The 115,343-nt window shown below is 71.9% G+C and carries 99 protein-coding genes and 1 riboswitch (2 of these 100 running past the window's edge); of the genes, 52 read left to right on the forward strand and 47 right to left on the reverse strand.

The window, feature by feature from the left end; all coding sequences use genetic code 11:
* Positions 1 to 734 carry the final stretch of a cell division protein PerM gene (locus PGH47_RS43285; protein ID WP_443048533.1) on the forward strand. 1,570 nt of this gene lie to the left of the window's left edge, so the window shows 734 of its 2,304 coding nt (coding positions 1,571-2,304); its start codon lies off the left edge, out of view; the stop codon is at positions 732 to 734.
* 26 nt (positions 735 to 760) lie between these two features.
* Here PGH47_RS43285 and PGH47_RS26000 read toward each other — a convergent pair whose 3' ends face one another.
* The gene (locus PGH47_RS26000) at positions 761 to 1,552 is read right to left on the reverse strand and encodes a hypothetical protein (protein WP_271665418.1); all 792 of its coding nucleotides are present in this window, start codon (positions 1,550 to 1,552) and stop codon (positions 761 to 763) included.
* A gap of 273 nt (positions 1,553 to 1,825) precedes the next feature.
* Between PGH47_RS26000 and purN the strand changes: the two genes are divergently transcribed.
* The gene (gene purN, locus PGH47_RS26005) at positions 1,826 to 2,455 is read left to right on the forward strand and encodes a phosphoribosylglycinamide formyltransferase (protein WP_176579209.1); all 630 of its coding nucleotides are present in this window, start codon (positions 1,826 to 1,828) and stop codon (positions 2,453 to 2,455) included.
* Entirely contained in the window at positions 2,452 to 4,017 is a 1,566-nt protein-coding gene (purH, locus tag PGH47_RS26010; RefSeq protein WP_271665419.1) for a bifunctional phosphoribosylaminoimidazolecarboxamide formyltransferase/IMP cyclohydrolase, read from the forward strand. Before purN ends, purH begins: the two co-directional genes overlap by 4 nt.
* 48 nt (positions 4,018 to 4,065) lie before the next feature.
* Here the strand turns inward: purH and PGH47_RS26015 are convergent, their stop codons facing one another.
* From PGH47_RS26015 to PGH47_RS26060, 10 genes are all read right to left on the reverse strand, one after another.
* The gene (locus tag PGH47_RS26015; protein WP_271665420.1) at positions 4,066 to 5,904 is read right to left on the reverse strand and encodes a protein kinase domain-containing protein; all 1,839 of its coding nucleotides are present in this window, start codon (positions 5,902 to 5,904) and stop codon (positions 4,066 to 4,068) included.
* Between the two features lie 127 nt (positions 5,905 to 6,031).
* Positions 6,032 to 6,394 carry a peptidase inhibitor family I36 protein gene (locus PGH47_RS26020; protein ID WP_271665421.1) on the reverse strand — a complete coding sequence of 121 codons (363 nt, stop codon included), beginning with the start codon at positions 6,392 to 6,394 and terminating at the stop codon, positions 6,032 to 6,034.
* Between the two features lies 1 nt (position 6,395).
* Positions 6,396 to 6,803 carry a peptidase inhibitor family I36 protein gene (locus PGH47_RS26025; RefSeq protein ID WP_271665422.1) on the reverse strand — a complete coding sequence of 136 codons (408 nt, stop codon included), beginning with the start codon at positions 6,801 to 6,803 and terminating at the stop codon, positions 6,396 to 6,398.
* A 168-nt stretch (positions 6,804 to 6,971) separates the two neighbouring features.
* Positions 6,972 to 7,571 carry an ALF repeat-containing protein gene (locus PGH47_RS26030; RefSeq protein ID WP_271665423.1) on the reverse strand — a complete coding sequence of 200 codons (600 nt, stop codon included), beginning with the start codon at positions 7,569 to 7,571 and terminating at the stop codon, positions 6,972 to 6,974.
* 131 nt (positions 7,572 to 7,702) lie between these two features.
* Complete coding sequence (locus PGH47_RS26035) at positions 7,703 to 8,332, reverse strand: M23 family metallopeptidase (RefSeq protein ID WP_271665424.1); 630 nt, start codon at positions 8,330 to 8,332, stop codon at positions 7,703 to 7,705.
* 88 nt (positions 8,333 to 8,420) lie between these two features.
* Positions 8,421 to 9,800 (reverse strand): protein kinase domain-containing protein, encoded by a 1,380-nt coding sequence (locus PGH47_RS26040; protein ID WP_271665425.1) that lies wholly within the window; start codon positions 9,798 to 9,800, stop codon positions 8,421 to 8,423.
* Positions 9,797 to 10,540, reverse strand: coding sequence for an FHA domain-containing protein (locus tag PGH47_RS26045; RefSeq protein WP_271665426.1), 744 nt, complete (start codon positions 10,538 to 10,540; stop codon positions 9,797 to 9,799). The genes PGH47_RS26040 and PGH47_RS26045 overlap by 4 nt, the downstream gene beginning before the upstream one ends.
* A gap of 249 nt (positions 10,541 to 10,789) precedes the next feature.
* A complete protein-coding gene (locus PGH47_RS26050; RefSeq protein ID WP_271665427.1) occupies positions 10,790 to 12,361 on the reverse strand; it encodes a protein kinase domain-containing protein in 1,572 nt (523 codons plus the stop codon).
* Positions 12,358 to 13,107: an FHA domain-containing protein gene (locus PGH47_RS26055; protein ID WP_030953036.1), complete on the reverse strand. Its 750-nt coding sequence runs from the start codon at positions 13,105 to 13,107 to the stop codon at positions 12,358 to 12,360. The genes PGH47_RS26050 and PGH47_RS26055 overlap by 4 nt, the downstream gene beginning before the upstream one ends.
* A 154-nt stretch (positions 13,108 to 13,261) precedes the next feature.
* Complete coding sequence (locus PGH47_RS26060) at positions 13,262 to 13,879, reverse strand: hypothetical protein (RefSeq protein WP_271665428.1); 618 nt, start codon at positions 13,877 to 13,879, stop codon at positions 13,262 to 13,264.
* Between the two features lie 269 nt (positions 13,880 to 14,148).
* On the opposite strand from PGH47_RS26060, the gene PGH47_RS26065 reads away from it, so the two are divergent.
* The 5 genes from PGH47_RS26065 to PGH47_RS26085 all read left to right on the forward strand — a co-directional run bounded on the left by PGH47_RS26065 (position 14,149) and on the right by PGH47_RS26085 (position 19,366).
* Entirely contained in the window at positions 14,149 to 15,003 is an 855-nt protein-coding gene (locus PGH47_RS26065; protein WP_107903926.1) for a bifunctional methylenetetrahydrofolate dehydrogenase/methenyltetrahydrofolate cyclohydrolase, read from the forward strand.
* Positions 14,993 to 15,514 (forward strand): DUF3017 domain-containing protein, encoded by a 522-nt coding sequence (locus PGH47_RS26070; RefSeq protein WP_376053394.1) that lies wholly within the window; start codon positions 14,993 to 14,995, stop codon positions 15,512 to 15,514. The genes PGH47_RS26065 and PGH47_RS26070 overlap by 11 nt, the downstream gene beginning before the upstream one ends.
* A gap of 209 nt (positions 15,515 to 15,723) precedes the next feature.
* The gene (locus PGH47_RS26075; protein WP_271665429.1) at positions 15,724 to 16,215 is read left to right on the forward strand and encodes a helix-turn-helix domain-containing protein; all 492 of its coding nucleotides are present in this window, start codon (positions 15,724 to 15,726) and stop codon (positions 16,213 to 16,215) included.
* 420 nt (positions 16,216 to 16,635) lie between these two features.
* The gene (locus tag PGH47_RS26080) at positions 16,636 to 17,913 is read left to right on the forward strand and encodes a helix-turn-helix domain-containing protein (protein ID WP_271665430.1); all 1,278 of its coding nucleotides are present in this window, start codon (positions 16,636 to 16,638) and stop codon (positions 17,911 to 17,913) included.
* 463 nt (positions 17,914 to 18,376) lie between these two features.
* Positions 18,377 to 19,366, forward strand: a complete 990-nt coding sequence (locus PGH47_RS26085) for a malate dehydrogenase (protein WP_030951219.1) — start codon at positions 18,377 to 18,379, stop codon at positions 19,364 to 19,366.
* 69 nt (positions 19,367 to 19,435) lie between these two features.
* Here the strand turns inward: PGH47_RS26085 and PGH47_RS26090 are convergent, their stop codons facing one another.
* Positions 19,436 to 22,663: an AfsR/SARP family transcriptional regulator gene (locus PGH47_RS26090; protein ID WP_271665431.1), complete on the reverse strand. Its 3,228-nt coding sequence runs from the start codon at positions 22,661 to 22,663 to the stop codon at positions 19,436 to 19,438.
* A 590-nt stretch (positions 22,664 to 23,253) separates the two neighbouring features.
* Between PGH47_RS26090 and PGH47_RS26095 the strand changes: the two genes are divergently transcribed.
* The 10 genes from PGH47_RS26095 to PGH47_RS26140 all read left to right on the forward strand — a co-directional run bounded on the left by PGH47_RS26095 (position 23,254) and on the right by PGH47_RS26140 (position 43,581).
* A complete protein-coding gene (locus PGH47_RS26095; RefSeq protein WP_271668150.1) occupies positions 23,254 to 23,991 on the forward strand; it encodes a Crp/Fnr family transcriptional regulator in 738 nt (245 codons plus the stop codon).
* Positions 23,992 to 24,178: 187 nt separating this feature from the next.
* Positions 24,179 to 25,033, forward strand: coding sequence for a hypothetical protein (locus PGH47_RS26100; protein WP_271665432.1), 855 nt, complete (start codon positions 24,179 to 24,181; stop codon positions 25,031 to 25,033).
* A gap of 5 nt (positions 25,034 to 25,038) precedes the next feature.
* Positions 25,039 to 27,699, forward strand: coding sequence for a hypothetical protein (locus PGH47_RS26105; RefSeq protein WP_271665433.1), 2,661 nt, complete (start codon positions 25,039 to 25,041; stop codon positions 27,697 to 27,699).
* Positions 27,692 to 29,410 carry a hypothetical protein gene (locus PGH47_RS26110; RefSeq protein WP_271665434.1) on the forward strand — a complete coding sequence of 573 codons (1,719 nt, stop codon included), beginning with the start codon at positions 27,692 to 27,694 and terminating at the stop codon, positions 29,408 to 29,410. The genes PGH47_RS26105 and PGH47_RS26110 overlap by 8 nt, the downstream gene beginning before the upstream one ends.
* Positions 29,407 to 29,961: a Pycsar system effector family protein gene (locus PGH47_RS26115; protein WP_271665435.1), complete on the forward strand. Its 555-nt coding sequence runs from the start codon at positions 29,407 to 29,409 to the stop codon at positions 29,959 to 29,961. The genes PGH47_RS26110 and PGH47_RS26115 overlap by 4 nt, the downstream gene beginning before the upstream one ends.
* Before the next feature lie 270 nt (positions 29,962 to 30,231).
* A complete protein-coding gene (locus tag PGH47_RS26120) occupies positions 30,232 to 32,490 on the forward strand; it encodes a VWA domain-containing protein (RefSeq protein WP_271665436.1) in 2,259 nt (752 codons plus the stop codon).
* Between the two features lie 139 nt (positions 32,491 to 32,629).
* The gene (locus PGH47_RS26125; RefSeq protein WP_271665437.1) at positions 32,630 to 36,451 is read left to right on the forward strand and encodes a tubulin-like doman-containing protein; all 3,822 of its coding nucleotides are present in this window, start codon (positions 32,630 to 32,632) and stop codon (positions 36,449 to 36,451) included.
* Positions 36,448 to 39,333, forward strand: coding sequence for a hypothetical protein (locus PGH47_RS26130; protein WP_271665438.1), 2,886 nt, complete (start codon positions 36,448 to 36,450; stop codon positions 39,331 to 39,333). Before PGH47_RS26125 ends, PGH47_RS26130 begins: the two co-directional genes overlap by 4 nt.
* A gap of 76 nt (positions 39,334 to 39,409) precedes the next feature.
* On the forward strand, positions 39,410 to 41,569 hold the full coding sequence (locus PGH47_RS26135) for a hypothetical protein (RefSeq protein WP_271665439.1): 2,160 nt from the start codon (positions 39,410 to 39,412) through the stop codon (positions 41,567 to 41,569).
* Positions 41,566 to 43,581: a hypothetical protein gene (locus PGH47_RS26140; RefSeq protein WP_271665440.1), complete on the forward strand. Its 2,016-nt coding sequence runs from the start codon at positions 41,566 to 41,568 to the stop codon at positions 43,579 to 43,581. Before PGH47_RS26135 ends, PGH47_RS26140 begins: the two co-directional genes overlap by 4 nt.
* 9 nt (positions 43,582 to 43,590) lie before the next feature.
* Here the strand turns inward: PGH47_RS26140 and PGH47_RS26145 are convergent, their stop codons facing one another.
* A complete protein-coding gene (locus PGH47_RS26145) occupies positions 43,591 to 44,478 on the reverse strand; it encodes a helix-turn-helix domain-containing GNAT family N-acetyltransferase (protein ID WP_271665441.1) in 888 nt (295 codons plus the stop codon).
* Between the two features lie 186 nt (positions 44,479 to 44,664).
* On the opposite strand from PGH47_RS26145, the gene PGH47_RS26150 reads away from it, so the two are divergent.
* The 5 genes from PGH47_RS26150 (at position 44,665) to PGH47_RS26170 (ending at position 51,838) form a co-directional block, all read left to right on the forward strand.
* Positions 44,665 to 46,191, forward strand: coding sequence for an aldehyde dehydrogenase family protein (locus tag PGH47_RS26150; protein WP_271665442.1), 1,527 nt, complete (start codon positions 44,665 to 44,667; stop codon positions 46,189 to 46,191).
* 116 nt (positions 46,192 to 46,307) lie between these two features.
* Complete coding sequence (locus PGH47_RS26155) at positions 46,308 to 47,837, forward strand: GMC family oxidoreductase (RefSeq protein WP_126903616.1); 1,530 nt, start codon at positions 46,308 to 46,310, stop codon at positions 47,835 to 47,837.
* Positions 47,837 to 48,928, forward strand: a complete 1,092-nt coding sequence (locus PGH47_RS26160; protein WP_271665443.1) for a quaternary amine ABC transporter ATP-binding protein — start codon at positions 47,837 to 47,839, stop codon at positions 48,926 to 48,928. The genes PGH47_RS26155 and PGH47_RS26160 overlap by 1 nt, the downstream gene beginning before the upstream one ends.
* Positions 48,928 to 50,877, forward strand: coding sequence for an ABC transporter permease (locus tag PGH47_RS26165; RefSeq protein WP_271665444.1), 1,950 nt, complete (start codon positions 48,928 to 48,930; stop codon positions 50,875 to 50,877). The genes PGH47_RS26160 and PGH47_RS26165 overlap by 1 nt, the downstream gene beginning before the upstream one ends.
* A 1-nt stretch (position 50,878) precedes the next feature.
* On the forward strand, positions 50,879 to 51,838 hold the full coding sequence (locus PGH47_RS26170) for an ABC transporter substrate-binding protein (RefSeq protein ID WP_271665445.1): 960 nt from the start codon (positions 50,879 to 50,881) through the stop codon (positions 51,836 to 51,838).
* Positions 51,839 to 51,842: 4 nt separating this feature from the next.
* On the opposite strand, the gene PGH47_RS26175 is transcribed toward PGH47_RS26170, so the two are convergent.
* From PGH47_RS26175 to PGH47_RS26185, 3 genes are read right to left on the reverse strand one after another with little or no spacing between them, the layout of a single operon-like run.
* Complete coding sequence (locus tag PGH47_RS26175) at positions 51,843 to 52,601, reverse strand: isocitrate lyase/PEP mutase family protein (protein ID WP_271665446.1); 759 nt, start codon at positions 52,599 to 52,601, stop codon at positions 51,843 to 51,845.
* On the reverse strand, positions 52,598 to 53,044 hold the full coding sequence (locus tag PGH47_RS26180) for a carboxymuconolactone decarboxylase family protein (RefSeq protein WP_271665447.1): 447 nt from the start codon (positions 53,042 to 53,044) through the stop codon (positions 52,598 to 52,600). Before PGH47_RS26180 ends, PGH47_RS26175 begins: the two co-directional genes overlap by 4 nt.
* Positions 53,041 to 53,553 (reverse strand): carboxymuconolactone decarboxylase family protein, encoded by a 513-nt coding sequence (locus PGH47_RS26185; RefSeq protein ID WP_271665448.1) that lies wholly within the window; start codon positions 53,551 to 53,553, stop codon positions 53,041 to 53,043. Before PGH47_RS26185 ends, PGH47_RS26180 begins: the two co-directional genes overlap by 4 nt.
* Before the next feature lie 47 nt (positions 53,554 to 53,600).
* Between PGH47_RS26185 and pdxR the strand changes: the two genes are divergently transcribed.
* Positions 53,601 to 54,995: a MocR-like pyridoxine biosynthesis transcription factor PdxR gene (gene pdxR / locus PGH47_RS26190; protein WP_271665449.1), complete on the forward strand. Its 1,395-nt coding sequence runs from the start codon at positions 53,601 to 53,603 to the stop codon at positions 54,993 to 54,995.
* 156 nt (positions 54,996 to 55,151) lie between these two features.
* Here pdxR and PGH47_RS26195 read toward each other — a convergent pair whose 3' ends face one another.
* Positions 55,152 to 55,979 carry a hypothetical protein gene (locus PGH47_RS26195; RefSeq protein WP_271668151.1) on the reverse strand — a complete coding sequence of 276 codons (828 nt, stop codon included), beginning with the start codon at positions 55,977 to 55,979 and terminating at the stop codon, positions 55,152 to 55,154.
* A 199-nt stretch (positions 55,980 to 56,178) separates the two neighbouring features.
* Between PGH47_RS26195 and PGH47_RS26200 the strand changes: the two genes are divergently transcribed.
* Complete coding sequence (locus PGH47_RS26200) at positions 56,179 to 56,526, forward strand: hypothetical protein (RefSeq protein WP_030967600.1); 348 nt, start codon at positions 56,179 to 56,181, stop codon at positions 56,524 to 56,526.
* A 15-nt stretch (positions 56,527 to 56,541) separates the two neighbouring features.
* Complete coding sequence (locus PGH47_RS26205; RefSeq protein ID WP_271665450.1) at positions 56,542 to 57,726, forward strand: glutathionylspermidine synthase family protein; 1,185 nt, start codon at positions 56,542 to 56,544, stop codon at positions 57,724 to 57,726.
* A 144-nt stretch (positions 57,727 to 57,870) separates the two neighbouring features.
* Here the strand turns inward: PGH47_RS26205 and PGH47_RS26210 are convergent, their stop codons facing one another.
* Both PGH47_RS26210 and rocD read right to left on the reverse strand, forming a co-directional pair.
* Positions 57,871 to 58,911 (reverse strand): AraC family transcriptional regulator, encoded by a 1,041-nt coding sequence (locus PGH47_RS26210; RefSeq protein WP_271665451.1) that lies wholly within the window; start codon positions 58,909 to 58,911, stop codon positions 57,871 to 57,873.
* A gap of 190 nt (positions 58,912 to 59,101) precedes the next feature.
* Entirely contained in the window at positions 59,102 to 60,316 is a 1,215-nt protein-coding gene (rocD, locus tag PGH47_RS26215; protein WP_271665452.1) for an ornithine--oxo-acid transaminase, read from the reverse strand.
* 162 nt (positions 60,317 to 60,478) lie between these two features.
* A riboswitch (ZMP/ZTP riboswitch) is annotated at positions 60,479 to 60,576 on the forward strand.
* 31 nt (positions 60,577 to 60,607) lie between these two features.
* Between rocD and PGH47_RS26220 the strand changes: the two genes are divergently transcribed.
* On the forward strand, positions 60,608 to 62,056 hold the full coding sequence (locus tag PGH47_RS26220) for a glycine hydroxymethyltransferase (RefSeq protein WP_271665453.1): 1,449 nt from the start codon (positions 60,608 to 60,610) through the stop codon (positions 62,054 to 62,056).
* A gap of 23 nt (positions 62,057 to 62,079) precedes the next feature.
* Here PGH47_RS26220 and PGH47_RS26225 read toward each other — a convergent pair whose 3' ends face one another.
* The 4 genes from PGH47_RS26225 to PGH47_RS26240 all read right to left on the reverse strand — a co-directional run bounded on the left by PGH47_RS26225 (position 62,080) and on the right by PGH47_RS26240 (position 65,581).
* Positions 62,080 to 62,805, reverse strand: coding sequence for a hypothetical protein (locus PGH47_RS26225; RefSeq protein ID WP_376053359.1), 726 nt, complete (start codon positions 62,803 to 62,805; stop codon positions 62,080 to 62,082).
* The gene (locus PGH47_RS26230; RefSeq protein ID WP_271665454.1) at positions 62,802 to 63,530 is read right to left on the reverse strand and encodes a hypothetical protein; all 729 of its coding nucleotides are present in this window, start codon (positions 63,528 to 63,530) and stop codon (positions 62,802 to 62,804) included. The genes PGH47_RS26225 and PGH47_RS26230 overlap by 4 nt, the downstream gene beginning before the upstream one ends.
* Positions 63,531 to 64,089: 559 nt before the next feature.
* The gene (locus PGH47_RS26235; protein WP_271665455.1) at positions 64,090 to 64,986 is read right to left on the reverse strand and encodes a hypothetical protein; all 897 of its coding nucleotides are present in this window, start codon (positions 64,984 to 64,986) and stop codon (positions 64,090 to 64,092) included.
* Positions 64,973 to 65,581: an RNA polymerase sigma factor gene (locus PGH47_RS26240; protein WP_177036625.1), complete on the reverse strand. Its 609-nt coding sequence runs from the start codon at positions 65,579 to 65,581 to the stop codon at positions 64,973 to 64,975. The genes PGH47_RS26235 and PGH47_RS26240 overlap by 14 nt, the downstream gene beginning before the upstream one ends.
* A gap of 89 nt (positions 65,582 to 65,670) precedes the next feature.
* Here PGH47_RS26240 and trpS point away from each other — a divergent pair, with 89 nt between their 5' ends.
* Positions 65,671 to 66,684 (forward strand): tryptophan--tRNA ligase, encoded by a 1,014-nt coding sequence (gene trpS, locus PGH47_RS26245; RefSeq protein WP_030953795.1) that lies wholly within the window; start codon positions 65,671 to 65,673, stop codon positions 66,682 to 66,684.
* Between the two features lie 219 nt (positions 66,685 to 66,903).
* A complete protein-coding gene (locus PGH47_RS26250) occupies positions 66,904 to 67,485 on the forward strand; it encodes a 2'-5' RNA ligase family protein (RefSeq protein WP_271665456.1) in 582 nt (193 codons plus the stop codon).
* 23 nt (positions 67,486 to 67,508) lie between these two features.
* Here the strand turns inward: PGH47_RS26250 and PGH47_RS26255 are convergent, their stop codons facing one another.
* Positions 67,509 to 68,264, reverse strand: coding sequence for a decaprenylphospho-beta-D-erythro-pentofuranosid-2-ulose 2-reductase (locus tag PGH47_RS26255; RefSeq protein WP_271665457.1), 756 nt, complete (start codon positions 68,262 to 68,264; stop codon positions 67,509 to 67,511).
* A 111-nt stretch (positions 68,265 to 68,375) separates the two neighbouring features.
* Positions 68,376 to 69,731, reverse strand: coding sequence for an FAD-binding oxidoreductase (locus tag PGH47_RS26260; protein ID WP_271665458.1), 1,356 nt, complete (start codon positions 69,729 to 69,731; stop codon positions 68,376 to 68,378).
* Positions 69,732 to 69,864: 133 nt separating this feature from the next.
* On the opposite strand from PGH47_RS26260, the gene PGH47_RS26265 reads away from it, so the two are divergent.
* Genes PGH47_RS26265 through PGH47_RS26280 form a run of 4 tightly spaced genes read left to right on the forward strand, consistent with a single transcriptional unit; the run spans position 69,865 to position 72,941 of the window.
* A complete protein-coding gene (locus PGH47_RS26265; protein WP_271665459.1) occupies positions 69,865 to 70,407 on the forward strand; it encodes a phosphatase PAP2 family protein in 543 nt (180 codons plus the stop codon).
* The gene (locus tag PGH47_RS26270; protein WP_271665460.1) at positions 70,400 to 71,392 is read left to right on the forward strand and encodes a decaprenyl-phosphate phosphoribosyltransferase; all 993 of its coding nucleotides are present in this window, start codon (positions 70,400 to 70,402) and stop codon (positions 71,390 to 71,392) included. The genes PGH47_RS26265 and PGH47_RS26270 overlap by 8 nt, the downstream gene beginning before the upstream one ends.
* Positions 71,386 to 71,931, forward strand: a complete 546-nt coding sequence (locus PGH47_RS26275; protein WP_271665461.1) for a GtrA family protein — start codon at positions 71,386 to 71,388, stop codon at positions 71,929 to 71,931. The genes PGH47_RS26270 and PGH47_RS26275 overlap by 7 nt, the downstream gene beginning before the upstream one ends.
* Positions 71,919 to 72,941 (forward strand): YihY/virulence factor BrkB family protein, encoded by a 1,023-nt coding sequence (locus PGH47_RS26280; RefSeq protein WP_271665462.1) that lies wholly within the window; start codon positions 71,919 to 71,921, stop codon positions 72,939 to 72,941. The genes PGH47_RS26275 and PGH47_RS26280 overlap by 13 nt, the downstream gene beginning before the upstream one ends.
* Here PGH47_RS26280 and PGH47_RS26285 read toward each other — a convergent pair.
* A complete protein-coding gene (locus PGH47_RS26285; protein WP_271665463.1) occupies positions 72,889 to 74,172 on the reverse strand; it encodes a D-alanyl-D-alanine carboxypeptidase family protein in 1,284 nt (427 codons plus the stop codon). The genes PGH47_RS26280 and PGH47_RS26285 overlap by 53 nt on opposite strands.
* A gap of 91 nt (positions 74,173 to 74,263) precedes the next feature.
* On the opposite strand from PGH47_RS26285, the gene PGH47_RS26290 reads away from it, so the two are divergent.
* From PGH47_RS26290 to PGH47_RS26305, 4 genes are all read left to right on the forward strand, one after another.
* Positions 74,264 to 74,503, forward strand: coding sequence for an SCO4848 family membrane protein (locus PGH47_RS26290; protein ID WP_030954132.1), 240 nt, complete (start codon positions 74,264 to 74,266; stop codon positions 74,501 to 74,503).
* Positions 74,504 to 74,560: 57 nt separating this feature from the next.
* Positions 74,561 to 75,853, forward strand: coding sequence for a metallophosphoesterase (locus PGH47_RS26295; RefSeq protein ID WP_271665464.1), 1,293 nt, complete (start codon positions 74,561 to 74,563; stop codon positions 75,851 to 75,853).
* 200 nt (positions 75,854 to 76,053) lie between these two features.
* A complete protein-coding gene (locus PGH47_RS26300) occupies positions 76,054 to 77,610 on the forward strand; it encodes an ABC transporter substrate-binding protein (RefSeq protein ID WP_271665465.1) in 1,557 nt (518 codons plus the stop codon).
* Between the two features lie 96 nt (positions 77,611 to 77,706).
* On the forward strand, positions 77,707 to 78,144 hold the full coding sequence (locus PGH47_RS26305; RefSeq protein ID WP_271665466.1) for an ATP-binding protein: 438 nt from the start codon (positions 77,707 to 77,709) through the stop codon (positions 78,142 to 78,144).
* 15 nt (positions 78,145 to 78,159) lie between these two features.
* Here the strand turns inward: PGH47_RS26305 and PGH47_RS26310 are convergent, their stop codons facing one another.
* Complete coding sequence (locus PGH47_RS26310; protein WP_271665467.1) at positions 78,160 to 79,632, reverse strand: sensor histidine kinase; 1,473 nt, start codon at positions 79,630 to 79,632, stop codon at positions 78,160 to 78,162.
* Positions 79,629 to 80,318 carry a response regulator transcription factor gene (locus PGH47_RS26315; protein WP_271665468.1) on the reverse strand — a complete coding sequence of 230 codons (690 nt, stop codon included), beginning with the start codon at positions 80,316 to 80,318 and terminating at the stop codon, positions 79,629 to 79,631. Before PGH47_RS26315 ends, PGH47_RS26310 begins: the two co-directional genes overlap by 4 nt.
* A gap of 164 nt (positions 80,319 to 80,482) precedes the next feature.
* On the opposite strand from PGH47_RS26315, the gene PGH47_RS26320 reads away from it, so the two are divergent.
* Positions 80,483 to 82,894, forward strand: a complete 2,412-nt coding sequence (locus PGH47_RS26320; protein ID WP_271668153.1) for an MMPL family transporter — start codon at positions 80,483 to 80,485, stop codon at positions 82,892 to 82,894.
* Between the two features lie 18 nt (positions 82,895 to 82,912).
* Here PGH47_RS26320 and PGH47_RS26325 read toward each other — a convergent pair whose 3' ends face one another.
* From PGH47_RS26325 to PGH47_RS26345, 5 genes are all read right to left on the reverse strand, one after another.
* The gene (locus tag PGH47_RS26325; protein ID WP_271665469.1) at positions 82,913 to 83,707 is read right to left on the reverse strand and encodes a TetR/AcrR family transcriptional regulator; all 795 of its coding nucleotides are present in this window, start codon (positions 83,705 to 83,707) and stop codon (positions 82,913 to 82,915) included.
* A gap of 37 nt (positions 83,708 to 83,744) precedes the next feature.
* Positions 83,745 to 84,770: a trypsin-like serine peptidase gene (locus PGH47_RS26330; RefSeq protein WP_443048534.1), complete on the reverse strand. Its 1,026-nt coding sequence runs from the start codon at positions 84,768 to 84,770 to the stop codon at positions 83,745 to 83,747.
* Positions 84,771 to 84,956: 186 nt separating this feature from the next.
* Entirely contained in the window at positions 84,957 to 85,508 is a 552-nt protein-coding gene (locus PGH47_RS26335) for a thiol-disulfide oxidoreductase DCC family protein (protein WP_271665470.1), read from the reverse strand.
* Positions 85,509 to 85,520: 12 nt separating this feature from the next.
* Positions 85,521 to 85,928 (reverse strand): hypothetical protein, encoded by a 408-nt coding sequence (locus PGH47_RS26340; RefSeq protein ID WP_125526451.1) that lies wholly within the window; start codon positions 85,926 to 85,928, stop codon positions 85,521 to 85,523.
* A gap of 118 nt (positions 85,929 to 86,046) precedes the next feature.
* A complete protein-coding gene (locus PGH47_RS26345; RefSeq protein ID WP_271665471.1) occupies positions 86,047 to 86,457 on the reverse strand; it encodes a VOC family protein in 411 nt (136 codons plus the stop codon).
* 68 nt (positions 86,458 to 86,525) lie between these two features.
* On the opposite strand from PGH47_RS26345, the gene PGH47_RS26350 reads away from it, so the two are divergent.
* The 3 genes from PGH47_RS26350 to PGH47_RS26360 all read left to right on the forward strand — a co-directional run bounded on the left by PGH47_RS26350 (position 86,526) and on the right by PGH47_RS26360 (position 90,395).
* Complete coding sequence (locus tag PGH47_RS26350; protein WP_271665472.1) at positions 86,526 to 86,918, forward strand: hypothetical protein; 393 nt, start codon at positions 86,526 to 86,528, stop codon at positions 86,916 to 86,918.
* On the forward strand, positions 86,918 to 89,407 hold the full coding sequence (locus tag PGH47_RS26355) for a DUF4132 domain-containing protein (protein WP_271665473.1): 2,490 nt from the start codon (positions 86,918 to 86,920) through the stop codon (positions 89,405 to 89,407). Before PGH47_RS26350 ends, PGH47_RS26355 begins: the two co-directional genes overlap by 1 nt.
* A 79-nt stretch (positions 89,408 to 89,486) precedes the next feature.
* Positions 89,487 to 90,395, forward strand: coding sequence for a hypothetical protein (locus PGH47_RS26360; protein ID WP_271665474.1), 909 nt, complete (start codon positions 89,487 to 89,489; stop codon positions 90,393 to 90,395).
* A 377-nt stretch (positions 90,396 to 90,772) separates the two neighbouring features.
* Here PGH47_RS26360 and PGH47_RS26365 read toward each other — a convergent pair whose 3' ends face one another.
* The 6 genes from PGH47_RS26365 to PGH47_RS26390 all read right to left on the reverse strand — a co-directional run bounded on the left by PGH47_RS26365 (position 90,773) and on the right by PGH47_RS26390 (position 95,688).
* Positions 90,773 to 91,336 carry a hypothetical protein gene (locus tag PGH47_RS26365; RefSeq protein ID WP_271665475.1) on the reverse strand — a complete coding sequence of 188 codons (564 nt, stop codon included), beginning with the start codon at positions 91,334 to 91,336 and terminating at the stop codon, positions 90,773 to 90,775.
* Between the two features lie 155 nt (positions 91,337 to 91,491).
* Complete coding sequence (locus PGH47_RS26370; RefSeq protein ID WP_030951271.1) at positions 91,492 to 92,253, reverse strand: succinate dehydrogenase iron-sulfur subunit; 762 nt, start codon at positions 92,251 to 92,253, stop codon at positions 91,492 to 91,494.
* Positions 92,253 to 94,007: a succinate dehydrogenase flavoprotein subunit gene (sdhA, locus tag PGH47_RS26375; protein WP_030951273.1), complete on the reverse strand. Its 1,755-nt coding sequence runs from the start codon at positions 94,005 to 94,007 to the stop codon at positions 92,253 to 92,255. The genes PGH47_RS26370 and sdhA overlap by 1 nt, the downstream gene beginning before the upstream one ends.
* 22 nt (positions 94,008 to 94,029) lie before the next feature.
* On the reverse strand, positions 94,030 to 94,512 hold the full coding sequence (locus tag PGH47_RS26380) for a succinate dehydrogenase hydrophobic membrane anchor subunit (protein WP_030951275.1): 483 nt from the start codon (positions 94,510 to 94,512) through the stop codon (positions 94,030 to 94,032).
* Between the two features lie 5 nt (positions 94,513 to 94,517).
* Complete coding sequence (sdhC, locus tag PGH47_RS26385) at positions 94,518 to 94,898, reverse strand: succinate dehydrogenase, cytochrome b556 subunit (RefSeq protein WP_078504082.1); 381 nt, start codon at positions 94,896 to 94,898, stop codon at positions 94,518 to 94,520.
* Positions 94,899 to 95,148: 250 nt separating this feature from the next.
* Positions 95,149 to 95,688, reverse strand: a complete 540-nt coding sequence (locus tag PGH47_RS26390; protein WP_271665476.1) for a 2-oxo-4-hydroxy-4-carboxy-5-ureidoimidazoline decarboxylase — start codon at positions 95,686 to 95,688, stop codon at positions 95,149 to 95,151.
* Between the two features lie 155 nt (positions 95,689 to 95,843).
* On the opposite strand from PGH47_RS26390, the gene PGH47_RS26395 reads away from it, so the two are divergent.
* The 3 genes from PGH47_RS26395 (at position 95,844) to PGH47_RS26405 (ending at position 98,827) form a co-directional block, all read left to right on the forward strand.
* Complete coding sequence (locus tag PGH47_RS26395; RefSeq protein WP_376053323.1) at positions 95,844 to 97,508, forward strand: beta-N-acetylhexosaminidase; 1,665 nt, start codon at positions 95,844 to 95,846, stop codon at positions 97,506 to 97,508.
* 87 nt (positions 97,509 to 97,595) lie between these two features.
* Complete coding sequence (locus PGH47_RS26400) at positions 97,596 to 98,099, forward strand: hypothetical protein (protein ID WP_125526456.1); 504 nt, start codon at positions 97,596 to 97,598, stop codon at positions 98,097 to 98,099.
* 116 nt (positions 98,100 to 98,215) lie between these two features.
* On the forward strand, positions 98,216 to 98,827 hold the full coding sequence (locus tag PGH47_RS26405) for a hypothetical protein (RefSeq protein ID WP_271668156.1): 612 nt from the start codon (positions 98,216 to 98,218) through the stop codon (positions 98,825 to 98,827).
* A gap of 22 nt (positions 98,828 to 98,849) precedes the next feature.
* Here the strand turns inward: PGH47_RS26405 and PGH47_RS26410 are convergent, their stop codons facing one another.
* Positions 98,850 to 99,380 carry a DUF1877 family protein gene (locus PGH47_RS26410; protein WP_333938105.1) on the reverse strand — a complete coding sequence of 177 codons (531 nt, stop codon included), beginning with the start codon at positions 99,378 to 99,380 and terminating at the stop codon, positions 98,850 to 98,852.
* A gap of 131 nt (positions 99,381 to 99,511) precedes the next feature.
* On the opposite strand from PGH47_RS26410, the gene PGH47_RS26415 reads away from it, so the two are divergent.
* Positions 99,512 to 99,895, forward strand: a complete 384-nt coding sequence (locus tag PGH47_RS26415; RefSeq protein ID WP_271665477.1) for a hypothetical protein — start codon at positions 99,512 to 99,514, stop codon at positions 99,893 to 99,895.
* A 79-nt stretch (positions 99,896 to 99,974) separates the two neighbouring features.
* Here PGH47_RS26415 and PGH47_RS26420 read toward each other — a convergent pair whose 3' ends face one another.
* A complete protein-coding gene (locus PGH47_RS26420) occupies positions 99,975 to 102,578 on the reverse strand; it encodes an N-acetylmuramoyl-L-alanine amidase (RefSeq protein ID WP_271665478.1) in 2,604 nt (867 codons plus the stop codon).
* Between the two features lie 279 nt (positions 102,579 to 102,857).
* Positions 102,858 to 103,748, reverse strand: a complete 891-nt coding sequence (locus PGH47_RS26425; RefSeq protein ID WP_271665479.1) for a septum formation family protein — start codon at positions 103,746 to 103,748, stop codon at positions 102,858 to 102,860.
* A gap of 265 nt (positions 103,749 to 104,013) precedes the next feature.
* Here PGH47_RS26425 and PGH47_RS26430 point away from each other — a divergent pair, with 265 nt between their 5' ends.
* The 4 genes from PGH47_RS26430 (at position 104,014) to PGH47_RS26445 (ending at position 107,960) form a co-directional block, all read left to right on the forward strand.
* Positions 104,014 to 104,631, forward strand: coding sequence for an RNA polymerase sigma factor (locus PGH47_RS26430; protein WP_271665480.1), 618 nt, complete (start codon positions 104,014 to 104,016; stop codon positions 104,629 to 104,631).
* Between the two features lie 267 nt (positions 104,632 to 104,898).
* Positions 104,899 to 105,753, forward strand: a complete 855-nt coding sequence (locus PGH47_RS26435; protein WP_271665481.1) for a hypothetical protein — start codon at positions 104,899 to 104,901, stop codon at positions 105,751 to 105,753.
* 462 nt (positions 105,754 to 106,215) lie between these two features.
* Positions 106,216 to 106,878 (forward strand): RNA polymerase sigma factor, encoded by a 663-nt coding sequence (locus PGH47_RS26440; protein ID WP_030961517.1) that lies wholly within the window; start codon positions 106,216 to 106,218, stop codon positions 106,876 to 106,878.
* Entirely contained in the window at positions 106,878 to 107,960 is a 1,083-nt protein-coding gene (locus PGH47_RS26445; RefSeq protein WP_271665482.1) for a hypothetical protein, read from the forward strand. Before PGH47_RS26440 ends, PGH47_RS26445 begins: the two co-directional genes overlap by 1 nt.
* Positions 107,961 to 108,166: 206 nt before the next feature.
* Here PGH47_RS26445 and PGH47_RS26450 read toward each other — a convergent pair whose 3' ends face one another.
* Positions 108,167 to 109,012, reverse strand: a complete 846-nt coding sequence (locus PGH47_RS26450) for a L,D-transpeptidase family protein (protein WP_271665483.1) — start codon at positions 109,010 to 109,012, stop codon at positions 108,167 to 108,169.
* Positions 109,013 to 109,217: 205 nt separating this feature from the next.
* On the opposite strand from PGH47_RS26450, the gene PGH47_RS26455 reads away from it, so the two are divergent.
* Positions 109,218 to 110,798, forward strand: coding sequence for an acyl-CoA mutase large subunit family protein (locus tag PGH47_RS26455; RefSeq protein ID WP_271665484.1), 1,581 nt, complete (start codon positions 109,218 to 109,220; stop codon positions 110,796 to 110,798).
* 49 nt (positions 110,799 to 110,847) lie between these two features.
* Positions 110,848 to 111,495, forward strand: a complete 648-nt coding sequence (gene leuE, locus PGH47_RS26460; protein WP_271665485.1) for a leucine efflux protein LeuE — start codon at positions 110,848 to 110,850, stop codon at positions 111,493 to 111,495.
* 8 nt (positions 111,496 to 111,503) lie between these two features.
* Here the strand turns inward: leuE and PGH47_RS26465 are convergent, their stop codons facing one another.
* The gene (locus tag PGH47_RS26465; RefSeq protein ID WP_271668158.1) at positions 111,504 to 113,006 is read right to left on the reverse strand and encodes an FAD-dependent oxidoreductase; all 1,503 of its coding nucleotides are present in this window, start codon (positions 113,004 to 113,006) and stop codon (positions 111,504 to 111,506) included.
* A gap of 86 nt (positions 113,007 to 113,092) precedes the next feature.
* Between PGH47_RS26465 and PGH47_RS26470 the strand changes: the two genes are divergently transcribed.
* Positions 113,093 to 113,743 (forward strand): TetR/AcrR family transcriptional regulator, encoded by a 651-nt coding sequence (locus PGH47_RS26470; RefSeq protein ID WP_271665486.1) that lies wholly within the window; start codon positions 113,093 to 113,095, stop codon positions 113,741 to 113,743.
* Positions 113,744 to 113,753: 10 nt separating this feature from the next.
* Here PGH47_RS26470 and PGH47_RS26475 read toward each other — a convergent pair whose 3' ends face one another.
* The 3 genes from PGH47_RS26475 to PGH47_RS26485 form a co-directional block, all read right to left on the reverse strand.
* Positions 113,754 to 114,236 carry an RICIN domain-containing protein gene (locus tag PGH47_RS26475; RefSeq protein ID WP_271665487.1) on the reverse strand — a complete coding sequence of 161 codons (483 nt, stop codon included), beginning with the start codon at positions 114,234 to 114,236 and terminating at the stop codon, positions 113,754 to 113,756.
* A gap of 107 nt (positions 114,237 to 114,343) precedes the next feature.
* A complete protein-coding gene (locus PGH47_RS26480) occupies positions 114,344 to 115,132 on the reverse strand; it encodes a helix-turn-helix domain-containing protein (protein WP_271665488.1) in 789 nt (262 codons plus the stop codon).
* A gap of 119 nt (positions 115,133 to 115,251) precedes the next feature.
* Positions 115,252 to 115,343, reverse strand: the final stretch of a protein-coding gene (locus tag PGH47_RS26485) for a helix-turn-helix domain-containing protein (RefSeq protein WP_271665489.1). The gene runs 937 nt beyond the window's last position; 92 of the gene's 1,029 nt are visible here — the last part of the coding sequence; its start codon lies beyond the right edge, outside the window; it ends in the stop codon at positions 115,252 to 115,254.

Consider the following 115,343-nt stretch of genomic DNA (forward strand, 5'->3'; position numbering starts at 1 on the left):
GCCCGGCCGGGAAGGAGCGCTCGCTGCGGGATCGGTTGCCGTTGGTCGGCGGGCGGTTGTCGGGGGCGGGGGAGTCGGGCGGGGTGGGTGGATCGGGTGGATCGGGCGTGGGTGGGGCGGGTGGATCGGCCGTGGGTGGGGCGGGTGGATCGGGTAGATCGGCCGGGGGCCGGGCGAGCGGATCTGCCGGGGCCGGGGCGAGCGGATCGGCGAGGGCCGGATCGGGTGAGGACGGGTCGGCGGACTCGAGGACGAGGCCCCCGGCGAATGGCCGCAAGACGCCGTTCAAGGCGTCGGTGCCGGCGTCGGCGCCCACGCGGGACCGGACCGGTGCCGACCGGACCGACGAGAAGGGCGCTCAGGCCGCGGCGTACGGCGAGGACGCCAGGTACGAGGCCCTCACCCAGGACATCCCGTACGCGACGTACGACCACGACACGACCTTCGAGCCGGACGACTTCCGGCCAAGCGGACCGCTGTCGGTGCCCCCGCCCCCGCCCCCGGAGCCGCTGGACGAACCCGACGCCCCGACCGCGCAGAAGCCACCGACTGCCCCAGCCCAGGAAAAGGCATCGGCCGAGGAGAAGAATCCGGCCGCGGAGAATCCGGCCGCGGAGAACCCGCCCGCCGAGAAGCCGCCCGCCGAGAAGCCGCTCACCGAGGAGCTGCCCGCCGAGAAGCCCTCGGAACCAGCCCCCCAAGAGTCCCCGGATTCAAGTCCGAACGCCCCGTAGAGCCGCCCCGCCCGACCGGGGCGGCGTCAGCTCTCCGCGCCCAGAATCCCCCGCAGTTCCTTCGGCAGATGCTCGTTGCACGACTGCTTCGCCTGATTCGTCAGCGCGTCGTCGCGGCAGGTGTAGTAGTCGCTGTAGACGACCTGCGCGGCGAACCCGGCCGCGACCACCGCGATGGCGAGGGACGCCGTGACCAGCCCGCTCACCGCCGCCGTCGTCTGCGGGCGGCCGTTGTTCTGCGGCGCAGGGTTGTCCGGGTCCGGCGTGCGGGGCTTGGCTCGGAGACTGCTGATGCCCCAGTACAGGGCGAGCGCGCCCAGCAGCAGGGCCATGTACGGCCAGCTGAACAGGGCGAAGAAGAAGGCCCACATGCCGGACAGCAGGGCGTAACGAGCCCGGCGCTGGGTCGGGTCGGTCGGGTCCCAGCGCATGCCGCCGCCCGGCCCGCCGTTCCCCCCGGGGCCGTCCTGGCCGCCCCGGGGGTTCTCGCCGAACCCGCCGGAGGAGCGGCCCGGCTGGCGGTCGCTCCACTGGTTGCCCCACGGAGAGTCGCCGTTGCCCTGGTCGGAGCCCTGCGAGTCGTCGTCGCCCGACGGGCGGCGCGGCTGCCACGGGCGGTCGGGCGTGCCCTCCGGCGGCGGGGCGAAGGGGTTGTCGTCCTGCCCCTGGCCGCCGCTGCCCTGCCCGCCGCCGTTCTGCCCGCCCGAGGGGGCGTCGGGCGGTGAGGCGGGGCGCTCCCGCAGCAGCACGCCGCTGTGCTCCCCTCCCTGCACGGAATGCGGGGGGAGTGTGAGGAGTCGCAAGCTGCGGTCCGGCATCAAGTGAGCGTCTTCCCCTTGGTGAACGACTGATCCGACATGAGCTGTCATTTCCTGAACGCACAGCACCACGACCGCGTTCCCGGCCCAGCTCCCCCCAGACGCTACCTTCCGGCCACGCCCCCGTCCCGTGGGGGCTCTCGGGAGTGCCGGTATCGTTGCTGACGGTCGCCCGCTTCGTAGACTTCCCCGTATCCCGGGGCGTGATGCAATCGTACGAATATACAAAGCGTCGGCCGCATGAAGAACGCACCCCCGAGAAAGGGCCCCATCGTGGCCGCCAAGCCCGTGGCCAAGCGCCTCGTCGTGCTGGTCTCCGGATCCGGCACCAACCTTCAGGCGCTCCTCGACGAGATCGCCGCCGTCGGTCCCGAGGCGTACGGCGCCGAGATCGTGGCCGTGGGGGCCGACCGCGAGAACATCGAGGGGCTGGCGCGGGCCGAGCGCGCGGGGCTGCCGACCTTCGTGTGCAAGGTCAAGGACCATGCCGGGCGTGAGGAGTGGGACGCCGCCCTCGCCGACGCCGTCTCCGCCCACGAGCCCGACCTCGTGATCTCCGCCGGGTTCATGAAGATCGTGGGCAAGGAGTTCCTCGCCCGCTTCGGCGGCCGGTTCGTCAACACCCACCCGGCCCTGCTCCCCAGTTTTCCCGGCGCCCACGGCGTCCGTGACGCCCTCGCGTACGGCGCCAAGGTCACCGGCTGCACCGTCCACTTCGTCGACGACGGCGTCGACACCGGGCCGATCATCGCTCAGGGCGTGGTCGAGGTCCGCAACGAGGACGACGAGAGCGCTCTGCACGAGCGCATCAAGGAAGTCGAGCGAAGGCTGCTCGTCGAGGTCGTGGGGCGGATCGCCCGCAACGGCCACCGCATTGAGGGACGAAAGGTAGTTATCCAGTGACCGCCGAGAGCAACAAGCGGGCCATTCGACGGGCGCTCGTCAGCGTCTACGACAAGACCGGTCTCGAAGACCTCGCGCGCGGCCTGCACGAGGCGGGCGTCGAGCTCGTCTCCACCGGCTCCACGGCCGCGAAGATCGCCGCGGCCGGCGTCCCGGTGACCAAGGTCGAGGAGCTCACCGGCTTCCCCGAGTGCCTGGACGGCCGCGTCAAGACGCTGCACCCGCGCGTGCACGCCGGCATCCTCGCCGACCTGCGCCTGGAGGACCACCAGCGGCAGCTGGCCGAGCTGGGCGTCGAGCCGTTCGACCTGGTCGTCGTGAACCTCTACCCGTTCCGCGAGACCGTCGCCTCCGGCGCCACCCCCGACGAGTGCGTCGAGCAGATCGACATCGGCGGCCCGTCGATGGTGCGCGCCGCCGCCAAGAACCACCCGTCGGTGGCGGTCGTCACCAGCCCCGCCCGCTACGCCGACGTCCTCGGCGCGGTCCGCGACGGCGGCTTCGACCTCACCACCCGCAAGCGGCTCGCGGCCGAGGCCTTCCAGCACACGGCGGCGTACGACGTCGCGGTGGCGAGCTGGTTCGCCTCCTCCTACGCCCCCGTCGACGAGTCGCAGTTCCCCGATTTCCTCGGCGCCACCTGGGAGCGCGAGAACACCCTGCGCTACGGCGAGAACCCGCACCAGCCCGCCGCCCTGTACGTGGACGGCAGCGGGAGCGGTCTCGCGCAGGCCGAGCAGCTGCACGGCAAGGAGATGTCGTACAACAACTACACGGACACGGACGCCGCTCGCCGTGCCGCGTACGACCACGCCGAGCCGGCCGTCGCGATCATCAAGCACGCGAACCCCTGCGGCATCGCGACCGGCGCGGACGTCGCCGAGGCGCACCGCAAGGCGCACGCCTGTGACCCGCTGTCGGCGTTCGGCGGCGTGATCGCCGTCAACCGCCCGGTCAGCAAGGAGATGGCGGAGCAGGTCGCCGAGATCTTCACCGAGGTCATCGTCGCGCCGGGCTACGAGGACGGCGCCCTCGAAGCCCTCGCCAAGAAGAAGAACATCCGCGTGCTGCGCTGCCCCGAGGGCCCGGGCAACCCCGTCGAGATCAAGCCCATCGACGGTGGCGCCCTCCTTCAGGTCACCGACCGCCTCCAGGCCGACGGCGACGACCCGGCGAACTGGACCCTGGCTACCGGCGAGGCCCTGTCCGCCGATGAGCTGGCCGAACTCGCCTTCGCCTGGAAGGCGTGCCGGGCCGTGAAGTCCAACGCGATCCTCCTCGCCAAGGACGGCGCCTCGGTCGGCGTCGGAATGGGCCAGGTCAACCGCGTCGACTCCGCGAAGCTGGCGGTCGAGCGGGCCGGCGCCGAGCGCGCGCAGGGTTCCTACGCCGCCTCCGACGCCTTCTTCCCCTTCCCCGACGGTCTGGAGATCCTCACCGCGGCCGGCGTGAAGGCCGTGGTCCAGCCCGGCGGTTCGGTCCGCGACGAGCTGGTGGTCGAGGCCGCGAAGAAGGCGGGCGTCACGATGTACTTCACCGGGACGCGGCACTTCTTCCACTGAGCGGTACCGGTTCCGGGGGCCCGTCGTTCGATGAACGGCGGGCCCGCCTCATGTCGAACTGCGCAGCGCCGCCCAGGTGTTGGGGCCGACCTCGCCGTCCACCTCCAGGCCCTTGGCGCCCTGGAACTGCTTCACGGCGGCCAGCGTGGCGCTGCCGAACTCGCCGTCGACGCCCGACGAACCGACGCTGTAGCCGCGCTTGGTGAGCATGCACTGCACCTGGACCACACGCTGGCCGCGGTTGCCGCGGACGGTCAGCTCGGTGCCGGAGTAGTACGTGCACTGGGAGATCCAGGGCGGGGTGGCGGGCGTGGTGGGCGCCGTCGGGGTGGGAGTGGCGGCCGGGGTACTCCCGCCGCCTCCGCCGTTGCCGGACGTGGCCGAGGGCTTGTCGCCGGGGGTCGGCCGGGTCCCGCCCTCGCCCGCGGCGGCTGTCGCACTCGCGCTCTCGGAGGCACCGGTCTCCGACTCCCGCGGCTCGGCCTTCTCCGACTCCTTCTTCTTGCCGGAGGGCGAGGCTGACTCGCCGGGCGGCGCCAACGCCTGCGCGCCGCCGGGGGCCGCGCTGTCGGTTGCCGTGGGCGCGGCCGAGGCCGTCTCGTCCATGGGCGGCCGGGTGAGCAGGAAGGCGCCGGCGGCAACCGCGCACACGGCGAGACTCGCGGCGACGGCGAGAAGAACCTTGCGCTTGCGGCGCGGACCGCCGCCTTCGGGGGCCCGGTTCTGTTCGGGTGTGGGGTGCTGCCAGGCCGGCGTGGGCGCTGTGTGTGCCGCGGGCACCGTGTGGGGCGTGTGTGCCGTGGGCGGTGTGGGCTGCCCGAGGACCGGCTCCGTCCCGGAGGCGGAGCCGGGGAACATCGGCGGCGCCACCGGCGTGCGCAACTGCACGGTCTCCTCGACGGCGACCCGCTCCAGCACCTCGCATGCCTGCTGCCGGGCGAGCAGCCGGTCGCGCAGCGGTTCGTGCCAGGCGGGCGGGGTGCCGTGCTTGTGCCCGGCGGCCGTGGCGGCCTCGATGAGCTGTCGCGGGAGGGGGCGAGCGGCGGGGTCCTTGGCGAGGCAGGCGGCCATCAGGGCGGCCAACGCCGGGTCCACGGCCGAGAGTTCGGCCATGATGTCCTGCTTGGGCTCCTCGAACGCCACCCGGTGCATCACGTCGACGCCGGTGCCGTCGCCGAACGGGGCGTGCCCGGTGGCGGCGTAGATCAGGCTCCCCGCCAGCGAGAAGACGTCCGAGGCGGTGTCGCAGTGGCCCTCGCGCAGATACTCCGGCGCCATGAAGGCGGGCGTGCCGACGCGGCTCCCGGTCGAGGTGATGGCGCTGCCGTCGGCGGCCTGGGCGATGCCGAAGTCGATGACGTAGACGCCCTGGAGGGACAGGACCACGTTGGAAGGCTTGAGGTCGCGGTGCACGACGTCGGCGGCGGCCAGTGCCGCCAGGGCCTGCCCGAGCTCCGCGATCAGCCGCCACACCCCGGCACGCTCCAGCCGGCCGCACTCGCGGACCGCCTCGGCGAGGTTCAGGCCGGGCAGGTACTGCGTCCCCATCCACAGCAGCGAGTCGTCGAACCCGGTGCCGAGGAGCTGCGGCGTACGCGGGGTGTGCACCCGGGAGTGCACGGCCGCCTCCCGCTCGAAGCGCCGCCGGAACCGGGCGTCCTCGGCGTACTCGGGACGGATCACCTTCACGGCCGCGAGCCCGGCGGAACTGTCACCGGGCCGCGCGAGATAGACGTGCCCCATCCCTCCGCTGCCGAGCAGCCCGAGCGGTATGTACGGCCCGATACGGCTGGGATCCGACGACCGCAAGGGCGTGGCACCGGCCTGCGCCAGGGAGGCGTCGGCGGATGCTGGAGAGTATGGCGGCGTGGGCCGCTGCTCCGACATGGAACCCCCGATGTCACAACACGCGGGGTTGTTCACCCCAGTTGACGAGAGGCTATCGCGGGCTCGTACGTCACGTGCGAGTAGCGGGCCACCCCCTGTTCCGGGTGCGGCCCGCCACACGTGCGGTTCAGCAGTGGTCCACCCATCGGTGCGAGGCGAACCGTCCGAAGACATTCACGGTCGTGTCAGGTTCGACGCACACCGGCGGGCCTGCGAAGTCCCGCTGCCGGTGGACGGCGACCGCAGTGAGTCCCGCGTTCCGGACGGACCTCACGGCCGTGTCCGCGAGCCAGGCACAGCGCGGCCCGTCGTTCCAGTCGGCGTCGTCCTCGTTCCAGGTGCAGCGGTTGCCACCGCCGTCGGACCCGCTGTGGACGCAGACGGACCCCGCCGGGCAGCTCGCCGCCCGGGAGGCGGGTGTCGCCGGCACTGTGACGGCTGACAGTGCAGCGACCGCGACGCCGATCAGCATGACTCGGATGCCTGCCACGTCAGCAGCTCGACACCCACTTGTGGGAGCGCAGCTTGTACGTGCCCGCCAAGTTGCCCTTCTTGCCCTTCGTGGTGCAGCCCTTGCGGGTCTCGTAGTTGGCCCCGCTGTAGTAGACGACGGCCATCCCGCTGGTGCCGTTGTTGAAGACGGACCGCACGTTCTTGTCCGCGGACCACGAGCACCGGATGGCACCGTTGCGCCAGTCGTTGTCGTTTCCGTCCCAGTTGCACCGGTCCCCGGTGCCGTCGTCGCCCGAGTAGAAGCAGATGTCCCCCGAGGGGCAGCTGTAGGCGCGGGGTTCGGCCGCCTGCACCGGTGCGGTGGTGACGCCGAGGCCCAGCCCCGCGAGGAGCGTCACTCCCGTGACGAGGCCGGCCTTGGTACGCGGTGCTCGTACTCGCTTCATGGATCTACCTCCTGGTCGATGTCCTCGACATCACCCTGGATCGAGGCCGTGACCAGCGGTACCTCAAACATTTCAGGGTCGGGCTCCCGAACGGCCGGGCTCCCGAACCCCGAAAGGCCCGGGCACCGGTGTTCCCACCCGTGCCCGGGCCCTCTTCGTGAGGCTTCTCTACGCGGTCTCGTACTGCCCGACCTCCAGGAAGTACCGCAGCTCCTCCGGCGTTCCGTCGATGGCCTCTTCCGCCGCCGCCCGGAGCGCGTCGCTGATCGTCGGGTCGGCCAGGATGCGGGCGACGCGGACGCGGTCGTCCTCGGCCCGGGCCAGGCGGTAACCGGTCTCCAGGAACGCGCGCAGGGCCTCGGGGGTGTTGGTGTCGAGGGCCCTGTTGGCCTCCCTGATGACCGCCTTGTCGGTCTTCGGGTCGGCCGTGCCGAGGATGCGGGCGATCGCGACCCGGTCGTCCTCGGCCTGGGCGAGCCGGCGGCCCGTCTCCAGGAAGTACCGCTGGTCCTCGATGGTGCCGTCCATGGCCTTCTGCGCCGCGGCGTAGACGGCCCTGCCCGTGTTCGGGTCGCCGATGATGCGCGCGATCGCGACTCGGACGTCGTCGTCGGACATGTCGTCGACGCCGGAGCCGGCCGCGGCGGCCGTCGCCACGGCGGTGGCGGGCGACGGCGCCGAGCCGGCGGCGAAGGCCGGGGTGGCCAGCAGGAGGGCCGGGGTCAGGGCGGTGGCCACGAGGGTCAGGGCGGCACGGGTGGGTCTCACGTGGGAGCCTTCCTTGTCTGCGGCATGCGCGGCGATCCGCTGCATGTGCGGGTGCGTGTATCTTCCCTCCGATCCCGGCCGAGATCACTGCAATAAACAAGCACCCTTCAACCACCCGCGGTTGCCCGCACCTAGCAGTTCTTGCTGACGACGTCCTTCCATGTCTGGCCCGTGCCCGAGTACTTCGTGCCGTTGAAGTGCACGGCCTCACGGTCGGCCTCGGTCGGGACGCCGTTCGCCTTGTAGCGCTGCTCGTAGTGCAGGTGCGCCCAGCCGCCGCTGTTGGCGCCCGTCGCGCCGATGTGGCCGATCCTGGTCCCCGCGACGACGTTGTCGCCCTCCTGGACGTACTTGTCGTGGCTGTCCCTGAGGTGGTAGTACGCCGTGTACCAGCCGCTGCCGTGGTTGATGACGATGACGTTGCCGGCACCGCGGTCCCAGAAGGTACGGGCCACTTTGCCCTTGTACCCGGCGAGCACGTTCTTGCCGGACGATCCCGTGTTCCCCTTCACCACGATGTCCAGCGCCGGGTTGTGGCCGCTGTCGTAGGTGTCGAGCCGCCAGTGCGTGCCGCAGGCGAACGGCATCTGGAACTTGGGCTTGGCGGCCGCCGGGACCTCGTCGGCCACGGCGGTGGACTCCACGCCGAAGGAGAGGGCGAGCGCGCCGGCCGCGAGGGCGACGGCCGCCCCGCGACGTCGGGCCGGGTCCGTGGTCTTCATCTGCATCTCCCCGTTGTCGTTCGTGTTCTTCTGCCGCATCTCGTTGCGGACTCACCAACCATCCGGTGCCGGTCGCGACGGGGGAACCTCGAAAGTTGTAGGGGCGACCGGAACCACGGCCGTCGGTTCAGCAGGAGCGCACCCATTCATGGGAGCGGATCACCAGGCCGCCGGGATCGGGGAAGTTGACCTTCTGGAGTTCCTGGACGCAGCCGAACGGCGTCTTGCGGCCGGCCTCGCGGAAGAGCCTCACGTCGTGGTGCGGATCCCCGACGTAGCCGTTGTTGAAGGCCGACCTGGGCCGGGTGGTCTTCGCCCAGTCGCAGGTCACGATGCCGCCGACCCAGTCGTCGTCGTACTCGTACCAGGCGCACATCTCGCCCTGTCCGTCCGGCTTCGTGAAGAAGCAGACATCGCCCCGGTCGCAGCGTGCGTACCCCTGCGGCGCGGGCTCGCGCAGGGCGAGGAGGCCGGCCGTGGCCAGCGACACCGCCGCCACCGCCAGAAGCGACCAGAGGACGGCCGGATGGGGGCCGCGTCTCGGCTTGAGCCGGGGCAGCCGCGGAGAGCGTGCCGCGCCGGCCGCGGCCTCGACCCGGCGCAGCAGGCTCTGCGCGGAGTGCGGCGCCCGGTCGGCGTGGGTGGGCGCCAGGCAGTCGGTGACGATCTGCCGCCATACGTCGGGGAGTTCGGGCGACAGACGCAGCTCGTCCCGGCCCTTCGCGTAACGCTGGACGGCTTCCCGGCGGGCCGTGGGGTTCGCCCCGGGGAACGGCGGGCTGCCGGTCAGCACCACGTGCGCGAGAATGCCGAAGGCCCAGATGTCGGCGGTGGGGCGGGTCTGGTGGCCGCGCTCGCCGACCTCGGCCCACAGGAGTTCGGGCGGGCTGTAGTCGGAGGTCGCGAACGCGGGGGAGTAGGCGTGGGTGCCGTCCAGCTCGGCGGCCAGGTTGAAGTCCGCGAGCCGGACCGAACCGTCCGCCATCAGCAGCACGTTGGCCGGCTTGAGATCCCCGTGCACCCAGCCCGCGTGGTGCAGATGGGCGACCCCCTCGCAGATCTGGGCGACCAGGGACGGCCCGCCCGGGACGGCCACCGCATGGTCGGCCGCCGCGCCGCGCCGGGCCGACAGCCGGTCGAGCAACTGGTCGAGGGAGCCCTCGGCGCGTTCCAGTACCAGGACCGTGGCGCCGTCGAGGCCCGGACGCCCGGCATCGTCGACCGTGAGCGCCTCGTACATCCTGATCAGGCGCGGACGCCGAAGTCGGCGCAGCAACTCCGTCTCCCGCTCCGCGAGTTCACGCAGATGACGCAGTTGGCGTGGGGTCTGTGTGCCGGTCGGCAGGAACTTCAGCGCTGCCTCGGCCGGGAGTCCCTCGGCGGGCTCGGCGCGCCGGGCGGCGTAGACGCTCCCGAAGGCACCGGACGCGATGGGCTCCACGACCTCCCACACACCGACGCGATAGCCCCGCGGTACCCGCACGGCATACGACGACTCGGCGCTCATCGGGCGGCCCCGGACTTCCCGGTGATCAGCGTCAGATCGTCCTCCCGTACCAGGTCGAAGCGCAGGGCCAGGGAGACCAGCCGTTCCTTCTTGCCGTTGAGGCGGGGACCGCCGCCCGGCACCGTGTCCGGAGCGGGCTTGAGGCGCAGCTTGACCGCCAGGTAGTCGATGTTCCACGCCACCGAAGCGGGGGAGACCGACGGCCAGAGGGGACGGAGCCGCTCGACGAGTTCCTCGGCAGTGGGCAGCGCGGCGTGCGGCTCACCTCGCAGTCGGGAGGCGCACAGGGCGACCAGGACCTGGAAGTACCGTTTGCCGCGATCGAGGGGGAAGGCGGACGCGGTGGGTGCTCCGTCCCTGGGGCCGGGCCGGTCCAGATAGTCGTGGCGCGGAGCCCAGACGTCGAAGCTCAGCAGGTCGCTTCCGGCCGGCAGGACCACGCGCGAGAACTCGAAGGGAACGGGCGCGTCGAGCCGGCCCGGCGGCACCTTGATGTGCTCGCCGGCGCCCTCCGGGTTCTCGACGACGTACGTCTGCGCCCCGCTCAGATTGCTGAGCCGCCAGTAGGCGCCCGCGGCGGTGATCTCGCCCGCCTCGCGGGAGACGCCCTCGTGCGGGATGGTCAGGTGCGGGCCACGAGGGCGTGCCGTACGGCCGAAGCGCAGCGCGTCACCGGGGTCGAGGTGAAAGTGATCGTCCGGGCACGCGCTTTCCATGGGCACGACGATGATGCTGTGCATGGCGGCTTCCTCCCCCGATTCGCCCCCTGCGGAATCTGGGGCCAGGGTAGAAAGCGCGGGCGACGAAAGCCCAAGAGCAGGCAAAAATCGGCGTGTTGTCGAGGGGCAACGGCCTCCGGCTCTCCCCCGAGGAAGCCGGAGGCCGCCCGGCCGCGGTCGGCAGGAGCGCGAGCCCGGGATCCTCCCGTGGGGGGACACGACCACCGTGACGCCGGTGTCCGTGCGAGCGGTACCTCGGACCTCTCAGGGTCACTTCTTCCCGGGCGGCGTGTACTCCTTGAGGTAGTGGGCGACGCGGGTGGCGTAGTCGCGGTACTTCGGGGGAACCCCACCCGCGTTGTTCACGACCTTGGTCGACGTGCGGTAGGCGGCCGCCAGCAGCACCTGGCGGTCGCCGGACAGGCCGGTCTTGTGCAGCAGCGGTTCCATGTAGCAGAGATAGCGGCCCACGGCCGGGATGGACTGGGCCGGCGTGAGGGGCGGCCGGGGCGTCGCCTCCGCGGGCACGCCGTCCGAACGGATCCACCAGCGCAGCAGACTCGGCGTCCAGCGGGCGATGCCGTACTCGCCCTCCTTGCCCGCCGACGGGTCGGACAGGTCCGGGTCGAAGTTGCTCTCCGCCTTCAGCAGGGCGGCGATCAACGCGGGCGTGACCTGCGGCCGGACGCAGTCGTGGGCCGAGTCGACGATGAGACGCCGGTAGGACACCGGGATGCCCTTGTCGGTACGGAGCTCGGCGGCGCCGTACGTGGCGGCCGTGACCTTCGTGTTCTCGCCGCCCGGCGCCCCGCCGTTGCCGCCGCCGTCCGCCCAGCTGCTGATGCCGTACCCGAGGGCGGACACCGCGATCACGGCGCTCGCGGCGGCCAGCGCCGACGTACGGCGGGAGCGGCGGCGCGACAGGAGGGCCCGGGGCAGGCGTGGCGAACGGCCCGTGCCGGCGGCGGCCTCGACGCGGCGCAGCAGGTCCTGGGTGCCGACGCGGTCCTCGTGCGTACGGGTCAGACAGTCACGGACGATCTCCCGCCACGCGTCCGGCAGTTCGGGGGACAGCCGCAGGTCGTCGGTGCCGCGCGCATAGGCGGCGGCCGCGTCGCGGCGGGCCGTCGGGGTGCCGCCGGGCAGCGGGAAGGAGCCGGTCAGCAGCAGATGCGCGAGGACCCCGAAGGCCCAGACGTCCGCCGACGGGCGGATACGGCGGCCCCGCTCCCCGATCTCCGACCACAGCAGCTCCGGCGGGGTGTAGTCGGGAGTGGAGAACGCGGGCGTGTACGCGTGCGTGCCCTCCAGCTCCGCCGCCATGTTGAAGTCAGCGAGCCGGGCCGAACCGTCCGCCATCAGCAGCACGTTGGCCGGTTTGAGGTCCCCGTGCACCCAGCCCGCGTGGTGCAGCTGCGCCAGTCCCTCGCAGATCTGCGCGAGCAGGGCGGGACCGGCGGCGGGGCGCGGGTCCGCCGCCAGCAGCGTGGACAGGGAGCCCTGCGCCTTCTCCAGTACGAGGACGGTGGCGCCGTCGAGCGGAGGGTGGGCCGGGTCGTCGACGACGAGGGTGTCGTACATCCGGATCAGCCGCGGCTGCTTCAGCCGGCGGTGCAACTCGACCTCGCGCTCGACGAGTTCGCGCAGGTGGGTGAGCTGGCGGGGCGTTCCGGTGCCGGTGGGCAGGAACTTCAGGGCCGCGGTCCTCGGCAGGTCCTCGGCGTCCCCGGTGCGTCTGGCCTCGTACACGCTCCCGAACGCGCCCGTGGCGATCGGCTCCCGCACCTCCCACTCGCCCACCCGGTACCCCCTGGGCACCGGCACGGCGTAGGGCTCGGTCACCGGGCGACCCGGCCGGCCGCGGTCTCCCGGAGCACGACCAGGTCGTCCTCCCGTACGAGATCGAACCGGAGCGCCAGCGACACCAGTGACTCCTTCTTGCCGTTCAGACGCGGGCCGGTGTCCGCAGTCTCCGGGCCGGGCTTGAGCCGCAGCTTCACGGCGAGGTAGTCGATGTTCCACTGCACCGAGGTGCGCGATGCCGCGGGCCAGTTGGGGCGCAGCCGGTCCACGACCTGGTCGACGGTGGGCAGCGCGGCGTGCGGTTCACCGCGCAGGCGCGGTTCGCACAGGGCGGCGAGGACGGCGAAGTACCGCTTCGTACGGTCCACCGAGAAGGCCGGGGCGGTGGTCGCCCCGTCCGGGCTGCCCTCGGAACTGAGGTAGTCGTGGCGCGGCGCCCACACCTCGATCGCCAGCAGGTCGCCGGCCGCGGGCAGCACGATCCGCGAGAACTCGAACGGGATCGGCGCGTCCAGCCGCCCCGGCCCCACCTTGATGTGCTCGCCCGCGCCTTCCGGGTTCTCGACGACGTACGTCTGCTCCCGGCTGAGGTTGCTCAGTATCCAGAAGGCGCCCTGCGCGGTGATCTCACCGGCCCTGCGGGACACCCCGTCGTGCGGGATGGTGAGGTCGTTGTCGGAAACGGATCGCCCGAAGCCCAGCCGTTCGCCGGGCGCCAGCCGGTGCTGGCCGCGTCGGTTCTCGTCCTCCGTGGTCGGCGGAGGTACCACGATGATGCTGTACAAGGTGCGTCTCCCCGTGCCTGACGGCTACCCACGTCAGAGTAGGACGACGCAGCCGGGCCGTGCCCCCCTCGAACAGGTGAGACACGGCCCTCGGCTGTTATTGGCGTGAAACTGTGCCCCTGCTACTGCGGTTTCCGTGAAGGTCCGGTGTGCGTCAGTAGCGCGGGCGGTTGAACCAGGCGGACGCGGCGCCGTTCACCATCGAGGCCAGGATGATGCCGGCGATGGCGAGGGAGATCAGACCGCCGAAGGTGGCGGAGCCGTTCGCGCCGTTCACGATGTTGACGATGCCGCCGAGGATCATCAGCGACGCGTACACGATCGTCGTGATGCGGATGCCGCTGCCGCCGTTCTTGAACTTCACGCCCAGGAAGATGGACAGCGCGCCCAGACCCACCAGCAGGGCCGCGACCAGGAAGCCGAGGCCGGCCAGCGTGTCGGTGTCGTCACCCGAGCCGACGCCGTTGGACAGGTCCTGGGCGGCGCCGACCGCGATGCCGGCGATGAGGCCGAACAGCAGCTGGAAACCGGCGAGGATGAAGAGCAGCACGCGGGCCGTCTTCATCAGGCCCGGCATCTGCACGGGCATCATGTTGCCGCCCGGGTAGCCGGGGTACGCCGGCTGGCCCTGCGGGTAGCCGTAGGCGGGCGGCTGCTGCGGAACGCCCTGCGGGTAGCCGTAACCGGGCTGGCCCTGCGGAGGCTGCTGCGGGTAACCGGGCTGGCCCTGGGGAGGCGGGCCGTAGGGGTTGTTCGGGTCGCCGAAACTCATGGCGGTCTTTCCTCCGTTGTCCGAGTGCGGGGACGCGCGGCACGGTGCGGAGGAGATGTGACTGAATGCGGTTCGTCCCCCCGGTACAGCCCGCGGCACTGCAGTCACATCGTTCTTTAGTCTGCTCTTACTTGTCCAGCCGCATTCCCTATGTGTTGTGCAAGTGCAACATCGCTGATCATGGGCGGATACGGCCGTAGATGGGGTGACGGAGGCCACGTGGGACCCGGATTGGAACCGGGAGGGCGTCATCCAGGAAGATGGGAGTCATGACCGCCCAGATTCTCGATGGCAAGGCCACCGCAGCCGCGATCAAGTCGGACCTGACCGCCCGCGTGGCGGCGCTCAAGGAGAAGGGCGTCACGCCCGGACTCGGCACGATCCTCGTCGGGGACGACCCCGGCAGCCAGAAGTACGTCGCCGGCAAGCACCGCGACTGCGCCCAGGTGGGCATCGCCTCCATCCAGCGCGAACTGCCCGCCACGGCGACCCAGGAGGAGATCGAGGCCGTGGTCCGCGAGCTGAACGAGGACCCGGCCTGCACCGGCTACATCGTCCAGCTGCCGCTGCCCAAGGGCATCGACGAGAACCGCATCCTCGAGCTGATGGACCCGGACAAGGACGCCGACGGCCTGCACCCGATGAACCTCGGCCGTCTCGTCCTGAACGAGCCGGCCCCGCTGCCCTGCACCCCCAACGGCGTCCTGACCCTGCTCCGTCAGTACGGCGTGGAGATCAAGGGCGCCGAGGTCGTGGTCGTCGGCCGCGGTGTCACCATCGGCCGCCCGATGCCGCTGCTGCTGACCCGCCGCAGCGAGAACGCGACCGTCACGCAGTGCCACACCGGCACTCGTGACCTGGCCTCGCACCTGCGCCGCGCCGACATCATCGTCGCCGCCGCGGGCTCCGCCCACCTGGTCCGCCCGGAGGACGTCAAGCCCGGCGCGGCCGTCCTCGACGTCGGTGTCTCGCGGGGCGCCGACGGCAAGATCGTGGGCGACGTCCACCCCGGCGTCGCCGAGGTGGCCGGCTTCATCTCCCCGAACCCCGGTGGTGTGGGCCCGATGACCCGGGCGCAGCTGCTGGTCAACGTGGTCGAGGCGGCGGAGCGCAGTGTCGGCTGAGCCGGGCGCCGGAAAGGCGCAGGAGAAGCAGGACGTCGAGGAGACCGGGCCCGTCGAGGACGTCGAGGAGATCGAGGTCCGGGACCCGGTGAGCGCGCCCGACGCGGAGGGCCGGCCCCGCCGGACCACCCGTCGCTTCCCGCTGTTCACCCGTGACACGGCACGCCCCGAGGGCGGCGGGCGCGCGGCGTCCGGCGATCTGCCGGCCCCCGCCCGGCAGTGGCCGATCCTCGTCGTCCTCGGACTCGTCGGGGTCGGCCTGCTGGTCACCGCGCTCGACGAGTTCCGCGTCGGCACGGTGCTGATCGGCTCGGCCCTGCTGGCCGGTGCGGTGATGCGGTGGCTGCTGCCGAGCGTCGGCATGCTCGCCGTACGGTCCCGCTTCACCGACATGGTGACGTACGGGGTGCTGGGCCTCGCGATCGTGCTGCTGGCGCTGATGGCGCAGCCGCATCCGCTGCTGACGGTGCCGTTCCTGAAGGACGCGCTGCACTTCACGGTGGAGAACTAGGAGCGTTCGCCATGACGGCGGTCCGTCCCCTCCCCCGAGGAAGGACGGACCGCCGTCCGCGTCAACCCTCGGGCACGGCGAAGGGGCTGTTCAACGCCTGTCAGTGCGCTGTGGCACGGAAGTGACCGTTCCGCTACGTCGGGCACGTCCGGGGAACCAATGCGCGGTGTCGTGTCGTCACCCGATCGGGCCCGGTTCGGAGGTGAGCGATGGGTGCGTGGCAGCCGCTGCCCGACGATCTGCCGTCGGAGGTGCGGCACTTCGTGGAGCAGTTGCGGCAGCTCAAGGACCGTACGGGCCTGAGCCTGGTCGCGCTGGGCGCGCGCACCGCGTACAGCAAGTCCTCCTGGCAGCGCTACCTCAACGCCACCCAGCCCCCGCCGCGGCAGGCGGTCGTCGCGCTGTGCCGGGTGGCGGGGATCGACAAGGACGAGGCGGAGCGCTTCGGGGTCCGCTGGGAACTGGCCGTGCAGGCGTGGCCCAAGCCGGTCACGGTGCCGGAGAAGCCCGAGGGTGCGGTGCCGGCCGTGGGTGGTGCGGAGATCGAGGGTGAGGAGTACGAGGACGATCCCACCCTGCCCTGGTGGGACGCGCCGCCCAAGACATCGGGTCCGCCGTCGCGCCGGCTGCTGATGGTGGCCTTCGTGCTCGCCGTGCTGCTGGTGCTGGGGGTCGTGATCGGGGCCGTCGCGCTGGGGTGAGCCCGCTGGGGCGGCCGGGTCCGACTTGCCCGAATGTCAGACATGTTGCGCGAGTGATCGTTTATGTGCCTTCTGTGTGTCGATGTGTTGACAAGTTCGCGGATTTGCAAGGAATTCGGTCAGCGAGCGGGCTAGCGTGGTCGATCGGGACGTCCGGGGCGTCCCGATTGTCTGTAAGGGCTTACTGCCAGGGTTGTGTCCGTCGGCAAGGGAAGCCGGTGGAACACTGGACGCTGTCCTACGGGCGTGCGACGGTGCATGCCCACAGTCCCGATGCTCCCGTGCGCCCCCACCCCGGGAACTGAGATCCTTACTGGGCGCATCCCTTTGGGTAGCCACATCGGGGACTCGGCAGAGGGCACCACGCGCGGGGGATCGCGTGAAACACCAGCACGAACCGGGGGGAAGAGGGGGGAAGCAATGCCTCGTTGGAGGGCCTTGCCGGATGAACTGGATCCGCAGGTCAGGGAGTTCGCGAGCCAGTTGCGTCGGCTCGTGGACCGCAGTGGTCTGAGCATCGCGGCGCTGGCCGACCGCACGGGATACAGCAAGACGTCCTGGGAGCGGTATCTGAACGGGCGGCTGCTCGCGCCCAAGGGCGCGATCGTGGCGCTCGCCGAGGTCACGGGTACGAATCCGGTTCATCTGACGACCATGTGGGAGCTCGCCGAGCGTGCGTGGAGCCGTTCGGAGATGCGTCACGACATGACCATGGAGGCCATCCGGATCTCGCAGGCCCGCGCGGCCCTGAGCGAGTTCGGGGCGCCCCCGGCGAACGCCAAGGGCGGCGCGAAGGCGGGCAAGGGCGCGCACCGCGGCGGCAGCGCCACGACCGCGCCCAAGCCCGGGGTGGCCGGCCCGGCCGGTGTGGCACCGACCGTGCCGCCGTCCGTGCCGGTGCAGCCCACGGCGCCCGAGACCCGCGACTCCTCGGTCCGGGACGCCCCCGTACGGGGTGCCGGCGGGGGTGACGCCCGGGACGCCGGGTCCTCCGGCGCCAACTCGTGGGGCCTCGCGGGGTACCGGGGTCCGTCGCCGACGGGCAGCGGCCGTGCCGCTGGAGCGACCGGTGCGTCCGGCGCCTCCGGTGTGTCCGGGCCGTCCGCCGCGGAGTCGGGGGCCGCGTGGACGCCGGGGACGCCGAGTCCGTACGGCGAGCCGCCGCAGGGGCCGCGTCCGGGGGCCGGGTCCTCCGGCGGGGGCGGCGGGAAGCGCCGGCTGACGATGTTCCTCGCGGGGGTCGTCGGGGTCCTCGTCGTGATCGCCGCGGTGTTCTACTTCACCGACGGCGGCAGTGGCAAGAAGGACGACGAGGCGGCCAAGTCGCCCTCGCCGACCGCCTCGGCCGACACCGACCTGCCGCCCGGCGTGAAGTGCAGCGGCGCCACCTGCACCGGCAAGGACGCGGAGGCCATGGGGTGCAGCGGTGACCTCGTGACGACCGCCGCGACCGCGACCGTCGGCACGGCCGTGGTCGAGGTGCGCTACAGCAAGACGTGCGGCGCGGCGTGGGGACGTGTCACGCAGGCCGCGCAGGGCGACGAGGTGGCCGTGACGGCGGGCAAGGCGAAGGAGACCGGTTCGATCACGGTCGCCGGCGACACGATCGCGTACACGCCGATGGTGGCCGTGAAGGACGCGGGCGAGGCGATCGCCTGCGCGACGCTGGCGGTGGGTCCGGAGGGCTGCACGCAGTAGCGGGGCGCCGCCGGGCCGAGGCCGATGGTGAGGTGACCGAAGGGGCGCGGCCCCTTCGGTCACCGTTCGCGTTTCAGGGGTCGCCCACGCCGTCTGCGAGCCCTCGACGTCCGATCGCCGCAGCTCGCCCGCGCGGGCGAAAAGAATTCCGGTGGGGCAGGAATGCCGCCGCGCAAAGTGGGCACGCGCACCGTACCCCCACGGGAGTCCGGCATCGGTACCCCCACAGGCGGCCGCCCGGGTTTCCCTCTCCCGAACCGGGCGGCCGCTCCCTTTTGTGCACCCTCTGTCGTCCTGTGGGGTGGGCCACACGGACCCGGCCGTGCGGGATCCCGGATGCGCGATAGCCTGACCGGTGGATCTCTCGACGCCAAGAGATCGATCATCTCTAGGTCGACAGGGCCTAGGTCCCGCACCCCGGGGGCAGAGACGCCCCACCGCCAGCTGTCATACGGAGAACGCCATGACCCGCACTCCCGTGAACGTCACCGTCACCGGCGCGGCCGGCCAGATCGGCTACGCCCTGCTCTTCCGCATCGCCTCCGGCCAGCTCCTCGGCGCGGACGTGCCGGTCAGGCTGCGACTTCTCGAGATCACGCCGGCGCTCAAGGCGGCCGAGGGCACGGCCATGGAGCTCGACGACTGCGCGTTCCCGCTCCTTCAGGGCATCGACATCAGCGACGACCCGAACGTCGCCTTCGACGGCGCCAACGTCGCCCTCCTCGTCGGCGCCCGCCCCCGCACCAAGGGCATGGAGCGCGGTGACCTGCTGGAGGCCAACGGCGGCATCTTCAAGCCCCAGGGCAAGGCCATCAACGACCACGCCGCGGACGACATCAAGGTCCTCGTCGTCGGCAACCCGGCCAACACCAACGCGCTCATCGCGCAGGCCGCCGCGCCGGACGTACCGGCCGAGCGCTTCACCGCGATGACCCGCCTCGACCACAACCGCGCGCTGACCCAGCTCGCGAAGAAGACGGGCTCGACGGTCGCCGACATCAAGCGCCTGACGATCTGGGGCAACCACTCCGCCACCCAGTACCCGGACATCTTCCACGCCTCCATCGCCGGCAAGAACGCCGCCGAGGTCGTGAACGACGAGAAGTGGCTCGCCGAGGACTTCATCCCGACCGTCGCCAAGCGCGGTGCGGCGATCATCGAGGCCCGCGGCGCCTCCTCCGCGGCCTCCGCCGCCAACGCCGCCATCGACCACGTCCACACCTGGGTCAACGGCACCGCCGACGGCGACTGGGTGTCGATGGGCATCCCGTCCGACGGTTCCTACGGCGTGCCGGAGGGCCTCATCTCCTCCTTCCCCGTCACCACCAAGGACGGCCGGTACGAGATCGTCCAGGGCCTGGAGATCAACGAGTTCTCCCGCACCCGCATCGACGCCTCCGTCGCCGAGCTGGCGGAAGAGCGCGAGGCGGTCCGCTCGCTCGGCCTCATCTGAGCCGACCCCAGCGGCACATCGGCCGCGGGCCCCGCACCGGAAGCAACCGGTGCGGGGCCCGCGGGCTTTCTACTCCTGTGCGGGCACGCCCACGTCCGCGAAGATCTCCAGGGCCTGCTGTTGCATGCCGAGGACCAGCAGCGTGCGGGCCTCGCCGAGCCGATGGCCGGTGCGGCGGTGGACGGCGAGCGCCTCGGTGCCGATCTCGACGGCCGTGGCATCCGCCCCTTCCGACCGGGCGGTCGCCGACAGCGCGGTCAGGGCAAGGCCCTCCAGCACGCCGAAGGAGTGGTCGCGGGCCACGGCCAGTGCCTGGTGGGCGAGGGCGCGGGACTCCTCGTAGCGGCCCAGCTGCTGGTGGGTGTGGGACAGCCCCAGCAGGGCGTGGGCCTCGGTGCGACGGTGTTTCGCCTCCCGGGCCAGGGCGAGTGCCTGACCGTGCGTGCGCAGCGATCGGTCGACGTCCGCGAGCCTTCCGTGGGCGGCGGCGACCGTGTTGAGGATGTTCGCCCGGACCCAGTGCCGTCCCGAGGGCTTGACCAGGACGAAGGCGCGCTCGGCCTGGAGCAGTGCCTCGTCGTGGTTGCCGAGCTCGATGTTGATCCTCGCCAGGGCGTCCAGCATCATCGCCCGCTCATTGCTGTAGCCGCGCCTCTCCTCGGCGGCCACCTGGGGACCGAGGACGTCGAGGCCGTCGGTCAGGCGGCCGAGCTCCCAGTACACCGAGCCCAGGATCTGGAGTGCCAGGCTCTCGTCCCACCAGGAGGCCCCCACGTTCCGGCGGATCGCCAGTTCGAGGTGACCGGCGGCCTCGTGCAGGCGGCCCAGATCCCGGCAGGTCGCGCCCAGGATGATCAACCCGAACGTCTCGGCGTAGTCGTACCCGGCCTCACGGTTGATGCGCAGACCGGCCGTGGCGTGCTCGTAGGCGCTGTCGAGCTGGGCCATGCTCCATTCCACGGCGCCCGTGCCGCCGAGCCCCGCCACCTCGCCCGCCGCCCAGCCGATGGACCGGCTGATCTCCAGGACACGCGTGTGATGCGCCATGGCCTGCTTGACGTGGCCCCTGTCCCACCAGATCACTCCCAGGTGGTGGTGCATGGCCGCCTGCCCGGGCAGGTCGTCCTCGGCGACGGCCGCCTCCAGCACCGTCCGGGCGGTGGACTGCCAGGGCGTTCGCGGCAGATGGAGCCAGAAGTAGCCGAACAGCGCCGCCGTCAGGTACCAGGCGACGCGCCGGGGACCGTGGCGGGCCGCACGGTGGATGACGGCGAGCAGGTTCGCCTGCTCGGCCTGGAGCCACTGCGCGGCCTCGGCGGCGGAGGGCATGCCCCGGCGGTCACCGCGTTCGAGGTCGCCGGGCAGTTCAGGGAAGAGGCCGGTCCCCGCCGCGGATCGAGCGGCGTGCAAGTACCAGAGCAGCAGGCGTTCCCACGCGGCCGCCCGGTCCGCCGCCGTGTCCTCCGCCTGCGCGATCTCCTGCGCGTACTCGCGCAGCAGGTCGTGGAACCGGTACCGGCCCACCGTCGCGGGCTCGATCAGATGCGCCGCCGCCAGACTGCCGAGCAGGCGTCGGGCCTGCGTCGGCGAGTCGTCCAGGAGGGCCGCGCCGGCCTCGGCGGTGAACTCCCCCCGGGGAAAGTGCCCGAGCAACCGGAACAGCAGCCGCGCCCGGTCCGACAGCCTCCGGTACGACGCCGCGAATGCCGTACGCAGGGGTGAGCTGCCCTCGTCGTCCGGGGCCAGCGCCTGGAGCCGGCTGCCCTCCGACAGTTCGGCGACCAGGTCGGCCACGCGCAGCCCCGGATCCCCGGCCAGTCGTGCGGCTGCCACCCGCAGGGCCAGCGGCAGGCTGCCGCACAGCCGGATCAACTCGGTGACCACCGCGGGCGGTTCCGCGGCCAGCCGGTCCGGGCCGAGCGCCTCGCTCAGCAGCGCGCGGGCCTCGGCCGGCAGCAGCAGGTCCAGCGCCAGGGCGTGCGCTCCGTCGCGGGCGACCAGGTCGCCGAGCCGGTTGCGGCTGGTCACGACGACACAGCAGGACGAGCTGCCGGGCAGCAGCGGACGTACCTGCTCCGCGGAGGCCGCGTTGTCCAGCAGCACGAGCAGGCGCCGGCCGGCCAGCAGGCTCCGGTAGGCGCGGGCCTGTGCCTCCTCGGTCAGGGGGATCTCCGACACCTCCAGGCCCAGGCTCCGCAACAGCAGTTCCAGGGCCTCGCCCGGCGCGAGGGGCGGACGGTCATGGTCGAAGCCGTGCAGATTGACGTACAGCTGGCCGTCCGGGAAGCGGGCCCGCACCCGGTGGGCCCAGTGCACCGCCAGCGCCGTCTTGCCGATGCCGGCGGCGCCGCCGATCGCGGAGATGACCACGGTGCTGGCCGGCTCCGGGCTGTGCTCCGCCGCTTCTGCCAGGCCCTGCTCGGGCGGCAGCAGGGCGTGCAGCCGGGCGAGTTCGTCCTCGCGGCCCGCGAAACCGGCGGTGTCGTGCGGCAGTTCGGCCGGCACCGCGGGCCGCTTCGGTGCGGGTGCGGCGACCGTGGGGTCGTTGGTGACGATGAGCCGGTGGAGCGCCCGCAGCTCCGGCCCCGGGTCGACGCCCAGGTCCTCGGCGAGGCGTTTGCGGATGCCGTCGTAGTGGAGGAGCGCCTCGGCCTGGAGCCCGGACCGGTAGAGCGCGGTCAGCAGCTGCCCGGCCATCCGTTCGTCCAGTGGACGGTCGGCGGCCAGTTCGCGCAGCCGGGGCAGGATCTCCGCATGGCGTCCCCGGCGCAGCTCCACCTCGTGGCTGTGCAGCAGGGCGACGGCGTGTTCGCTCGCCAGGGTGTCCCGCGTCGCCCGCGCCCATGCCCCGGTCAGCCCGGTCAGTGGTTCGCCGTGCCACATCTCCAGGGCGCGCTCCAGCAGTTCGGCGATCCGTTCGTCGCCGTCGGCCGCCCGCTCGGCTTCCTCGGCGCGGGCCCGGCCGACCAGATCGCGGAACCGGTACAGGTCCACCCGCCCGGGCGGCGTCCGCAGCGTGTAGCCACCCGAGGTGCGCTCCAGCCGTACGCCGCTCGCGGCCGGGTCCGTCGCCTCGCGCAGCGCGGACTTGAGGCGGCCGACATAGCCGTAGAGGACGTTGCGCACCGAGGCCGGCGGTTCCTCGCCCCACACCCGGTCGATGAGCGTCTCGATCGGCACGACGCGGTTGGCCTCCATCAGGAGCACCGCCAGCACACACCGCTGACGGGGCCGGCCGAGGTCGACCTCCGCGCCGTCCGCCCATGCCTGCACCGGCCCCAGCAACCGGATCTCCACCGGCCCGTCCCTCCGTCACCGCCCTGCAGTCCGACCGGCCATGGTCCAGTGCGCGCGACCTGCGCGTACAGGTTTCCTCAACATTCCCTCCTCTCCACCCCGGAAAGCTGACGGCGGCACCCAGGGCGCTGCTGCCCCGCATCGAGCACGCCGTCGCCGGAGCACACCCAGAGCCAAGCCGTGAACCGGAGCCAGTCGTGAACCCTTCCCGTCCCACGACCCCCGACCGACTCACCGTCCCCTCACCTCGCGACCACCACGTCATCACCGCTGGCACAGCCCAAACCCGAGTTTTCGCCAACTCTCCGTCCGCTGACCGAATCACGGCGTCGAGGCGGCTCCGTGTTCGAGCGTCGGGTCTGACCTCACGGTCGTTCGTCCGGGTGAGGGCGTGCCGGGCGCGATGCGTCGTGGTCGGCGAGGGGTGGGACGTGACGGAGGGGTGTGGTGACGGGGCGACCAACCTGGCATTCCGTAACTACCGGCCAGTACCCCCGGTATGGCGCAATCCGCTCGGCGTGAACCTTCGCCCTGCCACCATCGACACCCATCGAAAATCCAGGCGTCAGGACTGCGGCGGGGGACTGGCCATGGGGCTGCTCGGAAATGAGCTGGCGTTCGCACAGACGCTGACTCCCCAGGAGCACGAGGGCGTCATGGCCCTCGGTCATCACAAGCGCTATCCGGCCGATGCCCATCTCCTCACCGAGGGCGACCGGTCCAGTCATGTCGTGATCATCATTCGGGGGTGGGTGACCGTGTCCGTGGCGACGGACCGTGGGGCCACCCGGCTGATACTCGGCCTGCGCGGCCCGGGTGAACTGCTGGGCGAGATGGCCGCGCTGGACCAGCATCCCCGCAGCGCCACCGTGCGCGCGCTGGGCCCCATAGAGGCCCAGGTCATATCCGGGGACGCGTTCCGCCGCTTCCTCGCCCTGCACCCCCGGGTGAGCGGCCTGGTGATACGCCAGCTCACCTTCCGGCTCCGCAGCGCCGACCAGGAGCGGTCCGCGCTCGCCTCGCTCACCGTGCTCCAACGCCTGGCCGGCCGGCTCATCGAACTGTCCGGAGCCGACACCTCCGGCCCCTACGCCCCGTCCGCGGCGGCCCCGTCGAGCGGCACCGCCGTCTCCGGCCCCGTCGTCTCCGGCCCCGTCGTCCAGCTGGCCCAGGACGAACTGGCCGCCACCATCGGGGCCACCCGCGAAGCCGTCGCCAAGGCGCTGCGGCTGCTGCGCACCCAGAACATCGTGCGCACCGGCAACCGGATGGTGGAGATCCTCGACCCCGCGCTGCTCGCCCTGCTCGCGGACGGTCATCAGGAGTAGACCCACGCCCCGCCGTGTGTAAACGGCTACAGACGCATCTCCCTCCGGCACCGACCCTGAGGGGACGGACCCTTCGGCCGACGACCCGTCACGGGCCGTCCGGACGGTCGTCGCCGAGGCTCATCGGCGCCACTCATCAGCACGAACCACCTCTTCGGCAAGCGAACAGATCATGCAGGGGGCACGGGTGAACCACGACGTACCGGAACTCACCGAGGCGCACTACGAGTTGGTGATCAGCGTCGACGCCAGACGTTCCGGCGAGTACGACGACGTCGACAAGCCGCGGATGCGCGCCCGGATCTACCGGGTGCTGGAGACGGCGTTCACCCACGCCAAGGTCGCGCGCGACGCCGTACACCTGGAGGACCGCGGCGACGGCGTGCTGGTGTCGGTCGCCGGGCGGATCGCGGCGAGCCGGCTGCTCGGCCTGTGGCTGGTCGAGGTGCACGAGAAGCTGCGGGACGAGAACCGCGACCTGGCCGTCCCGCTCGGGCTGCGCATCGGCATGCACGTCGGCCCGGTCCGGCACGACACGCGGGGCATCAGCGGCCGTGCCGTCGACCTCGCCTGCCGGCTGGCCGACTCCTCCGTCGCCCGGCAGCTGCTGGACGCCGAGAAGGCGGACCTCGTGCTGGTGACCTCCCAGTCCCTGTACGAGGACGTGGTCAGCGCCGGCGGCAAGTTCATCGAGCCCGCGCACTACGCACCGGCCCGGCTGGCGCTCAAGGAGGGCGAGGTCACCGCCTGGTTCCAGCTGCCCGGACGGCCCGCCCCGGCGATCCCCGAGGCGGCGCCCGCAGCCTCCGGGCCCGACCCGGCCGCCGCGGCCGAGGAGCGCCTCGACGACGACGTCGACGAAGGCGGCGAGGACGAGTTCGAGGCCGCGGACGCCATGGACATGGAGGGCCATCGGCCCGGTCACGTCGGCATTCATCAAAACGTCAGGCGCGACGCCTTCCATAACGAGCACAACGTCTACCACGGCACCGTGCAGATGGGCGGGTCCGGCAACCAGGCCACCGAGAAGGGGAGGGGCTGAGCCGAGTGAGCGACGACGAGCAGGGCGGCGCGGCGGACGACGCCCCGGAGCAGCCCGGCGGGGGCCGTTCGTCCGACGACGGCCGCAAGGGCGGCGACGACAAGAAGGGCGACGACCGCAAGCGCGATCGGGACGACCGCAAGAGGGACCGGGACGGCAGGAAGGACCGGGACGGCAGGAAGGGCGGAGACGACCGCAAGGACCGCGACGAGCGGGACCGGGGCGACGCGGACGACTCCGACGAGGAGAAGTCCGCCGAGGACGAGGAAGCGGAGAAGGAGAAGGAGCGGGAGGCGGAACGCGAGCGCGCCGCGGGCCGGTTCAAGGAGCGCACCCGCGACCCCCTCGCCGACGACCAGGGCGAAGAGGGGCCCACCGACCTCGCCGCCGCCGCCCGCACCCGCAGGGCCACCCGGCAGCTGTTCGACGTCCGCCGCGACCTGATCAGCTTCGCCCACTCACGGCTCCAGAGCGCCCACATCGGCGACAACATCAACCTCATGCTGGGCGCCCGCCGCCCCGGCGCCGGCATGCGCAGCGGCCCCGTCCCCGAGGACGAACTGCGCAGGCTGCGCAGGGCGCACGTGCCGCCGGAGGGGTACGTACGGCTGCGCAACACCCTGCGCGCCCGGCGTCTGCTGGTGCTCGGTGCCGCGCCGGGCACGGGACGTACGAGCACCGCGCTCTCCCTGCTCGACGAGGTCACCACCTCCGCGGCGAACGGCACCGACGAGGAGCCCACAGCCCGCCTGCGCCGGGTCGATTCCGGCGGCGGCATCCGGCAGTTGGCCGAGACGCTCGACGGCGAGGGCGGTGAGGCGTGGCACGGCACCGGCCATCTGCTGGAGCTGTCCCTGAACCGGCCCGACGCGCTGCCCCCGGACGAGATGGACCTCGACGAACTCGCCGCGGCCCTGGCCCGCCGGGACGCCTTCGCGGTGATCGTCGTGACCGTCGGCTCGGCCGCGAACCCGCTGCTCGCCGGGCGGTACGGCATGCTGTGCCCGCCCGCGCCGACCGACGAACTGCTCACCACGCGGCTGCGCGAACGCCTGGAGGAACGTACCTCCGAGGCACGCGAGGACGCCGCGTCCCTGGACGACCTGCTGGCCCGCGCGGCGGACCTCGCGGCCCGGGACGAGGTCACGGACGCGGTCGGACTGACCGATCTGCGGCCCGCCGAGGCCGAGTTGCTGGCGTCGCTGCTGGCCGGTCATGTGCTGGGGGACGTCTCCTACGACGATCTGCTGTCCGGCTGCCGCAGCATCGCCGCCGAGCAGGCCCAGGAGTGGTTCGCCGGCGTGGACCGGGCGCTGACCGTGCCGCCGGCCGAGCCGGAGCGGCCGGACCGGGCACGGGCGCGCTCGGGCACGGCGACCCTGTTCCACCCGGTGGCGTTCCGGATCGCGCTTGCCGTGCTGGGCGGCGCCTCGCACAGCGCCGTGGCCGCCGCCGCCCACCTGCTGACCTGGGAACTGTCGGTGCAGTCCGACCCGGACAACACCCCGGCCCGCCCGCTGTTCTGCGACGACCCGGAAGCCGACGTGGCGCTCTCGCGGGCCGAACTGACCGACGGCAAGGTCGAGGTGGACGGCCATGACGTACCCGCGCGGCTGATCTTCTACCGGGGTTCCGCCCTGCCGTCCGCCGTGCTGACCGAACTGTGGGACCGGCACTTCCCGGTCCGGGCGCCGGTGGTGCGCTGGCTGCGGCTGCTCGCGGACGACCCGCGCTCGCAGGTGTGGATGCGCGCCGCGGTCGCCGCCGGGGAGCTGTGCGTACGGGACTTCGACCACGGTTACACCGAGCTGGTCCGCCCCCTCGCCGACGCCACCACGAACCGCCGGCTGATCTTCGCGGCCACCACGCTGGACCAGGCCGCCGGGCACGACTCGCACCGCAGGGCCGTGCACAAGCTGGTCGGCGACTGGAGCAGGAAGGGCACCGCCTCCCAGCGCTGGACCGCGGCCTGGGCGCTGGGCTACGGCAACGCCGCCGCCACGACCGACGACACCCTCGACGCGCTCGCAAAGATCGGGGTCCGCGACGACGGGGAACTGGCCGGCGTCGCCTCCCACAACGTCGTACGGCTGCTGGTGCTGCCGGACGCGGCCGAGGTGCTGGAGCGGATGGCCGAGTGGACCCACCACAAGCGCGAGCCGTACCAGGACCTGGGGCTCGCGGCGACCGTGCGGCTCGCCCTGACCACGGTCGACGAACTGCTGATGGACCCCGACTCGCCGGCCGAGGACAGCGACTCCCCGTGGGGCGACCGAGGGGACTGGCCGGTGCTGCTCGCGCTCGCCGCCATCCGGCCCGAACTGGTGCCCGCGATGGCCGACTTGATGTGGACCGCTCTCAACACGGCGCGGTCGAAGGACGTGGCGATGGACTCGCTGGAGGAGCTGCTGCGCTCGGCCGAGCGCAAGAGCGGCGCCGAGTGGACCCGGGCGGGGCTGGCGGCGCTGCTGCCCGCGCTGTCGACCGAGGAGCACGACCGGCGACGCCTTGACTGGCTGCTGCGCCGAATGATGAACGACCCGGAGAAGCCGCTCTCCGAGCCGAAGGCGCGCGACCTGTGGTGGCTCGCCGTGGAGCCGGAGGACAGGCCGCGCCAGGCAGGGCCGCGTCGGGACAGGACGCGGGAGGAGGAGAGGTATGGCTGAGAACGAGGACGAGGCACCCGGCTCGGAGGAGACGGAGGGTCCCGAGTCGACGGCGCCCGCGGGCCCGTTCCTGCGGGACTTCAACCCGCTGACGGACGGCTATCCACGGGTGAGTCCGCGCTCGGCGGTGGTGCAGTTCTACCGGAACGGCGGCTACACGGTGAAGCGGGCCGCCGGGGTCCAGCACGTGGACAAGCCGATGCTGGCCCGGCCGCACAGCATCTGCGAGATCGCGCTCGGCACCTATGTGACACCGCTGCAGATGGAGTTGCCGGCCGCCGGCGGCACCACCTTCTTCAAGGCCGAGGTGGACATCGAGTGGGCGGTGACCGATCCGCATCTGGCGGCCCTGGCCGTCGTCACCGACGTCGCCAACCGGCTCACCTCGCCGGTCCTGGAACGGCTGCGGGAGGTCACCACCACCTACCGGGTGACCGAGGCCGAGCAGGCCAACCGTGCGATCACCCGTGAGTGCGCGGGCGGGCGCTGGGCCGACCTCGGCTCCGAACTCGGCCTGCGGGTGCGGCTGTACGTCCGGCTGCGGGTGGACGACCGGACCATCGAGCACGCCGACGAGGAGCGCGACGCGCACGCCCAGGCCAAGGTGATCCGGCTGCGGCAGGAGTCGTACCGGCGCATGTTGCAGGGCGGCGAGCTGGAGCAGCTCAGCTTCATGCTGGCGGCCGATCCCGAGGGTGCGAAGGACTTCCTGGAGAAGATCCGCCAGGAGGGCAGGCAGGACGAGAAGGACCGGGTCGCCCGGCTCTTCGCGATGGCCCAGCGGGGCGAACTCGCCACCGTGGACGTGGAGACACAGGTCCTGAACCTGCTCAACCAGGGCGACGGGCGGCCCGTGGTGGGGCCCATCGGGACCGTGCCCGCGCGCCGGCCCCGGGAGCTGGAGGCGTCCGCCGGCGACCGGCCGTTCAACCCGGACTGGGCCTCGGACGAACCGCCCAGGCGACGGCCCAACCGACCGGCACCGCGCCGGGGCGGCTCCGACGGGTACGGCTCCGACGGGTACGGCTCCGACGGGTACGGAGGTGACGGGTACGGCTCCGACCGGTACGGAGGCGACCGGTACGCATCCGACCGGCGCGGGCCCGGACGGGGTGAGGCCGGACGTGGCCCCGACCGGGGCGAGCCGTACGACCCGCGTGACGACGCCGAGTTCGACGAGCCCCGCGCCGGGGCCCGGGGGCGGCCGTACCGCGCGGAGCCGTACGCGCCCTACGGGGACCACGACGACGAGCCGCGCTCCCGGGACGGACGCCAGGGCCGCCGGCCGGGTCCGTCCGCGGACCACGACGACGATCCGCGCGTCGGCGACCGGCCCCGGAACCACCGGCCGGGGGCGTACGCGGACCACGACGACGACCCGCGCGACGGCGACCGGCCCCGGAACCACCGGCCGGGGGCGTACGCGGACCACGGCGACGAGCCCCGTTCCCGGGACCGTCGTCCGGCCCACCGGCCGGAGCCCCACCACCCCGACGACGAGGTCGAGGTTCGGCTGCCGCGGCGGCCGGAGCTCGGTTCCGGGGCACCGGTCCCCGGTGACGAGCCGCAGGACGGGCCGCGCTCCGGCGAACGGCCCAGGACCTACCGGCCGGAGCCGTACTACCCGGACGACGAGCGGGAGTGGGAGCGGTCGCGTCGGCGCAGACGCGCCGAGGACGACGGCTGGTCCTGGGCGGAGGAGGACCGATGAGCGCCGATGACGGCGCACTGACCTCCCCCGACCCGGTCGTGCCTGTGCCGGACGGGGGTCGGCACTGCAACGACCGGGCGGGGGAGCGCATCGTCGCCGAGCGGCTGCTGGCGACGGTGCGGGAGGACCTCGGCCGCGCCGACTCCAAGGCGGCCGTGCTCCTCTCGGGCACGCTGGCGCTGCCCGCCTTCCTGGCCGGGTGGCGCGGCGCCCCCGGCTGGGACGGGCTCGCCGACCTGACGCTGGTCGCGTCGGGCGTGCTCTGGGCCGTCGCGGTGGCCGCGCTGGTCGCGGCGCTGATGCCGCGCACCGGCACGGTCCGGGGCGGGGACGGGGTGACGTACTTCGGCGACCTGGTGGACTCCCGCGACCTCGCGGGGCTGTCCGTCCGGGTCGGCGAGGCCGGGCGCGACCCGGCCAAGTGGCTCCTCGTCCAGGCCGTCGACGTCAGCTCGATCCTGTCGGCCAAGTACCGGGCCATCCGCTGGGGGGTGGGCGCGCTCGCCCCGTCGGCGGCGCTGGCCGTGCTCTGGGGACTCACCTCGGGCTGATCACGGGGGCGCGCGTGGGACCGATGTACCACCGCGCCCGCGCCAACGCATCGCCGTACACGGCACGCACGCGCACCAGCGGCGACGCACACGCGTCACCACCTACACGCCACAAGTGAATCAAGAACCTCCGGATCGAACTTGAGGCACCAACCGGGGGCACGCACTGCAAGCACGCACCGCAAGAACGAACCTCACGCACGTATGTCGAAGACCAAGGGGACGGCCGTGGGAAGAGTCACGGGAAGACGGCAGACAGGAAGGCCACGGGTGCGCCGGGCCGCGGCCTCGGTGCTCGGCGGCACCGCGGTGTTCGTGTCCCTGTTGGCACCGGCCGGTCAGGATCCGGTGCCGGCGGCGGACTCCACCCCCGCGTTCCCGGCCGTCAACTACGCGGTGGCCGTGGACGAGTCGGCCAGCCTCGCACCCGAGGACATGAGGGCCGAGAAGGCCGCCGCCAAGCGGATCGCGCTCGGCGACGTCTCCTCGTCCTCGCAGGTCACCGTGTTCGGCTTCGCCGCCGCGGAGAAGGCCGGCCAGCGCGTGGTGGACCCGGTGTGTCCGCGCACCACGCTGGACGCGGCCGGCCGCGAGGAGGTCGGCCGCTGCGTCGACGAACTGCGCGGCCGCAAGAAGAGCGAGGGCACCGGAACCGACCTGCCGACCGCCATCCGGCAGGGCGTGGACGACCTCACCGACGGCTCCGACGCCTCGGTGCCCCGGGTGCTGTTCCTGCTGACCGACGGGAAGATGGACGTCGAGGACAGCTTCAAGTACGGCGACCCCGCGCACCGCGCGGCCGAGGGCGAACGCCAGTTGAAGGCGGCGCTGAAGGAGGCCGCAGCGCAGAACGTCCAGATCTGGCCGCTGGGCTTCGGTTCCGACCCGGACAGGAAGCAGCTCGACCAGATCGCCGCCGGCGGCTACCAGAAGGGCTGCGTCGAACTGCCCTCCGCCTCGCCCAGGGCCCACAAGGTCGACGGGGCGAAGGACGTCGGCGGCACGCTGGAGCGGATCTTCGCCGCCGCGCACTGCCTGCGCCACGAGGAGGGCCCCAGCAAGCGCCCGCCGGCCACCCTGGAGATCGGCATCTCCCCGCTGGCGACCGTCGGAAGCATCGTCGTCGACAAGGGCGACCCCGAGGTGAAGATCACCTACATCGACCCGGCCGGCGACAAGATCCCCACCACCTCCGGGCGTTACAAGGGATCCCGCTTCGAGCTGGCCGGCGGCACCGGCACCGTAGAGGCGCTGAAGATCGTCGACCCGCTGCCCGGCACCTGGAAGGTGAAGGCCGAGGCACCTGAGGGCCACCGCTCGCTGCCGGTCGCCGTCAGCGTGCTGTGGCAGGGCGAGCTGCGCGGCGCCATCACCATGGACCCGCCCTCGCCGCAGGCCGGCGAGAAGGTCACGGTGACCATGCGGCTGCAGACGCGTGAGGGCTACGAGATCAAGGACCCGCGCGACTACGAGGGGCTGCGCGTGCGCAGCGAGCTGACCGGCGACGGGTTCTCCGCGCAGGCGCTCGACCTCGCCGACAACGGCAAGGGGCCCGACCCCGACGCCAGCGACGGCTCCTTCACCGGCACGGTGACCATCCCCGAGGACGCCGACGGGGCGCTCACGGTGAGCGCCACGCTGACCGCCTCCGGGCTGAGCGCCGACACGCGCAGCGAGACGGGCGAGGTCGCGCCCGGCGAACTGCCCGTCAAGGCACCGCTCGAACTGCCTGCGGGCAGCACCCACCCCGGCGGCACCGTCACCGGCACGCTCGACGTCAGCAACACCACCGACGCCCCGCACACCCTGCGGCTGTCCGTCGCCGACGTGAAGGACGGGCTGCTCTCCGTCGAGCCGAAGCAGATCACCCTCAAGCCCGGCGAGCAGGGCACCCGCGAGGTCACGGTCCGGGTCTCCCCGAAGAGCGCCTTCGGCGACCGCCTCGGCGACGGCCTGGACCTCTCCGGCACCTTCACCGTCGTCGACACCACCGACGACGACCGCACCCTCGAACGCGCCCCGGTGTCGGTACGGGTCACGCCCGAGCCCGGGATCTGGGACAAGTACTGGTGGGCGTTCGTGGCCGGCGCCGTGGCGGGAGCGCTGGCCGTCGTCGGGGCCGTCGCCTGGCTGGGACTGCGCAGGCGCCGCCGGGACCCGTCCGGGCTGATCCTGCAACTGGTCTCCGCGGACGGCACCGTCGTCAACGAGCACCGGGCCGGCCACGGCAACAACAAGCAGTGGTACGAGTTCGCCGTCGCCGAGGCCCACCGCAGCCCGCGCATCGAGCGGCGCGCGCACGGCCCGTACGCCGTCCGGCGCAGGCGGGAGGGCGGCGCCGTGGTCCGCAAGGGCAGCAGCCGCATCCCGCTGCCCACCAACGGCCAGGTCCAGCTGACCGACACGCTGAGCCTCACGCTCGGCGGGACCCCCGGCCAGGGGCCCCGCCCTACGCAGGGCGCCTTCGCCGGCGGCTCCGACCCGAGGCCGTCGGCCCCGGGCGGCGGCGCCTACGACGACTTCCTGTGACCCGAGGGGCGGGCCGGACCCGGCACCCCCGGCCCGCCCTCACCGCATCACCGCCGCGCGGCCGGCCCGCCGCGCGGCGTCACGGACGTACCCAGCACAGACCTGCGGCCCCCGTCGGCCGTACAGCGGGGAGGAAACCATGAAGATCTTCCAGCCGATGATGTTCGTCGGCCTGGGCGGCACCGGGGGACTGGTCGGTGCCGAACTGGAACGCAGACTGCGCGCCGAGCTGTGCGGACCGGACGGCATGGCGCTGCACCGGCAGAGCGGCCACGCCCCGTTCCAACTGCCCGACTGCCTCCAGTTCGTGTACGCCGACTACAGCGAGAGCGACCTCCAGCGGCTGCCGCAGTTCAACGTGGACCCGTCGCTGCGGGCCGCGTACGCCCGGACCTCCCGGGCCACCCACAACCTGCTGCCGAACTTCGACGCCTCCCCGGAAGTGACCAAGATGCTCCGGGCGGTGCTGCGCGACGAGGTCGCCGACTGGCTGCCGCCGCGCATGGACGAGCCCAAGGTCACCCCGCTGCACGCCGGCGCCGGCCAACTGCCCACCGTCGGCCGGGCGGCCCTGTTCGCCACGCTGCGGCACGGCCTCGGCCCGGTCCTGGAACCGCTGCTCCAGGCCATCGACGCGATCGCCAAGTCGGCGGGCGAACTGAGCGAACTCGGCGGCGGCAAGGTCAACGGCTGCGACGTGTTCGTCGCCTTCTCGGTGGCCGGCGGCACCGGCGCCGGGATCTTCCTCGACTATCTGCACCTCATCAACCACGCCTTCCAGCTGCGCCGCTTCGACGGCGTGAAGATCTACCCGCTCGTCGTCATGCCGTCGTCGTTCTCCGCGGCGACCGGCGGCGGACGCGAGGCGGAGCTGAACGCGGCCCGCTCCCTGGTCGACCTGTTCCGGCTGGTGGACACGCAGAACGCGCCCTCCGAGGGCCACGAGATCGGCGACCTCGACCAGGAACTCGGGCTCGGCGTCCGCTACCCCGGAGCCACCCCGATCCGGCTGCGCACCGGCATCCTGCCCACCGCGTTCCTGTTCAGCCCCACCGCCGGCATCCGCGCCGACGACCTGCGCCGCTCCATCGTGTCCCTGGTGATGTCGCTGATCGGCACCGAACTGGGCGACGGCCGCGCCCGGGGCCGGAAGACGGCCGCCGACGACGACTTCCAGACCTTCGCGGCCAGCTTCATCAACCGCGGCGTGCAACGCAGCGCCGTGTCACCGACCGGCATCGGCCGCCAAGGCGTGTCCACCAGCCTGGTCGCCTCCATGACCGCGCCCATGGACCAACTCGCCGACCTGGTGGCCGGACGGCTGCTGCGGCTCGCGGTCACCGACCTCGTGGAGGCGCCGCGCGCGGCGCTGCGGGACGAGGCGGTGCCGATGATCCGGCAGCTGTTCGCCGACTCCCACCTCGAAGAGCTGTGGGAACGCAGGCAGTTGCCGGTGCCCGAGCCCGATCCGCTGCCGCGCGGGGGCCGCAGCATCGAGCAGGCGCTCGGCGAACGCATCGCGGACATGCAGCGGCTGCTGTCCGACCTGCGGTCCGAGGCGGAGCGCGCGGCCATCGCGATGGCCGACCGGTTCGCCCCCCGCCCCGCCATCGACAAGCTGCTCCAGACCGTGGACCCCTTCCTCGCCGAACGCATCGTCAGGGGCGTCCCGGACAGCGAGGAACCCATCGCCCGGCTCGGCTTCCTCGGCATGCTGGACCATCGCGCCCGCACCCCGCAGCGCCCGCCCGGGGTGACCGAGCAGCCGCCCAAGATCCCCCGGATCAAGGGCCAGTTGGGGGGCCTGGCGCCCGCCCGCTGGGGCGACGACGACGTCCAGGCCGCCATCGAGGAGCAGAACGCCTGGTACCAGTGGCGCTGCCGGCTGGTCTGGCACGAGGCCTGGCGCGAGCAGCAGATGCACTGGCAGCCGCAGGCCGACGCGGCCGGTACCGACCTCGGCCGGCTGGTCGGCGCCTTCCGCCGGCACAGCGACCAGGAACGCAAGAGCGCCCAGCAGAAGGGCCTCGAACTGTACGAGGACCGCACCGGCATCTCGTATCTGCTGCCGCCGCAGCGCACCCTCAACCACTTCTACGAGGACGTCGTCACCCGGCTGATCCGCCGGGAGGGACTGCGCGAGAACGACGACGAGTCGGCGCTGCTGCTCAAGCTGGTCGACGGCGACACCTGGCGGCAGGTCCACGGGCTCAGCCGGCGCGACCCGGAGGGCTCGGTGGCCCGGGTCAAGGGGCAGCTGGAGGCCCGGATCACCCGGCTGTTCGCCGAGAGCGGGGCGCACCTGGAGGAGCGGCCGCTGCTGCCGTCGATGGGCACGCTGCTGGCCGCGGCGGCCGGGGACGCGGATGCCAAGGACCAGGTCAGCAAGGAGGCCCTCGACCTGTTCGGCCGGAAGCTGACCGGACTGCTGCCGGTCGGATTCACCCCCGAGGGCACCGGACTCCTCCGCGTCCTGGTCACCTATCCGCGGGTTCAGGCCGTGGAGGAGGTGCAGGAGTTCCTCGGCAAGACGCTGCGGCTGCCCTCGGACGCGAAGAACTCCGTGGAGTACCGGGGCGTGGACAGCGACTCCATCACCGTCGTCCTGTTCCGCAGCGAGATGAGCCTCACCCAGGTGCCCGAGGCCCGCAAGGTACTGCGCCAGTGGGCGCGGGCCAAGGACTCCGAGCAGGCCCAGGACGTCCTGCGGTGGCGGCAGCGGCTCGGCTACCGGGACAGCTGGATGGTCAGCAGCGAGGAGGACCGCCGCGTCATCCTGCACCGCCTGCTGTGCTGCATGTGGAACGGACAGGTGGACGTCGTCGACGGCGACCCGTCCTCCCCGGACCGGATCCGGCTGCGGCTGCACCCCGAGAAGGGCGCGCACGTCCCCGGCGTACGGCTGCGGCTCGGGGACTTCCCCGGCGGGGTGTCCAGCTGGGCCGAGCTGATGCGGGCGTACGAGCGCTGGACGGTCCTGGACGACGAGCGGATCGTCGAGGACTACTGCCGTGAGCTGATGGGGGCCCAGCCGGTCGGCCTGGCCCGGGCCGGCAGCGAGCCGCACCCGCTCTTCGTCGACCTCGTCGAGAAGGTCGCCCCGCGCCAGCTGGAGCTGCTGGCGGAGCGCCGGGAGCAGGGCGGCGAGCGGGTCGAGGGCTGGGTGCGCCCGCTGTGGGAGTTCTGGGCTGAGACCCTGCCCGCCGCGCTGGACACCGAGTTCGGCGACCAGCGCGCGGTCCAGCCGACCCTGCGCACCCTGCTGGAACACGTCCGCGACGGCAGCCCGGCCGACCCCCGCTCCCGCGAGGACTACGCGCCGCCCCGCCGCCCGTCGACCGACGAGGACGACTGGGGCACGACACCGGTCCCGCCGGGCGGCCGAGGGCGGGGCGACGACCACGACGGGCCGCCGTCCGGCGAAGGCAGGTCGTACGACTCCGGCCGCCGCTACGGCGACGAACGCGGTGAGACGGAACGGGAGAGCCGCGAGGGCTGGGGCGACCGCCGCGACGGCACGACGGGCTCCCGCCCGGGCAGCCGTCACGAGGGCGGTGGGGACCACGGCAGGCCGAGCGGCGACCGGGAGGACTACGGACGTTCGGGCGGCAGCCGGGAGGACTACGGCAGTTCGGGCGGCGACCGCGAGGGCTACGGGCGTTCGGGCGGCAGCCGGGAGGACTACGGCAGTTCGGGCGGCGACCGCGAGGGGTACGGCCGTGCGGCCGGCGACGGCGACGGATACGGCGGTTCCGCCGGCAGCCGCCGGCGTGACGACTACGTCGATCCCGACCTCGGCGACCGCAGGGGCGCGGACGGGCGTGACGAACAGCGCGGCCGGCGGCGGGCGCCCTGGGACGAGGAGGAGCCCGCCGACCCGCGCCGGGGCCGCACCTGGGGCGCCGAGGACGGGTCCGGCGACTCCGGCCGCAGCAACCCCTGGGACGGTGACGCGCAGTGAGCACGCCTCAGGCCTTCCGCACCGTCATCCACCTGGACCTGCGCGCCGGTGCCGCCGCACTGCACAGCCCCTCGGCGCTGCGGGCCAGGGTCGCCCAGGAGCTGGGCCGGGCCGGGCTGCCCGAACCGGACGACCCGCTGTTCCTGGTGGTCGACACCCCGGCCGGGCTCAACGACCACCAGACGCAGTACGAACTGCTCACCGGCTACCGGGCGGTGGGCGAGGTCCGGCTGCTCGTCCTGCTGGTGGGCAGCGCGCCGGGCTCCTTCGCCGGTGAGGAAGGCGGCTACCAGCCCGACCGCCGGCTGCTGCGCCCCTCGGTGCTGCGGGCCTCGGGCAGCGGGCTGCTGTGGGCCGGCGACCTGCGCTCCGCCCGCACCGCGCTGGAGCAGCCCGCCCCCGACGACCCGGACGCACTGGCGGTCCTGGTGGACGCCCTGTCCGTCCCGGACGTCTACCTCGGCGTGCTCGACGGCATCCAGGCGCTGCCCGGAGCCGTCGCCGCGCCAGGCGTACGGCTGCTGGAGCAGGACCTGCCGCCCGAGGTGCGCGACCGGGCCTGGCGCGACGCGCTCACCCGGTTCGCCGGGGCGGACGACGACCTGGCGCCTGACGTGGTCCTGACCGCCTCCTCCGGAGCCGATCTCCCGGAGCCGCTGCGGGGGTTGGTGGCCGGCCGCCGGGACCGGGACCTGGGACACCGGGAACCCGGCGGCATCGCCGACGACGCCTACCGGGCCTGCGCGGACGCCCTCGACTACGCCGACGACGCGATGGCCGGGCTGCGCACCCTGCCCGGCCTGCTCCGGGCCTCCCGCCGGGAAACGTTCGAGACGGAGGTCGACCAGGCGCGCAAGGCGCTCGACAACTACCGGGACCTCGTCGCCACGGCCCTGCGCAGCGGCGGCGGCACGGCACCGTCCGCCGCCGAGTCGGCGACCCGGCTGGCGGCCCTCGGGCTGCGGGTGCCCTCGGCCGAGGGCATGGGCGAGCGGATCGGCGAGGGGCTGCGGGAGTTCGCCCTGAAGCTGCTGGGCCAGGGCCTCGCCCTGCGCTCGGTCGCGCAGCGCTTCACCGGACTCGCCGGCCGCGTGGAGCCGCTGCCGGGCTCGGCCCTGCTGCCGAAACTCGCCCCGCACTCCGCCGAGTCGGTGGCCCGGCAGACGGCGGGAGCGGCCGGCCCCGAGGTGCCCGGGGTGCCGGTGGCCGGACCGCTGGCGGCGGCCGGCGCGGGCCTGCTCGGCGCGCTGTGGTCGGGGCCGTTCCTCGCCCTCGCGGTCCTCGTGCCGCTGCTGTTCGTCGGCATGGCGATGCTCGGGGCGGTCCGGTTGCGGGGCGCGGGGCGTCCCGGCCGCTGGGCCGTCGCGCCGAGGGTCGCGGCGTTCTGCGGCGCCGCGGTCGGCGCGGGGGTGGGGTACGCGACCGACTCGCCGGTCTGGATGGGCACGATCGGGCTGCTGACCGGACTCGGGATCGCGGTGGAGACCGCACGCCGGCTGTGGCGGGCGGCGGCCGCGGCCTGGGCCCCGGGGCACACGACCGCCGTACTGCGCCGGGCCCTCGACGGTCTGGACGGCCTGCTGGCCGAGGCGGTCCGCGAGCACTGGGCCGTCGAGGAGCGCCTGTACTGCGCCGACGCCGCCCGCTCCGTCGCCGGGATGCTGCGGGCGACGGCGGCCGCGGCGGAGGCGGAGGCCGTGCCCGAGCCGGCGCGGCTCGCGTCCGGCGCGGCGTCCGGTGCCGGCGCGCACGGCGACGACGACTGGCTCTCCAGCGACCCCGACCTCGAACCGGACGACGCCTACGCCGGGGCCGAGGACGGGGACGGCGACTGGGCGAGCATGTACGCCTGGGAGGACGGCGAGCAGTGGGACGACTCCGGCGAGGACAAGGGCCGGGACGGGGACCGGGAGCGGACGAAGGGCGCCGGGACCGGCTGGGGGGACCGTCCCAAGGAGGTGCCGCGCTGGCTGGAGCGGGAGAGCGGTGAGGGCGGGCCGGAGCTCGTCGCCACCCTGTCCGCCGATCTGACGGACGCCGCCCTGGAGGCCATGAAGCACTACTGGGGCGCCGTCGAGCGCGGGCAGGCCGGCGCGCGTGCCGTGCGGCGCACCGAGGAGCGGGTCCGCGAGCTGCTGTCCACGGCCCGCCATCACCTCCAGCACAACGGGGTGCTGGCGCCGCCGCCGTTCGCCGCCCCGCGCCGTGTCCGCGCCACCTCGGCGAACCTGCTCGGCACCGACCCGCACGGACTGGCCGAACTGGTCGGCGCGGACGCCGACCGGCAGGCGGTGGTGCAGCTGTCCACCCCCGAGCAGGGCACGCTGCTCAGCCGCGACCCGGCGTCCGCGACCTGGCTCCGGTTCGCCCCGGGCGCCGTACGCGACGAGGTCGAGAGGTCCTGGCGGGCGAGCGGTTCGGTGCACCCGGAGCAGGTCCTGTGGACGTCGTCGGGCCGCTACGCCGGACTGGTGCGGCTCACCCCGCTGCGGGTCGGCGTCGTGCACACCGTCCGCGCCCGGCACGGCTCCGGCCCCGACGGCACGGACCCGGACACGGCGAGGGCGGAGCAGTACGGCACGGCCAACCCGTACGAGCGGACCGGCTCCTACGACGAGAGCTATGACCGGGCCGACCCCTATGACCGGGCCGACGCCTATGACCGGGCCGACTCGTACGACAGGTCCGGCTCCTACGACCTGACCGAGGCGACGAACCCGTACGACCGGGCGGAGGCCTACGCCGACGACCGCACGTCCTCCTACGACGGCGACCGCGCGGACTCCGACGACTGGCTGGCCTCGGATGACTGGGCCGGCTCCGGCGAGCGCGCGGACGGCGGCCGTGAGGGCGGCGACCGAGGGGACGGCGATCGCTGGTGAGCGGCACTCCGCGTCCCGTACCGCCGCGCACGGACCCCTGCGGCCCGCCGCACCTGCACGAACGAAAGGACCGCCGGTGACCAGCACCACGCACTCCCGTCCGTCGGGGCCGGGCGGGCCGCCTCCGGACAAGCTCGGCTTCACCGTGCCGTCGGGGCGCCGGCGCGTCACCCCGGTGCGGGTCGGCCGGGAGTTCCGCCGTGACCGGCTGCTGCCCCAACTGCTGCGCAAGGCCGTGCTCGACGACGAGGGCCAGCAGTGCGTGCAGGTACGGCTGAGCGCCAAGGACGCGGCGAACCCGGCGGCGCGCGCCCTGCTGGACACCGAGGCGTCCGCCGCCGTACAGCTGCTCCAGGTGCTCGGCGACACGGAGTACGCGGCGCTCTTCCCGCGGCTCATCGGCCACGAGCTGGACACGGCCGAGCCGTTCCTGCTGTACGAACCGCCGCGCGGCACCGCCGTATCGCGGATCCATGTGATGGGCGCGGCCGACCAGGAGGTCTTCACCCGCGACCTGATGCTGGCCCTGTGTCTGCTGGAGGGCCAGGGTCTGGTGCCGCGCGGCATCTCGCCCGCCTCCGTTCTCTGGGACGGCGCGAAGGTCCAGCTGTGGGGGCTGGAGTCGGTGACCCGGATCGGACGGCCGCGCCGCCCGTGGGGCCGGTCGCCCTTCTGCCCGCCCGAACAGCGCGGCGGCGAGGGGCTCGCCGACCCCCGCGACGCGGTGTGGAGCGCGGCCCAGGTGCTGTACCGGCTGGCGACCGGGCGGCCCGGCCCCGCCGACCGGCCGCCCGCCGACCTGGGCGATCACCGCAAGCTCGACCAGACGCTGCGGGACGCCTTCGCGCCGCGGGCGGCCGACCGGCCGACGCCCGCACAGGTCCTGGACCTGGTGGCGCCGGGTGCCGCCCGCCGGGTCCGGCTCGCGGTGCCCCCGGACGAGACCCGCCCGCACCACGACGCCTTCGAGGAGGCGCTGCGGCTCAAACGGCAGGCGCCCGCCGCCCGTTCGCGCGCGGGATCGGGGTCCGAGCAGACCGGTGCCGAGGTGCTCTGCCCGTACTGCCTGGAGTCGATCCGGCTCGACCTCGGCAAGCTGTTCGTCACCGACAGCCGGATGCAGTACAAGCCGCTGGACCTCAAGGGCATCAACAACCCCGTCCGGCGGACCGACATCATGCGCGGCGCGGTCCAGAAGTGCACGGCGGACCCGGAGTTCCCCGCGCACTACATCCCGGTGCCCTATCTGACGTACGGCCGACCGCTGACCGTCGCGATGGTCGGTCAGTCCTCCACCGGCAAGAGCCATCTGCTGACCCAGATGATCGCGGCGATCACCGACGGCGGTCTGGAGCCGTTCGGCCTGAAGTGGCAGTCCGTCAATCCCGAGCAGCACGCCCGGTTCGTGCGCGACCGGGTGCAGCCGCTGCGCAGCGGCAAGGTCCTGGACCACACCCCGGCCCTCGGCATGGACGACTTCGCCCGCTTCGTGGAGTCGCTGCTGATCACCGACGCGCGCGGGCAGGTGCGCCCGGTCGCCTTCTTCGACCTCGGCGGCGAGGACCTCGTCCGCACCGACGCGGCGCTGCGCTTCCTGCTCGGCGTCGACGCCCTGGTCTTCGTCGTCGACCCGGCGCTGGCCCTGCCGCTGCCGCAGCTCGACCACGCCAGGGAGCGCCTGGGCGTGGAGGTGAACCGGGACGGCGACCTCGCCTTCGGCACGGTCCTGGACCGGCTTCCGAAGAGCGGCGGGTATCTGGACGTGCCGGCCGCGATGGTGCTCGGCAAGGCCGACCTGCTCAGGTTCCAGCCGCCCGTCGACCGGTGGCTGACCCGGCCGCAGGCCGCCGCGCTGGACCCGGCGCTGATCCGCGAGGAGAGCCGGGACCTGTACGGGCTGCTGCGCCGGCACGCGGGCCAGGCGTGGCTGCGCCCGTTCGACGCGATCCGCCGGTGCACCCTGCACGCCGCGTCGGCCACCGGCGGCCAGGAGGACCAGGGCCGCTATCCCGCGGGGGCCGGACCCCGGCGGGTGCTGGAGCCGCTGCTGTCGCTGTTCGCCCTGCACGGACTGATCCAGGTGCCGGGCGGTGCCGACGCGCTGGCGGTGGGGGAGGCGCCGGCTCTGGAGGCGGTGCCGTGGGAGGAAGCCGGGCGGGCCGGACAGGCCGAGGGATTCGAGACGCCGGAAGGGACCGAGGAGCCCGAGGGGTCCGAGGGAGGGGAACATCAGTGAACGACTTCCAGGACCGGGAACCGGTACAGCAGGTCGTCTACCGCTGGGACGGCAACCACGGCCGTCAGGGCACCGGCATGAACGCCGTCGCCCACTCCTGCGACGCCGAGCGCGCCGAGGAACTCGGCCGGGAACTGGGCCCGTTGCTGTGGGTGTCCGGAGCGGCGGCCGCCCGCCCGAGTGTCGTGCGCACGCTGTCCGGCGACGGCGCCGTGCTGCTCGTCCGGCGCTGGCCCACCACCGACCGGGGCGGACGGCCGAGCACCGTCAGCCATGTCCTGGTCGGTGACCGCGGCACCCTGAAGGTGCGCCAGTGCCTCGGACTCGCGTACGGCGGCTGGGGCAGCCGGGAGAAGGCCGAGTCGGCCTCCGGGAAGCAGGACCCGGTGGAGAGCGCGAAGCTCGACGCGCTGGCGCTCAAGCGGTTGCCGCAGATGCTGGACCGGCTGCCGTCGGTCAAGCACGCGCTGACCCTGACCGCGGCGGAGTGGCTGCGCGACCCCACCCAGCGGCTGTCGCTGCTGATGGAGGGGAAGGGGCACCCGGGCTGGCCGGACCAGGAAGAGGTGCCGCTGGTCTACCTCGGGCTGTTCCTGCTCTTCGGCCCGTGGCTGGAGCAGCAGTGGACCTTCGCCACCTACGACACGGCGGACAGTCACCCCCTGCGGCTCACGTCCGTCCCGCGCTGGGAGCCGGACACCGGCGGCTCCGGGCCGCTGGCCCGGGTCAGGGGAGGCAGGCCGGCCAACTCCAGGTTCGAGCTCTGGGCGGGCTCCGAACTCGTACGGCATGTGCTCGCGCACCCGGAGGCGGACGCGGGTGTGCCGCAGCTGACCGACGAACTGCGCGGCGGCGCGGCGCTGGACTGGGAACGCCGCCGGGCCCGCCTCAAGGAGATCCTCGGCACCGACCGCACACCGCCGAACGGCACCCGGATCCCGGCGCCGGCGCCCACGCCCCGGACGAGGGAACCCCAGGAGCCGGTGGAGGCCCCCGAGTGGGACCGGGACCCGGCGCCGGCCGCCGTCGCCTCGGAGCCGTACGCGACCGCGTACACGGAGCCGTACACGGAGTCCTACGCCGAGCCGCACACGGAGTCCTACGCCGAGCCGCGCCAGGAGCCACCTCCGGTGCCCCGCGCGGACCCGTACGCCCGCCCGCACACGCCTCCGCCCCCGCACCCGCACACGCCTCCGTACGCGCACCCACACGCGAACTCCGCCCCCGTGCCACCACCACCGCCTCCCCCCACCGCCCCTCCGCACTCCCTCCACCAGCCCGAGCTGCACCGGGAGCTGTGCGGCCACCGGCGCGGCGACGTCATGGGGCAGAGCGTGCTGCTGGCGGAGCTGCGCAGGCAGCCCGACGAGGTGCTGGTGCACGAGCTGCGCACGCGTGAGATCCCGCCGCAGTCCGTGGAATTGCTCCTGGACGTGCTGGGGGAGCCGCACCGGGCGGACGGGCGGTCGCTGGAGCTGCGGCACGCGCTGTGCGCCGAAGTGCTGGAGAACGGCCTGTACTTCACGCCGCACGGGGCGGGCGCGGACGGCAGATCGGGAGCCGACCGGGCCTCCCGGGCGGCCCGCCTGTTCACCTGGGCCGTCGCGCCGCTGGCCAGGGACGAGCGTCATCTTCGCCAACTACAGGAACTGCTCTACCGGTTGAGCCGTGATCCGCATCCCACCACGGGCAACTGGCTGCGGCAGAGCATCATCGACCCGCCGGGCGGCCGGGTCCCCGATCTGCCGCCTGTGGTGTGGAGCCGGCTGCTGTCGAACGCGCTGACGCGGATGGACAAACCGCCGCACTCGGCGCCGCCCGCCGAGTCACTGCCGTCGCCCCACACGGCGCCGGCGCCGATGACCCCGCCGCCGCAGCCGCCGTCCTTCGGGAAGCTGTCGTTCATGGCCAGGATCACCGGAGGGTTCGGCACGGCGGGCTGTCTGCTCGCGGGCGGCCTCTCCTTCTGCGTGATCGCCATCATCATCGTGATCGTCTGGTTCCTCAGCTGACGGATCCGCTCAGGGCGCCAGCCGCTTCTCGAACCAGTGGCTGGCGTAGACGTTGTCGTCGTACGCCGGGATGGCCGTGTAGCCGCACGCCCGGTACATCGCCTGCGCCTCGGTGAGCGCGGCGTGGGTGTCGAGGCGTACAACGCCCAAGTGGCGTGCCACGGCCTCCTGTTCGAGCGCGTCGAGCAGCCGGCGGGCGAGGCCGAGGCGGCGGGCGGCGGGGTGCACCCAGACGTGCCGGATCTCGCCGACACCGGGTTCGAGGCGCCGTAGCGCGCCGCAGCCCACCGGCCGGTCCTCCTCGTACGCGACGAAGAACGCGCCGGCGTCGCCGGACACCTCCTGCGGCGCCACGAGGTCGTCCTTGTCGAACCCCTCGGGGAACCGCCCGTCGATGTCGGCGGCGTAGCCGTCCAGGCAGGCCCGGGCGTCCGGGGCGGCGCCGTCGACGAGGGCGACGGTGATGCTGGCGAGGCGCAGCAGGCGCTGTGCGGTGGCCAGCGCGCCGGCCAGCTCGGCGCGCTGCGGTTCGCCGAGGCCGTCGAGCAGCCCGGCGGCGACCAGGTTCGCCCGCCGGTTCTGTTCCTTGACCTCCACCCGCCCGGCCGCCGTCGGTTCGATCATGCGCAGCCGGCTGTCCTCGGGGTGTGCGCTCAGCGTGACCATGCCCTGCGCCTGGAGCGCCTTGGCCATCCGGCTCAGATAACCGGCGTCCAGACCGAGCCGGCTCCGGAGCTCGCGCAGGGACATCCCGTCCCCGATCTCGAACAGCAGCCGGGCCTCACCGAGCGGGCGGCTCTGGCCGAGGTAGTGATCGTCCAGCACACCGATGCGGCGCGTGAAGTACCGATTGAAACGGCGCAACGCCGTCACATGCTCCGTCGACACTGGCTCCATATTTCTTTGACTTTAGTCAAAGGTTCCTCCCGCGTCCATGGATCCGGCCCCTGTTCAGTGACACAGCGCACTTTCGTCCGCGGATCGCGCATGCATCCGTACACCGGGGGCAGGCGCACTCGGTCCCCCTGAGTGACACACGTGTGACACAGGGGCTCTGAACAGGAACGGAAGGCAACACCGATCATGGCGGACAGTACGGAACTCCAGGCGCGCGGCACCATCCACGTCGGAGGGGAATGGCGGTCGGCCGTCTCCGGCGCGACGCGCGAGATCCTCGACCCCGCGGACGCGACGCCCTTCGCCGTGGTCGCGGAGGGTGACGAGAAGGACACCGACCTGGCTGTGGAGGCCGCTCGCCGTGCCTTCGACGGCGGAAGGGGCGAATGGCCGCTCACGCCCGTCGCCGAGCGTGCCGCCCTGCTGCGCCGGGTCGCCGACCTGCTCGTGCGCGACCGCGAGAAGCTCGGCCTGCTGGAGAGCCGTGACGCCGGCAAGACCCTCGAAGAGGGCCGGGTCGACATCGACTGCGTCGCCGACGCCTTCCGCTACTTCGCCGACCTCGTCGCCGCCGAGGCCCCCGGCCGGGTCGTCGACGCGGGCTCGCCCGACATCCACAGCGTCGTCGTCCACGAGCCGGTCGGCGTGTGCGCGCTGATCACGCCCTGGAACTACCCGCTCCTCCAGGCCAGCTGGAAGATCGCGCCCGCGCTCGCCGCCGGCAACACCTTCGTCGTCAAGCCCAGCGAGATCACCCCGCTGACGACGATCGCCCTGATCGAGCTGCTCGTCGAGGCGGGCCTGCCGGCCGGCGTCGCGGGCATCGTCACCGGCCCGGGCCACTCCGTCGGCGCCCGGCTCTCCGAGCACCCCGACGTCGACCTCGTCTCCTTCACCGGCGGCCTGATCAGCGGCACCAAGGTGGCCCAGGCCGCCGCGCCCACCGTCAAGAAGGTCGCCCTCGAACTCGGCGGCAAGAACCCCAACGTCGTCTTCGCCGACGCCTGCGCCACCGACGAGGGCTTCGACACCGCCGTCGACCAGGCCCTCAACGCCGCGTTCATCCACAGCGGCCAGGTCTGCTCGGCGGGCGCCCGCCTGATCGTCGAGGAGTCCCTCCGGGACCGCTTCGTCGCCGAACTCGCCCGCCGCGCCCAGCGGATCCGCCTCGGCCGCGGCACCGCCGACGGCGTCGAGTGCGGCCCGCTCGTCTCCGAGCAGCAGCGCGCCAAGGTCGAGGCGTACGTCGAGTCCGCGCTCAAGGAGGGCGCCGTACTGCGGTCCGGCGGCAAGCGCCCCGGGCCCTCCGAGGAGCGCCCGGAGAGCGGCTACTTCTACGAGCCGACCCTCCTCGACCACTGCCACCGCGACATGCGCGTCGTACGCGAGGAGGTCTTCGGCCCGGTCCTCACCGTCGAGACCTTCCGCACCGAGGAAGAGGCCGTCGCCCTCGCCAACGACACCGAGTACGGCCTCGCCGGCGCCGTGTGGACCGCCGACGCCTGCCGGGCCCGCCGGGTCGCCGGCCGGCTGCGCCACGGCACGGTCTGGATCAACGACTTCCACCCCTACCTCCCGCAGGCGGAGTGGGGCGGCTTCGGCAAGAGCGGCGTGGGCCGCGAACTCGGCCCCGCCGGACTCGCCGAGTACCGCGAGAGCAAGCACGTCTACCAGAACCTCGCGCCGAAGCCGGTCCGCTGGTTCACAGGCTGATTCCGGGCAACCGCAGCCGACCAAGGGGCGCGGGGAACTGCGCGACCAGCCACGACGCACCCGCACCCGAAGGACCAAGCCCCTCGCGGCGCTCGATTCACTGGAGTACCCCCCTCATGTCCCAGAACACCCCCGTCTACGACTACGTCGTCATCGGCGGCGGCACCGCAGGTTCCGTCATCGCCTCCCGGCTGACCGAGAACCCCGACACCACCGTCGCCGTGATCGAGGGCGGCCCCAGCGACGTCGGCCGGGACGACGTCCTCACCCTGCGCCGCTGGATGGGTCTGCTCGGCGGCGAGCTGGACTACGACTACCCGACCACCGAGCAGCCCCGCGGCAACTCGCACATCCGGCACAGCCGCGCCCGCGTGCTCGGCGGCTGCTCCTCGCACAACACGCTGATCGCCTTCAAGCCGCTGCCGTCCGACTGGGACGAGTGGGAGCAGGCCGGCGCCAAGGGCTGGGGCGCGGTCCCGATGGAGGCGTACTACGCCCGGCTGAAGAACAACATCGTCCCGGTCGACGAGAAGGACCGGAACGCCATCGCCCGCGACTTCGTCGACGCCGCCCGGAGCGCGCTCGACGTGCCGCGCGTCGAGGGCTTCAACAAGCAGCCCTTCACCGAGGGCGCCGGCTTCTTCGACCTCGCCTACCACCCCGAGGACAACAAGCGCTCCTCGGCGTCGGTGGCGTATCTGCACCCGGTGATGGACGAGCGGGACAACCTCACGATCCTGCTGGAGACCTGGGCGTACCGGCTGGAGCTGAACGGCACCCGCGCCGAGGGCGTGCACGTGCGCACCAAGGACGGCGAGGAGCAGCTGATCCGCGCCCGGCGCGAGGTCGTCCTGTGCGCGGGCGCCGTCGACTCGCCCCGGCTGCTGATGCACTCCGGCATCGGCCCCGAGAAGGACCTGGCCGCGCTCGGCATCCCGGTCGTCCACGACCTGCCGGGCGTCGGCGAGAACCTGCTCGACCACCCCGAGTCGGTCATCGTGTGGGAGACCGACGGGCCGATCCCGGAGAACTCCGCGATGGACTCCGACGCGGGCCTGTTCGTGCGCCGCGACCCCGAACACCAGGGCCCCGACCTGATGTTCCACTTCTACCAGATCCCGTTCACGGACAACCCGGAGCGACTGGGCTACGAGCGGCCGGAGTTCGGGGTCTCGATGACCCCGAACATCCCCAAGCCCAAGAGCCGCGGCCGGCTGTACCTGACCAGCGCCGACCCGTCCGTGAAGCCCGCGCTCGACTTCCGCTACTTCACCGACGAGGACGACTACGACGGCCGCACCCTCGTCGACGGCATCCGCATCGCCCGCGAGATCGCGAAGACCGAACCGCTGGCGAACTGGCTCAAGCGCGAGGTGTGCCCCGGCCCGGAGGTCACCGGGGACGAGGAGCTCAGCGAGTACGCGCGCAAGGTCGCGCACACCGTGTACCACCCGGCCGGCACCTGTCGCATGGGCGCCGCCGACGACGAACTCGCCGTGGTCGACCCGCAGTTGCGGATCCGCGGCCTGCAAGGAATTCGTATCGCCGACGCCTCTGTCTTTCCGACGATGACCGCCGTGAACCCGATGATCGGGGTGCTCATGGTCGGTGAGAGGGCCGTCGACCTGATCGGAGGTGAGGCGTGATGAGTACGACTACCCCCAGCACGACGCCCGAGACCCGCAAGCCGCCGACCGAGAAGCCGGTCTTCTCCGTCGAGGGCCTGTGGAAGGTGTTCGGCCCCAAGGCCCACCGGGTCCCCGCCGACCCGGACCTGACCGCGCTCGACCCCGCCGCACTGCGCGAACGCACCGGCTGCACGGCGGCCGTCCGTGACGTGTCCTTCGACGTCCGCAAGGGCGAGGTCTTCGTGGTGATGGGCCTGTCCGGCTCGGGCAAGTCCACCCTGGTCCGCTGTCTGACCCGGCTCATAGAACCGACGGCCGGCACCATAGCCATCGACGGCGAGGACGTCCGCGCGATGGACAAGACCCGCCTGCGCGAACTGCGCCGCCACCGCGCCGCGATGGTCTTCCAGCACTTCGGCCTGCTCCCGCACCGCACCGTCCTGGACAACGTGGCCTACGGCCTGGAGATCCAGGGCGTCGGCAAGGCGGAGCGCCGCGAGCGGGCCGCCGCGGTCGTGGCCAAGGTCGGCCTGGAGGGCATGGAGCACCGCAGGCCCGGCCAGCTCTCCGGCGGTCAGCGCCAGCGCGTCGGCCTCGCGCGGGCCCTCGCCGTGGACCCCGAGGTCCTGCTCTTCGACGAGCCGTTCAGCGCGCTCGACCCGCTGATCCGGCGCGACATGCAGGAGGAGGTCGTCCGGCTGCACCGCGAGGAGGGCCGCACGATGGTCTTCATCACCCATGACCTCAGCGAGGCCCTCAAGCTCGGCGACCGCATCGCCCTGATGCGCGACGGCGCTGTGGTCCAGCTGGGCACGCCGGAGGAGATCGTGGGCTCCCCGGCCGACGGCTACGTCCGTGAGTTCGTCCGCGACGTCCCGCGCGAACAGGTCCTGACGGTCCGTACGGCCATGCGCGCCGCCTCGGCCGACGAGGCCGGCAACGGCCCCGCCCTCGCGCCGGACGCGACCGTGTCCGAGGCCATCGAGGCCGTGGCACGGAGCGGTGCCCCGGCCCGCGTCATGGAGGGGGGACGCTGCCTCGGGGTGGTCGACCACGAACGGCTCCTCGGCGTCGTGGCCGGGACGGAGCAGCGTGAGGAGGTGGCTTGATGGCCACCGTCACCGCCAACGCCCCGCGCACGGCCCTGCCCGGCTTCCTCAAGCAGCCCGTCGCCCGCAAGCTCCTGCTGCTCGCACTCGCCGCCGCGGTCCTCGTGCCGCTGGCCAACGCCCGCTGGGCGAGCGGCAGCTGGCCGGGCGCGCTGACCGTCGACGTCTCCGAACCGCTGACCAGGGTCAGCGACTGGATCATCGACAACCGTGACAGCCACCCGCTGTTCATCTACTTCCTCGGGCACATCAGCAACGCGGTCGTGATCTGCGTACGCGCCGTGTACCTGGTGCTGCTCGCGGCCGGCTGGGCGGGCGTCACCGCCGCCGCGTCCCTCGTCGCCTGGCGCGTCGCAGGACCCAGGCTCGCCGCCGGCACCGGTGTCGCCTTCCTGGCCTGCGGGTTCCTCGGCATGTGGGTGCCCACCATGCAGACCCTCGCGCTGATGGTCGTGGCGGTCCTCGCCTCGGTCGTCGTGGGCGTGCTGCTGGGCCTCGCCGCCGGCCTGTCCGACCGGCTCGACCGGTTGCTGCGCCCCGTCCTGGACACCATGCAGGTGCTCCCCGCCTTCGCCTACCTGCTGCCCGTCGTCCTGGTCTTCGGCATCGGCGTCCCCGCCGCCGTCCTGGCCACCGTCGTCTACGCCGCCCCGCCGATGGCCCGCCTCACCGCCCTCGGTCTGCGCGGCGCCGACAAGGAGGTGCTGGAGGCCGTCGAGTCGCTCGGCACCACCGCACGGCAGCGCCTGCTGACCGCGCGCATCCCGCTGGCCCGCAAGGAACTCCTCCTCGGCCTCAACCAGACGATCATGATGGCGCTGTCGATGGCCGTCATCGCCTCCGTCATCGGCGCCGGCGGCCTCGGTGACCGCGTCTACCAGGCACTCGCCTCGGTCGACGTCGGCGCCGCGCTCGCGGCCGGCATCCCGATCGTGCTGCTCGCCGTGGTCCTGGACCGGGTGACCGGCGCGGCGGGGGAGAAGCTCGGCGAGGAACCGCACCCGAACGGCCGCAGGCTCTGGCTGTACGCCCTCGCCGGCACCGCGGCCGTCGCCGTCGCCGGACGTCTCACCGGACGCCTCGACTGGCCCGACGCCTGGGCCCTGAACATCGCCGAGCCCGTCAACCGTGCCGTCGACTGGATGACGGACCACCTCTACTCCGGCGTCCCCGTCGTCGGCGGCACCGCCGACTGGGCGGCCCACTTCACCACCTGGGTCCTCGACCCCGTGCGCGACGGCCTGCTGTGGCTGCCCTGGTGGTCGGTCCTGCTGATCGTCGCCGCCCTGGCCTGGCTGATCGGCACCTGGCGCACCGCGCTGACCGCCGTGCTCGCCATGGCCGCGATCGGCGTCCTCGGTGTGTGGAAGCCGTCCCTGGACACGCTCTCCCAGGTCCTGGCGGCCGTCGCCGTCACCCTGGTCCTGGGCTTCGCGACCGGCATCGCGGCGGCCCGCAGCGACCGCGTCGAGCGGCTGCTGCGCCCCGTCCTGGACGTCTTCCAGACGATGCCGCAGTTCGTGTACCTGATCCCGGTGGTGGCCCTGTTCGGCGTGGGCCGTGCCCCGGCCGTCGCGGCGGCCGTCGTCTACGCGCTGCCCGCCGTCGTGCGCATCACCACCCAGGGCCTGCGCCAGGTCGACCCGGCCGCCCTGGAGTCGTCCCGCTCGCTCGGCGCGACCCCCGCCCAGCAGCTGCGGCAGGTCCAGCTCCCGCTGGCCCGCCCGGCGTTGCTGCTCGCCGTGAACCAGGGCGTGGTCCTGGTCCTCGCCGTCGTCATCATCGGCGGCCTGGTCGGCGGTGGCGCGCTCGGCTACGAGGTCGTCGCCGGCCTCGCCCGGGGCGACCTGGCGACCGGCCTGGTCGCCGGTGCCGCGATCGTCTGCCTCGGCCTGATGCTCGACCGGGTGACCCAGCCCACCGAACGCCGCGCGAAGAAGGGAGCGTGACATGCGCATCCGTACCACCACCGCCGTAGTGGCCGGCGTGTCCTCGCTGGCCCTGCTGACCGGCTGCGGCGCCGCCGACATGACCAAGCAGGCCTCGCCGTTCGCCAATGCGCAGGGCGCGAAGACCGTGACGCTGTCCGTGCAGTCCTGGGTGGGCGCGCAGGCCAACGTGGCCGTCGCCCAGTACCTCCTGGAGCACGAGCTCGGCTACCGCGTCGACACCGTCCAGGTCGACGAGATCCCCGCCTGGGACGCGCTCAGCCAGGGCCGGGTCGACGCGATCATGGAGGACTGGGGCCACCCGGACCAGGAGGAGCGGTACGTCAAGGACAAGAAGACGATCGTGCCCGGCGGTGGCCTCGGGGTCACCGGGCACATCGGCTGGTACGTCCCGACGTACTTCGCGAAGAAGCACCCGGACGTCACCGACTGGAAGAACCTCGACAAGTACGCCGATCAGATGCGTACCGCGGAGAGCGGCGGCAAGGGCCAGCTGATGGACGGCTCGCCGTCCTACGTCACCAACGACAAGGCGCTGGTGAAGAACCTGGACCTGGACTACCAGGTGGTGTTCGCCGGTTCCGAGGCCGCGCAGATCACGCAGATCAAGCAGTTCGCCAAGGCCGAGAAGCCCTTCCTGACGTACTGGTACGAGCCCCAGTGGCTGTTCAAGAAGGTCCCGATGACCGAGGTGAAGCTGCCCGCGTACAAGGAGGGCTGCGACGCGGACCCGGAGAAGGTCGCCTGCGCCTATCCGCACACCCCGCTGCAGAAGTACCTCAACGCCGACTTCGCCAGGACGGGCGGTGACGCGGCGGCCCTGCTGAAGAAGTTCAAGTGGACGACCGAGGACCAGAACGAGGTCTCCCTGATGATCGCCGAGCAGAAGCTGTCACCCGAGGCGGCGGCGAAGAAGTGGGCGGACAGCCACGAGTCCACGTGGAAGTCGTGGCTGTCCTGAACCGCTAGCGCAGACCCGCGGCGAGGCCGCGCAGCGCCCGCGCGGTCTCGCGCTGAAGTCCCGGTCCGAACGTGATCCGGGTGGCCCCGAGTTCACCGAGCGCGGTGGAGGAGGGGTCCCCGGTCACGGTGCCGTGCACATTGATCGGCCCCTGGATGCCGGACCGCAGCAGCGGCAGTACGTCGACGGGGGCGCCGATCGGGTACACGCAGTCGGCGCCCGCGGCGACGTACGCCGCCGCCCGCTCGATGGCCTGCTCGGCGGCCTGCTTGGGGTCGGTGTCACCCGGGGCCCGGATGAACGTGTCGATCCGGGCGTTCACGAAGAGCCGGTCGGCGGCGGCGCGCCGCACCTCGGCCAGCCAGTCGGCGTGCGCGCCCGGGTCCTTGAGGACACCGCCCTCGGAGTCCTCCAGGTTGCACCCCACCGCGCCGGTCTCCAGCAGCCGCTCCACGAGCTCCCCGGGCGCGATCCCGTAGCCGCCCTCGATGTCCGCCGACACCGGCACGTCGACCGCCCGGACGATCCGCGCGACCGCCGCGAACATCTCGTCGGCCGGGGTGTCCCCGTCCTCGTACCCGAGGCCGGCGGCGACCGCCGCGCTGGGCGTCGCGAGCGCGGGGAATCCCGCCTCGACGCAGACCCGGGCGGAGGCGGCGTCCCAGGGCCCCGGCAGGACCAGCGGGTCGCCGGGTGCCTTGCGGCGGTGCAGGGCGCGGAAGGTCTCGACCTTGCTCTCGGTGCGGCCCACGCTGTCGGTCACGGTGTGTATCCCCCTGGTGGAATGCGGCGGGCGACCATCACCCGGTTCCAGTTGTTGATGGCGACGATCAGCCCGACGAGATGGGCGAGTCGCGGCCCGTCGAAGTGCGCCGCGGCCCGGTCGTACACATCATCGGGCACGAAGCGGTCCGTGAGTACGGTGATCGCCTCGGTCAGCGCGAGCGCGGCCCGCTCCCGCTCGTCGAAGACGTCCCCGGCCTCCTCCCAGGCCGCCAGCATGTCCAACTGCCGCTCGCCCACTCCGAGTTCCCGGGCGACGGCGAGATGCATGTCGAGACAGAACGCGCACCGGTTGAGCTGCGAGGCCCGGAGCACGACGAGTTCGGCGAGGGCCGGGTCGCCGAGTCCCTTCTTCGCGGCGGCGCTGACCGCCGACATCGCCCGCGCGACACCGGCGTCGAGCCGCCTGGTGCGGACCGTCACCGGAACTGGCCCGGCTGGTAGTGCCCCGGAGTGCGCCGGCACGTCACGCCGAACCGGTTCCACGCGTTGATCACGCTGATCGCCGCGATCAGCTGCGCCAGCTCGGCCTCCTCGAACTGCCGGGCGGCCCGCTCGTAGACCTCGTCCGGCACGAAGCCCTCGGTCAGCACGGTCACGGCGTCCGTCAGCTCAAGGGCCGCGAGCTCCCGCTCGGTGTAGAAGTGCCGCGACTCCTCCCACGCGCTCAGCTGCACGATCCGCTCGACGCTCTCACCGGCCGCGAGCGCGTCCTTGCTGTGCATGTCCAGGCAGAACGCGCAGTGGTTGATCTGCGAGGCCCGGATCTTCACCAGCTCGCGCAGGGCCGGTTCGAGTCCCCGTCCGGCCACCGCGTCGAGCCGGACCATCGCCTTGAACACGTCGGGGGCGAGCGCGGCCCAGTCGAGGCGTGGGGTCGGTTCGGTCGCGTACGCCACGGTCGTCGCCGTGCTCTCTTCGGTCGTCGTCATGATCTCGACCCTAGGAGCGAAGCAGCCCAGGAGTATGGTCCACTTCCATGGCGAAACCTTGGGCCGCTTTCGGTGTCGACCTCCATCTGGAACCGGCGGGAGGGGGCCTGCGCCGGGGCCTGACCGACGCACTGCGCGAGGCGGTGCGCACCGCACGCCTCGCCCCCGGCACCCGCCTGCCGTCCTCCCGCTCCCTCGCCGCCGACCTCGGCATCGCCCGCAACACGGTCGCCGAGGCGTACGCCGAACTCGTCGCCGAGGGCTGGCTCACCGCCCGCCAGGGCTCTGGCACCCGGGTCGCCGACCGCACGGTGACCCCGCCGACGGGCCCGGCCGCCGCGCCCCGCCCAGAGCGCGCCCGCCCTGCCTACGACCTGGTCCCCGGCACCCCCGACCTGGCCCTGGCGGCCTTCCCTCGCGCGGAGTGGCTCAGGGCTGCCCGCCGCGCCTTCCTGGCCGCCCCGAACCGGTCCCTCGGCTACGGCGACCCGCGCGGCCACGCCGAACTGCGCACCGCCCTCGCCGGCTACCTCGCCCGGGCGCGGGGCGTGCGCGCCGACCCCGGCCGCGTCGTGGTGTGCTCCGGTTTCGTGCACGGCCTCCAACTGCTCGGCAGGGTGCTGCGGGCACGCGGCCTGCGGACGGTGGCCGTGGAGTCGTACGGCCTCCCGCCGCACTGGAACCAGCTCACGGCGGCCGGCCTGACCACCCGGCCCCTACCCTTCGACGAACTGGGCACGAACCCGGCGGAGCTGACCTCCCAGGGAGCCGTACTCCTCACCCCCGCCCACCAGTTCCCGATGGGCGTGCCACTGCACCGCGACCGCCGCGCGACGGTGGTGGACTGGGCGCGCCGCACCGGGGGACTGGTCCTGGAGGACGACTACGACGGCGAGTTCCGCTACGACCGCCAGCCGGTCGGCGCGCTCCAGGGCCTGGACCCCGACAACGTCGTCTACCTCGGCACCGCCAGCAAGTCCCTCGCCCCCGGTCTGCGCCTGGGCTGGATGGTATTGCCCCCCGCGCTGGTGGACGAGGTGACCGCGGCGAAGGGCGGCTCCGACACCTGCGGCGTCCTGGACCAGCTGACCCTGGCCGAGTTCCTCAGGTCCGGCGCCTACGACCGCCACGTCCGCGCCGCCCGACTGCGCTACCGGCGCCGCCGCGACGCCCTGGTCCGAGCCCTGTCCACCCAAGCCCCCCACCTCAGGGTCACCGGCATCGCGGCCGGCCTGCACGCCGTCCTGCGCCTCCCACCCGGCACGGAACGCTCCGTACTGCGGGCCGCGACCTGGCAGGGCCTGGCCCTGCACGGCCTGACGGCCTACCGCCACGAGAAATCACCCACGGACCCTTTGGACGCCCTGGTCGTGGGCTACGGAACACCACCGGACCATGCGTGGGCGGGGGCGTTGGAGGCGCTGTGCCGGGTGCTGCCGTGAGTGCCGTCTTCTCAGCACGTCCGTGTCTTTTCAGCCCGTCCGGCGTTTGAGGACGAGGCCGTTCAGGCCGATGCGGGGTCCGGGGCGGCAGCCCCGGGGACGGGGCGGGTAGGGGCGGCGGGGGCGAAACTCCCAGACCTCAGCCACAACGCACGCTCACCTGTCCTCCGCCGGCGCCTCACCGAACCGCGCCAACGCGAGCGCCCCCGCCACCGACACCACGAACCCCAGCACAGCCAGCCAGGCCAGCCCCTCCCGGGTCCGGTCCCCCAGCCACACCACCCCCACCAGCGCCGGCCCCACCGTCTCCCCGATGACCATCGCCGCCGTGGCCACCGTCACGGACCCCCGCTGCAACGCAGAGGTCAGCGCCAGAAACGCCGCCCCACCCCCCACCAGCAACGCGTACGTCGCCGGATTGCCCAACAGCTCCGGCACGGCCATCGAATCGATCAGCCGCACCGCCACCTCGACCACCCCGAACCCGAACCCGGCCGCCAGCCCGAGCACCAGCCCCCGCCCACGCTCCGGCAAGCGCCCACCCGCCAGCCCCACCCCCAGCACGACCAGCGCCACCCCGAGCATCGAGAACTTCAGCGCGTCCGACCCGCCGGTGTCCCCCTCCGTCCCGGCCGAGAGCCCGAGCATCGCCAACCCGGCACACACCACCCCCACCGCGCCCCACTCGGCCCGCCGCAACCGCACGCGCAGCAACCGCGCCGCGACCACCGCCGTCACCGCGAGACTGGACGCCAGCGCCGCCCCGACGGCGTAGATCGGAATCGACCGCAGCGCGAGGACCTGGAACACGAACCCGAGCCCGTCCAGCCCGAGCCCGGCCAGATATCGCCACTGCCGCAGCGCCCGCAGCAGCACCCCCGCCTCGCCGCCGCGACCTCCCTGCGCACTCGCCGTCCGCGCGGCCATCGCCTGCAACACGGTCGCCGTACCGAAACAGACAGCCGCAGCCAGCGCACACAACATCCCAAACAGCACAAGGCGACTGTAGGTGAGCGGAAGAACCACAGCCCCGCCGACAGTCGCACTCGCACCGATCTCTAGGCTGTCCGCCTGACGAACCACGGACAACCAGACAGGCGACCGGCTCATCGACCGGCTCATCAACAGGTTCATCAATCGGTTCATCAATCGGTTCAGCGAGAACATCGGGGGAGACACAGGCATGGCGGAAACACGACGAAGGCTGCGCTCCGGCACGGTCGTACTCGGCGGCATGGGAGTCATCGCGGCGGCCCTCACCTCGTGCGGCTCCGACCCCGACCGCCGCTGCGTCGACCGCGACAGCTACACCTACGAGGGCTACAAGATCGTCGCGGACAAGAACTGCAAGTCCGGCAGCGGCTCCGGCTCCTCCTACGGCAAGGGCGGCAAGAAGAAGACCCGCAGCTCCGACGCCGCCTGGTACTACGACGCCGACACCGACGACGGCTACGCCGACTACGGCACCTTCAGCCGCAGCGAGGCCGTCGACCGAGGCGGCTTCGGTTGCTCGGGCTCCGGCGGCGGCTGAGCGGGACCCCACGACATGGAGCGCCGCACGATCGAGCCCCGCCCCGACTGGCAGCAGACAGTCGAGGAGCAAGGGCTCATCTACCCCCTCACCCGCCACCCCGACGACTCCTTGCGCCCCTACTGGGACGAGAGCGCCTACTACGTGTTCTCCCTCCCGGAGGTCGAGGCGCTGGAGGAGACCGTCGAGGAACTGCACGGCATGTGCCTCGCCGCGGCCGACCACATCGTCTCCGCCGGCCGCTTCGCCGACCTCGGCATCACCGACCCGCGCATCGCGAACGCGGTCGCCGAGGCCTGGCACCGCCGCGCCGAACTGCCCTCCGTCTACGGCCGCTTCGACCTCCACTACGACGGCACCGGCCCGGCCAGGCTCCTGGAGTACAACGCCGACACCCCCACCTCCCTGGTCGAGGCCGCCTCGCCCCAGTGGTTCTGGATGGAGGACCGCTTCCCCGGCGCCGACCAGTGGAACTCCCTGCACGAACGCCTCGTCGCCGCCTGGAAGAAGCAGGCTGCCCTGCTCCCGCCGGGCGCCCCGCTGCACTTCGCGTACTCCTCGGCCGACGAGCTCGGCGAGGACATGATGACGGTCGCCTATCTGAAGGAGACCGCGGAACAGGCTGGCCTGGACACCGGCTGGATCTCCATGGAGGAGATCGGCTGGGACCGCCTCTCCGGCCGCTTCGTGGACAGGCAACTCCGCTTCATCCGCAGCTGCTTCAAGCTCTACCCCTGGGAGTGGCTCACCACCGACCGCTTCGCCGACCACGTCCTGGACACCCTCGACAACGGCGGCGGCACCGGGACGACCCTGTGGATCGAACCGGCCTGGAAGATGCTCCTCAGCAACAAGGCCCTCCTCGCCATCCTCTGGGAGCTCTACCCGGACCACCCGAACCTGCTCCCCGCCTACCTCGACGGCCCGCGGGAGCTGGCGGACACCACCGGCCATGTCGCCAAACCCCTGCTGGGCCGCGAGGGCGCGGGCGTCACCATCCACGAACCCGGCACCGAGGCCGCCGTCCGCGACGAACCCTGCTGCTACCAGCAGTTGGCCCCGCTGCCCGCCTTCGACGGCAACCACGTCGTCCTCGGCGCGTGGGTCGTCGAGGACGAGTCGGCAGGCCTCGGCATCCGGGAGTCCTCCGGCCTGATCACCGACGAGTACGCCCGCTTCCTGCCGCACGTGATCCTCTGACGGCCGCGACGCGGCGGTGAGCCGGGCGGATCCGCGCGGATGCGGCAGGTGCCGCCGGTGCTGCCGCCCGGCTCGGTTCCCCCGAACCACCGTCCACGACCCGGGCGGCAGGCCTCCAGCATCCCGCCGCCACCCATCACCCAGCTATCCGCTTACGACGGGAACCGCACCCTTTTGTGGATAGCCCGGACTCCTCCGCAACGTCTGTGACGGCGTCTCCCCGTACACCCGCCGATAGTGCCCCGTGAACCGCCCCAGATGCGCGAACCCCCACCGCAACGCCACCTCCGTCACCGTCCCGAACCCGTGGCCGTCCGCGATGGCCAGCAGATCGCGGCGCGCCAGATCCAGCCGGACCCGCCGCAGATACGCCAGCGGAGTCGTGGCCAGATGCACCCGGAACCCCTCCCGCAGACCGCGCACACTCACCCGCGCCGCCACCGCCATGTCGGCCACGGATATCGGCTCATGGGCATGCTCGGCACAGAAGTCCGCAGCCCGCCGCACGGCACTGGGCAGCACCGCGGGCCCCCGCCCCGCCACCGTGTCGCTGAGCACATGCGGCTGCGCGTCCAGCAGCCCGTCCACCAGCAACTGCTCGAAGTGCCCCACGCCCAGCGGCGAGCGCGCCGCCAACTCCGAGTCGGCGAACTCGGCGAACGCCCGCACCACCCGCAGCCACGCCCCGACCGGCCCCACCCGCGGATCCAGCACCGGCGCGAACCGCAGCGGCACGGCCGGCAGCTCCCCGAGCCGCACAGCGAGCGCCGCGTCGAGCGTGGCCCGCGGGATGATCAGCACCCGGTTCAGCGTCTCCCCGCTCCACCGCATCGACAGCCGCTGCCCCGGATTGACGACACTGAGCGAGGACCCCAGCGCCACCCCGTCCGCAGTGACGACACCGTCCCCCGACAGCGGCACATGGATGTTGTAGAACTCCGGCAACTCACCCGGCGTGACATCGACCTCCGCCCCGTACCCCAGCTCGTACAGCGCCACGCCACCCTCGTGCACACAGCGGAACCGCCCGTCGACCGGATGCTCGTCCAGCACCGTCAGCCGATGCGGCGCGAACCGCGCACTGACCAGCGCATGCAACTCCTCGACATCACCGCCCCGGAACAGCAGCCCCCGCCCCGCACCCCCGGACCCGGCCCCCGACCCCGCTCCGCCCATGACGCCCATGCCTCTCCGTGACGCGTCCTGCGCGGAACGTACCGCCCCCGGCCACCCACCGCCCCGGAATCCCGGTGGCACCGGTCCCGGCCGTGGACGGACCAGGGACAACAGGCCGATCCGAACCGGCGCGACGAGCACAGCCGCCTACTGCCCGGCGACCAACTCCCTCGGCGCCCGCCACCACCCGGCGGCGCACTCACACCCCGAGCACACCCCGCAACTGGGCGAGCCCCCAGTCCAGATCCTCCTTCCCGATCACCAGGGGCGGCGCGATCCGGATGGTCACTCCATGGGTGTCCTTCACGAGCACACCCCGGTCCATCAGCTTCTCGGTGACCTCCCGTCCCGTGCCGTACGCCCGCGCGATGTCGACACCCGCCCACAGCCCGCGCCCCCGCACCTCCGTCACCCGGCCCGTCCCCGTCAACAGGCCCAGCTCCCGGTGCAGATGAGCGCCCAGCTCGGCCGCCCGCGCCTGGAACTCGCCCGTCCGCAGCATCGCGATCACCTCCAGCGCCACGGCACACGCCAGCGGATTCCCACCGAACGTCGACCCGTGTTCCCCGGGCCGGAACACCCCGAGCACATCGGCCGACGACACCACCGCCGACACCGGCACGACCCCGCCCCCGAGCGCCTTGCCCAGCACATACATGTCCGGCACGACCCCCTCGTGCTCGCACGCGAACGTGCGCCCCGTACGGCCCAGCCCCGACTGGATCTCGTCCGCCACGAACAGCACGTCCCGCTCCCGCGCCAGCTCCCGCACCGCCGGCAGATAACCCGCCGGAGGCATGAGCACCCCCGCCTCGCCCTGGATCGGCTCCAGCAGCACGGCCACCGTGTTCTCCGTCAACGCCTCCCGCATCGCCGTCAGATCCCCGTACGGCACGATCTCGAAGCCCGGCGTGTACGGACCGAAGTCCGCCCGCGCCTCCGGATCGGTGGAGAAGCTGATGATCGTCGTCGTACGGCCGTGGAAGTTGTTGCCCGCGACCACGATCTTCGCCATCTCCGCCGGCACGCCCTTGACCCGGTAGCCCCACTTCCGGGCCGTCTTCACGGCCGTCTCCACCGCCTCCGCGCCCGTGTTCATCGGCAGCACCATCTCCATCCCGCACAGCTGCGCGAGCTGCTCGCAGAACGCCGCGAACCGGTCGTGATGAAACGCCCGCGACGTCAGCGTCACCCGCTCCAGCTGCGCCTTCGCCGCCGCAAGGATCCGCCGGTTGCCGTGCCCGAAATTGAGCGCCGAATACCCGGCCAACAGATCCAGATACCGCCGTCCCTCCACATCCGTCATCCACGCCCCGTCCGCCGTCGCCACCACGAGCGGCAACGGGTGGTAGTTGTGCGCACTGTGCGCGTCGATCGCGGCGATCTGCGATTCGGCGCTGCTCGACGTAGTCACGGGGCTCTCCGTTTCCGCCGCCGCGAGCGCTCGTGTCCCGGCAGTCACGAGGCTCACGGCCACTGTCCATTTCCTGCCTCACGCGTGCTGTGCCGCCCCCTTCTATCGTTGCTCGCATGGTGGACGCGCGGCCATGGCGCGCCGGCCCGCCCGGTAGGCTGATCGTCGGGCCGTGACTGGCGCGCTGGGATGGACCAACCATCGGGGAGCGGCCCCTGGACCGAAGTCCAGACCGAGTGCCGTGCGCCTGGGCCGTGCCGTGATCGCTGTACACGACGTCCGGAGGTCCCCATGTCAGCCGAGCCCCTCTCCACCGAGTCCACCGCCTTCCGTTCCGCCCTCGACGTGATCCGCGCCGTCGAGCCGCGCGTGGCCGATGCCATCGGCCAGGAGGTCGCCGACCAGCGCGAGATGCTCAAGCTGATCGCCTCCGAGAACTACGCCTCCCCGGCCACCCTCCTGGCGATGGGCAACTGGTTCAGCGACAAGTACGCCGAGGGCACCGTCGGCCGCCGCTTCTACGCCGGCTGCCGCAACGTCGACACCGTCGAGTCCCTCGCCGCCGAGCACGCCCGCGAGCTCTTCGGCGCCCGCCACGCCTACGTCCAGCCCCACTCCGGCATCGACGCCAACCTCGTCGCCTTCTGGGCCGTCCTCGCCCAGCGCGTCGAGGCCCCCGCCCTGGAGAAGGCCGGCGTCCGCCAGGTCAACGACCTCTCCGAGGCCGACTGGGCCGAGCTGCGCAGCGCCTTCGGCAACCAGCGCATGCTCGGCATGTCCCTGGACGCCGGCGGCCACCTCACCCACGGCTTCCGCCCCAACATCTCCGGCAAGATGTTCGACCAGCGCTCCTACGGCACCGACCCCGCCACGGGCCTGATCGACTACGAAGCGCTTCGTGCCTCGGCCCGCGAGTTCAAGCCGCTGATCATCGTCGCCGGCTACTCCGCCTACCCCCGTCTCGTGAACTTCCGGATCATGCGCGAGATCGCCGACGAGGTCGGCGCCACGCTCATGGTCGACATGGCCCACTTCGCGGGTCTCGTCGCCGGCAAGGTCCTGACCGGCGACTTCGACCCGGTCCCGCACGCCCAGATCGTCACCACCACCACCCACAAGTCGCTGCGCGGCCCGCGCGGCGGCATGGTCCTGTGCGACGACTCCCTCAAGGACCAGGTCGACCGCGGCTGCCCGATGGTCCTCGGCGGCCCGCTCCCGCACGTCATGGCCGCCAAGGCCGTCGCCCTCGCGGAGGCCCGCCGTCCCTCGTTCCAGGACTACGCCCAGCGCATCGTCGACAACTCCCGCGCGCTGGCCGAGGGCCTGATGCGCCGCGGCGCGACCCTGGTGACCGGCGGCACCGACAACCACCTGAACCTGATCGACGTCACCTCCTCCTACGGCCTCACCGGCCGCCAGGCCGAGGCCGCGCTCCTTGAGTCCGGCATCGTCACCAACCGCAACGCCATCCCGGCCGACCCCAACGGCGCCTGGTACACCTCCGGCATCCGCATCGGCACCCCTGCCCTGACCACCCGTGGCCTGGGCACCGCCGAGATGGACGAGGTCGCCGCCCTCATCGACCGAGTCCTCACCACCACCGAGGCCGGCACCACCAGCAAGGGCGCTCCGTCCAAGGCGCAGCACGTCCTCGACCCCAAGGTCGCCGACGAGATCTCCCGCCGCGCCACCGACCTCGTCACCGGCTTCCCGCTGTACCCGGAGATCGACCTGGGCTGACGCCCACCACCAGGACCGACGGCCTACAGATCCAGGTCGATCAACTCCTGGCGTGGCCCCTGACGCGGCGGTCCGGCATCAGGCCGGGCCGCCGCGCGGCGTATCAGCAGCGTGCCGCCGACCCCCGCCGCGAACCCGACGGCCAGCCCCGCCAGCGCCCACCCGGTGTCACCCAATCCCGCACCGGGCCGATCCCCGGCTGCCGCGCCCACGGCAGCCCCGGCGAACTCGTCCTCCGTTTCGCCGAGCAGCGCCGCCAGGTCCAGCCGCTCGAAGACGGAGCGAGGGGCCCGATGCCAGCGGATGTCGTCGTCCTCCACGTCCGGCGCGAGATCCGACCGCACCCAGGGCGTGCCGTCCCCGGCCACGAACAGCTGGTCCTGCCTCTCCATGGCCACGTCACCGCCTGGCACCCGATTCGTCTGCGGCCAGCCACCGACGCCCGTCAGTCCCCAGAGCACCGTGATCCTTATCGGTGGATGACGCCCCTCCGCCCAGCTCTCCGGCACCCGCTCCGTCCCGACGTACGTCGGCTGCAACAGCTGCCAGAGACGGGCGAAACCCGGCTGGCCGGAGTGCAGGGCCACCGTGCGGCCCGAGCCGCCTGCGACGACCATCGCCACATCGGGGACGTCCCGCGGCTGGGCCGGTGCGGCCCTGGCGGTCGCCGCCGCTCCCCACAGGGCGAGTGCCGCCGACGCCGCCACGAGCAGCGCGAGCCGTAGCTTTCCGCCCAGGTCGGCGCTCATACGTCCCGTAGCTCCTGCCTCGGCCCCGGCTCACCGCGCAGGCGGTCCAGGGGGAGCCGCAGGGCCAGGGGGCGCAGGGCGAGTGCGAGCACCGCTCCGGCCGCCGCGCCCGGCAGGGCCCACCACCAGTCGGTGGCGTCGCTGGAAGCCGGCGCCGACCTCGCCCCTGAGCCGGACTCTGACCCTGGACCGGACCCTGATCCGGACGCGGCCGAGGTCGTCTCGTCCGCGGCGGAGGATGAATCCTGCACGCCGTTGTCCGCCCCCGACGCCTCCTCATCCGAGGGGAAGATCGCCGCGCCGCCTTCGGAGGAGGCCTTGCCCATCAGGCCCAGCTTCGAGAGAAGGGCGCGCAGCCCTGACGGTTGATGGGCCCGGTGCCAGGTGCCGTTCGTCGTGCTGCCCAGGTTCGAGGCGGTGTGGATCCAGACGTCCTTGCCGTCGTCGACCGGATAGACCCGGTCGAGGCGCCAGGGCGACACGTCATGGACCATCCACGTGACGTTGATCTGGCGGGCCGCCTCCAGAGCGGCCTCCGGCGGCTTGTTCCGCGTGCCCTGGCCGGCTGAGCCGAGCAGCCGCTCCAGCTGTCCGTACTCCTTGTCGGAGTAGTACAGCGAGGCCGTCTCGGTGCTCTCCGGCGAGACCAGGAGCACGCTCGTCGGCCCGCCGGCCGATGCAGGGGCCGCGGCACCCCACACCAGCAGAGCGAGCGAGGCCGCCAACGCACCTGTCAGCGCAGTGAGTTCACGACACCGACCCCTCCATCCGACCCCGCCCCCATATCCGCTCCCGCCCTCGCCTCCGCCTGCGCTGTCGCGCGAGCACCGTCCCGAGCAACCGATCCCACGCCCCCGCAGCCGGTGTCCCCAGCGGCCGACCCCATGTCCGCACATCCGAACCCCCAACCCAAGCGATCCCCGTGCGACCCGTCCCCGAGCCGCGTGTCACTTCTGGTACACCGCCCGACCCGCCTGGGTTCCCACCCCGCCCCCACTATTTCCGGCCCATGCATTTCGGGCCACGATCCGGACCGAAGTCCCGGGACCGGTTGTTCGGAGGGCCCTTCGGAGGGCCCCTCCCAGAAGCCGTCGGAGCCGTCCGAGGCGCCTAACCGGTCCGAGCCGCCCAGCCGGTCCGAGGCGCCCAACCGGTCCGGGCCCCCACAGGCCCGCCCCGAAGCCCCCTACGGGGTCCCGCCGCATGCCCGGCCCCTCCGCCGAACAGGCCCGCCACCAGCCGGCGAGAGGCCACCGCCCGCCCCGACACCCGGCCGCCCGTCGGCTACTCCACCGACCGCGCAACCGCCAGGGCCCGCTCCTTGGACCTCACCCCTTCCAGCCGAAGCGCCACGTTCTCGCCCTCCGTGCCGTGGCTCCACAGCAGTGTCGGACCGGCCGTCCGCTCCTCGCGGGTGAAGCGCTCCCCGCTCGGGTCCACGAGCCAGAAGGTGAGCAGATGCGGGCGGGCGAACCACAGGGCCTGGTCGGCCGCCGTCCCGTTCGTGCCGTTCGAGGCGTCGGAGTCCAGCGAGATCCACTCCGGAGGTTCGCGGACCGTCTTGGCGAAGCCGATGTCCAGGCTCGCCCGGCGCTCGTCCAGCCGTATCGTGCCCCCGTCCTCGCGCCAGCACAGGCTCACCAGGAACCGTCCCCCTGGCTCACCGGTCACCGCGACCGTGTCCGGAGCGCCGAGCTCCTTCGGCACCAGCGGTGCGAAGCCGGCCCGCCGCTCGGCCTCGGCGAGCGACACCGGGTGGTCGCAGCCGGGGACCTCGGCGCCGGGGGAGGGGGTCGCCGACGGGTCGTACCGCACTCCGACGCCCGCGAAGTCGAACCAGTCGAGGACCGCCGCCCGCACGGGGGGCGTGAGCACAAGGACCGTCAGCAGGCCGCACAACGTCGCGGTCAGCGAACGCCACCGCATCCGCGTCCAGCGCCGCACCGCCCGCAGCCGCTCGGCCGCCCCTGTCGGCTCGGCCACCGGCACGGGCACCTGCTCGGCGAGGAGCTGCCCCAGTACCCGCTCGACCATCGTCTCGGAGCCGTCCACCGCGCCCGGCGGGTCCAGCGAACGCCCGAGCGCCCGCAGCTCCTCCGGCAGACGGGTCGGATCGCCACGCCGAGCACGATCACCGGGACCTCGTCCCTCGGAACCCCGACCGCGATCACCCGGCCTCATGCTCATCACCCCCTTCCCGAGGCTGGAAGTCCGGCAGCAACCGCCCCAGCTTCCGCAGTGCGCGGTTCAGCCGGGATTTCACCGTGCCCCTGGGCCAGCCCAGGGCCTGGGCCGTCTCGGACTCGTCCATCTCCAGGAGATAGCGGTAGGTGACGACCAGGCGGTGTTCCTCGCTCAGCTTCTCCAGGGCTGCCTGGAGGGCGGCACGGCGCTCTATCTCCAGCGCGGCGACCGCCGGGTCCGCCGATTCCGGTATCAGGGGTTCCGCCTCCACGAACGCCGCCTCGCGACCGGCGAGCGTGCGCTGGCGGGCCGCCGTACGCACTGTGTTCCTCGTCTCATTGGCCACGATCGCCAGCAGCCACGGCTTGAACGCCGAGCCGTCCTTGAACCGGCCCAGCGAGCAGTACGCCTTGACGAAGGCCTGCTGCACCACGTCCTCCGCGTCCGCACCCGCCCCGAGCGCGGCGGCCGCCCTGAGCGCGATGCCCGTATGGGCCCGCACCAGCTGCGCGTACGCCTCCGGCTCCCCGGCGCGTACGCGTGCGATCACCGCGGCCTCATCGACGATGCGGCCCCCCTCCCGCGTCCTCACACCTTTGGTACACCGCCGGAGACGGATCGGTTCCCATATGTTTCCGACCAGTTCCGAACCGGCCCCCGAGACCTGAGAGAATGATGAGCATGGCCTCTGACCGACCCCGTGTGCTCTCCGGAATCCAGCCCACCGCAGGCTCGTTCCACCTCGGCAACTACCTCGGCGCCGTCCGCCAGTGGGTGGCGCTCCAGGAGACCCACGACGCGTTCTACATGGTCGTCGACCTGCACGCGATCACGATCCCGCAGGACCCGGCCGAGCTGCGCGCCAACACCCGGCTCGCCGCCGCCCAGCTCCTCGCGGCCGGTCTCGACCCCGAGCGCTGCACGCTCTTCGTCCAGAGCCACGTCCCCGAGCACGCCCAGCTCGCCTGGATCATGAACTGCCTCACCGGCTTCGGCGAGGCCTCCCGCATGACCCAGTTCAAGGACAAGTCCGCCAAGCAGGGCGCCGACCGGGCGTCGGTCGGCCTGTTCACGTACCCGATCCTCCAGGTCGCGGACATCCTGCTGTACCAGGCCAACGAGGTCCCGGTCGGCGAGGACCAGCGCCAGCACATCGAGCTCACCCGTGACCTCGCCGAGCGCTTCAACGGCCGCTTCGGCGCGACCTTCACCGTCCCGAAGCCGTACATCCTCAAGGAGACGGCGAAGATCTACGACCTTCAGGACCCGGCGATCAAGATGAGCAAGTCGGCGTCCACGCCGAAGGGCCTCATCAACCTGCTCGACGAGCCCAAGGCCACCGCCAAGAAGGTCAAGAGCGCGGTCACCGACACCGACACCGTCATCCGCTACGACGCCGAGAACAAGCCCGGTGTCAGCAACCTGCTCACCATCTACTCGACCCTCACGGGGACGGGAATCGCGGAACTGGAGCAGAAGTACGACGGCAAGGGCTACGGTGCGCTCAAGACGGACCTCGCCGAGGTCATGGTCGAGTTCGTGACGCCCTTCCGGGAGCGCACCCAGCAGTATCTGGACGACCCGGAGACGCTGGACTCGATCCTGGCCAAGGGTGCGGAGAAGGCGCGTGCCGTCGCCGCGGAGACCCTCTCCCAGGCGTACGACAAGGTGGGCTTCCTGCCCGCCAAGCACTGAGCCCGCACCACGGCAGGCGGCCGGAACACGGCCGTACCACCGCACAGCGCTGCACATCACTACGGTTGCGCCTGCCCGCAGAACAGTCGTGGCCGTACAGTCGATAGCCGGGCGGTCGCACACGCGGCCGTCACGCTCACCAACAGAGCCACGAGCTCACTCACCCAGGACGAGCTTCTCGCGATGGACGAGCTCACCAGAGAGACGACAGGAGACGACGTGGGGACCGTAACGATCGGCGTGTCGATCGCGGTCCCGGAGCCTCACGGCAGCCTGCTCCAGGAGCGGCGCGCGGGCTTCGGCGACGCCGCGGCTCACGGCATCCCCACGCACGTCACGCTGCTGCCGCCGACAGAGGTCGACGCCTCGCTGCTGCCCGCGATCGAGGCCCACCTCGTCGAGGTCGCGGCGTCCGGGCGGCCGTTCCCGATGAAGCTGTCCGGCACCGGGACCTTCCGTCCGTTGTCGCCGGTCGTCTTCGTCCAGGTCGTCGAGGGCGCGGAGGCCTGCACCTGGTTGCAGAAGCAGGTCCGCGACGCCTCCGGCCCGGTCGCACGCGAACTGCTGTTCCCGTACCACCCGCACGTCACGGTCGCCCACGGCATCGACGAAGAGTCGATGGACCGCGCATTCGAGGAACTCTCCGACTACGAGGCCCACTGGCCCTGCACCGGCTTCGCCCTCTACGAGCAGGGTGCCGACGGCGTCTGGCGCAGGCTGCGGGACTACACCTTCGGCGCCGGCGCGGTGGTGCCGCCGCAGGCGGGGCATGTGGAGCGCGGGTCGATCCCGGCGAGTTAGCTCCGCCGGGGGTGTCGGTACGGTCAGATCGGCAGCCGACGGAACAGCCCCCTCGGCGCGTGCCGCAGCGCCGACATCACCACCCTGAGTGTGCCCGGTACCCACACCGTCTCCGAGCGGCGGCGCAGGCCCAGTTCGATCGCCGTCGCGACCGCTTCGGGGGTGGTCGCGAGGGGTGATTCCTCCAGGTCGGCGGTCATCTTCGAGCGTACGAATCCGGGGCGTACGACCATGACGTGCACGCCGGTGCCGTGCAGCGCGTCGCCCAGGCCCTGGGTGAAGGTGTCGAGGCCGGCCTTGCTGGAGCCGTAGATGAAGTTGGCGCGGCGGGCCCGCTCGCCGGCGACGGACGACAGGACGACCAGCGAGCCGTGGCCCTGGGACTGGAGCGCGCCGGCGCCGACCAGGGCCGCGGAGACGGCGCCCGTGTAGTTGGTCTGGGCGACCCGCACCGCGTTGAGCGGCTCCCTTTCGTCGCGCGCCTGGTCGCCGAGGATCCCGAAGGCGAGCAGCACCATGTCGATGTCGCCCTCCGCGAAGACCTTGCCGAGGACCGTCTCGTGGGACTCGGGGTCGAGCGCGTCGAAGGCGACGGTGCGTACCTCGGCCCCCAGGGCGCGCAGATCGGCCGCGGACTGATCGAGGGCGGGCGACGGGCGGCCCGCCAGCCATACCGTGCGGGTACCGCGTGCGATCAGGCGGCGCGCGGTGGCCAGCGCGATCTCGGACGTACCGCCGAGGACGAGCAGGGACTGGGGGATGCCGAAGGCGTCCTTCACGACAGCTCCTAGAGATCGGGAGTCCGGAGCTCCTGGGGGTCGGGAGTCCGGGGGAGGCAGGGGGTCGGTGGCCGGGACCACAGGCCGAGACAGGGGTCCGGTTGCCGGGCCCTACAGGCCGAGGCGGCGGGCCAGGTCCGAGACGAACACCCCGCGCGGGTCGATCTCCGCGCGCAGGGCGCGGAACTCGTCCAGGCGCGGGTACATCGTGGCGAGCACTTCGGGCCGCAGCCGGGAGTCCTTGGCGAGGTAGACGCGCCCGCCGGCCGCGGCCACGTCCTCGTCCAGCGTGTCCAGAAGGGCGCCGAGACCGGGCAGGCCGGCCGGGATGTCCAGGGCCAGCGTCCAGCCGGGCACCGGGAAGGAGAGCCAGCCGGGGTCGGCGTCCCCGAAGCGCTTGAGGACCGCCAGGAAGGACGGGCAGCGGTGCTCGGAGACGCGCCGCACGATGCCGCGCAGGGTCTCCTCCCGGCCGTGCCCGACCACGAACTGGTACTGCACGAAGCCGCCCCGGCCGTAGATCCGGTTCCAGTGGGGCACGCCGTCCAGCGGGTGGAAGAACCGGGCGAGCGGCTGGAGTTCACCGGTACGCGCGTGTGGCGCCCTGCGGTACCAGAGCTCGTTGAACCAGCCCACTGTACGGCGGCTCAGCAGGCCCTCCGGGAGGACCGCGGGCGGGGCGGGCAGGCGGGCCGTGCGGAAGGCGAGCGGCTCCCTACGCGCGCGCGTGTCCTCGCGCAGCGCCTCCAGGGGGGCGTGGTCGCCGCGGGTGAGCACCGCGCGGCCCATCGCCGGGCCGCGGGCCAGCAGGTCGATCCAGGCGACCGAGTAGCGGTAGTGGCCGTCGCCGGTGGTCAGGCGGGCCAGCAGGTCGTCGAGGTCCCGCGCGCGCTCGGTGTCGACCGACATCAACGAGGTCGTCACCGGCTGGAGCTGGATCGTCGCGGTGAGGATCACGCCGGTCAGGCCCATGCCGCCGGTGGTCGCGTCGAACAGGGGCGTGTCGCGGCCGACGGCGCGGACCTCGCCGTCGGCGGTGAGGAGTTCCATCGACAGCACGTGGCGCGAGAAGGAGCCCGAGACGTGGTGGTTCTTGCCGTGGATGTCGGCTCCGATCGCGCCGCCGACCGTCACATAGCGGGTGCCGGGCGTCACCGGTACGAACCAGCCGAGCGGGAGCAGCACCTCCATCAGCCGGTGCAGGGAGACCCCCGCGTCGCACAGCACGATGCCGTTGTCGGCGTCGATCGCGTGCACCCGGTCCAGGCCGGTCATGTCCAGGACCATGCCCCCGGCGTTCTGCGCCGCGTCCCCGTACGCCCGTCCCAGGCCCCTCGGGATGCCTCCGCGTGCCCCGCAGCCCCGGACGGCCGTCGCGGCCTCCTGGTACGTCCTGGGACGGATCAGGCGGGCGTTGGTGGGGGCGGTGCGGCCCCATCCCGAGACGGAGACGGTGTCGGCAGGCATGTCGGCGACCGTAGCGTCCGTATGCGGTCGATCAGTTCTGAAACATTCCTCGCCTCCCCAAAATGGGTGATTAATGGGATGTCGCCCAATATTGTCGTAGTTCCGGCTCGGCGGGCGTGAACAGTGAGTCCACATGGACCACCTCGACGACATGGACCACCGAAGCCTCACGGGCGTGGACCGGCGAATCCTTTCGGCGGTCCACGCCCACGGCCGTGACCCACGTGTCGCGGGTGCCGCGCGTGCCCTGTCCAGGGCGGGCGAGCACGGTGCGCTGTGGCTGGCGGCGGGCCTCGCCGGGGCCGTGGTGGACGGGCGCCGACGCGGCGCCTGGATGCGCGGTACGGCGCTCACCGCGGGAGCGCACCTCGTCAGCATGGGGGTGAAAAGGGTCGTGCGCCGCCCGCGCCCGGCGCATGTCGAACCCCGGGTCCGCACGCTCGGCCGGCACTCCTTCCCCAGCTCCCACGCGGCCTCCGCGACCGCCGCGGCCGTCGCCTTCGGCGCGCCCGGCGCGTACGCGATCGTGCCGCTGGCCACCGCGATGTGTCTGTCACGACTGGTCGTCGGCGTGCACTACCCCTCGGACGTGGCGGCCGGCGCGGCGCTGGGAGCACTCACCGCGTGCGTGGGGGCGAGTTGGATGCGGAGAGCGGGCGGGCGCGGCCATGCCTGAGACCGCGCACCTGACGAGTGCCGCGCGCATCCGGGAAGCGGCACTCCACCAGCAGCGCACACCCCCGCGCCGCGCCGCACCGCCACACCGCAAGCGCGGCCCCGGCCCCCTGCTGCGTGGCCTCCTCAAGACCGCGCGCCCCAAGCAGTGGATCAAGAACATCCTGGTCATCGCGGCCCCGGCCGCCGCGGGCCGGCTCTTCTCCACCCACGCGGCGATCCAACTCGCCCTCGTCTTCACGCTCTTCACCGCCTGCGCCGCCGCCGTCTACCTGATCAACGACGCCCGTGACGCCGACGCGGACCGCGCCCACCCGACCAAGCGGCACCGCCCGGTCGCCGCCGGACAGGTACCCGTACCGGTCGCCCACGCCGTGGGAGGCGTCCTCGGCGTCCTCGCACCGGCCGCCGCGGCCTGGCTGACCTCGCCCCTCGTCGCGGCCCTGCTCACCGCCTACCTCGGCATGCAACTGGCGTACTGCGTAAGCCTCAAGCACGTCCTGGTCATCGATCTCGCCGTCGTCACCACGGGGTTCCTGATGCGGGCCGCCGTCGGCGGGCTCGCGCTCGGCATTCCGCTGTCGCGGTGGTTCCTGATCACGACCGGGTTCGGGGCGCTGTTCATGGTGTCGGCCAAGCGCTACTCCGAGGCCGTGCAGATGGAGGGCAGGGCGGGCGCCACGCGCGCGCTGCTCACCGAGTACACCGCCGGATACCTGCGCTTCGTCTGGCAGTTGGCGGCCGGTGTCGCCGTCCTCGGCTACTGCTTGTGGGCCATGGAGGACGGCGGCGTCCCGCACACCGGGCTGCTGCCCTGGCGCCAGCTGTCCATGGTCGCCTTCATCCTCGCCATCCTGCGCTACGCCGTGTTCGCCGACCGCGGCACGGCGGGCGAGCCCGAGGAGGTCGTCCTGCGCGACCGCGCGCTCGCCGTCATCGGGGTGGTGTGGCTGGCGATGTACGGCCTGGCGGTGGCCAATTGGTAGGCACGCGCGCGTGCCCGACCCGACAGGGCGGCCAGGAAACCGCCGGCCAGGAAACCGCCGGCCCGCGAGCCACCGGCCTCGGGCCCGCCCGCCACGAAGTCCTCGCCTTCGCCGTCGTCGGTCTCCTCGCCTACGCCGTCGACCTCGCCCTCTTCACCTGCCTCCGCGGCCCCGCCGCCCTCGGCCCCCTCACGGCCAAGGCCGTCTCCTTCGTGGCCGGCTGCACCGTCGCCTACGCCGGGAACGCGCGCGGCACCTACCGCCACACCCGCCGCCGGGGCCCGCGCCCCTGCGCCGCCTTCTTCGCGGTGAACGCAGCCGGAGCGGTCGTACAGCTGCTGTGCCTCACCGTGAGCCTCCCCCACTCTCGGCTTCGCTCGAGCGGGGGGACCCCCATAGGCCTCGGGTTCACCTCCCAGCTCGCCGACACGGTCTCGGGAGCGGCAATCGGCATGGCACTGGCTACAGTCCTGCGGTTTTGGGGCACACGGACATTGGTCTTCCCAGCGGAGGGCAGAGTCGGATCATGGACTGGCTGAAGAAGATTCCCGTCGTCGGGTCCGCGGTGACCCGGCTGATGGCCACGCACGCGTGGCGGTCGTACGAGCGCATGGACCGGGTCAAGTGGACCCAGCTTGCCGCCGCGATGACCTTCACCAGCTTCATCGCGCTGTTCCCGCTGCTCACGCTGGCCGCGGCGATCGCCGCCGCGACGCTCAGCCAGGAACAGCAGGACAAACTCGAGGACAAGCTCGCCGACCAGGTGCCCGGCATCGCCGACCAGCTCAACATCAGTGGCCTCGTCGAGAACGCCGGCACGGTCGGACTCATCGCGGGCGCCCTGCTGCTGTTCACCGGCATCGGCTGGGTCACCTCCATGCGCGAGTGCCTGCGCGCGGTGTGGGAGCTGCCGGACCCCGAGGAGAACCCCGTCCTGCGCAAGGTCAAGGACGCGGGCGTCCTGGTCGGCTTCGGCGGCGCCGTGCTCGTGACCATCGCGGCGTCCACCGTCGCCTCCGCCCTGGTCGGCTGGATCACCCGGCAGCTCGGTATCGAGGAGGGCGGCTGGGGCGGGGTCCTGCTGCAGGTCGCAGCGTTCCTCGTCGCCGTGCTCGCGAACTTCCTGCTGCTGCTCTACGTCCTGACCCTGCTGCCCGGCGTGGAGCCGCCACGCCGCCGGCTGTTCGTGGCCGCACTGATCGGCGCGATCGGGTTCGAACTGCTGAAGCTGCTGCTCAGCGGCTATATGCAGGGCGTGGCCACGAAGAGCATGTACGGCGCGTTCGGCGTACCGGTCGCCCTGCTGCTGTGGATCAACTTCACCGCGAAGCTGGTGGTGTTCTGCGCCGCCTGGACGGCGACGGGGAACAAGGAGACCGAGGTCGAGGTCGAGGCCGAGGACGAGGACGAGACAGAGAGCGAAGACGAGACGGCCGCAGCCGCGGACTCGGCGGCCGGAACCGAGGGCCCGGCCGCCGAGTCCGCGAAGTCCGGCGTCAGGAGCGACCCCGACGGCGCACCAGGTCGGGCAGCGGCCAGCGGCGGTTGATCAGGAACACGCCCGCAGCGAGCAGCACCAGCGCCCCGCCGGTGATCCCGAGCGCCACCCCGATGCCGGTCGAACCGCTCGCGGCCGACGCACCGACCGCCGACTTCGACGACTTCTCCGCGTCCCCGGTGCCACCGGCCTCCCCGGAGTTGTTCGAGCCCGGCTGCGCGCTGGCCTGCGCCGCGCTCTTCGGCGGCACCAGCTCACCCACCGGCTGCACCTTCCCGGCGGCCTTGAAGCCCCAGTCGAAGAGCCGCGCGGTCTCCTTGTAGACCTCGTTGTGCTCGCTCTTCTCCGGGTTCATGACCGTGACGAGCAGCACCTTGCCGTTGCGCTCGGCCACGCCCGTGAAGGTGGCTCCGGCGTTCGTGGTGTTGCCGTTCTTGACGCCCGCGATGCCCTGGTACACGGGGATGTCGCTGTCGCCGGCCAGCAGCCGGTTGGTGTTCTGGATCTCGAAGGTCTCGCGGACCGACTTGCCCTTCTTCTTCGACGTCGAGCCCGGGAACTTCGCGGTGACCGTCGAGCAGTACTCGCGGAAGTCCTTCTTCTGGAGCCCGGAGCGGGCGATCAGGGTCAGGTCGTACGCGGAGGAGACCTGGTGGGGAGCGTCGTAGCCGTCGGGGGACACCGCGTTGGTGTCGAGGGCCTGGAGCTCCTCGGCGTGCTCGTTCATCTCCTTGACGGTGTTGTCGATTCCGCCGTTCATCTTCGACAGCACGTGCACGGCGTCGTTGCCGGAGCGCAGGAAGACCCCGAGCCACAGGTCGTGGACGCTGTAGGTCTCGCCCTCCTTTATCCCGACCATGCTGGAGCCCGCGCCGACGTCCGCGAGGTCGGACGGTACGACCTTGTGCTCGACGCTCTTGGGGAACTTCGGCAGCACCGTGTCGGCGAACAGCATCTTCATGGTGCTCGCGGGCGGGAGCCGCCAGTGCGCGTTGTGCGCGGCGAGCACATCGCCGGACTCGGCGTCGGCGATGACCCAGGAGCGCGCGGTGAGGTCCTTGGGCAGCACCGGGACGCCGCTCGCCAGGTTCACCTGGGTGCCGGCCTGCCCCAGCCGCTCGCCGCCCACGGTCGACATGCCCGCCGGGGGAGTGGCCGACGGGCTCGTACTCGGGGACGGCTTGGGGGCCGCGTGGGAGACGGGCGCGGTCAGCGCGAGGGACGACACGACTGCGGAAGCGACCAGCAGGGCACGCCTGGCGGTCTTCATGGGTGCGGGCACGACGGAGAACGTACATGCCGTTGCCATGGAAGTCCCGCTTCTGTCCCCACCCCGCTCGGAGGACCCGACACGGGGCGTTGATACTGAGCTCATGAAGCTCAGCCGCCCGGTCTCCTGGTTCCTGCTCGCCTTCGGGGTGTGGAGCTGGGTCATCTGGGTCACTTTCGTCAAAAATTTGATCAAGGACAGCAGCGGGCTGGCGTTCGACGACGGTCACCCCACGGCGTACTTCTGGGTGCACTTGCTGCTCGCCGTCGTCTCCTTCGTATTGGGGACGGTCGTCGGAGTCATTGGGTTGCGTGGAGTGCGCGCACTGCGCCGGATGTCATAGGAACTCGGCCAGGGCCCGGGACGTTCACTCGTCACGCAAGGGAAAGGGAACGTCCGCGTGGTCATCGTCTTCGCGCTCGTCGCGCTGCTCGTGCTGTCCGTCGTGGTGGTGGGCAACTGGTGGATGTGGCGTCGTCTGTTCCGTGACACGACCCGCGCTCCCGGCCTCGTGCGCCGGGTGGGCGTGGTGGTGATCGCCGGCGGCTGGGCGCTGACGATCGGCGGCCTGGTCGCCGAGCGCACGGGCGCGCCCTTCTGGCTCCAGCAGGTCCTGGCCTGGCCGGGCTTCCTGTGGCTGGCCCTGGCGATGTACCTGATGCTGGGCGTCCTGGCCGGTGAGCTCGTGCGGCCCCTGCTGCGCCGCCGGCTCGAGAGACGGGCGCGCGCGGGGGAGGCCGAGGCCGTACCGGCACCGGAGCCCGAGCCGGTGCCCGTGGCCGCCGCGGGTCCGGCCGACCCGCCCCCGCCCTCGGCGACCGACACGCCCGCGGACTCCGCGACACCGCCCGAGAGCCCTCTGGCCACCCCCACCCGCCGCCTCTTCGTCTCCCGGGTCATCGCCGGAACCGCCGCCGCGGCCGCCGTGGGGACGGTCGGCTACGGCACCTACGGCGTTCTGCGGGGCCCGAAGGTCAAGCGGGTCACCGTCCCGCTGGCCAAGCTCCCGCGCGCGGCGCACGGTTACCGGATCGCGGTCGTCAGCGACGTCCATCTGGGCCCCGTCCTCGGCCGGGGTTTCGCGCAGAAGGTCGTCGACACGATCAACGGCACGCAGCCCGACCTCATCGCCGTCGTGGGCGACCTGGTCGACGGCAGTGTGAAGGACCTCGGTCCGGCGGCGGCCCCGCTCGCCGGGCTCCGGGCTCGGCACGGCGCGTACTTCGTCACCGGCAACCACGAGTACTTCTCGGGTGCCGAGCAGTGGGTCGAGGAGGTTCGCCGTCTGGGCCTGCGCCCGCTGGAGAACGCCCGCACCGAACTGCCCCACTTCGACCTGGCCGGCGTCAACGACATCGCGGGCGAGAGCGAGGGCCAGGGCCCCGACTTCGCCAAGGCGCTCGGCGACCGGGACAGAGCACGCGCGTGCGTGCTGCTCGCCCATCAGCCGGTCCAGATCCACGACGCCGTCGACCACGGCGTCGACCTCCAGCTCTCCGGCCACACCCACGGCGGGCAGCTGTGGCCCGGCAACCTCGTCGCGGGCCTGGCGAACCCGACCCTGGCCGGTCTGGACCGGTACGGCGACACACAGCTGTACGTCAGCCGCGGCGCCGGCGCCTGGGGCCCGCCCACGCGCGTGGGCGCCGAGTCGGACATCACGGTGATCGAGCTGGCGTCCCGTCAGGCCTGACCGGCAACGGCCGTCCCGAAGCTGTGAACAGCCTGTGAAACCTGCTGGAAACGCCCGTAGGTAAGTTCTTTCTCATGTCACCAGAATCCTCTTCCCCCTGACGAAATCCGTGTGATTAGGTGTGCGCGCCACTTAGGGGAGTGGCACATTCCAATAGCTCATGCGGGGGCCCGTCGAGGGCCTGGGGAGAGGGCACACCCATGCGTTCCATTCGCATGCGGATTCTCGCGACGCTGCTCGTGCTGGCGGCCGTGGGAGTGGGCGGCTGGCAGTTGTTGCCGTCGCAGCAGGACGAAGGCAGGACCATCACGGTCGGCACGACGGACGGTGTCACGTCGCTTGACCCGGCCGGCGCCTATGACGCCGGTTCCTGGGCGCTGTTCAGCAACGTCTTCCAGTCGCTGCTGACATTCGAGCCGGGCGGCGTGACACCCGTGCCCGACGCGGCCCAGAGCTGCGGCTTCGACGGCACCGATCTGCGCACCTACCGATGCGAGTTGCGGGAGGGACTCACCTTCCCGAGCGGGCGCGCGATGACCGGCGAGGACGTGAAGTTCTCCTTCGACCGCGTCAAGCGGATCAAGTCGGACGTCGGCCCGTCCTCACTGCTGGACACCCTCGCGTCGGTGAGCGCGAGCGGCCGTGACGTCACATTCCATCTCTCGTCGCCCGACGCCACGTTTCCGCTCAAGGTGGCCACCGGCGCGGGCGCGATCGTGGACCGCGAGAAGTATCCGGCCAAGGCGCTGCGCACCGACAACGGTGTCGACGGCACCGGCCCGTACAACCTGACGGGGTACACGAAGGACAAGCAGGCCACCCTCGCCCCCAACACGCACTACAAGGGCGCGATCAGCGGCACCGGCCGACCGGTGGAACTGCGGTACTACGGCGACGGGGACGCCCTGGAGAAGGCGTGGAAGGGCAAGCAGGTCGACGTCGCCACACGCACGCTGCCGCCCGAGGTCCTCGCCGGCCTGAACGCCTCCGACCCCGGTCAGCGTGTCTCCGAGGCCGACAGCTCCGAGATCCGCAACCTCTACTTCAACACCCGCAAGACCTCGCCCCTGCACGACGTCAGGGTCCGGCAGGCCATGGCCTGGCTCATCGACCGCGAGAAGCTCGCCGCGACCGTGTACAAGGGCACCGTCGACCCGCTGTACTCGCTGATCCCGACCGGCATCACCGGCCACACCACGTCGTTCTTCGACGCCTACCCCCAGCTGAACAAGGCCAAGGCGCGCGCCCTGCTCACCGACGCCGGCGTCGGCCTGCCCGTGCGCTTCACCTACGGCTACGCCACCGGCCGCGGTTCCGGGGCCGAGGAGGCCGCGGAGATCAAGCGGCAGCTGGAGGCGACCGGCCTGTTCAAGGTGACGCTCAAGGGCTACGAATGGACCGACTTCCAGAAGCGCTGGGCGAGCGGCAAGCTCGACGCCTACGCCGTCGGCTGGGTCGCCGACTTCCCCGACCCGGACACCTACGGGGGCCCGCTCGTCGGCACGAACGGCACCATGAGCACCGGATACAGCGACAAGGCCGTGGACCAGCTCATCACGGCCAGCCAGCAGTACGCCGACCGCGGCGAGGCGACGAAGGACTTCCGCTCGCTCCAGGAGGCCGTCGCCCGCGACGTCCCGGTGATCCCGCTGTGGCAGGCCAAGGAGTACGTCGTCTCCAGCGAGGAGGTCGGCGGCGGCCAGTACCTCTCCGACGGCACCGGCGTCTTCCGGCTCTGGCGTCTCACCTGGATCTGACGCGATCTCGTCGCCCCGACCCTTCAGGCGGTGGTGCAGAAGGGGCACCCGGCGCTGCACCATGTGAGGGAGGTGTGCGTGGTGTGAGGAGCAAACGTGTTGAGACGCAACGCCTTCCGGCTGCCCCGGCATCCGGCGTCCGTCGGTCTCGCGCGGCGCCGGGTCCGGGATCACCTGGCCGACTGGGGGCACGGACGGCGCGATCCGGCGCTTCAGGACGCGGTGCTGCTCGTCTCCGAGCTGGCCACCAACGTCGTCCGGCACGGCCCGTCCCCGGGATTCGGGAGCGGGGAGCACCCGCAGCCGGAGCGTGAGTTCGAGGTCGCGGTCACCGCGCTCGCCGACGGCTCCTGTCTGATCGAGGTGTCGGACGAGAGCCAACAGGAGCCGCGGCTGCGGGCGGTGGGGGAGTGGGAGGAGGCCGGCCGCGGCCTGCACCTGGTGGAGAACCTGGCCGCGGCGTGGGGAGTGTGGAGCCGGGGACGGCACGGCAAGACCGTGTGGGCGCTGATAATCGCCAATCCGGGCCCCTGAGAGACCGCGTGACGGTTACGACCGTGAAGCCGCCCCGGTCGCCAGGATCACCGTGACGGCCAGCCCCTCACCCGGCGCCGTCCGCACCGCGACCTCGCCGCCGTGCGCCTCCACCACGCCCTGCACGATCGCCATCCCGAGCCCGCTGCCCGCACCCCCGCCGGCCCGGAAGAACCGGTCGAAGATCCGTGCCGCGTCCTCCTCGCACAGCCCGGCCCCCTTGTCCTCGACACACAGCCGCACGACGCCGTCGGTCCGCTCAAGACCCAGCCGCACCGGCACGTCGGCGGGCGTGTGCGTGCGGACGTTGCTCAGCAGATTGCCCAGCACCTGGCGCAGCCCCGACTCGTCGGCGTGCACCAGCAGGGTGCCGTCGGCGTCGACCGTGATCGGCCGCTCGGGCTGCTGCACCCGCAGGTCCTCGGCGGACTCGCGCACCAGCCGGCTCAGGTCGACGTTGCGGAAGCGCAGTTCGGGCCGCTGGTCGAGCCGGGCGAGGGTGAGCAGCTCGTCGACGAGCCGGCCCATGCGGTCGACCTCGCCGTTCATCCGGTCCCAGACCCGTTTGCGCTCGGCGGGCTCCGGCAGCATCCCCCGGTCGTACAGCTGGAGATAGCCGCGTATCGCGGCCAGCGGGGTGCGCAGTTCGTGCGAGGCGTCGCCGACGAACCGCCGCAGCTGGGTCGCGCTGCGCTCGCGCGTGCGGTACGCCGACTCCACCTGGTGGAGCATCGAGTTCAGGGCCACCCTCAGCTGCTCGACCTCCAGCGTCGGATCGCTGTTGGAGGGGATGCGGCGGGTCAGATCGCCCTCGGCTATCGCCGACGAGGTCTCCACCATGTCCTCCAGCGGCCGCATCCGGCGGCGCACGCTGAACATGGTCAGACAGCCGAGCAGCGCCAGCAGCAGCGTGCCGACGGCCAGGTCCATCCTGAGGGCCTTGCCCATGCCTTCGTGCAGGCCCTCGGTCGGGACGGCGATCAGCACGATGGTGCCGTCCGCCAGCTGCGCGCCGACCATGCGGTAGCGGTCGCTGTCGACCCGAACGTCGCGCGGATCCTCGTCCGCCGCGAGGGCCACCGGGTCCTTCGCGGCGGCGGCCAGGGCGTGCTGGCGGGGTGTCGGCGTGAGCGGGCCGAGGGCGACGGGCCGTCCTGCGGTGTCGACGGCGACGTAGACCATGCTCGGGCTCGGCAGCGGGTCGGTGTCGCGGGCGCCGCCGTCGGTGAACTTGTCCAGCGCGACGCCCAGTTCGCTCAGCGACTCGATCTGGCGCAGTGTGAATCCGGCGTGCCCCAGGGTGGTGCGCGCGCTCTTCAGCTCGCTGTCGACCTTGTCGAGCAGGTAGAACCGCGCGGTCACCAGGCTGACGGCGGTCGCGACGACGATGCCGATGGCCAGCAGCGCCACGTTCGCCAGGGTCAGCTTGCCGCGCAGGGAGTGGATCCCGCGCGGGCGGCCGACGCGGGAGATCCAGGGAATCCTCATGCCAGCCCGTATCCGACACCGCGCCGCGTGGTGATCACCGGTGGCCCCAGGGCGTCCAGCTTGCGCCGCAGATAGCTGATGTAGGTCTCCACGACGGTCGACTCCGGCGGGGTGTGCTCGTACTGCCAGACATGGCGCAGGAGCTGGTCCTTGGGCACGATCCGGCCGCCGTTGCGCACCAGGAAGCGCAGCAGGGCGTACTCGGTGGGGGTGAGCTCGACGGTGCGGCCCGCGCGGCGCACCGAGTACGTCGTCTCGTCCAGCTCCAGATCGCCGTATCTGAGCGGCGGACGCTGCGGCAGGACGTCGGTGGGGCGGGTGCGGCGCAGGACGGCCGTCAGCCGGGCGACGACCACGTCGACGTCGAACGGCTTGGTGATGTAGTCGTCGCCGAAGCCGAGGGCGCCGACGATCTCGGCGGGCGCGTCCCGTGCGGTGAGAAAGACCAGCGCCAGATCGGGGCGGCGCACGCGCAGTTCGCGCCCGAGGGCACGGCCGTCGCCGTCGGGGAGCATGACGTCGAGCAGCGCCGCGTCGGGGCGGGTGCGCTCGGCGAGGCCGAGCGCTTCACGGACGGTGCCCGCCGTCATGACCTCGAACCGGTGGTAGCGCAGGGCGATGGCGAGAACGTCCGCGATGGACTCCTCGTCCTCCACCACCAGCACCGTGCCTGATCCCGTCGTCATGCCCCCAGTATCGGCGGGCCCACTGACAACCGGGCCGGTTCTGCTTTGGAGTTCCTTGAGAGTCATGGCCGACGCATGCCCACGCGTGTGTGCCGCCGCCAATGCTGTTGCCCAGGACCTGGGGGACCGACCGAACCGAATAAGGAGCGTTGAGCGTGGCGGCATTGGCACGGTGGTGCTATCGGCATCGGCTGGTGGTCCTGTTGCTGTGGTTGGGGGCACTGTTCGGACTGGGCGCGGCGAGTGCCGGCGCCGGGACGAACTACGCGAACGTCTTCTCCCTCCCGGACACGGACTCGGCGACCGCGTACGACCTGATGGAGAAGGCCTTCCCGGAGCGTGCCGGCGACACCGACACGGTGGTGTGGAAGGTGGACGAGGGATCCGTACGGGACGAGTCCGTACGCTCCCGGATCGAGCCCGCCCTCCAGGAGATCGGGCGGATGAAGGGCGTCGGTGAGGTCACCGACCCGTACGCGGCACAAGGGGCCGCGCAGATCAGCGAGGACGGGCGGATCGCCTACGCCCAGGTCACCTTCACGGAGCAGGCCAACGCCGTCCCCAAGGAGCTGATCGAGGACGTCGTCGACAAGGCGCAGGCCGCCGAGGCCGACGGGCTCCGGGTCGAGCTGGGCGGCCAGGCCATCGCCCGCACCCAGGAGCCCCCGCAGGGCACCGCGGAGGCGGTCGGCATCCTCGCCGCGGCCGTCGTGCTGTTCCTCGCGTTCGGCTCGCTGTTCGCGATGCTGCTGCCGATCGTCGTGGCGGTCGCGGGCGTCGGCACCGGCATGATCGCGACGATGCTGATGAGCCACGTCACGGATGTGCCCGAAGTGGCTCCGCTGCTCGGCTCGCTGATCGGCCTCGGCGTCGGCATCGACTACGCCCTGTTCATCGTCACCCGGCACCGGCGCGGCATCCTGCGCGGGATGAAGCCCGAGGAGGCGGCCGTGACCGCCCTCAACACCTCCGGGCGCGCGGTGCTGTTCGCGGGCGGCACCGTGTGCATCGCACTCGCCGGCATGCTGGTGATGAACATGCGGTTCCTGGACGGCGTGGTCGTCGCGACCTCGCTGACCGTCGTCCTCAGCGTGCTGGCCGCGATCACCCTGCTGCCGGCCCTGCTCGGGCTGCTCGGCATGCGGGTGCTCAGCCGCCGGCAGCGTCGCCGGCTCGCCGCGACGGGACCGGAGCCGGCCGAGGCGAGCGGGCTCGCGGCGCGCTGGTCGTCGTACGTCCAACGGCGTCCGCTGCCGGTCGCGGTGATGGCCGTCGTCGTGATGGCGGTCCTCGCGATCCCCGTGCTCTCGCTGCGCCTGGGCGCCACCGACCAGGGCAACCACCAGGAGTCGACCACCACCCGGCAGGCCTACGACCTGCTCGCCGAGGGCTTCGGACCCGGCTTCAACGGCCCGCTCCAGGTGGTCGTCGAGGGCGACGCCCCGACCGGCCTGGTCGACGGCATCAAGTCCACCGAGGGTGTCGCCCAGGTGGCCGCCGTGCCGCCCGCGGGCGGTGTCACGGTGATCCAGGTCGTGCCGACCACCTCACCGCAGTCCGAGCAGACGGACCGGCTGATCGACCGGCTGCGCGACGACGTGATCCCGCAGTCCGGGGCCGAGGCCCATGTCGGCGGTGTGACGGCCGTCTTCAAGGACTTCGCGTCGGTGACGGCGGACCGGCTGCCCTACTTCGTCGCGACCATCATCGCGCTCGGCTTCCTGCTGCTGATGGTGGCGTTCCGCTCGCTGGTGGTGCCGCTGACGGCCGCGCTGATGAACCTCATCGCGGCGGCCGCGTCCTTCGGCGTGCTGGTGGCGATCTTCCAGTGGGGCTGGGGCACCGAACTCATCGGAGTCGGCAAGGAGGGGCCGATCACGTCCTTCCTGCCGGTCATCATGCTGTCCCTGCTGTTCGGCCTCTCCATGGACTACCAGGTGTTCCTGGTGAGCCGGATGCACGAGGAGTGGGTCCACACCAAGGACAACGCGCGCGCGGTCCGCGTCGGCCTCGCGGAGACCAGCCGGGTCATCAACTCCGCCGCCCTGATCATGATCTGTGTGTTCAGCGCGTTCGTGCTGAGCGGCGACATGGAGGGCGCGATGGCCGGCATCGGCCTGGCGGCGGCCGTCGCCCTGGACGCCTTCATCCTGCGTACGGCCCTGGTGCCGGCCGCGATGCACATGCTCGGCAAGGCGAACTGGTGGCTGCCGGACTGGCTGGAGAAGCGCCTGCCGCATCTGGCGGTCGAGCCCAAGGAGGAGCCGCCGGCCGAGGAGCCCGAGCCGGTCGCCGCGGGCCGGACGTCGGTCGTGCACGGCTTCGTCCGCACCGCCGACGGCGCGCCCGTCGACGGCGCGGCGGTGACGCTGCTGACCAAGGGCGGACGTCAGCTGGACCGCGTGATGTCCCTGGCCGACGGCTCGTACATCGTGTCGGTGCCGGCGCCGGGCACGTATCTGCTGGCGACAGCCGCCGAGTCGTACGGGTCCCGGGCCGGGCAGGTCGTGGTGACGGAAGGGCCGCTCGTGTACGACGTCGAGCTCGCCGAGGGCGGCGTGGACGCCGTCAACTGAGGCTCACCGGAGGCGGTTTCAGGGGCGCTCGCCCTCGGCGGGCGCCCCCTTGCTGGTGTCCTTCCGGTCCGCCTTGTCCGCCTTCCTCCGAGCCGGGTCGGGGATGGCGTTCGTCATCCCCGGCAGGAAGTCCGTGAACAACTCGTGCACCTCGCGCACCAGCGGGCGCAGCACCCGGAAGCGGGCCAGCGACACGCCCCGCGCGGTCAGCTTCGCGCCGCGCTCGGCGAGCCCGTAGCTGCGCTCGCGGCCCTCGGTCCGGTCGAAGATCCAGTACAGGACGAGCCCCATCTGGGAGAGCCACATCAGCTCCGGCAGGATGTCCCGGAGCTCGTCGGGCACCTTGGTCTTCGTGGCGCCGGCCAGCACCTCCCGATGGACGGCGATGGCCTCCAGGCGCGCGTGCTCCGACTCGGGGGAGAAGGGGCTGAGCGGGCTGTCGGGGTCGGCGGCGTTCTTGAAGAACTGCACCGCGAACTCGTGGTACGGCGTGGCGATGTCCAGCCACACCTTCAGCACGCCCGCGAGCCGCGCCTCCAGCTCCGTCTCACGGGCCAGGACCTCCCGGACCGCCGCCCGGTGCTCGGCGGCGATCCGGTCGTAGAAGCCCTGGATCAGGTGTTCCTTGCCCTCGAAGTAGTAGTACGCGTTGCCGACGGAGACTCCGGCCTCCTGGGCGATGGCCCGCATCGTCGTCTTGTCGTAGCCGCGTTCCTGGAACAGCCGCATGGCCGTCTCCAGGATCAGGGCACGGGTCTGCTCGGACTTGCTGGGCGTGTCGCCCTGTTCAGGGCTGTCGTTCTTCGAGGGCACGGAACGAGAGCCTAACGAGTGGTGTTTCGGCCAGTGGTCAGGAGGCCTGTGCCGTCTGGTACAGGTTCTGGGCGTCGGCGCCGAAGTACGGGCCGTACATCCGGTTCGGCAGGAAGTTGTACTTGAAGCTGTTCACCGAGGACAGCAGGCCGGTGCCCGTGGACTCGTTGAACTGTGTGAACCAGGGGCCGCCGCTGGCGCCGCCGGTCATGTTGCAGTTCATGCCGTGGTCGTTCGACAGCAGGAAGTCCCGGTTGGTGTTGCCGCTGCAGTAGATGAACTTCTCGCCGTCGTAGGGGGCTGCGGCCGGGAAGCCGAACGAGTACATGCGCAGGTTGTAGCCGGTGTTGAAGGCCAGCCCCTGCCCGCCGACGACGTCCGTGAGGAGCTTGCCGTCCAGCGGGGCGACGACGGCGGCGCCGACGTCGTAGTTAATGTCCTCGCTCGCCGTCCACTGGGGTGTGGACAGGGTCTTCGAGGCGCTCCAGCGGCCGTAGGGGGACTGCCCGTCGTGGTAGCCGGGCACGAAGACCCAGTTGGTGTGCCAGGCGCCCTCCAGCTTCACGCAGTGGCCGGCCGTGATGACGGTGCTCTTGTTGTTGCTGGTGACGGCGTTGCCGGAGCAGGACGCCGTACGGCCCTGGTAGCTGAAGAACACGCGGCCCGCGGTGTTGACGACCGCGCCGCCGCCGGACCACTGGCCGCCGGCGTTGGGGAAGGCCATCAGGCCGATGTCGGTGACGGCCTTGCCGACCGCCGAGGCGGGGGAGGTGGGCGCGACCGTGGTCGCCGGGCCTTTGCGGGGCGCCACGCCGCCGTCGACGTGGCCGTCGACGCCCACCAGGTCGAGGGGTGTCGCCGCCCGCATCCGCTCCGGTGTCCAGAAGTCGCGGGCCTGCTGCTGCGCTCCGGCGGAGACCTGGCTGACGGCGGTGGGGGTGTCGGGCCTCGGCGCGGCGCCCGCCGGTGTGGCGAGGGCGCCCGCTGTGAGCAGCGCGGTGACGCCGACCAGGGCGCCGAGGGCGGGGCGGGGTATGCGGATGACGCGGGGTATGCCTCTCACGCGTACTCCTTCTGCGATGGGGGGACCGGGCGACCAGATGGCCGCCCGGCAACCGACAGTCGGTGCGAGTGCGGAGTGGAGATGCGGGGGCAGCGTGCCAACCCGAGCGTGGTTTTGGAAGGGTGCATGCCAGAAAAGGAGTTCGGGGGAGCGCCCTTCAGGCCGGGTCCGCCCTGCTCGCCGCCCTTACTGCGATGTGGCGCAGCTCCCGTCGGCGCACCCCGGCGGGTTGTACGTCCATCCCCAACTGGGGTCGTACGACCAGCCGTCCCCGCGTCCGTAGGCCCGACCGCCCCACGTGCCGCCGGCCTGCCTGGCGCCACCCCACGTGCCGCCGCCCTGTTTCGTGCCGCCCCACGTCGATCCGCGCCACTTCGCGGCGGCCAGTACGGCCCCCTTGGCGAGCCGTGCCCCGGACGGTGTGCTGAGGCGATGCGCGAGTCCCCTGTGCTCGCGCAGCGCCCACAGCGTGACGATCCAGGCGGCGCCGCCGCGGTAGACCTGCCCGGCGTCGCCGACGACGGTGATCTCTTCGAGCGTCGCCGCGTGGTCGAGGCCGGGGAAGCGCCGCCGGGCCTCGTCGGACCCGGCCGGCACCATCTCCAGCGGCACCAACTGCGGCTGCCGTACCAGCCAGTCGCGCACGAAGGTGCACAGCGAGCACTGGGCGTCGTAGAGGACGGTGAGGCCGCGGACCGCGACCCCCGCCGTCCTGCCGCCCGTCGTGTCGGCCGTCATGCCGGGCCCCGCTCAGGCCCCGGCCGACGGGGCGACCCAGTCCTGCGGTGCGACCGGGGGCACCTGCTCGCGCTCCAGCACCCCGCGCCGCCGGATCTTGTTGAGCACGTAGACGTTGCCCAGGTGCATCACGCCGAGCACCAGAAGCACCACGCCGAGCTTGGTCGACAGGGCCTCGAAGATGCCGCGCGTGTCGAGGACGGTGTCGTCGTCGCTCAGATACAGCGCGACGAAACCGAGGTTGACGAGATAGAAGCCGACCACCAGCAGGTGGTTCACGGCGTCGGCGAGCTTCTCGTTCCCGCGCAGCACGTCGGCGAGGAAGATCCGCCCGTTGCGGCTGAGAGTGCGGGCCACCCAGATGGTCAGGGCGATGCTGACGACCAGGTAGATGATGTAGGCGATGACCGTGCGGTCCATGGCCTCCCCCTTCTTGAACGCGTTCAAAACGCTGACAGGGATGACTGTAGGCCCTGTCTTTGAACATGTTCAACTCAATAGGGGTGAGGCCTCCGTCACGTCCCCGCCGGGGGCGTCGTCAGGGTCTGCGCCCGAGCTCCGGCCGTTTGCAGTAGTCCGTGAACCCGACGACGTTCCCCCAGGGGTCGGCGATCTCGACGGTCCAGCCGGTCGCCGTGGAGAAGGGCGCGTCGACCGGTTCGACACCGGCGTCGCGCAGCGTCCGCGCAGCCGCCCGTGCGTCCGGCACCTCCAGCCATACGCGGGGAGACGGCCACGGCGGTGGACGGTGCCCCAGCGCCTCCTCCTGACGCAGTAGCAGACCCGGTGTCTCGCCGCCGACCTTCAGCTGCGCGATGCCGGCCTCGTCGAGCCGGAACCCGACCGTGAACCCGGCCCGCTCGTAGAACCCGACGGCCTCGCCGAGGTCGCCGACCGGCAGCAGCACGTTGTCGAACCCGAGCAGTTCGTACGACTCGTCATCTGACATACCGTCAGGGTAAGGCGATGATCGGCCGGAACCGGTGATTGTCAGTGCCGGCTCGTACTGTCGGCGGCATGGGAATGGTGACGTTCGTCGACGAGACGACAAGCGGGAGCCGTGGCGACGGCTGGGGACTGGAGATCGCCGAGGAGCGGCTCAGCGCGGGTGAGCTGATCCGGCGCCGGGTGTTCCAGGAGGTCGCCGAGTACAACGCGCGTACGCCGGAGGTCTTCCAGGGCCTGGTGCAGCCGCGCGACGCCGAGCGCGTGCTGAACGGCTACGCGATGCGTACGGCCCGCCGCATGGAACCGGAGGCGCAGACCGAGCTGGCGCTGAAGGCCTTCGCGGGCAACGGCTTCCTCGTCCTCGTGGGGGACCGTCAGATCACCGACCTCGACGAGGAGATCGAACTCGGACCCGGCACCGAGATCACGTTCCTCAAGCTCGTGGCGCTGGTGGGTGGCTGATGGTCGCTTCGACGCCGGAACACACACAGCGGGTCGGCGCGGCCCTCGCCCTGATCGAGGCCGAGGACGCCGAGCGGCTCGTCCCCGAACTGCTCGGACTCTTCGAGCTGACCGACGGCAGGTGGCGCCGGGAGGGTCACGACGTCGCACAAGCGGTCGATGCCGCGGACACCGCCTTCCAGGCGCGGCTCCTGCACGGGCTGGCCGCCCGCTACCACGAGCTGGAGCCCGGCGCGGTCGGACGCCGCCACATCGTGGACCTGCTCAACGGCTTCCGGATGCTGCGGGCCGCCACCGAGGGGCAGCCGCCCGCCACCCGCGCCGCGCTGATCGGCCTGATCGCCGACCAGGACGTGCATCACGACCCGAGCGGGCTGGTCCGGCTCGCCGATCAGGAGTTCGCCGACGGACGGGCACTGCCCGACGGGTTCGTCGCCGTGATCCGCCGCTCCTGTCTGACCGTGTGGAACGGCAGAAAGCGCCTGGGGGACCTGGTCGCACGGCTCGACGGCCCACCGGTGAATCCGGGCGAGGCATGGTCCGACACGGCCCTCGCCGAGGCCGCCGAACTCGGCGACGACTGGCTGCGGCTGCTCGCCCACGCGGCCACGGCCACCAGCGCCCGCCCGTCCGCGAAATGGGACCGCACCGGCCGGGCCCTGCTCGCGGCACTCGACGCCGACGAGGTGCGGGAGCGACTGCTGTCGTGGCTCCGGCTCGCGGGCAGGCCGCGCACCGCTCTCCTGCTCGAACCGCGCTACGGCCCGAGCCCCAACGCCACCTTCGACCCGTACAACGCCGACGCCCTGCGGGGCCTGGCCTGGCTGCTCTCCCTCCTGCCCGCACACCCCGAGACCGCCCGCACGCTGGGCGCCCTCGTCGGGACCGCCCTGCGCAAGGTCGCGGGCCTCGGACCGGTGAACCCCAAGGTCGCCAACGCCGCCGTCATCGCGCTGGGCCGCATCGACGACGAGCCGGCCCTCGCCGAACTCGCCCGCCTGGCGGCCCGTGTCACCTTCAAGGGCACGCTCAAGGTCCTCGGCACGGCGCTGGACGCCCGCGCGGAGGCGCTGGGCCTGAGCCGCGAGGAGATCGAGGAACTGGCCGTGCCGGGGTACGGCCTGACGGAGGTGGGCCGCGCGGAGCACCGGCTCGGTGAGGTCACGGCACTGCTCGAAGTCCGCGGCGCCAAGGCGGTGCTGAGCTGGCACAACGCGAGCGGCAAGGCCGCAAGGAGCGTGCCCGCCGCCGTTCGCCGCGACCATGCCGACGAACTCAAGGAGCTCAAGGCCGCGGTCAAGGACATCGACAGGATGCTCTCGGCACAGAGCGAGCGCCTGGACCGCCAGTTCCTCTCGCGCCGTACCTGGCCGTACGCCGCCTGGCGCGAGCGCTACCTCGACCACCCGCTGGTCGGCACGCTCGCCCGCCGCCTCCTGTGGACGGTCGACGGCAGGACCGTCGGGTACGCCGACGGCGAGCTGCGGACCCTGGCCGACGTGCCGGTGACCGAGGGCGGCCGCGTCGAACTCTGGCACCCGGTGGGCCACGAGCCCGCCGAGATCGTCGCCTGGCGGGACTGGCTGGAGCGGCACGGCATCACCCAGCCCTTCAAGCAGGCCCACCGCGAGGTGTACCTGCTGACCGACGCCGAGCGCGCGACGGGGACGTACTCCAACCGCTTCGCCGCGCACTTCCTTCGCCAGCACCAGTTCCACTCGCTGGCGGCGATCCGGGGCTGGCACAACAAGCTGCGCCTGGCCGTCGACGACGAGGCGCCGCCGGCCGTCCGGGAGCTGCCGCAGTGGGGGCTGCGCGCCGAGTACTGGATCGAGGGTGACGGCGGCGAGAACTACGAGGACATCACCGACGCCGGCAGCTACCTGCGACTGCGCAGCGACCAGGTCCGCTTCTACCCGGTCGACGCCCCGCAGAACTCGGCGCACTGCGGCGGCGGGGAGTACCGCATGTGGCTGCGCGACGGCACGGACCCGGTCGACCCATTGCCCCTCTCCGACGTCCCGCCGCTGGTCCTCTCCGAAGTCCTGCGCGACGTCGACCTGTTTGTCGGCGTGGCGAGCGTGGGCAACGATCCGACCTGGCAGGACGGTGGCCCCGAGGGCCGCTTCCGCGAGTACTGGACGTCGTACGGCTTCGGCGAGCTGGGCGCGAGCGCCGAGACCCGCCGGGCCCTGCTGGAACGCCTGGTCCCGAGACTGGCCATCGCCGACCGCTGCACGATCGAGGGCCGCTTCCTGCACGTGAAGGGCGACCGCCACACGTACAAGATCCACCTCGGCTCGGGCAACATCCTCAGAACCCCGAACGACCAATACCTCTGCATAGTCCCCAGATCAACCCCACCCACCCCACCACCCGGCTACCTCCCCTACGAGGGCGATCGGCTGCTGGCGGTGATCCTGAGCAAGGCGATGATGCTGGCGGCCGACACAAAGATCACGGACCCGACGATCCTGAGCCAGCTGTAGCGGTACCTCTCTGCGGTCCACGGTTGCCTGCCCTCCATACTGAACAGCGCTCAGGAGGCGTATGGGGAGGGCGGGCTTCGTGCGACGGGTGCTGTCGGTGCACTTCGCGCCGTGCGCGCTGTTCGTCGCCGGGGTGCTGGCGCTGGTGCGGGCGGGGAGCTTTCAAGGCAGAAGCGATTGGCGCACAGTGCCACCGGAGAGCCCGGCCGCCGCCTTCGGCGCACTCGTCTTGATCTCCTCGTGCTCTGTGCTTCTCGGCCTTCTGCTTCAGCCGTTTCAAGTACGTGCCGTGCGTGTATTGGAGGGCTACTGGGATCGCTGGCCTCTCACGTCGAGGCTCGCGAGCTTGATGATCGAGGTCCAGCGCAAACGCTGGCGAGCTCTGAGCAGGCGAGCCGATACAGGCGTACGAGGGGGTGGCGCCCGGCGGGTGCAGGCTGACGTCCAACGTCGCCTGGCCGCGCGGCCACCGGAGGACGTCCTGATGCCCACCGCGCTCGGCAACGCGTTGCGGGCGGGCGAGATCTCGGCAGGGGAGCGCTACGGACTGGCGACGCTGGCCTCTTGGCCACGGCTGTATCTTCAGGTCTCGGAACGCGCCCTCGTCCTGCTGCGATCTTGCCGGGACGCGCTCGACACGGCTGTGAACCTCTGTTGGTCCTGTCTGGTGTTGACGGGGACCGCCGCTCTGGCGCTGTACGACGAACCGTCGTCCTGGTGGCTGTGCGGTCTGGGGCTCGCCTTTGCGGCGACCGCGTACAAAGGCGCCGTGACGGCAGCACAGTCATATGCGGGGCTAATGCATGTGGCCTACGACCTGCACCGCTTCGACTTGTTGGAGGCCCTGCACTACAGCCTTCCGGCCGATCGCAAAGCAGAGGAAGAGATGTTCCTCCGGGTCTCGGATCAGCTCATGGGCGGGCGAACGGACCTGCCCTACGATCACGGTCGCACCCGAAACCAAGGCCATGACACGGGTAGCCCCTAGGTTTGCGTACCTTCCGCGGGAAGCCAGTTCTTCACCGCTTCGACCCATACCTCCACATCCTTGGGCTCACGGCACTGTGCGAGTAGCCATGGAGACAGATGGCGGTAAGGGCAGGCGACCTGCTGCCCGTTCTGCCAGACGTGTCGATGCACCACCGAATTCAGCGCCGACCGCAACTGTTCCCTGAGGACCGCGTCTCTGCCCTCGACTGCCTCCTGATGCGCGTCGGGGAGCCGGACGACGGACCTGAGGGAGTGCAGGGGAGCACCCGTGGCTCTGTAACCGAGTTCCGCACCGCAGGCCGGGCACGGCTCGCCCAGTATGCGCGCGCCGGGAAGTACCGCGTCGTGCAGCATGCTTCCTCCAGTTCAGCCACATCAGGGGATGTCGTGGGCCCCAGAAGGTGGCTTCATAGTGAGAACCCAGATGGCGTCTGTGATCGAGCCGATCAGCACGATGGCCGAGGCCGTCCAGCGCCATACGATCTGTGTGCCGCAGTCGGGCGGTGCCAGGGATGCGGCGACTCCCAGCCCGAGCATCAAGGTGCCGTAGTTGTAGAAGCGCACCGCCCTGTCATTGCGCGTCCGCCACATATAGGTGGCGAGCCTGTGCTGTGACCGTATGTAGGACTCTGGAGCGGAGCCGTCGCCGATTCCCTTGAACCACTCGGAAAGATCGGCGTAGGTGTAGAAGTAGTACCGCGCGTTGTAGCTGAGCTGCATGCTGAAGATCAACGTCATCGCAGTGATGACCAACAGGACGAGCGTGGGCCCCGGCCACAGGAACTCGTCTGCGGCTCCGGCGACCACGCCGGCCAGTGAGAGCGCGGCCGCAGTGAGCAGGGGCGCAGCCACGAAATGGGCTTCTTTGAGTGCCGCGCCATGCCCTAGTGCCGGAGGAACGTCAGCGATTTGTCCCGGCTCCGGCGTACCTTCGGCCATGGCCACTCCCCCCGGCTCCCGTGCTCACGGGCCGTTCCCCGATCGGAGTGTGACCGCGGAACGGTTCCTTCAGTAGCACCGAGATCAGGCCAAAAACACCAGAGGGCCCCGTTTCCGAAGTGACGGAAACAGGGCCCTGGGGCGTGGGCGGGAGGTCAGAACCGCCGAGTGATCAGGGCCTTCTTGACCTCGGCGATTGCCTTCGTGACCTCGATGCCGCGCGGGCAGGCGTCCGTGCAGTTGAAGGTCGTGCGGCAGCGCCAGACGCCGTCCTTGTCGTTGAGGATCTCCAGGCGCTGCTCCCCGGCCTCGTCACGCGAGTCGAAGATGAAGCGGTGCGCGTTGACGATGGCGGCCGGACCGAAGTACTGGCCGTCGTTCCAGAAGACCGGGCACGAGGAGGTGCAGGCGGCGCAGAGGATGCACTTCGTCGTGTCGTCGAAGCGCTCACGGTCCTCGGCCGTCTGGAGACGCTCGCGCGTCGGCTCGTTGGTGTCCTTCGTGATCAGGAAGGGCATCACGTCGCGGTAGGCCTGGAAGAACGGCTCCATGTCCACGACGAGGTCCTTCAGGACCGTCAGGCCCTTGATGGGCTCGACCGTGATCGGCTTCTCGGGGTTGATGTCCTTGATGAGGGTCTTGCAGGCAAGACGGTTCTTGCCGTTGATCCTCATCGCGTCCGAGCCGCAGATGCCGTGCGCGCAGGAGCGGCGGAAGGTCAGCGTGCCGTCGACGTCCCACTTGATCTTGTGGAGGCCGTCGAGGACGCGCTCCTTGGGGTCGATCTCCAGCTCGAAGTCTTCCCACACGGCCTCGGCGGAGACCTCCGGGTTGAAGCGGCGGACCCGGAAGGTGACCGTGATGTACGGGGAGGCCGCGGACTCTGCCTCGACCTTGTCCATGACGGGGGTTGCCATCAGTACTTACGCTCCATCGGCTGGTAGCGGGTCTGGACGACCGGCTTGTAGTCGAGACGAATGGACTCCGTGCCGTCGTCGCCCACCTCGCGGTACGCCATGGTGTGGCGCATGAAGTTGACGTCGTCGCGGTTCGGGTAGTCCTCGCGGTAGTGACCGCCGCGGGACTCCTTGCGGGCCAGGGCGGACACGGCCATGACCTCGGCCAGGTCGAGCAGGTTGCCCAGCTCGACGGCCTCCAGCAGGTCCGTGTTGAACCGCTTGCCCTTGTCCTGGATCGCGACGTTCTTGTAGCGCTCGCGCAGCTCCGCGATCTTCTCGACCGCCGTCTTGATCGTCTGCTCCGTACGGAACACCATGACGTTGGCGTCCATGGTCTCCTGGAGCTCCTTGCGGATGGCGGCCACCCGCTCGGTGCCGGTGGACGAGCGCAGCCGCTCCACCTGGTCGACCACGAGCTCCGCCGGGTTCTCCGGCAGCTCGACGAAGTCGGCCTTCTGGCTGTACTCGGCGGCGGCGATACCCGCACGGCGGCCGAACACGTTGATGTCCAGCAGGGAGTTCGTGCCGAGCCGGTTGGCGCCGTGCACGGACACGCAGGCGACCTCGCCGGCCGCGTACAGTCCCGGGACCACCGTGGTGTTGTCCGAGAGGACCTCACCCTCGACGTTCGTCGGGATGCCGCCCATGGCGTAGTGCGCGGTGGGCTGGATCGGGATCGGGTCCGTGTACGGCTCGATGCCGAGGTACGTCCGCGCGAACTCCGTGATGTCGGGCAGCTTCGCGTCCAGCTGCTCCGGCGGGAGGTGGGTGAGGTCGAGGTAGACGTGGTCGCCCTCGGGGCCGCAGCCGCGGCCCTCACGGATCTCCGTGTAGATGGAGCGCGAGACGACGTCGCGGGACGCGAGGTCCTTCATGACCGGCGCATACTTCTCCATGAAGCGCTCGCCGTCCTTGTTGCGGAGGATGCCGCCCTCACCGCGGGCGCCCTCCGTCAGCAGGATGCCCATGCGCCAGATGCCGGTCGGGTGGAACTGGAAGAACTCCATGTCCTCCAGCGGCAGACCCCGGCGGTACACGGCGGCCTGGCCGTCACCGGTCAGCGTGTGCGCGTTCGACGTCACCTTGAAGAACTTGCCGGTGCCGCCGGAGGCGTAGATGACCGCCTTCGCCTGGAAGACGTGGATCTCGCCGGTGGCCAGCTCGTACGCCACGACACCGGCCGACTTCTTGACGCCGTCGACCTCGGTGATCAGCTGGTCCAGGACGTAGAACTCGTTGAAGAACTCCACGCCCTCCTTCACGCAGTTCTGGTACAGCGTCTGGAGGATCATGTGGCCGGTGCGGTCCGCCGCGTAGCAGGACCGGCGCACCGGGGCCTCGCCGTGATTACGGCTGTGACCGCCGAAGCGGCGCTGGTCGATGGTGCCGTTCGGGGTGCGGTTGAACGGCAGGCCCATCTTCTCCAGGTCGAGGACGGAGTCGATGGCCTCCTTCGCCAGGATCTCGGCGGCGTCCTGGTCGACCAGGTAGTCACCGCCCTTGACCGTGTCGAAGGTGTGCCACTCCCAGTTGTCCTCCTCCACGTTGGCGAGCGCGGCGGCCATGCCGCCCTGCGCGGCGCCCGTGTGGGAGCGGGTGGGGTACAGCTTGGTCAGCACGGCGGTGCGGCTGCGCTTCGTGGACTCGATGGCCGCGCGCATGCCCGCGCCACCGGCGCCGACGATGACGGTGTCGTACTTGTGGATCTTCATGGTGGTTGCCTCAGCCCCGTGCCTAGCGGATGTTCGGGTCGAAGGTGAAGATCACCAGCGTGCCCAGCAGGATGGTGAACACCGTGGCGGTGTAGAGCAGGCCCTTCAGCCACAGCCGGGTGTTCGCGCGCTCCGCGTAGTCGTTGATGACCGTGCGCAGGCCGTTGGCGCCGTGCAGCATGGCGAGCCACAGCATCAGCAGGTCCCAGACCTGCCAGAACGGGGACGCCCAGCGGCCGGCCACGAAGGCGAAGCCGATCTTGGAGACGCCGCCGTCCAGCACGAGCTGGATCAGCAGGTGGCCGATGACCAGGACTACGAGCACGACGCCGGACAGGCGCATGAACAGCCACGCGGCCATCTCGAAGTTGCCCCGGGTGGACTTCGGGGTCTTCTTCGTGCGCTTGCGCGGGGCCTCGATGAACGGGGCCGGGTTGTCGACGTTGTAGAGGGACTCGCCCTCGACCGGGCCGATACCGGTGGCGGTCTTCTCAGTGGTGGACATGCGCGTCAGCTCCCGAACAGTTCACGAGCGGCGTGGCCCAGAACGGGGTAGATCGCCCCGAGCATGAGCACCAGCCACAGGCCGACGACGGACCAGAGCATCTGCTTCTGGTAGCGCGGGCCCTTCGACCAGAAGTCGACAGCGATGACACGCAGGCCGTTGAGCGCGTGGAACAGGATGGCGGCGACGAGGCCGTACTCCAGCAGCGCGACGATCGGCGTCTTGTACGTGGCTACGACCTTGTCGTAGTCCTCGGGGGAGACACGCACGAGAGCGGTGTCCAGCACGTGAACGAACAGGAAGAAGAAAATGAGGACGCCGGTGACTCGGTGAGCCACCCAGGACCACATTCCTTCCCGGCCGCGGTACAGCGTTCCAGCCGGCACGGAAGTTCCTCCGGGAGCGGGGATTGGGGCCGCGCCGGCTTGTGCTGTCGGTCGGGCCCGGCCGGGTACGGTCCACCGGCCCCCAGCATCGTAGCGACGGTTGCCTGCGGCGCTTACGCCGGGCCGGTGTATGTGATCAAAGTGGCACGCGGATGGGGTATTGGCGGCTAATGGGGTGGGATGTCCGGGTCGATCCCGGTGTGGCGCAGTGGTGGCTGGTCGCGACCACGCGGCGGTAGCCGCAGATCGACTACAGCCCCGCGCCCCTCAGGCGGGCGATCAGACGGCTTCTTGCCAGGCGCCGAAGTTCCTCCGCCGCGACCACCCGCTCTTCCTCCGGATCGTTTGCCAAACGTGACCGGATGCCTGCCAGGACATGGTCCAGGCCCTCCGTGTGCGACAGGCCGTCCAGGCAGATAATGAAGGCATGCCCGAATTTGGCCTCGTACGCGGCGTATGCGGCACTCAGTGCGGTGTGTGCCGCCGAGTAGGCGCCCTCCGGCAGTGCGGGCAACGTTTCCCACGCCAGTGCCTGTGCCAGATCCGCCGGCGTCAGGTCGTACGCCGCCTCGTCGGACGCGGCCAGCAGGGACTCGGCGTCGGGGTAGGGGCGGTGGTCCGCGATGCGGTCGGCCCAGCGAGCGCTGTGCAGGCAGGTCAGAAGGGTCTGCCGGATCTCGTCGGCGGGTGTGGCGTTGAAGCTCTCCAGCGCGTTCTGCGACGGTGGAGTGCGGGTCTGCTCGGGCAGCGGGGGTATGGCCACTCGGCCGGGAAGGTGTGTGGGCGTCACGTGGGTTTCGGCAGGGGAACTTGGGGGAGGAGTGGCGCCACGTTACCGAGTGTGGGCATGAGGTGTCCGACGGATGCCCGAATTTCAGCCGAACGGGAGAGTTTCGGAACGTGTGGTGGACGGATGTTGATCTTCACAGGCCCTAGGTTGGCGCCGTGAGTCAGCACAAGCACAGGCGCCGGGCACGGCCGAAGAAGGCGCTGAAGCAGACGTGGGTCCTGATCGTCGCGGTGGTCGTCGTGACGGTCGCGGCCGGGGTGAGCCTCGGTCTCCTGGCATCGAGCGGCGACGGAGGGTCGGCCGGATCCGAACAGGGGCGGTCCGCGCCGGGGACCTCCGAGGGCGCCGACTCCGGTGTCGGCGCCGCTCCGACGCCGTCGCCCACCCGGTCGTATCCGCTCTCGAAAGCGCCACAGACGATCCCGGCCGTGCGCTCCCACACCGCGGCCCGCGGGCCGGGCTGGCGTCCCGCCGAGAACAAGCGGGTCGTCGTGAGCGACAAGGAACTCGCCGACGAGGGGCGGCTCATCGCCGGTGAGCTGGGGCTGACGTACGCCGGGCAGAAGAGCGACGTGCGCGCCGGGGACGTACGACTGGCGCTCGGCGACGACGAGGGGGCGAACCCGGAGTCGTACACGATGACCGTGCGCGGCGGGCGCGTCGCGATCAGCGGACCCGGCGAGGCCGGGGTCTTCTACGGGACCCGGACGCTCAAGCAGGAGGTGCACGACGGCGGTACGGCGCCGGAGGGCGTCGTGCGCGACACGCCCGCCAAGCCGGTGCGCGGGTTCATGCTCGACATCGCCCGCAAGTACTTCACCGCGGGCTGGATCGAGGACCGGGTGCGCGAGCTCGGCGACCTGAAGTACAACCAGCTGGGGCTGCACTTCTCCGACGACCAGGGCTTCCGCATCGAGTCCAAGTCGCACCCGGAGATCGTGTCCCAGCAGCATCTGACCAAGGCGCAGGTCCAGAAGATCGTCAAGCTGGCGCAGAGCCGGCACATCCAGATCGTGCCCGAGATCGACTCGCCGGGGCACCTGGGAGCCGTCATCGCCGCGCACCCCGACCTCCAGCTGCGCAATGTCAACGGGGTCGCGACCCGGGGCGCCATCGACATCTCCAAGCCCGAGTCCGCGAAGATCGTCGACGACCTGCTGAACGAGTACGCCGGTCTCTTCCCCGGCAACCAGTGGCACCTCGGCGGCGACGAGTACCAGGCGCTGGTCGTCTCCGACCCCCAGGCGTCCTATCCGCAGCTCGCGAGCGCCGCCCGGAAGGCCTACGGCTCCGGCGCCACCGTCGCAGACCTCACCACCGGATGGCTCAACGGCCGCTCCGACACCGTCCGCGCCCATGGCCGCACACCGCGGGCATGGAACGACGGGTTCTTCCGGGACACCTCCGTCCAGCCGGACAAGCAGATCCAGGTGGCGTACTGGACGGGCAAGGAGATCGGGGCCCGGGAGCCGCTCGTGTACCTGGCCGCCGGGCGGAAGGTCATCAACTACAACGACGAGTTCCTGTACTACGTGCTCGGTGAGCCGCAGACCTTCGTCTACCCGACCGGCGAGCGGATCTACCAGCAGTGGACGCCGCGGGTCCTGCGGGGGACGACGGCGGTGCCCGCCAAGTACGACCCCCAGATCCTCGGCGGTTCCTTCGCGGTGTGGTGCGACCTGGCGAACTCGCAGACGCAGGCCCAGGTGGCGGCCGGGATCCGGATGCCGCTGCGGGCGACGGTGCAGAAGCTGTGGGACCCGGGTAAGCCCCAATTGACCTGGGCCGAGTTCAGGGCGCTCGCGGACCGGCTGGACTGAGCCGTGGATTGACCCATATGCCTGCGAACCCCTGTACGACTGTGGTGTATTCGGCCCGAGCCGAACCGATCAGCAGGGGGAAGCGGGATGGGCTACTGGGGGTACTTCGTCGTGGGCCGCGGGGCGCGGCCGCTGGCGGAGCTGGACGCGCTGGCCGGCGCCGAGGGGATGGCGTTACACGCCGAGGCGCCGGACGGCTGGCAGGTGTGGGAGTACCCGAGCGGGGACGGCGAGGTCGGCAACATGAACGACCTCGCCCGCGAGACCGGGGCGCCCGCGCTCTTCGGGTACGTCATGGACAGCGCGTCGGTGGTCGTGGAGGCCGCGGCGCCGGAGAGCGGGGCGTGGACCACCTGTCTCGCGCGGGCCGCCATGGCCGGGTACATCGGCGCCTCGGACGAGGGGCTGACGCTGGAGGACTACTTCCTGGAACCCGGTGACGCCGCCGAGCGGGCCGTCGCCTGGGCCGCCGAGGCCGGGCACGACGTGAACGCCGAGTCGGTGGTCGACGTACTCACCGCCGAAGCGGATTCCTTGGCCGAAAACCTGTTCTTTCGGCTGCTGGACCGGCTCGGTGTCGTGCCGCTGTGACACTCCCGGGTCGTCGCACGCAGTAAGGGGAGGTGCGGGCTCCGTTAGGGATGTGCCTGCCTGGGGCCTGTGCGGGGGCCCCGACCCTGATGACCGACCCGCTATGGGAGGCGTGGATGAGCCTGGTGGAACTGATCGCTCAGGCCGACGAACGCGGACTGGCCGCCAGCGGGTTGGCTTGTTTGGATCGATGCGTGCCGTTGCTGGGCGGCGACGACGAGGCGCTGCGCCCGCTCTGGGCGAACCTCGCGAGCGGCGGGGACCCCGCCGAGTGGGGCGAACTGCTGGAGCAGGTGCGCGGGAAGCTGGGCGTCGCCGAGGTCGTCGACGACACGGACATCGAGGACGAGGCCGCGCTGCTCGCCCGCCGGATGCTGGCCGCCGCCCCCGCCGTACGGTCCGCCGCCGAGGCGCGGATCTGGGCCGACGCCTGCTCCGTCGCCTCCCTCCAGATACACCGGCTGCTCGACCCCGCCGAGGACGACACCGCCACCGCCGCGGCACCGACCGAGGCGCTGGACTCCGTCCGGGCGAGCGGGGCGTCCGGGGCGGGCCGGCCGGAGGGCATGTCGCCGCTCGTCGCCGCCGAACTGCGCCGCCAGGTCAGCGTCCTGGAACTCCTCGCCGGGCACGGCGCGGGCGGTCTGCGCCGGGCGCTCGAGGTGTCGACCGAGGGGCGGCGGGTGCTGCGGGCCGTGGTGTCCCGGCGGGCCCGGACACGCGGCTGACCCGATGGCCGGCCTGGTGCCCTCAGGCCACCAGCCACTTCACCACGGCGTCCCCGCACTGGGCGGTCCGCTCGTAGAAGGCGGTCAGGTCGCGGTGCGTCGCCGCGAACATGCCGCGTACCGCGGGTTCCGTCTCCGGCACGTCGTACGGCCGCAGGAGCTGCGGCCTCGCGTCGCGCCACAGGCCGTCGAAGTCGGTGTTCCTGAGGTATCCGGCGACCCTCCCCACCTGTGACGCGGTGAGGAGCAGGAACGGCGGCATGGCCGGGTCGTTGTGGAAGACCGGTCGGCCGCCGAGCACCACGTCGGTGCGGGGGCCGTCCGGCGCGTGGTTCGGGGGGAGGCCGCAGTAGAGGAGTTCGACGTCGCCGTACAGCTTGTCGAGCACTTCCTCGCGATGGCGGCCGATCCGCTCCCGCACGGTGTCCCAGTCGTCCTCGAACAGACGCTGGAACCAGGGGGCGCTGTTGCGCAGTGCCGGGGGCGGTACCGCGCGCAGATGGAAGTACATGCTCATCAGTGACTGGAGCGCACGGGAGCGGCGAAGCGTCACTCCCGTCCAAACCTGGTTCCCTGGGGGAGTCCTGTGACTGTCTTCGGGGCGCGGTGGGGCGGTCCTGCGCCGGTCCGGGGAACTTCGCGGATCCGGGTGACGAATCGCAGGTCGCACACGCTCTCCAGGATGTGACGACTCAAGCGGAGACCAGGCCCGCAGCCGCGACCAAGCCGGTGCGGTGGGCGGCGGACGCGGTGGCGACCATGCGTGAGGGAGCACGGCTGCGGCTCGACTACTCGGAGCAGAGTCTGTGGCGGGTCGACCGGATGATCGAGAGCCTGCGCCGCGAGGGCACGCCGTACGGCGCCGTGGAGAACACGCTGCGCGGATTCGGCTCGTACGCCGGTGAGGTGATCGCCCGTCAGGCCGGCGCCGAGTGGTGGGCGAGTGGCGGCGACCACTGGATCCGTACGGCCGACGGGCGGATGTGGGACCCCATCGAGGAGGCGCGGCGGTGTTTCGCCGGCGACGGGTCGCTGCGGCTGCTGTGCCGGGACGCCACGCTGTCGTAGGCGTCCGCACCCGGACACGACCCGGCCGGGACCCCGTGGATGGGCGGGGTCCCGGCCGGGTCGGCTGTTTCCGGCGCCGTTACGGCGTCAGCGTCTGGCCCAGGTGGGCGTCCGTCGGGGTGCCCAGGGCGGTCTTGCTGTGGATGACCGCCTGGGTGTAGCCGAGGCCCGTGCTGTTGCTCGGGAGGTACATCACGATGCCGTCCGTGCCGTCCTCGCCCTCGGCGCCGAGCGTCAGGTCCGCGCGGCCGTAGCCCGACAGGTCCGCCAGCGAGACGGCCGAGCCGAACAGGTCGCCGGTCTCCGCCGATCCGGGGACGCCGGTGGTGTCCTGCGAGACGCGGATCGAGCCGGTGCCGGTCAGGCCGGTCGCGGTGCCCTTGGCCAGCAGCACGTCACCGGCGTTCGACTGGTTCACGCCGCCGCGCGGGAAGTCCTCGCCGGGGACGCCGGCCAGGGCGTCGGCGAATCCGTCGGCGTTGTAGTCGCCGACCGAGACGGAGGCGCCGAGCAGGTCGCCGGACTCGTTGCCGCCCGCGACGTTCGCGGTGTCCTGGTGGATCGTCGTCATGCCGGTCGTGGTGAAGCCCGTCGACGTGCCCGGGACCATGGTGATCTGGCCGCCCGAGAGGCCGCCGGACTCCGACGCGACGGGCTGGCCGATGACGATGTCGTCGTAGCCGTTGTCGTTCACGTCGCCCGCGGCGATGGCACGGCCGCCCTTGACGGAGATCACGCCGGCCTTGGTCAGACCGGTCGCCGAGCCCGCGAAGCGGACCACGCGGCCGATGCCGCCCGTGTCGCGGTAGTTGAGGGCGACGTCCGCGTAGCCGTCGCGGTTGAAGTCGCCGGTCGCCGCGTCCAGGTAGGCGACGGCGCCGGTGGCCGTGGTGAGCGTGCCCGAGGCGGTCGCGCCGCCGGTCAGCCGCGCGTTCCAGTTGCCGCCCCTGCCGGTGCCGGCCGCGAACACGTCCGCCTTGCCGTCGCCGTTGAAGTCGCCGACGGTGACCGTCGAGCCGAGCTTGGCGCCGGTCGCGGTGACACTGCCGGACGTGGTGTACGAGAAGCCGGTGTTCAGCGCCGGGCCGTACATGACGACGACCTGGCCCCGGTCGGCGTGGCCGCTGGTGTCGTCCTCGCCGGGCGCGCCGATCGCGAGGTCGGCGTAGCCGTCGCCGTTGACGTCGCCCCACGCGGTCGCGGCGCCGAAGTTGTCGCCGGACTCGTGGGAGCCGGGGACGCCGGTGCTGTTCTGGGTGAGGGTCAGCCTGGTGGTGGCGACCGGGCCGTCGAGGCCGCCAGGGACGACGGTGAGGGTGCCGCCGTTGCTCAGCGCGCGGGGTGTGCCGGCGACCAGGTCGTCGATGCCGTCACGGTTGAAGTCCGAGGTGGCGAGGGCGTGCGAGATGCCCGGCGTCTTCGCGGTCTGGGCGATCCGGGTGAGCTTGGGGTAGAGGTTCGCGCCGGGGCAGGCCGTGGAATTGGTGTCCCGGTGGCCGAAGACGCGGGGCAGGGTGACCGACTGGCCCATCGGGATCTTGTTGCCGTCGACGCCCTGGTCCATGCCGGACGTCAGGGTGACCTTGCCGGTCGGGTCGATGCCGTACATGCCGAACTTCCAGGCCACGATCCGCGCGATGGCGTCCAGCCCGGCGCGGCTGGGCCTGGCCGACTCGAAGTTGCCGATGTAGGAGATGCCGACCGTGTCGGTGTTGAACCCGACGTCGTGCGCGCCCCGCACCGGCAGGTCCATGCCGCCGCTGCGGCCCTCGAAGATCTGGCCGCACCTGTCGACGACGAAGTTGTAGCCGATGTCGAAGTAGCCGCGGGCGAAGTGCTCCTGCTGGATCGTGCGCATCCGGGCCCTGGACTGGCCGCAGGACAGGGTGTTGTCGCTGTTGACGCCGGTGTGGTGGACGACGGCGGCCTTGATCTCGGTGCCGTACTCCGGGGTGCCGTCGTAGTCCGTGGACGCGCCCCACTCGGCCTGGGTGATGACCGGCGGCTTGACGACCGTCGAGGGCCGGGGCGCCGGGACCGTGGGGGAGGGGGAGGCCGTCGGGGACGCGGAGTCGGTGGGCGTCCCGGTGGAGGTCGGCTCCTCCGTGGGCGTCGGGGAGTCCGTGGACGTGGCCGACTCGGTCGGTGCGGCCGTCCCGGTGGGGGTGGCCGGGTCCGTCGGGACGGGGGTGTCCGTCGCCGGCGCGGTGGTCTCCTCCGCCGCGAAGGCGGCCGGCCGGATCCCGCCCTCGGGGTCGGTGCCCGGGTCGAGCAGCTTGACGTCCATCCCGGCGGGCTGGCCCGCCGCCTCGGTGCCGTCCGCGCTGACGAGCCGTACCTCGACGCCGTCGGAGTCGCCGGTCCACACCGACTCGGTGCCGCCGCGCAGGGCCGCCCGCGCGCCCTCCTCGCCGTCCGCCTGGCCCGGCTCGGCGGTGATCCTCTGCCAGCCGGACCACTTGCCGGTCTCGATGTCCCGGGTGCGCACCTCGGGCGTGCCCTTGGCCCTCGCCCCGGGGTCGGTCCAGGTCAGCACGACCGCGCTGAAGCGGTCGGTGTCCTGCTCGGCAAGACCCTTGCGGCCCGAGCCGCGGTCCTTGAGCTTGAGCGTGTGGACGGCCGGTGCGCGGTTCTTCGGCTTGGCGTCGGCCGGCGCGGACGGGTCCGCGATGGCGTACGTCACGATGCCGGCACCGCTCAGCGCGACGGCTCCCACCGTCAGCCACGCACGTCTCTTGAGACTGAGCGGTTTGTACGCATGGGTCCTGCGAGGACTCAACTGTCCCACCCCTAGTAAATGGTCACGGCTGCATCACCTGTCACACAGATGGCACATACAGCCAGCGCACAGGGGGCAAGATCTGTCACTCGCGGACGAGTTCCGTACCGGGGGCGTCATTCATCGCCAACAGGCAAGCGGGGCCGGACCCTTGACGGACCCGGCTCCGCTGCGTCAGGCGTGTCAGCCCGCCCAGACCTCGGCGTCGTCGGCCGGGACGGTGGTGGCCAGACCCAGCTCCTTGCGGGCGGCGACCGTCTTGCCCGGGTCGATGCCGGTGAAGGCCGAGTCGTAGGCGATGTAGAACGCGTCGGCGTCGCCCGCGTTCGCGGCCTTCCGCCAGGAGGCGGCCGTCTTCGTCAGCCGGTCGCGCAGCTTGCCGACCTCGGCGCCGTCGATGCCCTTCAGGCCCTTGAGGTGCGTGTCCAGGGCCTCGGCGACGGCCTTGGCCTGCGCCTTGTAACCGGGCAGGTCGTCCTCGACGGTGTCCTTCTCGGGCTGGGTCGCCCACAGCGCGTCGTAGACGCCGTTCGAACCCGTCAGGTACGTCGTCTGCTCCGGCTTCAGTGACTTGGCGTCGGGGTTCAGCTCGCCCGTGTAGGTGCCCGACTCCTTGGTGTAGGTGCAGCTGACGGCGCGGTCGCCCGTCGCCCAGCTCTCCTTGGTCGGGGTGTAGTAGAAGATCGCGACGCCCTTGGGGAGCGCCCAGGTGTCCGGGGCGAACTTGCCCGCCTCGACCGGGCACCGCTTGTCGGCGATCGCCGAGATCGCCTCGTCGCCGGGGTACGCCTTCTCCTCGGTGATCGAGAACTCACCGGCGACCTGGCCCTCGTGGGCCTCGGCGCACGGCACGATCTCGACGGTGTAGGCGGTGCCCTCGCCCTTGCTGTTCGGGTTGTAGCAGTCCCCGACGTCCAGCGAGTAGACCGAGCGCTGGCGGGCCACCTTCTTGGCGCCGTCCGTGGCGCTGTCCACGGCGTCCGAGACGTCCGAGCACCCCACCGCACCGATCGCGAGCAAGGCAACCACGGCAGATATGCCGCGAAGAGAACGATAAGGGGCAGCGATTGCCATGACGTGTACATCCTCTTAAGTGATCTTTATGGGGGGTGCGCCGCATCGTATGCCATTCCTGTGGCACAGCTGTGCGAAGGCCCTCCCCTCATCACGGCGTCTCTGACTCGCGACGGCCCGCAAGGGTTGTAGACCGGCCGCTCCCTGACGGCCCCTGTGACACTTCTGTGAGATCAGGCGCTGTTGTGCGTGGAGGGACGTGGGCAAGGGTGGCCGCGCCGCGAGGTGTGGATCCGCCACGAACCGGTACGGACGAGGACAGTTCTTGGGCCAGGGAGGGGAACCCCGCCGCGGGCGCGCGCACGACGGGGAATTGGGCGCGGCCGTCGCACGGGCCCAGGAAGGCGACGAGGCCGCGTTCGCGGTCGCGTACCGATTCGTGCAGCCCGCTCTGCTCGGGTATCTGCGCGGGCTGGTCGGGGACGACGCGGAGGACGTGGCGTCCGACGCCTGGCTGGAGATCGCCCGGGACCTCGGGCGGTTCAAGGGCGACGGGGCCGGGTTCCGGGGCTGGACCGCGACCATCGCCCGGCACCGGGCGCTGGACCATCTGCGCCGGCAGAAGGTACGACCCCGGTCGTCGGCTCTGGAGCAGGACGTACTGGAGCTGCCCGGTCCGCACAGCACGCACGACCAGGCGCTGGAGTCGATGTCCACGGAAGCCGCACTGGAGCTGGTCGGCGGGCTGCCGCGGGACCAGGCCGAGGCGGTGCTGCTGCGGGTGGTCGTCGGCCTCGACGCACCGTCCGCGGCACGCGTTCTGGGCAAGCGCCCTGGTGCGGTCCGCACGGCCGCGTACCGGGGATTGAAGCGTCTGGCCAAGCAGCTGGGCGTCCAAGGTGTGACGGATGACGGCCCCCGAACGCTGGGGGAATCGAAATGAACAGTGAGGGCGACGACGGCGGCAGGGTCACTGTCCTGTCTGACAACCGTCGCTGACCGGTCGACGAACGGGCGCGTGAGTCGTACGGGGCCTGACGTACGTACAGGCTCTACGGACTCGTAAGTCACAGCTGTCACATTGATTACGTAGGCCACATGGGTCATCGCGACCGCATGGGCCGAAGAGCCATATGGGCCGGACGGGACGTGTGCGACGCGCACTCTCGCGGGCCGATCGAGTTGAGTCGGACAGGGACGGAACACGGACATGGGTGAACAGCAGAACGGCGGTGGGGCTCCCGGCCGTCGGCGTGCGCACCCTGGTGCCATCGCTTCCGGGCACGGCTCGGGTCATGGCCCCGGCCACGACCCCCGTCTTGGCTCAGGACCCGCCTCCGCCACGGACGTGGCGTTCGACGACGCGGCCCTCGAAGCGCTCCTGTCCGCCGCGGTGCTGCGCGGGCACCGCCTGGACGCCGACGGCGAGCAGCGGGCGGTTGCCGCTTTCCGGGCGGCCCGGGACGCGGGCGTGCACCGGGCCCGCACCCGGCGCCGCGACGACTGGCGGCCGCGCGAGCAGCGGTGGCCGGCGTTCTCGGTGAAGACCACGCTCTCCGTGTTCGTGGCGAGCCTCACCCTCGGCGGGGCGGCGTTCGCCGCGATGGGCACGGCCGGGTTCTCGGACGACGCCGCCGACGACAAGGGCGCCCCCACTCGGTCCAGCAGTGCCTCCGACCGGCCGGGTGCCCAGTCGTCCGCGGCGTCCGGCGCCGGCTCCGCGAAGCCCGACCGCCCGGTCACCGCCCGGGACACCGAGGCCAAGTGCCGCGCCTACGACCACGTGAAGGACAACGGCAAGGCCCTGGACTCCACGGCCTGGCAGCGGCTCGTCACCGCGGCGGGCGGCGCGGACAAGGTGGCCGCCTACTGCGCCCAGCAACTGGCGGCGGCGAAGAACGGGCCGAACGGGAAGTCCACCGGGCCGGAGAAGTCCACCGAGCCGGCCGAGAAGGCGACCGAGCCGGCCGGCAAGGCCGACACGGGCCCCGCCACCGGCAACGGACAGAGCCGCGGCGAGAGCGGGAACGGCAACTCCGGCAAGAGCGCCGAGAAGAAGGACTGACTTCGCGATCCACTGCCCGCCCGGGGCTCTGAGCTCTGGATTCCGGGCTCCTGGCTGCGGCCGGGCTCCGGTGCGATGTGAATGCCGACGGCCGCATGGGCCGATCCGGCGACCCCTGACACGTACCGAGGCAACGGCCGGGGCCGCCACCCCCCACAGGAGAGGCCCCGGCCGTCGCGCGGCACGGGCCGCGCGGCGGCCCGTACTTTCTACAGCGCCATGACTGCGTTTTCTGTCACACCCGGACCGGCAGAACACGGATTCCCGGGTAGTTGCATGTTGTACGGACATGGACGGGCAGCGGTTTCAGGCCGTAACGTGCCTTTCGCGCCGACGGCGGACGAGAACAGACCACCGCAACGACCAGCGGCCCTTGATGCCGCGACCACAATCGAGAAACCACGACGGCGGGGACCCGGTCCGCGAGAGCGGCATCGGTTTAGGCGCGAAGAGGTGCAGCCAGTGCTGGGGGACGACGCGGAGCTGACCGCCGCGGTGCTTGCGGCACAGGACGGGGACGAGACCGCGTTCCGGACTGTGTACCGCTCGGTGCACCCGCGGCTGCTCGGATACGTCCGCACGCTGGTCGGCGACCCGGACGCCGAGGACGTCGCCTCGGAGGCGTGGCTGCAGATAGCGCGTGATCTGGAGCGGTTCAGCGGGGACGCGGACCGCTTCCGCGGCTGGGCGGCCCGGATAGCCCGCAACCGCGCGCTCGACCACATACGCATGCGCGGCCGCCGACCCGCCATAGGCGGCGACGAGACGGAACTGACCGGGAAGGCCGCCGAGTCCGACACCGCGGGCGAGGCCATGGAGGCCCTGGCCACCGACGGCACCCTCTCCCTCATCTCACGGCTGCCGCAGGACCAGGCCGAGGCGGTCGTCCTGCGCGTGGTCGTGGGACTCGACGCCAAGACGGCCGCCGAGACGCTCGGCAAGCGCCCGGGTGCCGTACGGACCGCCGCGCACCGTGGCCTGAAGCGGCTCGCGGAGCTGCTCGGCGACGATCCGGAATCAGCCGGGGTGCTCGACGCCCTGCCTCCCCAGCGAGAACCGCGCGGCCGTGCGGTGACGTCCGCGAGTGTGACGCATATGCGCTCGCGGACGCAGAAGGATGTGTGATGGCCGACGAGCAGTACAGGTGGCTGGACCGCGAAACTGCGGAGCGATTGCTGCGCGGAGAGTCACTCGAAGCTGTCGACGCGGCCGATCGCGACCAGGCCGAACGCCTCGCCAAGACGCTTGAGGCCCTGACCGCCGAACCCCCGCTGGCCAGCGCCGAACTCCCCGGAGAGGCCGCCGCGTTGGCCGCGTTCCGCGCCGCGCGCGAGGGCCGCGACGGCACCTCCGCCACCGTCGGCGACGGCCCCGCAAGGCCCGCGCCCGAGGCCGCTGACGTCGGGCTCGTCCGGCTCGGCAGCCCTGTCCGCGCCGTCCGCCGCCCCCGCTGGGCGCGTCCCGTGCGGCTCGGTCTCGCCGCCGCGCTCGCCGTCGGCATGGTCGGCGGAATCGGGGTCGCGGCCGGAACCGGAGTCCTGCCGACGCCGTTCGACCGGAACGAACCGGCCCGCCCGGCCGCCACGGTCTCCGCGCCCGTACCCACGGAGAACCCGCTCATCTCGCCCTCCCCGCGGACCGGCGACGAGGAGGAGCCCACGCCCGACGGCGGCTCCGAGCCGCCCTCCGCCTCCGGCTCTCCCGAGGACACGGTCGAACCCGGCGGCCCGGCCGCAGGGGACCACGACTCCGCATCGAAGGACGGGAAGGACGGAGCGAAGGCCGGCCGCTGGTGGAAGGCCGTCACGTCCTACTGCCGCGACCTGCGCGACGGCAGGCCGCTGCCCGTGGACCGCCGCCGCACCCTGGAGGGCGCGGCGGGCAGTTCCGCCCGTGTCTGGAAGTACTGCAAGGGCGTCCTCGCCGGCGCCGGCGAGAGCACCCGCTCCCAGCGCGACGGCGACGAGGACGAGGGCAACGACAAGGGCCACGGCAAGGGCGACGACGACCAGGACAAGGACAAGGACAGAGGCAAGGGCCACGGGAAGGGCGGCAACGGCAAAGGCAACGGTCACGGCAGGGACCGGGGTGACGACGAGGACCGCTCCCTCGGCCACCGCGACGACCGCCTGACGGACGGCGCTTCACGGGCCGCCTCGACCGTGACCAGGGCGTACGCCGCGACCCTTTCTGCCGCAAGCCTCTGAACTGCTGTTTTGTGATTCCTGGAAAATTCTTCGGCGCAGGAGTGACGTTTTCGGCCGCCACGGCGCTGAACTGAGTGAGCCGACTGGTCATCGGCCTAGCACAGAGCCGGGGTTCCCCCCGTACCTGCGGCTCGTGCATCGGCGCGGGCGGGACACGTTCCCCCGGTCCCGCCCGCGCCCCACATCCACATCCCGCGCCCAGCGCCTCACCAGTGGACGACGACCTTGTCGCCGTTTTGCACCTCGGCGAACATCTGCGCGATGGCACGCTCGTCACTCACGTTGACACAACCGTGCGAGGCCCCGGCGTAACCCCGGGCCGCGAAGTCGGACGAGTAGTGCACCGCCTGGCCGCCGCTGAAGAACATCGCGTACGGCATGGCGGAGTCGTAGAGCGTCGACACATGGTTCCGTGACTTCCAGTAGACGGTGAACTCGCCCTCCCGCGTCGGCGTGTACTGCGAGCCGAACCGCACCGGCACCTCCACGACCGTGCGCCCGTCGACCATCCAGCGCAGGGTCCGGCTCGTCTTGCTGATGCACAGCACGCGGCCGGTCAGACACCGCGCGTCCGGCGCGTCGGCCGGCTGACCGCCCATCAGATACAGGTCCCACATGCCGGGTTCGCGCGTCATCTTCAGCAGCCGGTCCCAGGTGGCCTGGTCGGTCCTGCCCGTCTCGGGCAGCCCGCGCTTGCCCTGGAAGCCCTTGACCGCCCGCTCGGTGAGATCGTCGTAGATCCCGGTCGGCCCGTCGAAGAGCCAGGCCACCTGCCGCAGCCGTGCCTGGAGTTCACGTACGTCGCGGCCGGTGTCGCCCGACTGCCACAGCACGACGGGCGCCGGCGCGGAGGGCGGCTTGTCGTCGGGCGGCGCCGACTTCACCGACGGCGCACCGCTCGGGACCTCTATGTGGACAGGCGAGTGCCGTTCACCGTCGGAGGCCTGCACGGTGCAGCCGCAGAGCACGGTGAGCGTGGCGCCCGCGGCGAGCACCGCGGTGGATCTGCCCTTACCTCTGGTACGCACCTTCCCCGTATCCCCGATACGCATCCTCGCCATGCCCCTGATACGCATCCCACCCCCCTGTGTCTCAACGCGACCCCCCGACCGGCCGCTCGACGTCCCCTGAGATGTTCCCCTCGCGTGACCCGTCGCGAACTACGCGGCATGGTGGGAGACGGAGTGGGACACCGAGGTGACCGCCCCTGTCGGGGTGTACTGGCCGGCAACAGGCACTGCAACGCGGAGGCACACCATGGCGCGCGAGTCGGAGTCGGGACTGCCCATCGAGCCGGTCTACGGGCCGGACGCGCTGACCGGCTGGGACCCGGCCGAGAAGCTGGGCGAGCCGGGCGGGTACCCCTACACCCGAGGTGTGTACCCCACGATGTACACCGGCCGGCCCTGGACGATGCGCCAGTACGCCGGCTTCGGCACGGCGACGGAGTCCAACGCCCGCTACCGCGACCTGATCGCGCACGGCACGATGGGCCTGTCGGTCGCCTTCGACCTGCCCACCCAGATGGGCCACGACTCCGACGCCCCGATCGCGCACGGCGAGGTCGGCAAGGTGGGCGTGGCCATCGACTCGGTCGACGACATGCGGGTGCTGTTCGGCGGGATCCCGCTGGACAGGGTGTCGACGTCGATGACGATCAACGCGCCGGCCGCGCTGCTGCTCCTGCTGTACCAACTGGTGGCCGAGGAGCAGGGCGTCACGGCGGACCGGCTCACCGGCACGATCCAGAACGACGTGCTGAAGGAGTACATCGCCCGCGGCACGTACATCTTCCCGCCGAAGCCGTCCCTCAGGCTGATCGCCGACATCTTCAAGTACTGCCGGGCCGAGATCCCGAAGTGGAACACGATCTCGATCTCCGGCTACCACATGGCCGAGGCCGGGGCGAGCCCGGCGCAGGAGATCGCCTTCACGCTCGCCGACGGCATCGAGTACGTCCGCACGGCGGTCGCGGCCGGCATGGACGTCGACGACTTCGCGCCGCGGCTGTCGTTCTTCTTCGTGGCCCGTACGACGATCCTGGAGGAGGTCGCCAAGTTCCGGGCCGCCCGCCGCATCTGGGCGCGGGTGATGCGCGACGAGTTCGGCGCGCGGGATGCGAAGTCGCTGATGCTGCGCTTCCACACGCAGACGGCCGGCGTGCAGCTCACGGCACAGCAGCCGGAGGTGAACCTCGTTCGGGTCGCCGTGCAGGGCCTCGCGGCCGTCCTCGGCGGCACCCAGTCCCTGCACACGAACTCCTTCGACGAGGCCATCGCGCTGCCCACGGACAAGTCGGCCCGCCTCGCCCTGCGCACCCAGCAGGTGCTGGCCCACGAGACGGACGTGACGGCGACGGTCGACCCGTTCGCCGGCTCCTACGTCATCGAGCGGATGACGGACGACGTGGAGGGGGCGGCCGTCGATCTGATGCGGCGGGTCGAGGACCTGGGCGGCGCGGTCGCGGCCATCGAGCAGGGCTTCCAGAAGAACGAGATCGAGCGCAGCGCCTACCGGATCGCCCAGGAGACGGACTCCGGTGAACGGGTCGTCGTCGGCGTCAACCGCTTCCGGATCGACGCGGAGGAGCCCTACGAGCCCCTCCGCGTCGACCCCGCCATCGAGGCCCAGCAGGTTGAGCGCCTGGCGAACCTCCGCGCCGGGCGCGAGAAGCAGGCGGTGGACGCGGCCCTGACCGCCCTGAAGAAGGCCGCCGAGGGCGAGGACAACGTCCTGTACCCGATGAAGGAGGCGCTACGGGCCAGGGCGACCGTGGGCGAGGTGTGCAACGCGTTGCGGGAGGTGTGGGGGACGTACGTCCCCTCGGACGTCTTCTGACGTGAGACGCCGGGACGGAATGTCGGAGCCTCGTGCGACACTCCATCCCATGTTCGGTGTCATCGATCTCCCCACCTATCTGGCCGGTCTTGTCCTGATCGTCCTGCTGCCCGGCCCCAACTCGCTGTACGTGCTGTCCGTCGCCGCCCGCCGCGGCGTCCGGTCCGGGTACACCGCCGCCGCCGGAGTGTGGTGCGGGGACACCGTGCTGATGACCCTGTCCGCCGCCGGAGTCGCCTCGCTGCTCCAGGCGAACGCCGTGCTGTTCGGGATCGTGAAGTACGCCGGGGCCGGCTATCTGACCTGGCTGGCGATCGGGATGATGCGGACCGCCCGGGCGATGTGGCGGACCCGGCGGGAGAAGGCCGTCGAGGAGACCACCGACACCGTCAGCCACGAGCGGCCCTTCCGCCGCGCCTTCGTGGTCAGTCTCCTCAACCCCAAGGCGATCCTGTTCTTCGTCGCCTTCTTCGTGCAGTTCGTCGACCCCGGATACGCCTACCCGGCGCTGTCCTTCGTCGTCCTCGGGGCCTTCGCCCAGGCCGCGAGCTTCCTGTACCTCACCGCGCTGATATTCAGCGGCACCAGGCTGGCCAGTGCGTTCCGGCGACGCAGGCGGCTGTCGGCCGGGGCGACCTCGGCGGCGGGCGCCCTGTTCCTCGGGTTCGCCGTGAAGCTGTCGCTCGCCAGTTCCTGACCGCAGGATCACAGGCCGGCGCGCGCCAGGTACCGGGGCAGTCCGTCGGCCGTGTCGCCGGCCCAGCCCACATAGCCGTCCGGCCGCACCAGGAACAGGCCCTTCCCGTACGACTCCTGCGCCGGGCCGCGCACCACACCGACCGAGCCGGGCAGCTCCGGCGCCTTGACTCCGACCGCCAGCAGCGTCCAGTGCGGACCCCGGAAGGCGTCGAAGAGCCGTACGCCGCCCAGCGTGCCGTCGGGCGCGCGGTCGCCCGCCCGCAGTGCCGCCGGGGCCTGCCGGGTCTCCGCCGTCAGGCTCGACTCCCGGTACCCGAGGCCCAACTGGCGCGTGGCCTCCCCGCGCCGGACCTCGCCCCGGTGCACGCTCGTCGACAGCCCGAGCATGTCCGCCGCGATGGGGCGCCGCTCCTCCTCGTACGTCTCCAGCAGTGCCTCGTCCACCCCGTCCCGCAGGACCGCACCCAGCTTCCACCCCAGGTTGTAGGCGTCCTGCACGCTGGTGTTGAGCCCCTGCCCGCCGGCCGGTGAGTGGATGTGCGCGGCGTCGCCGGCGAGGAACACCCGCCCGTCGCGGAACCGGTCCGCGAGCGCCGCCCGCGGCCGGAAGTCCGAGGCCCAGCGCACCTCGGTCACGTCCTCGGGCGCCAGATGCGAGCGCGCGGCGACGACCTTGCGCACGCCCTCCAGGGAGAGGTCGACCGACGCGCCCTCCGGGAACTGCGCCGTGACCTGGAAGTCCTCGGTGCCCGCGAGCGGGCAGACGGCGAGGAAGCCGTCGCCCTCGCCGCGGGGCGGGAAGATGTGCCAGTTGTCGCGGTCGAGGCCGGTGATCCTGGCGTCCGCCACCAGCGTCGGGTTCGGATCGACCGTCTCGCCGGTCATGCCGATGCCCAGGGCCCGCCGCACGGCCGATCGGCCGCCGTCGGCGGCGACGACGTAGCGGGCGCGGAGCACCGCCGGTAGTGCCGCAAGAGGCCGGTTGCCGGCTGCGGGTCCGTCGTGGCTTGTCGCGCAGTTCCCCGCGCCCCTTCGGAGCGATGCCGAACCGTCGCTCGATTCGCCATGGGCGCTCAGGCGGACCGTCACCCCGTTCGCGTCCTGCTCGATCCCCGTCGCCTCCAGGCCGAAGACGACCTTCCCGCCCAGCTCTTCCAGCCGGTCGAAGAGGATCCGCTGGGTCCGCCACTGCGGGACCATCCACGGCTCGTCGTACGGGGAGTCCTCGGTGGGCTCGACGGGGTCGAACATCCGGTGCTCGCCCACCCGCTGTCCGTCCTGCCAGATCATCCCGACCGGGTAGCCGCCGCCCGCCGCGTGGATCGCGTCGAGCACGCCCAGGTCGTCGAAGACCTCCATGGTGCGGGGCTGGATCCCCTTGCCGCGCGAGCCCGGGAACAGTTCCCCGGCCCGCTCCACGACCAGTGCGTCCACGCCGCGCCGGGCGAGGTCGATGCCCAGGGCGAGCCCGGTCGGGCCCGCGCCCACGATCAGTACGTCCGTGGACATAACGTTGGTGTTCATGCCATTCCCCCTTAACGTTGTTAAGTGCTGTCGACCACGAGAGTGCCCTTAACGGCGTTAAGCTGTCAAGCGTGACTACGGAACGACGAGCGCCGCTCGACCGCAGGCGCGTCGCGGACACCGCCCTCGCGCTGCTGAACGAGGTGGGCCTGGACGGTCTGACCCTGCGCGCCATCGCCAAGGAGCTGGACGTCAAGGCGCCGGCCCTGTACTGGCACTTCAAGGACAAACAGGCGCTGCTCGACGAGATGGCCACCGAGATGTACCGCCGGATGGTCGCAGGCACGCCCCTCGACCCCGGCGACACCTGGCAGGAGCGGCTGCTCAAGTCCAACCGCGGGCTGCGCGCGGCGCTGCTCGGCTACCGCGACGGGGCCAAGGTCTTCAGCGGCTCACGCTTCACGGGCATGGTGCACGCCGAGCAGATGGAGGACACCCTGCGCGTCTTCACGGCCGCGGGCTTCCCGCTGCCCCAGGCGGTCCGGGCGACCTCGACGACGTACGTCTACACCCTCGGGTTCGTCACCGAGGAACAGGGCGTCGAGCCGCTGCCGGGGGAGCGCCGGGAGGGCTACGACATAGACGAACGCGCCCGCCTGATGGCCGACTTCCCGTTGTCGGCCCAGGCGGGCGCGGAGATCTTCGCTGACTACGAACGGCACTTCGAGGAGGGGCTGGCCCTGGTGATCGCCGGGATCGAGGTGCGGTACGGGCGCGGGTGAGGCGGGTGGATCAGGTGGTGCCGAACCACGTGTAGTACGACGAGGCGAACTGGTTGAGGTCGGTGGCGTAGACCGCGTCCTTGACGTCGCTCGTCCTGAGGTGGGCGTCGGACGCTCCGCCGATCTCGGCCCACATGCGGTTGATGCCGCCGTCGTAGAACCACCACTGCCCGGCGGCGTCCCGGCAGTCGCTCATCCAGACGGCGTTGGTGTCCGTCCGGTTGTCCGTCATCAGGCACTTGCCGGTCACGCGGTTCTTGAGCTGGTGGTAGGAGCCGTGGCCGCTGCCGACCCAGTCCCACTGCTGCCGCTGCCAGCCCTGGCAGACCGTGGCGTACGCCGAATCGCTGTCACCGGCGGTCAGACAGGTGCCGAACCGCTGGTTCTGGAACGTCCAGTAGGTCGCGGCCTGGGCGGTGGCCGGGAACATCAGACCGGCGCCGACAGCGACGGCGCTGAGGGTGCCGGCGGCCGCGAGGCGGAGTCTCTTCACTGCAACCTCTTTCTCGAGTGCGGGAAGTGAACCGGGCAACAGCTTTGCCGCAGGCGGCAGTTGGGGCGTTGGCGTGCAGAGCACACTCCTGTGGCAATGCGTCCACATCAGCTCCCGGCATGCCGCCGGTAGTCCGTCGGCGGGATGCCGTACGCGGCACGGAAGGCGCGGGCGAAGTCGGTGGCCCGGGGAAAGCCCCAGCGGGCGGCGATGGCGTGGACGGGGGTGTCGCGCTGCGCCGGGTCCGCGAGGTCGAAGCGGGCGCGCTCCAGACGCTGGCGTCGGATGAAGGCGGCGACGGTCTCGCCCCCGTCCTGGAAGAGGCGGTGCAGATGGCTCAGCGAGATGCCGTGTGCCGCGGCGACGGTCGTCGGCGTCAACTCCGGTTCGGACAGATGCCGTTGGACGAAGGCCACGACGCGTGACACCAGGGCCCGCCGGTGCGGGTCCGGCGCCGGGGCGGGGCCGGCCTCCAGCGCGCGGGTGAACAGCGCGGCGACCAGGTCGCACAGGACCGTCCCGAGGCGTGGTCCGTCGTAGGGCTGGAAGGTGCCGGTGTCCCGGGTGAGCCGGGCGAGGAACCGGGTCAGGAGCACCCCGACGCCGTCCCGGCACGGGAAGCGGCGGCCCAGGAGCGCCTCGGTCCGGCCCCGGGGCAGGGGCAACAGCGCCTCGGGCAGCCGGACGCAGACGTCACCCACGCGCAGGGCCGTGGCGCGGCCGGCCGGGACGACCAGTGCCTCGCCCTCTCGCAGGAGCAGCAGCTGGTAGTCGCGGCCGGCGTCCGGCGCGTTCGGCGGGTGCCGGACGATCAGCGGCCGGGTCCGCGCCGGCCACACCGTCACCGCGCCGAGCTCGATCGGCCGAGGCCCGGACAGGGCGGTCAGTCCCCCCATGAAATCCCCCACAGAGTTCCCTGTGCGCAGGTGAAGCTGCGCAACTGGGCAGCTTTTGCTGCCTGATGTGGTGGAACGTATGGGTTGATCCTGGTATCGGGGATGAACGGAAGGTGGCGTCAGCCGGAACTCTGCCGCCGGTGCCCGCTCGGCGGGACGCCGTAGGCGGCACGGAACGCGCGCGTGAACGAGGCGTGGTCCCGGAACCCCC

Source organism: Streptomyces sp. HUAS 31, assembly GCF_028198125.1.
Lineage (GTDB): Bacteria > Actinomycetota > Actinomycetes > Streptomycetales > Streptomycetaceae > Streptomyces > Streptomyces chartreusis.

Coding starts and splice junctions, on each gene's coding strand:
- PGH47_RS26000 (WP_271665418.1), bottom strand. CDS start 1,552: ATGCCGGACCGCAGCTTGCGACTCCTCACACTCCCCCCGCATTCCGTG.
- PGH47_RS26015 (WP_271665420.1), bottom strand. CDS start 5,904: ATGTCGGAGCAGCGGCCCACGCCGCCATACTCTCCAGCATCCGCCGAC.
- PGH47_RS26025 (WP_271665422.1), bottom strand. CDS start 6,803: ATGAAGCGAGTACGAGCACCGCGTACCAAGGCCGGCCTCGTCACGGGA.
- PGH47_RS26035 (WP_271665424.1), bottom strand. CDS start 8,332: ATGCGGCAGAAGAACACGAACGACAACGGGGAGATGCAGATGAAGACC.
- PGH47_RS26040 (WP_271665425.1), bottom strand. CDS start 9,800: ATGAGCGCCGAGTCGTCGTATGCCGTGCGGGTACCGCGGGGCTATCGC.
- PGH47_RS26045 (WP_271665426.1), bottom strand. CDS start 10,540: ATGCACAGCATCATCGTCGTGCCCATGGAAAGCGCGTGCCCGGACGAT.
- PGH47_RS26060 (WP_271665428.1), bottom strand. CDS start 13,879: ATGAGTTTCGGCGACCCGAACAACCCCTACGGCCCGCCTCCCCAGGGC.
- PGH47_RS26065 (WP_107903926.1), top strand. CDS start 14,149: ATGACCGCCCAGATTCTCGATGGCAAGGCCACCGCAGCCGCGATCAAG.
- PGH47_RS26075 (WP_271665429.1), top strand. CDS start 15,724: ATGGGTGCGTGGCAGCCGCTGCCCGACGATCTGCCGTCGGAGGTGCGG.
- PGH47_RS26080 (WP_271665430.1), top strand. CDS start 16,636: ATGCCTCGTTGGAGGGCCTTGCCGGATGAACTGGATCCGCAGGTCAGG.
- PGH47_RS26085 (WP_030951219.1), top strand. CDS start 18,377: ATGACCCGCACTCCCGTGAACGTCACCGTCACCGGCGCGGCCGGCCAG.
- PGH47_RS26095 (WP_271668150.1), top strand. CDS start 23,254: ATGGGGCTGCTCGGAAATGAGCTGGCGTTCGCACAGACGCTGACTCCC.
- PGH47_RS26110 (WP_271665434.1), top strand. CDS start 27,692: ATGGCTGAGAACGAGGACGAGGCACCCGGCTCGGAGGAGACGGAGGGT.
- PGH47_RS26115 (WP_271665435.1), top strand. CDS start 29,407: ATGAGCGCCGATGACGGCGCACTGACCTCCCCCGACCCGGTCGTGCCT.
- PGH47_RS26125 (WP_271665437.1), top strand. CDS start 32,630: ATGAAGATCTTCCAGCCGATGATGTTCGTCGGCCTGGGCGGCACCGGG.
- PGH47_RS26145 (WP_271665441.1), bottom strand. CDS start 44,478: ATGGAGCCAGTGTCGACGGAGCATGTGACGGCGTTGCGCCGTTTCAAT.
- PGH47_RS26150 (WP_271665442.1), top strand. CDS start 44,665: ATGGCGGACAGTACGGAACTCCAGGCGCGCGGCACCATCCACGTCGGA.
- PGH47_RS26155 (WP_126903616.1), top strand. CDS start 46,308: ATGTCCCAGAACACCCCCGTCTACGACTACGTCGTCATCGGCGGCGGC.
- PGH47_RS26160 (WP_271665443.1), top strand. CDS start 47,837: ATGAGTACGACTACCCCCAGCACGACGCCCGAGACCCGCAAGCCGCCG.
- PGH47_RS26165 (WP_271665444.1), top strand. CDS start 48,928: ATGGCCACCGTCACCGCCAACGCCCCGCGCACGGCCCTGCCCGGCTTC.
- PGH47_RS26170 (WP_271665445.1), top strand. CDS start 50,879: ATGCGCATCCGTACCACCACCGCCGTAGTGGCCGGCGTGTCCTCGCTG.
- PGH47_RS26185 (WP_271665448.1), bottom strand. CDS start 53,553: ATGACGACGACCGAAGAGAGCACGGCGACGACCGTGGCGTACGCGACC.
- pdxR (WP_271665449.1), top strand. CDS start 53,601: ATGGCGAAACCTTGGGCCGCTTTCGGTGTCGACCTCCATCTGGAACCG.
- PGH47_RS26195 (WP_271668151.1), bottom strand. CDS start 55,979: ATGTTGTGTGCGCTGGCTGCGGCTGTCTGTTTCGGTACGGCGACCGTG.
- PGH47_RS26200 (WP_030967600.1), top strand. CDS start 56,179: ATGGCGGAAACACGACGAAGGCTGCGCTCCGGCACGGTCGTACTCGGC.
- PGH47_RS26205 (WP_271665450.1), top strand. CDS start 56,542: ATGGAGCGCCGCACGATCGAGCCCCGCCCCGACTGGCAGCAGACAGTC.
- PGH47_RS26210 (WP_271665451.1), bottom strand. CDS start 58,911: ATGGGCGTCATGGGCGGAGCGGGGTCGGGGGCCGGGTCCGGGGGTGCG.
- PGH47_RS26220 (WP_271665453.1), top strand. CDS start 60,608: ATGTCAGCCGAGCCCCTCTCCACCGAGTCCACCGCCTTCCGTTCCGCC.
- PGH47_RS26225 (WP_376053359.1), bottom strand. CDS start 62,805: ATGAGCGCCGACCTGGGCGGAAAGCTACGGCTCGCGCTGCTCGTGGCG.
- PGH47_RS26235 (WP_271665455.1), bottom strand. CDS start 64,986: ATGAGGCCGGGTGATCGCGGTCGGGGTTCCGAGGGACGAGGTCCCGGT.
- trpS (WP_030953795.1), top strand. CDS start 65,671: ATGGCCTCTGACCGACCCCGTGTGCTCTCCGGAATCCAGCCCACCGCA.
- PGH47_RS26260 (WP_271665458.1), bottom strand. CDS start 69,731: ATGCCTGCCGACACCGTCTCCGTCTCGGGATGGGGCCGCACCGCCCCC.
- PGH47_RS26265 (WP_271665459.1), top strand. CDS start 69,865: ATGGACCACCTCGACGACATGGACCACCGAAGCCTCACGGGCGTGGAC.
- PGH47_RS26270 (WP_271665460.1), top strand. CDS start 70,400: ATGCCTGAGACCGCGCACCTGACGAGTGCCGCGCGCATCCGGGAAGCG.
- PGH47_RS26280 (WP_271665462.1), top strand. CDS start 71,919: ATGGACTGGCTGAAGAAGATTCCCGTCGTCGGGTCCGCGGTGACCCGG.
- PGH47_RS26290 (WP_030954132.1), top strand. CDS start 74,264: ATGAAGCTCAGCCGCCCGGTCTCCTGGTTCCTGCTCGCCTTCGGGGTG.
- PGH47_RS26300 (WP_271665465.1), top strand. CDS start 76,054: ATGCGTTCCATTCGCATGCGGATTCTCGCGACGCTGCTCGTGCTGGCG.
- PGH47_RS26310 (WP_271665467.1), bottom strand. CDS start 79,632: ATGAGGATTCCCTGGATCTCCCGCGTCGGCCGCCCGCGCGGGATCCAC.
- PGH47_RS26315 (WP_271665468.1), bottom strand. CDS start 80,318: ATGACGACGGGATCAGGCACGGTGCTGGTGGTGGAGGACGAGGAGTCC.
- PGH47_RS26335 (WP_271665470.1), bottom strand. CDS start 85,508: ATGACGGCCGACACGACGGGCGGCAGGACGGCGGGGGTCGCGGTCCGC.
- PGH47_RS26340 (WP_125526451.1), bottom strand. CDS start 85,928: ATGGACCGCACGGTCATCGCCTACATCATCTACCTGGTCGTCAGCATC.
- PGH47_RS26345 (WP_271665471.1), bottom strand. CDS start 86,457: ATGTCAGATGACGAGTCGTACGAACTGCTCGGGTTCGACAACGTGCTG.
- PGH47_RS26350 (WP_271665472.1), top strand. CDS start 86,526: ATGGGAATGGTGACGTTCGTCGACGAGACGACAAGCGGGAGCCGTGGC.
- PGH47_RS26355 (WP_271665473.1), top strand. CDS start 86,918: ATGGTCGCTTCGACGCCGGAACACACACAGCGGGTCGGCGCGGCCCTC.
- PGH47_RS26365 (WP_271665475.1), bottom strand. CDS start 91,336: ATGGCCGAAGGTACGCCGGAGCCGGGACAAATCGCTGACGTTCCTCCG.
- PGH47_RS26370 (WP_030951271.1), bottom strand. CDS start 92,253: ATGGCAACCCCCGTCATGGACAAGGTCGAGGCAGAGTCCGCGGCCTCC.
- sdhA (WP_030951273.1), bottom strand. CDS start 94,007: ATGAAGATCCACAAGTACGACACCGTCATCGTCGGCGCCGGTGGCGCG.
- PGH47_RS26380 (WP_030951275.1), bottom strand. CDS start 94,512: ATGTCCACCACTGAGAAGACCGCCACCGGTATCGGCCCGGTCGAGGGC.
- PGH47_RS26400 (WP_125526456.1), top strand. CDS start 97,596: ATGGGCTACTGGGGGTACTTCGTCGTGGGCCGCGGGGCGCGGCCGCTG.
- PGH47_RS26405 (WP_271668156.1), top strand. CDS start 98,216: ATGAGCCTGGTGGAACTGATCGCTCAGGCCGACGAACGCGGACTGGCC.
- PGH47_RS26425 (WP_271665479.1), bottom strand. CDS start 103,748: ATGGCAATCGCTGCCCCTTATCGTTCTCTTCGCGGCATATCTGCCGTG.
- PGH47_RS26435 (WP_271665481.1), top strand. CDS start 104,899: ATGGGTGAACAGCAGAACGGCGGTGGGGCTCCCGGCCGTCGGCGTGCG.
- PGH47_RS26445 (WP_271665482.1), top strand. CDS start 106,878: ATGGCCGACGAGCAGTACAGGTGGCTGGACCGCGAAACTGCGGAGCGA.
- PGH47_RS26450 (WP_271665483.1), bottom strand. CDS start 109,012: ATGCGTATCGGGGATACGGGGAAGGTGCGTACCAGAGGTAAGGGCAGA.
- PGH47_RS26455 (WP_271665484.1), top strand. CDS start 109,218: ATGGCGCGCGAGTCGGAGTCGGGACTGCCCATCGAGCCGGTCTACGGG.
- leuE (WP_271665485.1), top strand. CDS start 110,848: ATGTTCGGTGTCATCGATCTCCCCACCTATCTGGCCGGTCTTGTCCTG.
- PGH47_RS26465 (WP_271668158.1), bottom strand. CDS start 113,006: ATGTCCACGGACGTACTGATCGTGGGCGCGGGCCCGACCGGGCTCGCC.
- PGH47_RS26480 (WP_271665488.1), bottom strand. CDS start 115,132: ATGGGGGGACTGACCGCCCTGTCCGGGCCTCGGCCGATCGAGCTCGGC.